General features: G+C 43.1%; 96 protein-coding genes, 14 tRNA genes and 1 riboswitch (1 of these 111 running past the window's edge). Of the genes, 54 read left to right on the top strand and 56 right to left on the bottom strand.

Annotated elements, in window-relative coordinates:
- The 5 genes from K0625_RS14565 to K0625_RS14545 form a co-directional block, all read left to right on the top strand.
- Window positions 1-2,871 carry the 3' portion of a nitrate reductase subunit alpha gene (locus K0625_RS14565; RefSeq protein ID WP_220110355.1) on the top strand. Its footprint begins 894 nt before the window's first position, so only the last 2,871 of its 3,765 coding nucleotides appear in the window; its start codon lies beyond the left edge, outside the window; it ends in the stop codon at window positions 2,869-2,871.
- Window positions 2,872-2,882: 11 nt separating this feature from the next.
- Window positions 2,883-4,421, top strand: a complete 1,539-nt coding sequence (gene narH, locus K0625_RS14560) for a nitrate reductase subunit beta (RefSeq protein ID WP_220110354.1) — start codon at window positions 2,883-2,885, stop codon at window positions 4,419-4,421.
- A gap of 2 nt (window positions 4,422-4,423) precedes the next feature.
- Entirely contained in the window at window positions 4,424-5,155 is a 732-nt protein-coding gene (narJ, locus tag K0625_RS14555; protein WP_220110353.1) for a nitrate reductase molybdenum cofactor assembly chaperone, read from the top strand.
- A gap of 9 nt (window positions 5,156-5,164) precedes the next feature.
- Window positions 5,165-5,842, top strand: a complete 678-nt coding sequence (narI, locus tag K0625_RS14550) for a respiratory nitrate reductase subunit gamma (RefSeq protein ID WP_220110352.1) — start codon at window positions 5,165-5,167, stop codon at window positions 5,840-5,842.
- A gap of 207 nt (window positions 5,843-6,049) precedes the next feature.
- Window positions 6,050-6,862 carry a peptidylprolyl isomerase gene (locus K0625_RS14545; RefSeq protein ID WP_220110351.1) on the top strand — a complete coding sequence of 271 codons (813 nt, stop codon included), beginning with the start codon at window positions 6,050-6,052 and terminating at the stop codon, window positions 6,860-6,862.
- A gap of 332 nt (window positions 6,863-7,194) precedes the next feature.
- Here the strand turns inward: K0625_RS14545 and K0625_RS14540 are convergent, their stop codons facing one another.
- From K0625_RS14540 to rmuC, 10 genes are all read right to left on the bottom strand, one after another.
- Window positions 7,195-7,674 carry an HPP family protein gene (locus tag K0625_RS14540; RefSeq protein WP_232847110.1) on the bottom strand — a complete coding sequence of 160 codons (480 nt, stop codon included), beginning with the start codon at window positions 7,672-7,674 and terminating at the stop codon, window positions 7,195-7,197.
- A gap of 127 nt (window positions 7,675-7,801) precedes the next feature.
- Entirely contained in the window at window positions 7,802-8,167 is a 366-nt protein-coding gene (locus K0625_RS14535) for a ribonucleotide reductase subunit alpha (protein ID WP_232847109.1), read from the bottom strand.
- A gap of 224 nt (window positions 8,168-8,391) precedes the next feature.
- On the bottom strand, window positions 8,392-10,122 hold the full coding sequence (locus tag K0625_RS14530; RefSeq protein ID WP_220110348.1) for a bifunctional protein-serine/threonine kinase/phosphatase: 1,731 nt from the start codon (window positions 10,120-10,122) through the stop codon (window positions 8,392-8,394).
- A gap of 75 nt (window positions 10,123-10,197) precedes the next feature.
- A complete protein-coding gene (locus K0625_RS14525; protein ID WP_220110347.1) occupies window positions 10,198-11,673 on the bottom strand; it encodes a NarK family nitrate/nitrite MFS transporter in 1,476 nt (491 codons plus the stop codon).
- A gap of 315 nt (window positions 11,674-11,988) precedes the next feature.
- Window positions 11,989-13,992 carry a transglutaminase TgpA family protein gene (locus tag K0625_RS14520; RefSeq protein ID WP_220110346.1) on the bottom strand — a complete coding sequence of 668 codons (2,004 nt, stop codon included), beginning with the start codon at window positions 13,990-13,992 and terminating at the stop codon, window positions 11,989-11,991.
- Window positions 13,989-14,978, bottom strand: a complete 990-nt coding sequence (locus tag K0625_RS14515; protein WP_220110345.1) for a DUF58 domain-containing protein — start codon at window positions 14,976-14,978, stop codon at window positions 13,989-13,991. The genes K0625_RS14520 and K0625_RS14515 overlap by 4 nt, the downstream gene beginning before the upstream one ends.
- Window positions 14,979-14,995: 17 nt before the next feature.
- On the bottom strand, window positions 14,996-15,907 hold the full coding sequence (locus tag K0625_RS14510; protein ID WP_220110344.1) for an AAA family ATPase: 912 nt from the start codon (window positions 15,905-15,907) through the stop codon (window positions 14,996-14,998).
- Window positions 15,908-16,004: 97 nt separating this feature from the next.
- Window positions 16,005-16,733 carry an EAL domain-containing protein gene (locus tag K0625_RS14505; RefSeq protein ID WP_220110343.1) on the bottom strand — a complete coding sequence of 243 codons (729 nt, stop codon included), beginning with the start codon at window positions 16,731-16,733 and terminating at the stop codon, window positions 16,005-16,007.
- 177 nt (window positions 16,734-16,910) lie between these two features.
- The gene (locus K0625_RS14500) at window positions 16,911-18,863 is read right to left on the bottom strand and encodes a transglycosylase SLT domain-containing protein (protein ID WP_220110342.1); all 1,953 of its coding nucleotides are present in this window, start codon (window positions 18,861-18,863) and stop codon (window positions 16,911-16,913) included.
- A gap of 49 nt (window positions 18,864-18,912) precedes the next feature.
- Window positions 18,913-20,409, bottom strand: coding sequence for a DNA recombination protein RmuC (gene rmuC, locus K0625_RS14495; protein WP_220110341.1), 1,497 nt, complete (start codon window positions 20,407-20,409; stop codon window positions 18,913-18,915).
- Between the two features lie 532 nt (window positions 20,410-20,941).
- On the opposite strand from rmuC, the gene msrP reads away from it, so the two are divergent.
- From msrP to K0625_RS14480, 3 genes are all read left to right on the top strand, one after another.
- Complete coding sequence (msrP, locus tag K0625_RS14490) at window positions 20,942-21,958, top strand: protein-methionine-sulfoxide reductase catalytic subunit MsrP (protein ID WP_220110340.1); 1,017 nt, start codon at window positions 20,942-20,944, stop codon at window positions 21,956-21,958.
- Window positions 21,959-22,011: 53 nt separating this feature from the next.
- A complete protein-coding gene (msrQ, locus tag K0625_RS14485) occupies window positions 22,012-22,656 on the top strand; it encodes a protein-methionine-sulfoxide reductase heme-binding subunit MsrQ (RefSeq protein ID WP_220110413.1) in 645 nt (214 codons plus the stop codon).
- A 211-nt stretch (window positions 22,657-22,867) separates the two neighbouring features.
- Window positions 22,868-24,514, top strand: coding sequence for a methyl-accepting chemotaxis protein (locus tag K0625_RS14480; protein WP_220110339.1), 1,647 nt, complete (start codon window positions 22,868-22,870; stop codon window positions 24,512-24,514).
- A gap of 45 nt (window positions 24,515-24,559) precedes the next feature.
- On the opposite strand, the gene K0625_RS14475 is transcribed toward K0625_RS14480, so the two are convergent.
- A complete protein-coding gene (locus K0625_RS14475) occupies window positions 24,560-24,883 on the bottom strand; it encodes a hypothetical protein (protein WP_220110338.1) in 324 nt (107 codons plus the stop codon).
- Between the two features lie 213 nt (window positions 24,884-25,096).
- Here K0625_RS14475 and K0625_RS14470 point away from each other — a divergent pair, with 213 nt between their 5' ends.
- From K0625_RS14470 to K0625_RS14460, 3 genes are read left to right on the top strand one after another with little or no spacing between them, the layout of a single operon-like run.
- Window positions 25,097-25,591, top strand: coding sequence for a putative 4-hydroxy-4-methyl-2-oxoglutarate aldolase (locus K0625_RS14470; protein ID WP_220110337.1), 495 nt, complete (start codon window positions 25,097-25,099; stop codon window positions 25,589-25,591).
- Window positions 25,592-25,620: 29 nt separating this feature from the next.
- Window positions 25,621-27,441, top strand: coding sequence for an AsmA family protein (locus K0625_RS14465; protein ID WP_220110336.1), 1,821 nt, complete (start codon window positions 25,621-25,623; stop codon window positions 27,439-27,441).
- Window positions 27,441-28,031 carry a BsuPI-related putative proteinase inhibitor gene (locus K0625_RS14460; protein WP_220110335.1) on the top strand — a complete coding sequence of 197 codons (591 nt, stop codon included), beginning with the start codon at window positions 27,441-27,443 and terminating at the stop codon, window positions 28,029-28,031. Before K0625_RS14465 ends, K0625_RS14460 begins: the two co-directional genes overlap by 1 nt.
- A gap of 68 nt (window positions 28,032-28,099) precedes the next feature.
- On the opposite strand, the gene K0625_RS14455 is transcribed toward K0625_RS14460, so the two are convergent.
- Together K0625_RS14455 and gloB are read right to left on the bottom strand one after the other, a co-directional pair.
- On the bottom strand, window positions 28,100-29,653 hold the full coding sequence (locus tag K0625_RS14455; RefSeq protein WP_220110334.1) for a LysM peptidoglycan-binding domain-containing protein: 1,554 nt from the start codon (window positions 29,651-29,653) through the stop codon (window positions 28,100-28,102).
- Between the two features lie 89 nt (window positions 29,654-29,742).
- The gene (gene gloB / locus K0625_RS14450) at window positions 29,743-30,534 is read right to left on the bottom strand and encodes a hydroxyacylglutathione hydrolase (protein WP_220110333.1); all 792 of its coding nucleotides are present in this window, start codon (window positions 30,532-30,534) and stop codon (window positions 29,743-29,745) included.
- A gap of 495 nt (window positions 30,535-31,029) precedes the next feature.
- Between gloB and K0625_RS14445 the strand changes: the two genes are divergently transcribed.
- Both K0625_RS14445 and K0625_RS14440 read left to right on the top strand, forming a co-directional pair.
- On the top strand, window positions 31,030-31,776 hold the full coding sequence (locus K0625_RS14445) for a class I SAM-dependent methyltransferase (RefSeq protein WP_220110332.1): 747 nt from the start codon (window positions 31,030-31,032) through the stop codon (window positions 31,774-31,776).
- A gap of 49 nt (window positions 31,777-31,825) precedes the next feature.
- Window positions 31,826-32,725: a LysR substrate-binding domain-containing protein gene (locus tag K0625_RS14440; RefSeq protein WP_220110331.1), complete on the top strand. Its 900-nt coding sequence runs from the start codon at window positions 31,826-31,828 to the stop codon at window positions 32,723-32,725.
- Here K0625_RS14440 and rnhA read toward each other — a convergent pair.
- The gene (rnhA, locus tag K0625_RS14435) at window positions 32,722-33,207 is read right to left on the bottom strand and encodes a ribonuclease HI (RefSeq protein WP_220110330.1); all 486 of its coding nucleotides are present in this window, start codon (window positions 33,205-33,207) and stop codon (window positions 32,722-32,724) included. The genes K0625_RS14440 and rnhA overlap by 4 nt on opposite strands.
- A 67-nt stretch (window positions 33,208-33,274) precedes the next feature.
- Between rnhA and dnaQ the strand changes: the two genes are divergently transcribed.
- The 5 genes from dnaQ (at window position 33,275) to K0625_RS14410 (ending at window position 35,822) form a co-directional block, all read left to right on the top strand.
- Complete coding sequence (gene dnaQ / locus K0625_RS14430) at window positions 33,275-34,003, top strand: DNA polymerase III subunit epsilon (RefSeq protein ID WP_220110329.1); 729 nt, start codon at window positions 33,275-33,277, stop codon at window positions 34,001-34,003.
- 10 nt (window positions 34,004-34,013) lie between these two features.
- Entirely contained in the window at window positions 34,014-35,330 is a 1,317-nt protein-coding gene (locus K0625_RS14425; protein WP_220110328.1) for a TIGR03503 family protein, read from the top strand.
- A 164-nt stretch (window positions 35,331-35,494) separates the two neighbouring features.
- Window positions 35,495-35,571 (top strand) — tRNA-Asp (locus tag K0625_RS14420).
- A gap of 77 nt (window positions 35,572-35,648) precedes the next feature.
- A tRNA-Asp gene (locus tag K0625_RS14415) sits at window positions 35,649-35,721 on the top strand.
- A 24-nt stretch (window positions 35,722-35,745) separates the two neighbouring features.
- Window positions 35,746-35,822: transfer RNA gene (locus K0625_RS14410), tRNA-Asp, on the top strand.
- A gap of 227 nt (window positions 35,823-36,049) precedes the next feature.
- On the opposite strand, the gene xapA is transcribed toward K0625_RS14410, so the two are convergent.
- Window positions 36,050-36,898, bottom strand: a complete 849-nt coding sequence (xapA, locus tag K0625_RS14405) for a xanthosine phosphorylase (protein ID WP_220110327.1) — start codon at window positions 36,896-36,898, stop codon at window positions 36,050-36,052.
- A gap of 130 nt (window positions 36,899-37,028) precedes the next feature.
- On the opposite strand from xapA, the gene K0625_RS14400 reads away from it, so the two are divergent.
- Together K0625_RS14400 and K0625_RS14395 are read left to right on the top strand one after the other, a co-directional pair.
- Window positions 37,029-37,961, top strand: a complete 933-nt coding sequence (locus K0625_RS14400; protein WP_220110326.1) for a LysR family transcriptional regulator — start codon at window positions 37,029-37,031, stop codon at window positions 37,959-37,961.
- A gap of 277 nt (window positions 37,962-38,238) precedes the next feature.
- Window positions 38,239-40,158 carry a cation:proton antiporter gene (locus tag K0625_RS14395; protein ID WP_220110325.1) on the top strand — a complete coding sequence of 640 codons (1,920 nt, stop codon included), beginning with the start codon at window positions 38,239-38,241 and terminating at the stop codon, window positions 40,156-40,158.
- Between the two features lie 52 nt (window positions 40,159-40,210).
- Here K0625_RS14395 and fadE read toward each other — a convergent pair whose 3' ends face one another.
- Window positions 40,211-42,658 (bottom strand): acyl-CoA dehydrogenase FadE, encoded by a 2,448-nt coding sequence (gene fadE, locus K0625_RS14390; RefSeq protein ID WP_220110324.1) that lies wholly within the window; start codon window positions 42,656-42,658, stop codon window positions 40,211-40,213.
- Window positions 42,659-42,899: 241 nt separating this feature from the next.
- On the opposite strand from fadE, the gene K0625_RS14385 reads away from it, so the two are divergent.
- The 3 genes from K0625_RS14385 (at window position 42,900) to K0625_RS14375 (ending at window position 44,409) form a co-directional block, all read left to right on the top strand.
- On the top strand, window positions 42,900-43,679 hold the full coding sequence (locus K0625_RS14385) for a class II glutamine amidotransferase (protein ID WP_220110323.1): 780 nt from the start codon (window positions 42,900-42,902) through the stop codon (window positions 43,677-43,679).
- 189 nt (window positions 43,680-43,868) lie between these two features.
- The gene (locus K0625_RS14380; RefSeq protein ID WP_220110322.1) at window positions 43,869-44,135 is read left to right on the top strand and encodes a glutathione S-transferase N-terminal domain-containing protein; all 267 of its coding nucleotides are present in this window, start codon (window positions 43,869-43,871) and stop codon (window positions 44,133-44,135) included.
- A gap of 4 nt (window positions 44,136-44,139) precedes the next feature.
- Complete coding sequence (locus K0625_RS14375; RefSeq protein ID WP_220110321.1) at window positions 44,140-44,409, top strand: putative quinol monooxygenase; 270 nt, start codon at window positions 44,140-44,142, stop codon at window positions 44,407-44,409.
- A 75-nt stretch (window positions 44,410-44,484) separates the two neighbouring features.
- Here the strand turns inward: K0625_RS14375 and K0625_RS14370 are convergent, their stop codons facing one another.
- Window positions 44,485-45,252 (bottom strand): DUF3108 domain-containing protein, encoded by a 768-nt coding sequence (locus K0625_RS14370; protein WP_232847107.1) that lies wholly within the window; start codon window positions 45,250-45,252, stop codon window positions 44,485-44,487.
- Window positions 45,253-45,411: 159 nt separating this feature from the next.
- Window positions 45,412-45,765, bottom strand: coding sequence for an MGMT family protein (locus tag K0625_RS14365; protein WP_012325217.1), 354 nt, complete (start codon window positions 45,763-45,765; stop codon window positions 45,412-45,414).
- Between the two features lie 256 nt (window positions 45,766-46,021).
- Here K0625_RS14365 and K0625_RS14360 point away from each other — a divergent pair, with 256 nt between their 5' ends.
- Window positions 46,022-46,711, top strand: a complete 690-nt coding sequence (locus tag K0625_RS14360) for a hypothetical protein (RefSeq protein WP_220110320.1) — start codon at window positions 46,022-46,024, stop codon at window positions 46,709-46,711.
- Window positions 46,712-46,779: 68 nt separating this feature from the next.
- Here the strand turns inward: K0625_RS14360 and K0625_RS14355 are convergent, their stop codons facing one another.
- Entirely contained in the window at window positions 46,780-48,507 is a 1,728-nt protein-coding gene (locus K0625_RS14355; protein WP_220110319.1) for an MFS transporter, read from the bottom strand.
- Window positions 48,508-48,717: 210 nt separating this feature from the next.
- On the opposite strand from K0625_RS14355, the gene def reads away from it, so the two are divergent.
- The gene (def, locus tag K0625_RS14350; RefSeq protein ID WP_220110318.1) at window positions 48,718-49,209 is read left to right on the top strand and encodes a peptide deformylase; all 492 of its coding nucleotides are present in this window, start codon (window positions 48,718-48,720) and stop codon (window positions 49,207-49,209) included.
- 344 nt (window positions 49,210-49,553) lie between these two features.
- Here def and K0625_RS14345 read toward each other — a convergent pair whose 3' ends face one another.
- The gene (locus tag K0625_RS14345) at window positions 49,554-50,927 is read right to left on the bottom strand and encodes a HAMP domain-containing sensor histidine kinase (protein WP_220110317.1); all 1,374 of its coding nucleotides are present in this window, start codon (window positions 50,925-50,927) and stop codon (window positions 49,554-49,556) included.
- A gap of 119 nt (window positions 50,928-51,046) precedes the next feature.
- Between K0625_RS14345 and K0625_RS14340 the strand changes: the two genes are divergently transcribed.
- On the top strand, window positions 51,047-51,553 hold the full coding sequence (locus K0625_RS14340) for a DTW domain-containing protein (protein ID WP_220110316.1): 507 nt from the start codon (window positions 51,047-51,049) through the stop codon (window positions 51,551-51,553).
- Window positions 51,554-51,564: 11 nt separating this feature from the next.
- On the opposite strand, the gene trhA is transcribed toward K0625_RS14340, so the two are convergent.
- Window positions 51,565-52,245, bottom strand: a complete 681-nt coding sequence (gene trhA, locus K0625_RS14335; protein ID WP_220110315.1) for a PAQR family membrane homeostasis protein TrhA — start codon at window positions 52,243-52,245, stop codon at window positions 51,565-51,567.
- A 401-nt stretch (window positions 52,246-52,646) separates the two neighbouring features.
- On the opposite strand from trhA, the gene K0625_RS14330 reads away from it, so the two are divergent.
- The 9 genes from K0625_RS14330 to K0625_RS14290 all read left to right on the top strand — a co-directional run bounded on the left by K0625_RS14330 (window position 52,647) and on the right by K0625_RS14290 (window position 62,236).
- Entirely contained in the window at window positions 52,647-53,618 is a 972-nt protein-coding gene (locus tag K0625_RS14330) for a hypothetical protein (RefSeq protein ID WP_220110314.1), read from the top strand.
- A 173-nt stretch (window positions 53,619-53,791) separates the two neighbouring features.
- Window positions 53,792-53,890, top strand: a riboswitch (TPP riboswitch).
- 142 nt (window positions 53,891-54,032) lie between these two features.
- Entirely contained in the window at window positions 54,033-55,991 is a 1,959-nt protein-coding gene (thiC, locus tag K0625_RS14325) for a phosphomethylpyrimidine synthase ThiC (protein WP_220110313.1), read from the top strand.
- A gap of 3 nt (window positions 55,992-55,994) precedes the next feature.
- Entirely contained in the window at window positions 55,995-57,602 is a 1,608-nt protein-coding gene (gene thiE / locus K0625_RS14320; protein WP_220110312.1) for a thiamine phosphate synthase, read from the top strand.
- On the top strand, window positions 57,586-58,344 hold the full coding sequence (locus tag K0625_RS14315) for a HesA/MoeB/ThiF family protein (protein WP_232847106.1): 759 nt from the start codon (window positions 57,586-57,588) through the stop codon (window positions 58,342-58,344). The genes thiE and K0625_RS14315 overlap by 17 nt, the downstream gene beginning before the upstream one ends.
- A 37-nt stretch (window positions 58,345-58,381) precedes the next feature.
- Entirely contained in the window at window positions 58,382-58,591 is a 210-nt protein-coding gene (gene thiS, locus K0625_RS14310) for a sulfur carrier protein ThiS (protein WP_220110311.1), read from the top strand.
- A 1-nt stretch (window position 58,592) separates the two neighbouring features.
- Window positions 58,593-59,357 (top strand): thiazole synthase, encoded by a 765-nt coding sequence (locus K0625_RS14305; RefSeq protein WP_220110310.1) that lies wholly within the window; start codon window positions 58,593-58,595, stop codon window positions 59,355-59,357.
- Window positions 59,358-59,396: 39 nt separating this feature from the next.
- A complete protein-coding gene (gene thiH / locus K0625_RS14300; protein ID WP_220110309.1) occupies window positions 59,397-60,506 on the top strand; it encodes a 2-iminoacetate synthase ThiH in 1,110 nt (369 codons plus the stop codon).
- A gap of 153 nt (window positions 60,507-60,659) precedes the next feature.
- Window positions 60,660-60,932 carry a flagellar basal body rod C-terminal domain-containing protein gene (locus K0625_RS14295; protein WP_220110308.1) on the top strand — a complete coding sequence of 91 codons (273 nt, stop codon included), beginning with the start codon at window positions 60,660-60,662 and terminating at the stop codon, window positions 60,930-60,932.
- Window positions 60,933-60,937: 5 nt separating this feature from the next.
- On the top strand, window positions 60,938-62,236 hold the full coding sequence (locus K0625_RS14290) for a putative metalloprotease CJM1_0395 family protein (RefSeq protein ID WP_220110307.1): 1,299 nt from the start codon (window positions 60,938-60,940) through the stop codon (window positions 62,234-62,236).
- On the opposite strand, the gene K0625_RS14285 is transcribed toward K0625_RS14290, so the two are convergent.
- The 8 genes from K0625_RS14285 to cmoA form a co-directional block, all read right to left on the bottom strand.
- Window positions 62,233-63,132 carry a LysR family transcriptional regulator gene (locus K0625_RS14285; protein ID WP_220110306.1) on the bottom strand — a complete coding sequence of 300 codons (900 nt, stop codon included), beginning with the start codon at window positions 63,130-63,132 and terminating at the stop codon, window positions 62,233-62,235. The two genes, K0625_RS14290 and K0625_RS14285, sit on opposite strands and share 4 nt — an antisense overlap.
- Window positions 63,133-63,198: 66 nt before the next feature.
- Window positions 63,199-64,299 (bottom strand): DUF3541 domain-containing protein, encoded by a 1,101-nt coding sequence (locus K0625_RS14280; RefSeq protein ID WP_220110305.1) that lies wholly within the window; start codon window positions 64,297-64,299, stop codon window positions 63,199-63,201.
- Window positions 64,253-65,986, bottom strand: coding sequence for a hypothetical protein (locus tag K0625_RS14275; protein ID WP_220110304.1), 1,734 nt, complete (start codon window positions 65,984-65,986; stop codon window positions 64,253-64,255). Before K0625_RS14275 ends, K0625_RS14280 begins: the two co-directional genes overlap by 47 nt.
- Entirely contained in the window at window positions 65,949-66,911 is a 963-nt protein-coding gene (locus K0625_RS14270; protein ID WP_220110303.1) for an alpha-L-glutamate ligase-like protein, read from the bottom strand. Before K0625_RS14270 ends, K0625_RS14275 begins: the two co-directional genes overlap by 38 nt.
- Window positions 66,911-68,425, bottom strand: a complete 1,515-nt coding sequence (locus K0625_RS14265; protein ID WP_220110302.1) for a UUP1 family membrane protein — start codon at window positions 68,423-68,425, stop codon at window positions 66,911-66,913. The genes K0625_RS14270 and K0625_RS14265 overlap by 1 nt, the downstream gene beginning before the upstream one ends.
- A 10-nt stretch (window positions 68,426-68,435) precedes the next feature.
- Window positions 68,436-69,182: an ATP-dependent zinc protease family protein gene (locus K0625_RS14260; protein WP_220110301.1), complete on the bottom strand. Its 747-nt coding sequence runs from the start codon at window positions 69,180-69,182 to the stop codon at window positions 68,436-68,438.
- Window positions 69,183-69,277: 95 nt separating this feature from the next.
- Window positions 69,278-70,270 carry a tRNA 5-methoxyuridine(34)/uridine 5-oxyacetic acid(34) synthase CmoB gene (gene cmoB, locus K0625_RS14255; RefSeq protein WP_220110300.1) on the bottom strand — a complete coding sequence of 331 codons (993 nt, stop codon included), beginning with the start codon at window positions 70,268-70,270 and terminating at the stop codon, window positions 69,278-69,280.
- A 91-nt stretch (window positions 70,271-70,361) separates the two neighbouring features.
- On the bottom strand, window positions 70,362-71,093 hold the full coding sequence (cmoA, locus tag K0625_RS14250) for a carboxy-S-adenosyl-L-methionine synthase CmoA (RefSeq protein WP_220110299.1): 732 nt from the start codon (window positions 71,091-71,093) through the stop codon (window positions 70,362-70,364).
- Window positions 71,094-71,242: 149 nt separating this feature from the next.
- Here cmoA and K0625_RS14245 point away from each other — a divergent pair, with 149 nt between their 5' ends.
- From K0625_RS14245 to ruvB, 6 genes are all read left to right on the top strand, one after another.
- Entirely contained in the window at window positions 71,243-74,038 is a 2,796-nt protein-coding gene (locus K0625_RS14245) for a transporter substrate-binding domain-containing protein (RefSeq protein ID WP_220110298.1), read from the top strand.
- Between the two features lie 171 nt (window positions 74,039-74,209).
- The gene (aspS, locus tag K0625_RS14240) at window positions 74,210-75,997 is read left to right on the top strand and encodes an aspartate--tRNA ligase (RefSeq protein WP_220110297.1); all 1,788 of its coding nucleotides are present in this window, start codon (window positions 74,210-74,212) and stop codon (window positions 75,995-75,997) included.
- A gap of 84 nt (window positions 75,998-76,081) precedes the next feature.
- The gene (locus K0625_RS14235; RefSeq protein WP_220110296.1) at window positions 76,082-76,828 is read left to right on the top strand and encodes a YebC/PmpR family DNA-binding transcriptional regulator; all 747 of its coding nucleotides are present in this window, start codon (window positions 76,082-76,084) and stop codon (window positions 76,826-76,828) included.
- Between the two features lie 3 nt (window positions 76,829-76,831).
- Complete coding sequence (gene ruvC, locus K0625_RS14230; protein WP_064792169.1) at window positions 76,832-77,353, top strand: crossover junction endodeoxyribonuclease RuvC; 522 nt, start codon at window positions 76,832-76,834, stop codon at window positions 77,351-77,353.
- A complete protein-coding gene (ruvA, locus tag K0625_RS14225; RefSeq protein ID WP_220110295.1) occupies window positions 77,350-77,967 on the top strand; it encodes a Holliday junction branch migration protein RuvA in 618 nt (205 codons plus the stop codon). Before ruvC ends, ruvA begins: the two co-directional genes overlap by 4 nt.
- Before the next feature lie 18 nt (window positions 77,968-77,985).
- Window positions 77,986-79,002, top strand: coding sequence for a Holliday junction branch migration DNA helicase RuvB (gene ruvB / locus K0625_RS14220; protein ID WP_220110294.1), 1,017 nt, complete (start codon window positions 77,986-77,988; stop codon window positions 79,000-79,002).
- 40 nt (window positions 79,003-79,042) lie between these two features.
- Here the strand turns inward: ruvB and K0625_RS14215 are convergent, their stop codons facing one another.
- Window positions 79,043-79,480 carry a hypothetical protein gene (locus tag K0625_RS14215; RefSeq protein ID WP_220110293.1) on the bottom strand — a complete coding sequence of 146 codons (438 nt, stop codon included), beginning with the start codon at window positions 79,478-79,480 and terminating at the stop codon, window positions 79,043-79,045.
- A gap of 648 nt (window positions 79,481-80,128) precedes the next feature.
- Between K0625_RS14215 and K0625_RS14210 the strand changes: the two genes are divergently transcribed.
- The 5 genes from K0625_RS14210 to K0625_RS14190 all read left to right on the top strand — a co-directional run bounded on the left by K0625_RS14210 (window position 80,129) and on the right by K0625_RS14190 (window position 88,337).
- The gene (locus K0625_RS14210) at window positions 80,129-80,599 is read left to right on the top strand and encodes a hypothetical protein (RefSeq protein ID WP_220110292.1); all 471 of its coding nucleotides are present in this window, start codon (window positions 80,129-80,131) and stop codon (window positions 80,597-80,599) included.
- A 130-nt stretch (window positions 80,600-80,729) separates the two neighbouring features.
- Entirely contained in the window at window positions 80,730-81,521 is a 792-nt protein-coding gene (locus K0625_RS14205; RefSeq protein WP_220110291.1) for a fimbrial biogenesis chaperone, read from the top strand.
- A 38-nt stretch (window positions 81,522-81,559) separates the two neighbouring features.
- Window positions 81,560-84,649, top strand: coding sequence for a carboxypeptidase regulatory-like domain-containing protein (locus K0625_RS14200; protein WP_333473855.1), 3,090 nt, complete (start codon window positions 81,560-81,562; stop codon window positions 84,647-84,649).
- 60 nt (window positions 84,650-84,709) lie between these two features.
- On the top strand, window positions 84,710-85,129 hold the full coding sequence (locus tag K0625_RS14195) for a DUF4402 domain-containing protein (RefSeq protein ID WP_220110290.1): 420 nt from the start codon (window positions 84,710-84,712) through the stop codon (window positions 85,127-85,129).
- A gap of 676 nt (window positions 85,130-85,805) precedes the next feature.
- Complete coding sequence (locus K0625_RS14190) at window positions 85,806-88,337, top strand: TonB-dependent receptor (protein ID WP_220110289.1); 2,532 nt, start codon at window positions 85,806-85,808, stop codon at window positions 88,335-88,337.
- 62 nt (window positions 88,338-88,399) lie between these two features.
- On the opposite strand, the gene gloA is transcribed toward K0625_RS14190, so the two are convergent.
- The 16 genes from gloA to K0625_RS14110 form a co-directional block, all read right to left on the bottom strand.
- Window positions 88,400-88,810, bottom strand: coding sequence for a lactoylglutathione lyase (gene gloA, locus K0625_RS14185; protein ID WP_220110288.1), 411 nt, complete (start codon window positions 88,808-88,810; stop codon window positions 88,400-88,402).
- A 298-nt stretch (window positions 88,811-89,108) separates the two neighbouring features.
- Window positions 89,109-89,747 (bottom strand): endonuclease III, encoded by a 639-nt coding sequence (gene nth / locus K0625_RS14180; RefSeq protein WP_220110287.1) that lies wholly within the window; start codon window positions 89,745-89,747, stop codon window positions 89,109-89,111.
- 67 nt (window positions 89,748-89,814) lie between these two features.
- Window positions 89,815-90,513: an electron transport complex subunit E gene (locus tag K0625_RS14175; protein WP_220110286.1), complete on the bottom strand. Its 699-nt coding sequence runs from the start codon at window positions 90,511-90,513 to the stop codon at window positions 89,815-89,817.
- Window positions 90,510-91,136 (bottom strand): electron transport complex subunit RsxG, encoded by a 627-nt coding sequence (rsxG, locus tag K0625_RS14170; protein ID WP_220110409.1) that lies wholly within the window; start codon window positions 91,134-91,136, stop codon window positions 90,510-90,512. The genes K0625_RS14175 and rsxG overlap by 4 nt, the downstream gene beginning before the upstream one ends.
- A gap of 29 nt (window positions 91,137-91,165) precedes the next feature.
- Window positions 91,166-92,218, bottom strand: a complete 1,053-nt coding sequence (gene rsxD / locus K0625_RS14165; protein WP_220110285.1) for an electron transport complex subunit RsxD — start codon at window positions 92,216-92,218, stop codon at window positions 91,166-91,168.
- Window positions 92,219-92,221: 3 nt separating this feature from the next.
- The gene (gene rsxC, locus K0625_RS14160; protein ID WP_220110284.1) at window positions 92,222-94,435 is read right to left on the bottom strand and encodes an electron transport complex subunit RsxC; all 2,214 of its coding nucleotides are present in this window, start codon (window positions 94,433-94,435) and stop codon (window positions 92,222-92,224) included.
- Entirely contained in the window at window positions 94,429-94,998 is a 570-nt protein-coding gene (rsxB, locus tag K0625_RS14155; RefSeq protein WP_012325175.1) for an electron transport complex subunit RsxB, read from the bottom strand. The genes rsxC and rsxB overlap by 7 nt, the downstream gene beginning before the upstream one ends.
- Window positions 94,999-95,000: 2 nt before the next feature.
- Window positions 95,001-95,579, bottom strand: a complete 579-nt coding sequence (gene rsxA, locus K0625_RS14150; protein WP_220110283.1) for an electron transport complex subunit RsxA — start codon at window positions 95,577-95,579, stop codon at window positions 95,001-95,003.
- Window positions 95,580-95,689: 110 nt separating this feature from the next.
- Window positions 95,690-97,594, bottom strand: a complete 1,905-nt coding sequence (locus K0625_RS14145) for an EAL domain-containing protein (RefSeq protein ID WP_220110282.1) — start codon at window positions 97,592-97,594, stop codon at window positions 95,690-95,692.
- 174 nt (window positions 97,595-97,768) lie between these two features.
- Window positions 97,769-97,844 (bottom strand) — tRNA-Asn (locus K0625_RS14140).
- Between the two features lie 27 nt (window positions 97,845-97,871).
- Window positions 97,872-97,947, bottom strand: a tRNA-Asn gene (locus K0625_RS14135).
- Window positions 97,948-97,975: 28 nt separating this feature from the next.
- Window positions 97,976-98,051, bottom strand: a tRNA-Asn gene (locus K0625_RS14130).
- A gap of 27 nt (window positions 98,052-98,078) precedes the next feature.
- A tRNA-Asn gene (locus K0625_RS14125) sits at window positions 98,079-98,154 on the bottom strand.
- Between the two features lie 28 nt (window positions 98,155-98,182).
- Window positions 98,183-98,258 (bottom strand) — tRNA-Asn (locus tag K0625_RS14120).
- A 32-nt stretch (window positions 98,259-98,290) separates the two neighbouring features.
- Window positions 98,291-98,366 (bottom strand) — tRNA-Asn (locus K0625_RS14115).
- Between the two features lie 53 nt (window positions 98,367-98,419).
- Window positions 98,420-98,495, bottom strand: a tRNA-Asn gene (locus tag K0625_RS14110).
- A 915-nt stretch (window positions 98,496-99,410) separates the two neighbouring features.
- Between K0625_RS14110 and uvrB the strand changes: the two genes are divergently transcribed.
- Window positions 99,411-101,426 carry an excinuclease ABC subunit UvrB gene (uvrB, locus tag K0625_RS14105; RefSeq protein ID WP_220110281.1) on the top strand — a complete coding sequence of 672 codons (2,016 nt, stop codon included), beginning with the start codon at window positions 99,411-99,413 and terminating at the stop codon, window positions 101,424-101,426.
- Window positions 101,427-101,445: 19 nt separating this feature from the next.
- Here uvrB and rrtA read toward each other — a convergent pair whose 3' ends face one another.
- A complete protein-coding gene (rrtA, locus tag K0625_RS14100; protein WP_220110280.1) occupies window positions 101,446-102,054 on the bottom strand; it encodes a rhombosortase in 609 nt (202 codons plus the stop codon).
- Window positions 102,048-102,743, bottom strand: a complete 696-nt coding sequence (gene queC, locus K0625_RS14095; protein ID WP_220110279.1) for a 7-cyano-7-deazaguanine synthase QueC — start codon at window positions 102,741-102,743, stop codon at window positions 102,048-102,050. Before queC ends, rrtA begins: the two co-directional genes overlap by 7 nt.
- Window positions 102,744-102,954: 211 nt before the next feature.
- Here queC and queE point away from each other — a divergent pair, with 211 nt between their 5' ends.
- Window positions 102,955-103,623 carry a 7-carboxy-7-deazaguanine synthase QueE gene (queE, locus tag K0625_RS14090; protein ID WP_220110278.1) on the top strand — a complete coding sequence of 223 codons (669 nt, stop codon included), beginning with the start codon at window positions 102,955-102,957 and terminating at the stop codon, window positions 103,621-103,623.
- 10 nt (window positions 103,624-103,633) lie between these two features.
- On the opposite strand, the gene K0625_RS14085 is transcribed toward queE, so the two are convergent.
- The 5 genes from K0625_RS14085 to K0625_RS14065 form a co-directional block, all read right to left on the bottom strand.
- A complete protein-coding gene (locus K0625_RS14085; RefSeq protein ID WP_220110277.1) occupies window positions 103,634-104,695 on the bottom strand; it encodes a PLP-dependent cysteine synthase family protein in 1,062 nt (353 codons plus the stop codon).
- A gap of 189 nt (window positions 104,696-104,884) precedes the next feature.
- A tRNA-Tyr gene (locus K0625_RS14080) sits at window positions 104,885-104,969 on the bottom strand.
- A 62-nt stretch (window positions 104,970-105,031) separates the two neighbouring features.
- Window positions 105,032-105,116, bottom strand: a tRNA-Tyr gene (locus K0625_RS14075).
- A 63-nt stretch (window positions 105,117-105,179) separates the two neighbouring features.
- Window positions 105,180-105,264 (bottom strand) — tRNA-Tyr (locus K0625_RS14070).
- 38 nt (window positions 105,265-105,302) lie between these two features.
- Window positions 105,303-105,387 (bottom strand) — tRNA-Tyr (locus K0625_RS14065).
- Between the two features lie 125 nt (window positions 105,388-105,512).
- Here K0625_RS14065 and K0625_RS14060 point away from each other — a divergent pair.
- The 3 genes from K0625_RS14060 to K0625_RS14050 all read left to right on the top strand — a co-directional run bounded on the left by K0625_RS14060 (window position 105,513) and on the right by K0625_RS14050 (window position 108,724).
- Window positions 105,513-106,004 (top strand): VC2046/SO_2500 family protein, encoded by a 492-nt coding sequence (locus K0625_RS14060; RefSeq protein ID WP_220110276.1) that lies wholly within the window; start codon window positions 105,513-105,515, stop codon window positions 106,002-106,004.
- 108 nt (window positions 106,005-106,112) lie between these two features.
- The gene (locus K0625_RS14055) at window positions 106,113-106,400 is read left to right on the top strand and encodes a DUF406 family protein (RefSeq protein WP_220110275.1); all 288 of its coding nucleotides are present in this window, start codon (window positions 106,113-106,115) and stop codon (window positions 106,398-106,400) included.
- Between the two features lie 155 nt (window positions 106,401-106,555).
- Complete coding sequence (locus K0625_RS14050) at window positions 106,556-108,724, top strand: sensor domain-containing phosphodiesterase (protein WP_220110274.1); 2,169 nt, start codon at window positions 106,556-106,558, stop codon at window positions 108,722-108,724.
- A gap of 24 nt (window positions 108,725-108,748) precedes the next feature.
- Here the strand turns inward: K0625_RS14050 and K0625_RS14045 are convergent, their stop codons facing one another.
- The 3 genes from K0625_RS14045 to K0625_RS14035 form a co-directional block, all read right to left on the bottom strand.
- Window positions 108,749-109,231, bottom strand: a complete 483-nt coding sequence (locus tag K0625_RS14045) for a YchJ family protein (protein WP_220110273.1) — start codon at window positions 109,229-109,231, stop codon at window positions 108,749-108,751.
- Complete coding sequence (locus K0625_RS14040; RefSeq protein WP_220110272.1) at window positions 109,221-109,790, bottom strand: YybH family protein; 570 nt, start codon at window positions 109,788-109,790, stop codon at window positions 109,221-109,223. Before K0625_RS14040 ends, K0625_RS14045 begins: the two co-directional genes overlap by 11 nt.
- 302 nt (window positions 109,791-110,092) lie before the next feature.
- Complete coding sequence (locus tag K0625_RS14035; RefSeq protein ID WP_220110271.1) at window positions 110,093-111,931, bottom strand: M2 family metallopeptidase; 1,839 nt, start codon at window positions 111,929-111,931, stop codon at window positions 110,093-110,095.
- A gap of 195 nt (window positions 111,932-112,126) precedes the next feature.
- Between K0625_RS14035 and psrA the strand changes: the two genes are divergently transcribed.
- The 3 genes from psrA to K0625_RS14020 all read left to right on the top strand — a co-directional run.
- A complete protein-coding gene (psrA, locus tag K0625_RS14030) occupies window positions 112,127-112,762 on the top strand; it encodes a TetR family transcriptional repressor PsrA (RefSeq protein WP_012325161.1) in 636 nt (211 codons plus the stop codon).
- Window positions 112,763-112,785: 23 nt separating this feature from the next.
- Window positions 112,786-115,062: an acyl-CoA dehydrogenase gene (locus K0625_RS14025; protein WP_220110270.1), complete on the top strand. Its 2,277-nt coding sequence runs from the start codon at window positions 112,786-112,788 to the stop codon at window positions 115,060-115,062.
- 170 nt (window positions 115,063-115,232) lie between these two features.
- Window positions 115,233-115,343, top strand: a 111-nt coding sequence (locus K0625_RS14020; RefSeq protein ID WP_220109548.1) for a transposase, incomplete at its 3' end; no start/stop codon positions are given.

Below are 115,343 nucleotides of genomic sequence, written 5' to 3'. Positions count from 1 at the left end.
CAGGGTACGGATGCTGCATTAGGTATGGCATTTGGTCACGTTATCTTGCGTGAATTCCACCTTGACAAGCCGAGCGAATACTTCACCAACTATGTACGACAGTATACCGACTTCCCTATGCTGGTGGTGCTTGAGAAGCATGATGATAACTCGCTTAAATCAACGCGATTCTTACGTGCATCAGATCTCGCAGACAACCTAGGTCAGGATAACAACCCTGAATGGAAGACAATTGCAATTGATGAAAATTCAGACGAGTTTGTTTCACCAACGGGGTCTATTGGATATCGCTGGGGTGAGAAAGGTAAGTGGAATATTCAACAAAGGGAGGGCAAGGCAGGTAAAGAAACTAAGCTACAACTCTCTTTGATTGGTGGTGACATATCGCCTGTTTCATTCCCGCACTTTGCCGGTGATGATGCCAATAAGCACTGGGTTTCTTGTGATCAGGACCAAGTACAGGTTCGTAATGTGCCAATTAAGAAGATCACTACCATTGATGGTGAAGAGTTAGTTGTTGCAACGGTATATGATTTGATGATGGCTAACTACGGTCTGGACCGTGGGTTAGGCGGTGAAAATGTTGCTTCTAGCTATGATCAAGATATTCCTGGTACGCCAGCATGGCAGGAGAAGATCACCGGTGTATCTCGTGACAAGGTGATTAAGGTTGCTCGTGAATTTGCTGATACGGCGGATAAGACGCACGGTAAGGCGATGGTTATCGTTGGCGCCGCGATGAATCACTGGTACCACATGGATATGAACTACCGTGGTCTTATCAACATGGTGATGATGTGTGGCTGTGTGGGTCAATCTGGTGGTGGCTGGTCTCACTATGTTGGCCAAGAAAAACTCCGTCCGCAAACGGGTTGGCAGCCTCTGGCATTTGGTTTGGATTGGTCTCGTCCACCACGTCAGATGAACGGCACCTCCTTCTTCTACAACCACTCTTCGCAGTGGCGCCATGAGAAAGTCAGTGTTCATGAGGTGTTATCACCACTGGCCGATAAGTCTGAGTTTTCAGAGCATATGCTCGATTACAACATTAAAGCTGAGCGCATGGGTTGGTTGCCATCAGCACCACAACTTAATATGAACCCGTTACATCTAGCCAAGCAGGCGAAGGATGCAGGTATGGATCCTAAGGAGTATGCGGTTCAGCAGCTTAAGTCAGGTGAATTGAAGTTTGCTTGTGAGGCGCCAGATGCGCCTGAGAACTTCCCTCGTAACATGTTTATCTGGCGTTCTAACTTATTAGGCTCTTCAGGAAAAGGTCATGAGTACATGCTCAAGTACCTACTTGGTACTAAGAATGGCGTGATGAACGAGGATCTTGGTAAGCGAGGTGGATTTAAGCCAGAAGAGGTTGAGTGGGTCGATCAAGGTGCCACTGGTAAGTTAGATCTTGTGACGACGCTCGATTTCCGTATGTCATCGACCTGTATGTATTCCGACATTCTTCTTCCAACAGCTTGTTGGTATGAAAAAGATGATTTGAATACATCGGATATGCACCCATTCATTCACCCACTATCAACAGCGGTCGACCCAGCTTGGGAAGCAAGATCTGACTTTGAGATCTATAAAGGTATCGCAAAAGCTTTCTCTGAGGTTTGTGTTGGACACTTAGGTGAAGAGACTGATTTCGTTACTGTTCCAATGCTCCACGACACCCCTGGTGAGTTAGCTCAACCCTTTGATGTTAAAGAGTGGAAGAAGGGGGAGTGCGATCTGATACCTGGCGTGACTGCACCGAACATGGTGGTGGTCGAGCGTGATTACCCTAATACCTATAAGAAGTTTACCTCCTTTGGACCAGCGCTGGATAAATTAGGTAACGGTGGTAAGGGGATCAACTGGAATACCGATGATGAGATTTTGCTACTTGGCGATCTTAACCATCGCAATACCGATGAAGGGATCAGTGAAGGTCGTCCTATTATTGAGACGGCAATCGATGCTGCAGAAACAATCCTGACTCTTGCGCCTGAGACGAATGGTGCGGTTGCGGTTAAAGCTTGGGCTGCGCTCAGTGAGTTTACCGGTATCGACCATACTCACCTTGCTAAGCCAAAGCAGGAGGAGAAGATACGTTTTCGTGATGTGCAGGCACAACCACGTAAGATTATCTCTTCCCCCACTTGGTCAGGCCTTGAAGATGAACATGTGAGCTACACCGCAGGGTACACCAACGTGCATGAATTAGTGCCTTGGAGAACCATTACGGGCCGTCAGCAGTTCTATCAAGATCATAAGTGGATGCAAGCCTTTGGTGAGCAGTTTGTCTCTTACCGTCCACCTATTAACACTAGAACCATTGATCTTGTTAAAGGCACTAAGCAGAACGGTAATAAAGAGATTGTCCTTAACTGGATCACGCCACACCAGAAGTGGGGTATTCACAGTACTTACTCAGATAACCTGCTTATGCTGACTCTATCTCGTGGTGGTCCGATTATCTGGATGAGTGAGGTGGACGCAAAAGATGCGGGTATTGAGGATAACGACTGGGTTGAAGTCTTTAACGCAAACGGTGCTATCGCTTGTCGCGCTGTAGTATCTCAGCGTGTTAACCAAGGTATGACAATGATGTATCACGCTCAAGAGCGTATCGTCAACGTACCTGGAAGTGAGATGACAGGTACCCGAGGTGGCCACCATAACTCAGTGACTCGTGTAGTGATGAAACCAACCCATATGATTGGTGGCTACGCCCAACAGTCTTGGGGCTTCAACTATTACGGTACAGTTGGTTGTAACCGTGATGAGATGGTTGTGATTAGAAAGATGGACAAGGTTGACTGGTTAGAGGGATCGAACACTGATGACCTGCCACGTCCTTTACCAACCAATCCAGATGAAGCTTAAGGAGTAGGACCATGAAAGTACGTTCTCAAATAGGTATGGTACTTAACCTTGATAAGTGTATCGGTTGCCATACTTGTTCAATTACTTGTAAAAACGTCTGGACCTCGCGTGAAGGTGTTGAATATGCCTGGTTCAACAATGTAGAAACCAAACCTGGGATAGGTTATCCCAAAGAGTGGGAAAACCAAGATAAGTGGAATGGGGGCTGGGAGAGAAAATCTAACGGTGATATCCAACCTCGTATTGGTGGTAAATATCGCGTATTAGCTAGCATTTTTGCTAATCCAGATATGCCAGAGATCGATGATTATTACGAGCCATTTGATTATGACTATCAGCATCTTCACACAGCTCCAGTTGTTGAGCATCAACCTACGGCGCGCCCACGCTCTGTCATCACTGGCAAGCGTATGGAGAAGATTGAGTGGGGGCCAAACTGGGAAGAGATCTTAGGTACTGAGTTCGAAAAGCGTAGTAAAGATAAGAACTTCGATAACATGCAGAAAAATATGTATGGCGAGTTCGAAAACACATTCATGATGTATCTTCCTCGCCTTTGTGAACACTGTTTGAACCCTGCATGTGTTGCATCTTGTCCATCTGGCGCAATCTACAAGCGTGAAGAGGATGGTATCGTTCTTATCGACCAAGAGAAGTGCCGTGGTTGGAGAATGTGTATCTCTGGATGTCCCTATAAGAAGATCTATTACAACTGGAAGTCTGGTAAGTCAGAAAAATGTATCTTCTGTTACCCACGTATTGAAGCGGGTATGCCGACTGTCTGTTCAGAGACTTGTGTGGGCCGTATTCGTTATCTTGGCGTGCTTCTATATGATGCAGATAAGATTAAAGAGGTGGCCTCAACGGCATCTGAAACAGATCTCTATGAGAAGCAGCTTGAGGTGTTTCTTGACCCATTCGATCCAGCTGTCATTGAGCAAGCTCGTAAAGATGGTGTTGCTGACTCTGTCATCCAGGCTGCTCAAAAGTCGCCAGTTTACAAGATGGCGATGGATTGGAAACTCGCACTGCCACTACACCCTGAATACCGCACGTTACCTATGGTTTGGTATATCCCTGCACTTAGCCCAATTCAAAGTGCAGTTGAAGCTGGAACATTAGGTAAAGCGGGTGTGATCCCTGATGTGAAGTCACTGCGTATCCCTGTTAAGTATCTTGCTAACTTGCTGACAGCAGGGGATGAAGCACCCGTTGTCACAGCATTAGAGCGTATGCTTGCAATGCGTGCATATAAACGTGCGGAGAACGTAGAGGGAGTAGAGGACCTCGAGGTGCTTGAGCAGGCAGGACTGACTAAGAAACAAGCCGATGAGATGTACCGTTATCTTGCTATCGCAAACTATGAAGACAGGTATGTGATCCCAAGCGGACATCGTGAGATGAACGTGCCAGAAGCATACGGCGAGAAGAGCGGTTGTGGCTTTACCTTCGGCAATGGATGTAGCGATGGGCAAAATGGCGTCAATATGTTTGGCGGTAAGAAGATCTCCCAGCGCAACGTAATTAAGACTGTTCAGGTTGAGGATTAATTATGTTGCTACTTAAAGTTATTTCACATCTATTGGACTATCCAACTCAGGCACTTTTTGATGCTAAAGATGAATTGCTCTGTGTTGTTGAGCAATCAGATATTAGCGTTGAAACTCAAACTGGGCTTACCGGTTTTATCTGTGAGCTTACTCAGCGAGATCTCTATGATGTGCAGGAGAGCTATGATCTTCTGTTCGATAGAGGCCGGGCGCTGTCTCTGCTTTTGTTTGAACATGTACATGGTGAATCCAGAGATCGTGGCCAAGCCATGGTGGATTTGATGAATGTCTACAAAGCTAATGGCTTTGAAGTGGATTCATCGCAGCTTCCTGATTACATTCCGCTCTATCTTGAGTTTCTCAGCCTGCAAACACCTGAATTCATTCAGGAGTGGCTAGGGGATATCAGTCATATATTGACCATGCTCTCAGAGCGACTTAAAGAGCGTGATTGTTATTACAAGGTGCTGTTGGACTCACTTATTGAGGTGTCTGGTGTTGAGGTTGAACGTGCTGAAATTGCGCAAGCGGTGAGCAAAGAGGAGCGTGATGATACTGTTGAAGCCATAGATAAAGAGTGGGAAGACAGGGAGATCCGTTTTGATGATCCCGCTGTTGGTCAATGTCCTAGTGCGGGAATACAACAATCGCAAAACGCTTTGGATCCAAATACGGTTCATCAGGTACCCATTAAGTGGCACGAGGCTGACGCCGCACAAGTGTCTGGATTGTAGGAGATTATTATGTCAAATTTCAATTTTTTTCTGTTTGGGATCTATCCCTTTATCGCCCTGTCGGTGTTCTTTATTGGCTGTTGGATAAGGTATGACCGTGAGCCGTATAGCTGGAAAGCTGACTCGAGTCAGCTACTGGATCAAAAAGGCTTCTGGGTTGCAAGTAACATGTTTCATATCGGGATTATCTTTATTCTCGGTGGTCACTTTGTGGGATTGTTAACGCCTGAGTCAATCTATCACCACTTTATCTCAAGTCCTGATAAACAGCTTCTGGCCATGGTCAGTGGTGGTTTCTTTGGCGTTATCTGTTTAATCGGATTAGTGATGTTGATAAAACGTCGTCTGAATAACCCAAGAGTTAGAGCTACATCCAGACGTTCTGATATTGTGGTGTTGTTTATGTTACTGATCCAATTGGTATTGGGTCTATTAACTATCGTGGCTTCTATGGGGCATCTCGATGGCTCTGTGATGATCTTGTTAGCGACTTGGACGCAGAGTATTGCGACTTTCCAAGGTGTTCAAGCTGCAGAGGCGATTGAATCGGTGAACTTTATCTATAAGCTGCATATTTTGGTTGGCTTAACTTTGATAATGATCTTTCCGTTTACTCGTTTAGTTCATGTTATCAGCGTGCCGGTTAAATATTTTGCGAGAAGCTATCAACTGGTTCGTCAACGTTAATTAAAAAGTGAGATGTAAATGATATCAATTGAATAGAGGTAGATGAGTTGTTTATCTCTATTTAATTATTTCTTAACTATTTAAATGTTACTAACTCTTATTTTAAATTAAATGTTACTGCTGTTGTTAAGTGCTTTGATATAAGCGTAAGTTGATATTTATAAATGCAGTTATATTTAATCAACAATTACCAGAAGAGTCCTAATTATGAGTTCATGTGGTTCAAATCAGTCTACAATCCCGTCAAAAGAGAGGTTGCCCGTTATCTCTGTCAATGGAAATCCGATAGAGGAGACACTACTTGCAAATGAACTTCAGTATCATCCCCACAGTGAGTTTGATGTTGTTGTTCAAAGAGCTGGCCAAGCGTTAGTCGTTCAAGAGTTATTGCTACAACAAGCGGTTAAATCAGGGATAGATGTTACAGGAGATAATGAGGAGGCTGGAGTTCAGCAGTTACTAAAAACGCAGGTTAAGTATGATGATCCTAAAGAGGATGACTGTTTGCGCTATTTTAATAACAATCGCCACAAGTTCACGACAGCACCGCTGATGGAGGTTGATCATATTTTGTTGGCTGCGGCCAATGACGATCTTGATGCAAGAGATGATGCTAAGAGTGATGCAATGGACATTATCTCTACCTTAAAAAACGATCTTAAACTGTTTGGAGAATTAGCTAAGCACCACTCGGTATGCCCTTCAAAAGAGACTGGTGGTTCCCTTGGTCAGATAAGTAACGGTCAAACTGTGCCAGAGTTTGAGCGCCAGTTGATGATGTTACCTGAAGGCTTGGCAGAGAAACCACTTGAGTCACGTTACGGTCTTCATGTGGTGAATGTTGCACGAAAAGTGGAGGGAAAAGCACTAGATTACCCTATGGTTCAAGATAAAGTTCGGGGCTATCTAGTTCACCGCGCTTCTCACTTGGCAATCCAGGCTTATATTCACGGCTTAGTGGAAGAGGCTGATATTCAGGGGATAGAGGTCAGCTTCTCTGATAAGAATATGCATGTGTGATAGTGGATATTGCGTTGTCTAGGAGAGCAAATCGCTCTCCTTTTTTATGAGTAATAATACCAATCAGTATAAAGATTTGATCGCTCAGCGAGAGTTTAGCGGTTCTGAGGCAAGGCAACGAGTGAAGAGCATAGTTATTCTACGGTTAAGCTCGTTAACGCAGTATCAGAACCGCTAAAACTCGCCTGTAAGGAGTGTTTTTGGCTGCCTACTTCTGCGTTGAATGAACTTACAAGGGAACAACCATTACATCATCCATTCGCCTTGAATTAGTTTGCCAAAAGACACTCTGAGTAGATCAACTTCTTATACTGATTGGTATAACTGTCTGATTAATCAATGACAAATGGATTTTTCTCCCTGAAGGTTGCGACTGCCATGGCGATAGAGAGTAAAATGATGGCATTAAAAAAAACTGGGACAATAATAAAGTAGTAACCCAGTTCATGGACGTTAGCGCCGCCAATCACAGCCGTGACTGCGGTTGCTCCTCCTGGTGGGTGCATACAGCCAGTGTTATGCATCAGTAGCATGGCAACACCTATGGCAACGGATGAGGCCAGTATTGGATTTGGAATAAGATAATAGGCACTGATCCCGATAAAGGCAGAAATAAGGTGGCCGCCGACTAAAGGCCAAGGTTGGGAGACTGGACTGTGAGGTATACCGAAAATTAGCATAGCTGATGCACCTGTGGAGGCTAAGATCATCGGCATATTATCGGCTTCGAGAATACTATTACTGAAAAATGAGGCGCACAAGGTCGCAAAAAAAGCACCTATGATGGAGGCGAAAACTTCCCTGTTCGACATAGATTTCATTGGCATAAGAGATAAGTTATTATCTGTTTAAAATATCAGCATAGCAGTCTTGATTAGAAACACAATAGCGCTAAATAAAACATAGGGTTACAGGTTAGCGACTGATAAGTATGGCCTTTTAGCCATGGGATTCTAGTTGGATTGGATTTTCATCTCTATCGAAAATCACATATCGGCCGACTCCATTTCCTGTTTCAATATCGTTCGCCATCTTGTTTAAGAAAGGCTCCGCTTCCTCTGTTGTAGGAGCGATACCATTATCACCACTTAAACTGGCCACAAAGACAAAATTCCACTGCTTTGCGATTGAATCCGCCTCTTTGACTAATGCATCAAAAGAGCTCAATTCTGAGGGGAGTTTATCGACACACATAACAGGAGAGATGGTACCCCTTTGGTGTTTCTTACTTTTTTTAGGGTTTGTTGCTTCTGCATCAGCAAATAAAAAAAGTAGACGTTGAGGAGCCGATTGTTCGGATGTCATCTGTAATAACTCTTTAAACATTTTAATCATGAATACTCACCGTTATTTTTGTTTATTATGGAAGACCTAAAATATAATTAGTGACTACCACCTATTGTATATATGAATATATCATCCTTGATGTCTCTGTTATTATAGTTAACAGATAGGCTTATTTATTGATCGAAACAGGGTTAAAGCTAGATAAATTAACTTTTCCACCTTTATATTTTAATTCGTTATTATTAGCCCTGCTTAAACATGGCAACCACCAAGATCAGCATTAATATCCAAAATCCTGAGAGAAGTTGCCAAAATAATACCTGGCTCTTATTCTTTTTAGCCTTAGGATCGTCCCTTAAAAAAATGGGGTTTGGGTTCCTTAAGTCCGTTAAGAAATCATCGATAACTTCATAACGCTCCTCTAAGTCGAAGGCGACTCCTCGTTGGAGTGTTCTATCAAACCAGATAGGAATAATGGGGTTCACGTCACTGGCAGGGATATAACGAAGGCGGTCATACTCGAAGGCCGTTTGGCACTCCTCTATCTTGTCACCATAGGGGAGCTTTCCACAAAAGAGTTCGTAGCAGATAGTCGCTAGGGCGTAGAGATCCCCCTGTATTCCCGTGTTTTTTCCTAACAGGTATTTAGGATCTGAGTAAGTGGCTGTGCCGAGGACACCTTCATGATCCAGTGGCACAAAAATCTCTGCGACACCAGCAACAAAAACAGATCCAAAATCGACAATTTTTATCTCATTGTCCTGATTAATGAGTATATTCGCTGGTTTTAAGTCTTGATGTATGGTTTCCATTTTATGGAACTCACTCAAGCCTTTTGCCACCTTTTCGATAATGGATATGGCTATTTTAGGTTTAGGGAAGTGGTTTTGTTTCATCCACTTATCTAAAGAAACTCCATGGACATACTCCATTAAATAGTAGAGACAAGTTCTGGGGCGTTTCTGCTCAATGATCTTAACGACGTACTCACTGTGTATCCGCTTTCCTATCCACTCCTCTTGAATAAACCTATCGATATACCCTGTATCCTCCTCAAAAGTGACTGAGGGGGTTTTCATGACGACTCTCTCGCCAGTTTCGCTGTCCTCAACAAGGTAGAGTTGGCTGCGGCTACTGGCAAACAACTCCTCCATGATCTGATATCCATCGAGGATCACGCCAGGCTCGAGAGGAGGAGGAAAAGGGAGCCGAGTGAGTTTTGTGTTGTAATCATTGAGGCTTTCATTAGGTAAGCCTGTGATATGGGCAATGACGCCACTGATGTTATCATCACTGCCATTATCTAAGGCAAGTGCAGCAAGTTTGTCTATCTTCTCCTGCTCTGTAAGCTGGGAGGAGAGCACCTCTATCAATACAGCTTCATCGACAAAGTCGTGTATGCCATCAGATGTGGCTAATAATATGTCACCAGTTTCAAGATCGACTGAGCCGTAGTCAATCTGCAGACAGTTATCCATTCCTACGGCACGAGCAAGGAAGGTTCTACCAGTCCCAATACTGGCAACATGATCTCGGGTCAGTTGGGTTAGCTTCCCATCGCGTAGCAGGTAAGCACGACTGTCACCCACATGGAAGAAGTGGCAGGTTCTGGATTTAATCACCATGCCAGTAAAAGTGGTCAGGTAACCTTTCTCCTCATTGGCAAACTCATGACTGCGTTTGAAGAGGGTAATATTGATACTAGAGAGTAGTTTTTGACCTGCGTGTTTAACCGACCAAGTCTCAGGTGTGGGATAGTAGTCATTGATAAAGCGTGTCACCGCGGTGGCGCTAGCAGCTTTGCCAGCCTCGGCGCTGCTGACACCATCGGCAACGACTAACAAGATCCCCTTATTGTCGAGTAGTCTTGTCTCATTGGGCACAAAAAAACCAACAGCATCCTCATTTATCTCTTTCAGGCCTTGTTGAGTATGGCTAGCAAGATCAATATTTAAACTGTTGGTTATTTGCATATTTTGCTCATTTTTAGTTTAGGCAAAGAGTAAACACATTATCAGCTCAGCTAAAAAGCTGGCAAGCTGTGTAAATTAGTTCACATCAATAAGTTCCACCGTTCCATCTTCGTTCACCTCTGCCATATGTCCCTTAGGCTCATTAAGGAACATGGTTGCGATAAAGATAAACAGAGCCGAGCCTGATATGACCAAGAAGAAGGTGCTGTAATCTACAAAAGATAAAACCGTTAGATAGGTTACTGCACCTACATTGCCGTAGGCACCTGCCATACCAGCAATCTGGCCTGTCATGCGGCGTTTGACCAGTGGCACTATGGCAAATACAGCGCCTTCACCTGCTTGAACGAAAAAGGAGCAGAGCATAGTTGCCATCACGGCTAGGGGGATAAACCAGCCGCCATCGACTTGACTGAGTATGGCATAACCAACAGCTAAGCCGCCGACTAAGATCATCAAGCTCTTGCGTCGTCCAAACTTGTCACTAAACCAGCCTCCAGTTGGGCGGGCAACCAAGTTCATAAAGGCAAAGCCTGAGGCCAGTAACCCCGCTTTTACTGGATCTAGCCCATCAAATGTTTCTAAGAAAAACAGAGGCAGCATGGAAACTACCGCAAGCTCAGAGCCGAAGGTAACAAAGTAAGCAACATCGAGAATGGCAACTTGTTTAAACTCATACTTCTCAATGTTAGGCACACCATGGGTCAGGTTCTCCTTATTGACTCGCCAGATGGAGTTAACCTGAATAAAAAATAGCACCAAGAGTGACGCCCACATGATGTACATGGTTTCAGTGGTGAATAGGTTTACCCCTGTTGGTGATAATTTCCAAGCCAGCACGGCGAGGGCGATATACATGGGGATATTCATAAATAGATAAAAGTAGAAGTCTTTCCAACTTGTGACCTCCAAACCACCAGATTTTTTAGGTTTAAAGTAGGTGGAGCCTTTTGGTGTGTTACGGGCTGCAATGTAGAAGAATATGCCGTATAGACCTGCTAAGATCCCGGTGCACGCTAAGGCGTAGCGCCAACCATCATCACCACCAAATGCGTAGGCTAACGTTGGCAGAGACATTGCCGCAGCGGCAGAGCCGAAGTTCCCCCAGCCACCATAGATCCCCTCGGCAATGCCGACCTGTTTAGCTGGGAACCACTCACCCACGAGTCGAATGCCAATCACAAAGCCGGCGCCCACAAAGCCTAAGAGAAACCTGAACAGGGCTAACTGTTCAAAACTTTGGGCCATAGCAAAACCGAGACAGATAAATGAGGAGATGATGAGTAAGCTACTGTAAATAATTCTTGGACCGTATTTATCAACTAAGATCCCGACCACAATGCGAGCAGGTATGGTAAGCGCAACGTTTAAGATGAGTAGGGCTTTTACCTGAGCACTGGTTAGGTCGAACGCTTCCTTAATAAATACCATTAAGGGGGCGTGACTAAACCAGACGACAAAAGACAAGAAAAAAGCGAACCATGTTACATGAAGCATTTTTATTTTTGGATCTGCAAAATTGAGCAGATTCATTTTTCCTTCGTTTGACATTTTATTAGCTCCAACATCTGATGTTGCGAAAATATAGGTGATTTGTGAATCCGTTTAGTGTGCTCTTATGACAGGAACTCTTTATTGACTTGTATCAAAAATGGTCAGTTTTTTTGACCTGAGTAGGGTTTTTACCGTTAACTTACGGCTGAATATGGGGCTGCTTTGATCTAGATCATCTTAATTTTTGGACGGAACCGAAAAGAAAAATGGAATTTTTGCAGAGGAAATGACAAGAGGTTTAATTTTTACCTATTTAGGTATACCTCATGGTGGGTAGTTTGAACTGCCTTGAAACCTGCTTCGTGTCAGGGTTTACAGTTTCTTCTTGATCTGTTTGAAGAGACGTAAAAACAGTTTTGAAATCTTTTTTTGACCCTCTTTGGTAAGAGGTTGGTATTTTAGTGCAATGTAATATTGGGTGAAGAGTGCAAATTCATTAGCAAGGGAGGGCATGGCTAACTCAACTCTTTTACCATAATCAAGGGGTCCCTCATCTAGCCTTCTTTCTAAACCTTTACCACTTAGTTTGTTGCATATCTGTGTGTACTTTGTTGCGTGCTGTTCGCCGCGTTGACGAAAAGTGAGTAGACCAGCACTATACGCAATAGTGAGACCGATGAGTGATATTGCTATCAACATAAACAGGGACATCTTCTGTTTAGTCACCCCTCCGAGCAACTTTTGAAGCACGCGTTGCTGTTTATTGCTGTCGAAACCGAGCACCCAAACACTCCAGTAATAATCCATACTGGCTAAGGAGAGCCTTAGTTTATTCAGCAGAGGAAACTCTCTTAATCTTAATGGACTAAAGGGGCTATCTAACAGATAACTTGATTCAGGCTGAAAGATGGCATCAAACCCCTCTAAAACACGCTGTGGTGCGATCATCGCGGTTGGATCAAACCTAACCCAGCCTTTACCCTCTAACCAAACCTCTGCCCAAGCGTGTGCCATATATTGATAAACACTCAGATATCCTGCTTGCTGGTTCCACTCCCCCCCCTGATAGCCTGTGACGAGTCTGGTTGGAATGCCGGTTTTTCTGGCGATAAAGGTGAAAGCACTGGCGTAATGAACACAAAAGCCTGCTTTGTTTTCAAAAAGAAAATCATCAATCTGTTGCGGTCCGACTCGAGGAGGTGAGAGTGTGTAAAAGTAATCCCCCTGATTGAAGTAGTTCATTAGCGCATTTAGCCTCTGAAGCGGGTCTGGGTACTCCTGCATCAATTGATTGGCAAAGGCTTGGGTTTTTAGGTTGCTTGCTTCTGGTAGTGAGAGGTTTATCTGTTTCACTTTATCATCGAGAACTGGACTCATGGGGGACTTGAGGTAGGATTGAACTCGGTAGCGGTATTGCTGATCGACAGAGCGTTTTGCATAGAGGCGGTAATCGGGCAGATTACTGATGTTACTGTCATCACTAAAGGCAACATCGAGTCCATATAGCCAGTTTTGATAGCTAGGCTCTGCGATAACACTATAATTGACTGGATTTCCTAAAGGGCGGGCTCTACCAGAAACAGTAAATTGAACATCTTTCTCTATCTGTTTAATACTCTTATGTTGAGTCCAAACTTTGCCATTATAATCCTCCATTACTAGTGCACGCCAGTACAGGAGATGATTGGTGGGAGGAGACCTATCAAATTCGGCGCGAAATGCCAGAGATGCTGAGCGGGTGAGTTTCTCAATATCCCCAAAACTGACTTGATCTGATAGCCCCGTTGTTGCGGAGCTGTTTTGTGGCACCATCCACAGGGGAGGGAGTTTAGGGAGTACAATAAAAAGTAGGGCTGCCAGAGGTAGGCTCTGTATGATGAGTTTACTCCCCATTAAAGCCGTCTCTTTTAGCTTATTGCCCTCATGGTACAGACTAACCAGCACGCAAGTATTGATGGTGGTAACAAGGCCCAAGATTAATGTGTAGATGATAGATTGCTGGTTGATAAAGGTAAGGGCAATAAGGAAGTAGCCCACCAAGACAACCGTTCTTACATCTCGCCTTTTTCTCATCTCTATGTATTTCAGCGCATAGCCTAAAACAAGTAGATTGATCAGCCCGTTCAATAAACCTATGCTATTGATAATTAAGGCGAGGGTGATGGCTGAGCCTAAGGCTAAGAGGGTGACTAAATAGCGTGGTGGTTTGGCGACTTTACCGATAAATATGCCCAGTCGCCATAGTAGACAGATCCCGCATATGGCCATTGTCCATGGGGTGAGCTTCTCATACAGAGGGAGCAAGATTGCTACATTTGCAAGCAGCAACCATAACAGGCTATGCCGGGAGATGATCTCGCTGTGCTCACTGCTCATGTTCGTGTCTCAGGCTTAGCAGGTACCAGAGCAAGTGCCTGAAGGCAACTTATCCTGTGAGCTTCCCCATCAGCAGGTTGGATGGTTCTCTCCCCAAGTTGTAGACCGAAGATCTGCCCCTTTTCACTTAATCTATCTACTGAGTGTGTCAGTTGACTCAATCTGCTCTCAAGAGAAGTTGGAGAAAAGTCGGTTAACGACAGCCATTGTGGCTCTCCCTGTGGCTGTTGAAACTCCTTGGTTAACATCCCTCTTCCTTGAGCGAGTTGTTTCCAAGCTACCTGTTTAAGAGACTCACCTGGGATATGTTGCCTTAAGCCTTTGAATTCATCCACGCCAGGGATATGGCCCCCTTGGTCATCGGCAACATAATCTTGCTCACTGTCAAGGTGGGAGAGTCGCTCATTCGCTTCTAACGGCGCTGCATAGACAATGTGTTCATTGTCTAGATCTACATGTGACCACGCTCTGCATAATCCAAGTGGGTAGCGGGATTCAATTTTAAGTCTTCCCGGTGATACTCTTCCCCTGCGCTCATTGATAAAAGGGATAAGTGAAGTACTGGCTTCATTGGTGACTTTTTTAATGACCTTTATTTGATTATTTGGGTAATTGAGTAGCACTTCATATTGCGGTTGGCTGGCATATAAACGAACTGGAAACACTAAAGTGTCTCCGGCATAGGCTTGGGGAGACAAGGTTGAGGAGATAGTCATGCCTGCTAAGTTTCGGTAGCTGTAGATGATGCAGGTATTAAAGACGCTTAGTAGCAGTAGGCTTAACCCTATGACTAAGTTGTTTTGGTAGTTTGTACCAAAAAGAAAAAGCAACAAGACTAATGTTAGCCATAAGAGTCCAAACCCTGACGGTAGTATAAAGACACTTCTATGGGCCAAGGTCACTTTCGTCGCAGCAGGAAGTCGACTGTTTAGCCATTGGTTAAACCATTGCTTTAATTTTCCTGGTTTTCTGCGATTACTTACCATAATTTTAATGTGAAAAATTAAAGAATTGGATTGATATTGCTAAGGATTTTTTGCGATATCGCTTCACCTTGCTGCTGACTACTACTGCGGATCCTGTGTTCGGCAACCGATGAAAATACCGCTTGGACATCTTCGGGAACCAGATAAGTTCGACCTTGAATAAAAGCCCAAGCTTTAGCTGCTTGCAGTAGTGCTTTACTGGCTCTTGGTGAAAGGCCAAAGCCCTCTTTTTGGACTCGTGATGCATCAATTAGCGCCAGTATATAGCCAAGTAGGGCATCGGAAGCACTAACTTTGTCTACCATCTGTTGCTGTTCAATCAGTTCAAGTTGGGTGATACATTGAGGTAGAGTTGTGATCTGTGGCGATTGGACATAGCTTTTCAGCATCTCAAGTTCTGCATCTGCAGAGGGGTAACCAATGGAGAGCCGCATCATAAAGCGATCGAGTTGTGATTCAGGTAGGGGAAATGTCCCTGATTGCTCACTAGGATTTTGGGTTGCAATAACAAAGAAGGGGTTAGGCAGCGGGTGAGTTACCCCATCAACGGTGATCTGGTGTTCAGCCATGGCTTCAAGAAGTGCACTTTGGGTTTTTGGGCTTGCACGGTTTATCTCATCGGCTAAGATCATCTGTTTAAAAATGGGCCCTGGGTGGAAAATAAACTGTGATTGTTCGCTGTCGAATATGGAGACACCTAAAATGTCAGCAGGTAGCATATCACTGGTGAACTGAACTCTTTGATAACTCAGGCCTAGGGTTTGTGCTATGCCGTGAGAGAGACTGGTTTTACCCATTCCAGGGAGATCTTCGATAAGCAGATGCCCTTTTGCCAGAATGCAGGTGAGGGCCAGCTTTATCTGATCCGGCTTGCCCAAGAGTACCATTTCGAGTTGTTTGATGATCTGGGATAGATTTTGCTGTGTCATCTGATTCCTTACAGCGGTTATCATTTATTAACTGTCTGATAAATCAACTATGAGCCAAAGTTTGACTAGGATCCAGTTTAGTTTCATTTATCTTCTTTTATCCCCTTATCTCCTCTTTTTCTGCTGATATTTGCGGGATTAATTTGACAGAAGTCGGTGTTTTGACGAATTGATCTTTGAATAGAAAGCCCTGAACGAGATCTATCTGCAGTTGACGGGCAAGCTCAAGTTGCTCTTCTGTTTCTATCCCTTCCAAAACCGTTAACTTATTGCTGTTTTTTGCAAACTGAATAAGGGCTTTTATCAGATTAAGTTCATCTTGTGATGTTTTATTAAACCAGTCGATATCAAACTTAAGCGTATTGACCTGACTCAAAAGGTCAAGGGAGATCATTGAGTGTGGTGCGCCTATATCATCGAGTGCAACTTTAATCTGTTTAGCTTTAAGTTGTGATAGCAGTTTACTCGATAGCCTAGCATCGTTAATGCAAGTGTTTTCTATCAGCTCAACTGTGATCTCCTCACGAGATGCAAGCAGTAGAAGTAGTTCATCGAAGTTGTACTCAGCCGCATGGGGATCTAGGTTGATAAAGAGGGGATAGGTTAAATTTGAGTGACGGATCTGAAATACTTTTGCCTTGTACTCAATGACAGAAAGTAGCTGCTCCTCTTTATGGAGTTGCTCAAAGACAATATTAGGTGGTGTGCTATTGCCGTGGTCATCATTAAACCGAGATAGCGCTTCATATCCAAAAACATTTAAGCTTTTGCTGTCTATCAGAGGCTGGTATTCAGCACTTAAGTAGAGTCTATCGAGTGGGATCATAAATGTGAGGTACTCTTAAACGAAATAATTATTATTCACATTCTAGTTTAAGAGTCTAAAACTTTTACCTTAATAGGGTCTGATCGCTAGATTTTTCAACAATTATTTGAAGTTAGGCTAATGAAAGCGATAAATTTTCCATTCATTAGCCTATCAGTGAGATTGTAATAGTTAATATTAGTATTTGTAATTGAGCTCTTCAGCTGAAAACAGTTCAGGGGGTTTGTTTTGCTTAATCTGATAGATAACCCGATAACTTAATACTGCTTGCACATATTCGCGAGTTTCTGTGAAGGGAAGTGACTCGATAAACGCGATCACATCTAATTGACCATTGGACTCTTTAAGCCAACGTTTTACCCTGTGTGGGCCAGCGTTATAGGCGGCCGTTGCAAGTACTCGATTATTGTTAAACTGCTTGAGTAGTGAAGAGTAGTAGGCACTGCCAAGGGGGATATTTGTATCTGGGTGATACAAGCTTCGTGTTCCCTTGTACTTGAGTTTATACCTTTTTGCAGTCTCTTTTGCTGTTGCTGGCATAAGCTGCATCAGGCCTCGAGCACCAACACCTGAGGTTGCGTATGGATAAAAAGCACTCTCTCGTCTGGCGATAGCCCTTATCTCATCGATATCGACCTTATATCGCTTGCTGGCTTTAACGAACTCATTATCTGCTGCATAGGGAAAACGGATTGTCATGTCGTTCCACAACTTTCCTTGAATGCTGGCTTGTACGCCCAAAGAGTGCCACTGATTTTTTAATGCTAACACTGCGTACTCTTTCTGCATGGCTTTGTCATGTCTACTGAGCATAAGTACCCATTCAGCTCTGGCATCAATATTTTTATCCAGTGCAAGGAGCTCAATAACTCTCGCTAGCCCTTTATCCAGATTGAGTGCTTGATGATGTGTGGGATCACTGACTGATAAGGTATCTTGCAACTGGTATTCTGAGTCCAGTTTATCGGCTGCTGAAAAACCGTAAAAGTTGCGCTGCTGGCTTAGATTTTCTAGGTTTGTCGGATCGAGATTGCCTTTTCTGTCCGCATCTCTGGCTAGCCAATATTGCCACCTTGATTTAGCCTTTTTTTGCTCACTAAGCTGAGGTAAGTAGCTGCTTATAGCTTGCTGATCATTTTCGCGAATGGCCCATCTGAGTCTAAGTTCAACCAGATCGTCACTATCTAGCAGAGGCAGCATGGTATCGACAAAGGTTTTTAATCCATCATCTTGACGGATCACAGCTCGTCTAACTAAGTAACGGCTCAGTTTTCTACCTTGATAGTCACTGAACCTATCCGCTTTTTGGTAGCTGGCGTACAACTTTACAGCTTGCTTTAGATCTTTTCTGGATAACTTTCGCAGACCAGCATCGACAATATCTGCGTAGATCTTTGCCGATGATGAAAAGGTGCGAGTATGGCGTAGACTTCTTGGATCTTTATAGACACTCAGCAACTTTTTGGCCGCTTTTTGCTGCGTCGTTATCTTACGTGACAGATAGGTTAATAAGCCATATTGATTCGCATTAAAGCTTAATAACATGCGTGACCAGATCAACTCTTGGGTGATCTCGCCAGTCTTCCCCCAGGCTTTAAATAGTGGGTCACACTCTTTAGGTCGTGATTTTCCATATAACCAAAGTGACTTTGCGCCTTTGTACGCCGCTGTTTTATCGCCTTGTGAGAGCTGAGCTCGGTAGAAATAGCATTGTAGGGTGACGCTTTTCGGTGAGTTTGGACTGACTGCTAAAAAGTCACTCCAGCGTTTTTGGGCGCCGGCGCGATTGAGGTAACGGTATCTGGCGGTATTATAAAGAGGGGTATGTTTAAACTGCTTGATGGCTTGTTCGGCCTGTTTGCCTTTAAGGGTTAAGATGTTATTGATATCGGCATGAAAATCGAGATAGATATTTAGGGGGTAATCATCCAGTTTTGCTCTTAAGCGGGTGTAGGTTTCGGTTTGACGTTTATCCAATGCCTTACGTGCATCAAGGTAGGTTTGCTGCTCTTGGGTAAGTGGTGCACTGTGAGCTAGATTGATAACAGCTAAACATAAAAAAGCACATTGCAGCGCGATTAAGCGCGGCACATGAGATAAAACCTGCTTGAAAGTGTTAATCAACCGCATCTACATCTTCCTTAAAATATCCATATTCTTTGACGGTCAAGCGAGTGTATTAGTTCAACGGCTTGTCATCTAATTGGTAGTCAGATAGGGCTTGATCTAGCATACGTTGATCAATTTTTTTACTGGTATCAACACCTAGCTGCTGCATCTGATGCGCCTGCTTGATTAAGTTTCCTTTACCGCTGGAAAGCTTATTCATGGCATTTGAGTAGCTTTTTTCCGCTCCATCAATGGCTCTACCTAACTTTTCCATGTCTTCGATATAACCACAAAGTTTATCGTATATCTTGCCTGCTTGCTTGGCGATCTGTTGTGCGTTTTGGTTTTGGTATTCATAACGCCAGATATTGTTGATTGTTCTCAGTGCAACGAGCAAGTTTGTCGGGCTGACGATCATGATATTTTGTTCTAATGCATAGTTCACTATACTTGGGTCGTGCTCAAGCGCCAGAAGGAATGCAGGCTCTAGAGGAATAAACATAAGCACATAGTCAAGGCTTGTTAGTCCATGGAGCTTTTGGTAGTCCTTGTTACTTAGACCTTTTATATGGCTACGAACCGAAATTACATGTTCTTTAAGAGCCTGTTTTCGTACCTCTTCCTCATCACTGTTAAAGTAACGCTCGTAGGCGATTAGGGACATTTTGGCATCAATAACCACATCTTTATTTTCTGGAAGATGAACAACTACATCGGGCTTAAAGCGTTTGCCGTCATCGTTTTTAAGGTCGGTTTGAGTGTCGTATTCATGCCCCTCTCGCAGACCACTCTCCTGTAAAACACGCTCTAAAATGACCTCTCCCCAGTTCCCTTGTTGTTTATTATCGCCTTTTAATGCATTGGTTAGATTAACGGCATCACGGCTCATCTGCAGATTGAGTGCTTTTAATGACTCAAGTTGGTGGTTAAATGCACTTCGTTGTGATTGTTCATTGGTATAGGATTCGCTAACCTGTTTTCTAAAACCCTCGAGTTGTTGCTTAAAGGGGGCAAGTACTGAGTCGAGTTGATTTGTGTTTTGATGTTGGAACTTTTCCGAACGCTCCTCAAATATTTTGTTCGCGAGGTTTTCAAATTGAGTATTTAACCTCACTTCAGCACTTTCCAGCAGTGCGAGTTTATCTTCTAGCGCTTGCTGCTCCGCTTCAAATTTGACCCTAAGGGTTTGTTGCATGGCGTTAGATTTAGATAATGCAAGCTGGGCTTCCATCAGTTTACGTTGGATCTCTTTGAGCTGAAGTTCTAAACCACTGCAGCGCTCAGCATCAGCTTGTGCCTTTCCTAAGGCGGATAATTGCTGTTCAAGCTTGAATTGTAGCTGTTCCTGTTGCTGCTCTTTTTCACATAAAATGGATTCTTTATGTTGTAGATCCTGCTGATACTGCTCTATCTCCTGTTGATGGATATCATTCAGGTGCTCTTTAGATAGCTCCCAGCGGCGCCGGGTTAGTTTTTGGTTTAATAGCGCACCAATTAAAAGTGAAAGGAAAGCGACCGCGATAAGTGCGGCAATTTGGGGAGCTGTAAGAGTAATATCTATGGGCATGGGAAGATGGCCTTGGTCAGAAAGAGGGTTAAGATTCGCATTTCGACACGGCTTCTTCAAGTCGGATGAGCGTAAATGAATAACTCTTAATCGTATGTTGTTATTGTGTTACGTAACTGGGCCGTTATTACTAATAAATGGAGGGTGTTGGGAGCTATAATAGAGAAGGATAGTTTTTACAGTACTTGAGTTATTAGTTTAAGTGTCAACTAACTTGAAATTGATCTGATGTTTAAGCGGTCTGTATATACCCAAGCGACCTCAAGATGCTCGTTTCAGAGCTCCCGTAGGATTGCTGAACAAGGCAGTGATTGAGGATAATGGTTATTCCCTTGTTGATATCACTAACGCAGTGCAGGGATTCTACGGGAACTCCCGAAGGGCATGGCGAGAAGCAACATTTTTCTGTGTTATGAAATATTGAATTAGAATAACTAGTCCTACTATTTCATGCCTTGAACTCTGTCACTTTTCGACATGCTGAATCCTGCATCTTGAAGTTGTTTGGGTATAAAATTAAAAGGGGTATTCAATGCATTTTATAAAAAGACCATCTTGGGACACAGTTAAGAGTTCAGATATCACCCCTGAATCTGTGTTTAATGACCGACGAAATATAATCAAAGCCTTAGGCTTAGGGGCTATAGGAGCGAGTATTCCAGGGCAAGTTCAGGCTGGTATTTTTGACCTGTTCGGTAAGAGTCAACCCAGTACGCCTTTTATTACTAGTCCTTTGGCATTTACCGTCAATAAAGGCTTTGAGTTGAGTGAGGCTAAAACCCCATTTTCAAAGGTATCGACTCATAATAATTTTTACGAATTTGGTACAAGTAAGTCTGATCCCGTGGAAAATTCACAGGGATTAAAGGTGGATCCTTGGTCTCTGGTGATCGATGGGGAGGTTGATAACCCCATAACATTAGGCTTTGAAGATCTTACTAAGATGATGGCGCTGGAAGAACGAACTTACCGTTTACGTTGTGTCGAGGCCTGGTCTATGGTCGTTCCTTGGGTGGGATTTCCTTTGGCTGCATTATTGAAAAAAGTGGGAGTTAACAGCAGAGCAAAATATGTGGCTTTTGAGACCCTGTTTGATCCGGATCAGATGCCTGGACAGAAAAGTCGCTTAATGGGAGGGGGGATCCATTATCCCTATGTTGAAGGTTTAACCTTAGCTGAAGCGATGAATGATCTATCTTTCTTAGCTGTGGGTTTATATGGAAAAAGCTTGCCACCTCAAAATGGGGCGCCCATTAGGTTAGTGGTTCCTTGGAAATACGGCTTTAAAAGCATTAAATCTTTAGTTCGGATCCGAGTCATGGATAAGCGTCCACCAACAAGCTGGAATCAACTTGCTCCACAAGAGTATGGTTTTTATGCCAATGTTAATCCCGATGTTGATCATCCGCGTTGGTCTCAAGCAAGTGAAAGACGAATTGGTGAAGGAGGTTTATTTTCTGCAACACGAATTAAAACTCGTCCATTTAATGGTTATCAAGAACAGGTCGCAGATCTTTATCGAGATTTAGATTTAAGAAGAAACTATTAATATCCATTTAGCTTGCTTTGTGGTCCAAAGCAAGCTTCTCTCGTTTTGGAGTGATAATGCGCTTAACAATGAAGCACTTATTTTGGTTAAAGCTGGCTATCCACTTGTTAGCCATTTTACCTGTCGTTTATTTAATTCTATTAATTATTTTGGATAAAGCGGGAGGCGATCCTGTTCAATATATCATCCATTACACAGGTATAGGTGCGTTAAATACTTTAGTCATACTTTTATGTATCTCACCAATAGCACGTAAGTTTAAACAAGGTGTCTTGATACAGACTCGCCGAGTCATTGGGCTTTATGTATTTGCTTATGCAAATTTGCACATTTTTGCATTTATTAGTTTAGACCTATTATTTGCATGGTCATTACTATTTGAGGAAGTAGTAAAAAGACCTTATATATTAGTAGGAGCAGTTTCATATATTATTTTGTTTTTATTATCTATTACTTCATTTAAAGCTTTGAGACGAAAGATGGGAAAACGTTGGCAGCAGTTACATAACCTTGTATATCTTTTGGCACTGCTCGTTCCAATTCATTTTTACTGGTCTGTAAAATCGGAAGTGATAGAGCCAGGGATCTATATTGCTCTAACAAGCTTACTACTCTTGATAAGGTCACCACTCCCTAAACTATTTTTAGAGTTTTATTTGCGATTAAAAAATAAACTAGGTAGCTTAACCTCAAGCTAATTGATATTTGAAACACCTAATTTTACTCATTAGCTTTTTTGCTGGCTCGAGTATATTTCAAGAAATAGTCCTTACCGGAAGTGAAGTTTATCAGTTCAGTAAAAATGGCTTTTGTAGGCTAATTTAAGCAGTAAGTTGTTTTGACAAATAGCAAATTTTGCCCATCATTAATGTAAGGTTATTAACAAGCAATAGAGCTGAAGGTTGAACTATGGACTCAATTAACCAACTGTTTAGAAAGATAAAAATATCTAAGCGTCTTTTATTGATGCTAGCCTTGTCTATCGTAGCGACCTTGCTAATGTTCCTATTTGCGTTGAATAATATCGATAACCTCCTGTTTAAAGAGAAAGAGGGTAAATTAAGCTCATTGGCTGATGTGGGCGTAAAGGTCGTTGAGAGATATTATCAAAGTGCCCAAAACGGTCTTATGACTGAAAGTGAAGCGAAGGAGGCGGCTATCGTCGCTTTAGATGCATTGCGCTATGCCGGAAAAGAGTATTACTGGACAATTGATACTCAAGGGATCATGGTTCAGCATGCATTTGCTAAAAAGCTTGTTGGAACAAATGTGCTGGGAATGAAAGATCCTAATGGAGTTCAACTCTTTCAGTTAATGGTCACGGGGACGGAACATAGCGAGTCGACTCGAGTTGAGTATATGTGGAATCGTCCCGATGCCACCGAGCCAAGCCCTAAAATGAGTGTTGTGAAAAGATTCAAACCTTGGGGTTGGATTGTAGGAACGGGAATATATGTTGATGATATAAAAGCACAGCAAGCCGTTTTTGCCTGGCAATATCTGTTAATTGGAGCCTTGGTTTGGTTACCAGTTATCTTAATTCTACTGATTATCTCCCAAAGTATCTCCAAACCTTTAAGGCAGACGATTCTAGCGCTGGAAAATATCTCCAAGGGAGAGGGCGATTTGACCTTAAGATTAGAGGAGTCTGGTAATGATGAGCTTAAAGAGGTAGCAACAAACTTCAATGTCTTCGTGATTAAGATACAAGCTGTTGTTGAGTCTGTTTTGAGCTCCGTGACTCATAGTCAGCAGTTAGCTTCTGGGCTTTCTACCATATCCAGCGAAGCCAATACTGTGACGGCAAATATGCAGACAGAAACTGAAAGTGTTGCGACAGCAATCAATGAGATGTCAATGGTTGCAACAGAGGTAGCATTGAACGCAAAAAATGCGGCTGAAAGTGCATCGGGCGCCGATGCGGAAGCAAATAAGACGACTATGGTGGTCGACAGTGCAGTAAATAAAATAAATGAGTTATCTAAAGAGTTAGAGGTAACCTCCAGTGGCGCTGAAGGGCTGAGAGTAAGCTCAGGAAAAATAGGTCAGATCCTTGATGTCATCGTTGGGATTGCGGAGCAGACTAACTTACTTGCCTTAAATGCGGCGATCGAGGCCGCAAGAGCTGGTGAGGCCGGACGTGGTTTTGCTGTTGTTGCTGATGAAGTAAGAAGCTTAGCCAGTAAGACACAGGAATCAACTCAAGAGATTAATGGCATTATCGATGCGATACGTGAGGCCATTATCTGTGTGAATGATTCTGTGGATAGGGCTAAGAACTGCTCGAGTCAAACGGTTGATGAGACGAAGCAGGTTGTAGACGCTCTGGAGATGATTAAAGCCTCTATTGGACAAATATCAGATATGAATGTGCAGATTGCTACCGCAACTGAAGAGCAAAGCTCAGTCATTGCAGAGCTCAACATGAATGTCACACGTATCAATGATATTTCATTAGACAATCAACACAAGAGTGTTCAAATAGGGCAAACTAGCGAGCAGATATTGCAAGGCTCATCCGAATTGAATGGGTTAGTTTCAAACTTTAAAGTCTAAATTGAGATTTTAAATGATGTGAACACTAAGTGAATAGTCAAAAATTTAGAGTACTTGGTTCGTTTGCTCTTGCATTATTTGTAAGACTTCATCATAAGAGATATTAAATTGTCTAGATAAGTTAATAACTTTAGTTTTGTAAGTTTGAATATTCTCTTGCTGTGCAATTAAGTGCTTCTTCTTAGCAACAAGCTCATTAACGGTTTCTTGTAATATTAATAAACGTCGAAGGTTATAATCTAGCGACTCAATATATTTACTCATCTGTTGTTTATTACGAGCTTGAGTTAGATCACTGGACTGTTTTTTGTCATATCCATACTCATCTAATGCTGCTATTGCACTTTGTAAATCAAAATTGTTATTCATTATTAATCACTTTTTAATGAGATGTTACGGTTTGTTCAAAGGTCTGAATTGACCAAGATTATGATTATAGACTTTTAAACAAGTTACTTAAAGAGGTTCATATTGTTATTAGTAAATAAATTTGTATTAAAGCATGTCAGCCAAGAAGATCTTTCTTTTTGTTGTATGATGGAGTGAAGAGTAAGCCTAGTTAAATGGATTTAGGAGATTAATATGCACGACCTTTTGCCCGATCTTTATGATAATTATCCAAATGAACTTTCATTATTATCTATTGGCTTTAAACAGTATGGGGGGAGAAAAATATTCTACGGAGAGGTTGTAACAGTCAAATGTTTTGAGGATAACTCTAAGGTAAAGCAGATCCTAACTGATGATGGTAAGGGGAAAGTGCTATTTGTTGATGGGGGAGCTTCACTAAATAGGGCTTTACTTGGTGACATGATTGCTATGAGTGCTGTTGAAAATGGCTGGGAGGGGATTATCATTAACGGGTGTGTGAGAGATGTGGGTGTTTTGAGTCAATTAGATATTGGTATCAAAGCCTTGGGGGCTAATCCTATTAAGACCGAGAAACTGGACGTCGGAGAGATAAACCCCGAACTTAATATCTCAAACATTATAATTGTGCCAGGTATGATGGTATATTCAGATGATAATGGTGTGGCTATTTCGGATAAGAAGCTCGATCTATCAGTCATACTTTAATCTAGTTATTAATTCAGACGGAACCTGTTATGAAAATTTTGAAATGGTTTTTTATCGTATTTTTGCTCCTTTTTACCTCTCTTATCGCGTATCTAACGCTTATTTTCGATCCAAACGATTTTAAACCTGAATTGGTCGACGCTGTAAAAGAGAAGACAGGGCGTGATCTCGTTATTGAAAATGATCTTAGCTGGACCTTTTTCCCCTCTATAGGGATTGAGTTATCTCAGATATCGCTTTCAAACCCAGCAGGCTTTGATGCAGCTTCGATGCTGAAAGTGAATAATGTGGTGGCTGAAGTCGCATTAATGCCACTGTTTAGCAAAGAGGTTGAGATTGCCCAACTAAATCTTGATGGCCTAACGGTCAATCTAGAGACTCGCAAAGATGGCCAAACGAGTTTTGATGGCCTAGATGGTGGTGCCACTCAAACTAAAGCGACAGAAACAGACACAAAAGCTGGTGGTGCTCAACTCGCTAGCTTAGATATTGGCGGTATCGCGATTACCAATACGACAATCACAATGACTGATGCGATTGCGGGCACTGAGCAAGTTTTCACCATGGATAAACTGACATTAGGTGAATTTAGTTTAGGTAAATTTGCGCCACTAGCCTATGAGTTAACAGCTGAACTACCTGATATGACTTTGACAAGCCAGGGGGAGGGGATGATTAAAATTGCTCCGTCGATGCAGGCTGTTGAATTAAAAGATCTCAAAATTGAGAGCTCTGTTATAGGCGAGGGGATCCCTAATCAAAAACTGGATACTCAGTTACTTGCACAGATCCAAGTACTCTTGGATAAGAAACAACTTGAAGTGACACTTGATGAACTTGCTGTGGCAGACATTAAAGGTTCTGGCGAAGTGAAAGTTGCTTATGGCAGTAAGGTGCCTAATATTCATGGTAAATTGGATCTTGGTGATATCAATTTAGACACTTTTATGCCGGCTGAAAAAGCGACCGAGGAGAAATCGAGCTCACCGCAAGTGAGCTCAAATAAAGAGCCTGATCTATCCGCGCTTAAGTTAGTTAACTTTGATCTCGCTATGACGGTAAAGTCGATAAAAGCGGCCAATATGTTGACTAGTAACTGGGTGATGAAGACTAAGTTAAATAATGGCGTTTTGAACATGAGCCAGTTAACTGCCGACCTTTATCAAGGTAAGTTATCAGCAAATGCACAGCTCGATGGACGTCAAAAGATCGCAAGCTATAGCTTCGATAAATCTGTAAAGGGTGTACAAATTCTTGATTTAATGAAAGATGCTGCTGAAATTGATCTTATTGCTGGTACCGCTAACTTTAATGTTAAAGGTAAAGGGAGAAGTTTAATTGTTGATAATATAAAGAAAAACTTAGCTGCAAACGGTAAATTTGAGGTTGCTGATGGTGCACTTTATGGGGTAAATATTCCTCAGATGATCCGCGATGCCAAGGCGAAACTCAGTGGCGATCTTTCCAGTTCAGGGACTGCCGAGCAAAAAACCGATTTTACTAGCTTAACTGGCTCATTCACTGTAGTTAAGGGAGTTGTCTCTAATCCTGATCTATTAATGGCTTCTCCCTTAATACGACTTGCTGGCGCTGGAACTGCGAATATTGTTAGTGAGGCATTAGATTACTCGCTAACCACCTCTGTTGTTGGCTCGCTTGAAGGGCAAGGAGGAGGTGATCGCGATGCACTTCATGGTATAGAGATCCCATTTGCTATCACTGGTACATTCTCTGAGCCTAAATTTGCGTTAGACACTGAAGCTTTATTTGATGCTAAGTTGAAGCAGGAGACCGACAAGGTCAAAGATAAAGTGAAAGACAGTATCCTGAAGAAGCTAGGGGGCTTTTAATGAATAATCCTATGTTGTTAGTAACCCTTGCTATTGCCAGCTTGACCGCTTGTTCTCAAAGTAATCTTGAGAATAAGCTGGCTTCGGTAGCTGAAACTCAGCCTGTGGAGGCCGATATGCCTAAAGAGCAAAAGGTGAAGGTTGTTGTTTTAGCAAAAGATGACGTGGACATTACAAAGCTACAAAAACAACACTCGGAGGGGAAGATGAGTAAAGGCCTCTTAACTGGTGAGCTTAACGCTACTCTCGATAATGGCTTATTGGTTTCGCTTAAGATATTTAATAATCAATCTTATAGCGTACCAATTCAATATCGCTCAGGCATGACAGCCGATCTCCACCTTCTTGATCCTATGGGAGATAAAGTTTGGGCATGGTCCAATGAGATGATGTTTACTCAAGCCATTAGAGATACCGTTATCCCATCTGGCAAAGAGGTGACGGTTAAATTTAAGATCCCCCAAACCGTGATGAGTCAGCTAAAGGGGAAAGGCTATAGCATTAAGGCCATCTATGCGGGTCAGGCGATGGAGTCAAAAGAGTTGGCGATGGGCGATATTAGCTTATCACTTAACGAAATTTTGAATTAAGTTCTCGGCATAAAAAAGCCAGTGTTTGTCATTGACATCCACTGGCTTTTTTCGTTCTAAAATAGGTATTAGGCGCGAACTTTACTCATATCGACAAAGAGCTTAAGTTTTTGACCTGGCTGGATATATTTGCTTTTTTCTAGTGCATTCCAACGAACAAGATCATTCACACTAACCTTAAACTTAGTCGCAATACGAGCTAAGGAGTCACCGTTTCTTACTGTGTAGTTAACAGTGCGGGTGATTGAGGAGGTTTTCTGTTTTCCACCTGTCCAGATAGTCAGCTTTTTACCAATTCGTAACCCATCTTTTGGAGCCATATTGTTCCAGCTTGTCAGCTGAGAGACTGACACTTTATGTGCCTTGGCAATTTTCCAAAAGGAATCACCTGCTTGAACGGTATAGCTAACTTTATTTCCAGATTTTCCTTTTTGCTTAGCCAGTAACCTTTGGTTTGCCGAATAAGCGTACTGTTCAGGCGATTTAGCAGCGACAGGGATCAACAGATGCTTACCTATAACAATCGTATTGCCCTTTATATCATTAACGGCCCGTAGTGCTGGGACTGTGGTGTGATATCTTTTCGCTATCACTCCTAAACTGTCACCGGATTTTATCTTATATCTCTCCCAGTTTAATCGCTCATCTGGATTTGTTTCAGCCAGCGCAAGGTTAAATACATTTGCTTTATCGACTGGAAGCACAAGTTTATGTGGTCCATCAGGGGCTGTTGCCCATTGATTATAGCCAGGGTTAAGCTTATGCAGCTCAGAGGTGGTCATATTTGCCATCCCTGCGGCTAATGCGAGATCTATCTGACCACCAATATCCACAACTTGGATCTGAGGTTGGTTTTTAATTGGCATAAGCTTAATGCCATATTTATCTGCATTTTTTATGACTTCCGCCAAAGCGAGCATTTGAGGAACATAACGCTCCGTCTCTCTTGGCAGGTCCAAAGACCAGAAGTCAGTGGCTTTACCCTGTCTCTTATTGCGCTTGACGGCATTGAGAACGCGGCCCTCTCCTGTGTTATAGGCAGCGGTTGCGTAGAGCCAATTACCGTGTGTTTTTATATAGAGGTATTCGAGCATATCCAAAGCTGCAACCGTGGCTGCGGGCACATCACGGCGTCCGTCATACCACCAGTTCATCTCTAGCCCGAAATGTTTGGCCATAGGGGCGGTAAATTGCCATAAACCTGAGGCTGCCCCATGGGAGTATGCAAAGGGGTCAAAGGCACTCTCGACAATCGGAAGTAAGGCTAACTCAATGGGAAGGTTTCGTTTTTCTATCTCTTCAACAATAAGATAAAGAAAAGGCTCGGCTCTTTGTGATACCCGCTCTAGGTGCTGTGGGTGTTTGATGTACCAATCGCGATATTGATTTACCAGCTTTTGATCGGGAACAGGAAGGCTTAGTCCTAAACGTATCCGTTGCCAAACATCGGTGATCTCGATGGCCTCCTCAATTGGCGATTTTTCGATAGCTGGGGGTAATAATGCAGCTTGTTGAACCAGTGGCTGAGCTTGTTCTGTGGTGTCTTTTGTCGTTTGATTGAAAGACTGACAACCAGATAGCAGGGCAATTCCCCCTGCTATTACAAATACTTGTATGCGCATTTAACAATAAATTCCTCAATGTAGTCCCTCTACTTTTTGATGTATAGCTGAGAAAGGGGACTTATTAGCGCATTATTGTAATTTATTTCTTAAGCCTTGTCTTTCCATTGCCTAAGAAGTCCAAAAGTTGTAACAGTATCAACAGTTTTTTGATTGAAGTGTTGATTAACTGCAGTAACAACTTCGCAGATGTGACAACGTAAAAAAGGGTTTATCTCTTTTTCGGTTTTAATCGTGGAGGGTAAGGTTATCTTTTTGTTAGCTCGTAAAGTTTGGCAATCTTGATAGTAGTGCGCTAATTGGCTGTTATTGGGCTCGACCTGAATGGCAAACTTAAGGTTTGATAAGGTGTACTCATGGGCACAATACACGCGAGTGTGTTGAGCTAACGATGCAAGCAACTCTAGGGAGTGGTGTAGCTGACTTGCCGTTCCCTCAAATAAACGACCACATCCTCCACTAAATAGCGTATCACCACAAAACAGCTCATCTTGAATGTGGTAGGCGATATGCCCAAGGGTGTGACCAGGCAATTGATAAACCCTTGCCGTTAACTCTAATGCCTGCAGCTTGATATGAGTTTGAGCCGAAATGGGGTAATTAATATCTGCAATGTTCTCACTCGATGGGCCGTATATCTCAAGGTCAGTTGCACTGTACTCAATCAGTGCCTTAATGCCGCCAGTATGATCTCTATGGTGATGTGTTATCAATATTCCTGCTAATGTAAGTTGATTCGTTTCAAGGTAATGTATAACAACATTAGCATCGCCAGGATCGACCACATAAACCAAAGGTGAGCTAGATTTAGAGATAACCCATATGTAGTTATCATCAAATGCTTGAATGGGGGTGATGGTTAAATCTGTTTCACTGGGCATATCTATTTCCAATTAAATTTCCATCCGAAGAGGAGAGTGTTGTGATAACGTACCTATACCCAAACAACTTCAAGATGCAGGATTCAGCATGTCGAGAAGTGACAGAGTTCAAGGCATGAAATAGTAGGACTAGTTATTCTAATTCAATATTTCATAACACAGAAACATGTTGCTTCTCGCCATGCCCTTCGGGAGTTCCCGTAGAATCGCTGCACTGCGTTAGTGATATCAACAAGGGAATAACCATTATCCTCAATCACTGCCTTGTTCAGCTATCCTACGGGGACTCTGAAACGAGCATCTTGAAGTGGCTTGGGTATATTATTAGGTGATAGATTATCATATTACTTTTTAACGTTATGACTTGTTTAGTGCTGCTTCAAATTAATGTCTCCAAATGGCTGTTAAAATACAGTGCAAGTAAGGTGTGAGACACAGCAAGCTAGAGTGATATGAATCTTGTTATCGTATATAAATTAACGTAGGGAGTAAGCTGTGCCGGACAATGCTCAACCTTTATCGCCGCAACTTTGGTCACAACTTCCCTGTGGTGATCAGATTAAAAGCCTAATAGAGCACACATTGACGCCTTGGTGGCCTAAGGTGTTTGGTTATCATATGCTCAATCTTGGGGCTCTGAGTGCTGAACTTGAGATGCCTGACCTGCCCATTGGCCGCCGCTTTTCGCTGTTCGATGGTAAGGGAGCCGCGATTCGTGCAGAGTTTACAGCGTTACCGATCCAAAATAGTGTGATCGATGCGGTCGTTATGAATATGCTTTTGGAGTTTGAACCCGATCCCTATAAGCTACTTCGTGAGACTGACAGGGTCCTGATATCTGGTGGCTATCTTTTTATCATAGGTTTTAACCCTTTAAGTCCTGCATTTATTGGTAAACTATTGCCTAAATACCAGCAACAGCAACCTTGGAGTGGCCGTTTTTTTATGCCTTCTAGGGTAAAGGATTGGTTGGGTTTATTAGGCTATCAGGTGATATCTGATGAACGTTTTCTCTATCATCATCTGCTTAGTGATATAAAGAGCGAGAGTATATGGCAAGATGCACTGCAAGCTTGGCTTCCCAGTAGTGGTAGCTTGTATTTGATTGTGGCAAGAAAACTTGAGTCGCCCTTGACCCCCATTCATGAAAAAAGAAAAGTGAGACAGACTCAATGGACGACAGCGCCCACAGCGGGTCGAAGTGAGCACTTTAATCAAAAATATAAAACTGATAACTCCTAACTCAAGTGTTTGGAGTTTCGATTAATTTTCACATCATAGATCTAACATCATGCGAATTACATTGAAACAGCTGACTATTTTCGAGGCAGTAGCCCGAAGTGGTCAGGTAGCTAGAGCGGCTGAAATGGTTAATCTATCGGCACCTGCAACCTCCATGGCACTGGCTGAATTGGAAAAACAGCTTGATGCCCGTTTATTTGAAAGAGTGGGTAATCGATTAAGCTTAAACTCCCAGGGGAGTTTGCTGCTGCCTTTAGCAACGGAAGCTTTGCAGAAATTCGATCAGATAGAACACCTTTTTTCCTCCCCTGAAGCGGAGTACAGCGGCACGCTCAATGTCAGCGCAAGTTCGACCATTGGTAACTTTATGTTAGCGAAAAGTGCCGTGGCCTTTTGCCAGCAATATACTCAGGCGCAAGTGGACCTTGATATCGATAATACTCAAGCTGTGATTAAATCTGTCTTAGAGTTCAGAAGTGAAATAGGTTTTATTGAGGGTCAATGTTTAGATAGTCGTATTAAAGTTGAGGCTTGGCATAAAGACCGTTTACTCATTTTTTGCCACCCAGCCCATCCTTTAGCTGGTCAACATGTCACCCCGCAGGCACTAAGAGGACAACCATGGGTGATGCGAGAAGAGGGCTCTGGTACCCGTGATTACTTTATTAATGCTGCCAATGCATTAGACATGCAACCGGTAGAGAAGTTTGTTTTTAGAACGCCAGATGCAATCAAGCAAGCGGTAAAGCAAGGAGCTGGCTTAGCGGTATTATCTGAGCTGACCTTAGAGAAGGAGGTCAGCCGTAAAGAGTTAGCGATAATAGAGGTTGAGGGACTCTTTCTGGAGCGGCAGTTTTATCGTATTCACCATAAAAGCCGTAAGTCGACACCACTTTGTGATCGATTTGTCGGCTTCTGCACAACGCTGTTTAGTGTGGAAACTGCTTAGTTATTGGGAGTGGTGGGTTGGTAGCCCAGATCTTCCTGTGTCGGCTTAGCTTCTGCGGCAACTCTAGCTAAGGTATCGCAGCGCTCATTTTCAACATGACCTGCGTGACCTTTAACCCAGCGCCAGTCAATCTCATGGGATTGGGTTGCTGCATCTAAGCGTTTCCATAGGTCGACATTTTTTACTGGCTGTTTGGTAGAGGTTACCCAGTTCTTCTTTTTCCAACCGTGGATCCATTGAGTGATCCCTTGGCGCATATACTGGCTATCGCTGGTGAGTATAATTTTACAGGGTACTTTTAGGGCTTCTAATGCAATAATAGGGGCGAGTAGCTCCATACGATTGTTGGTCGTTAATGCAAAACCATCGGAAAGCTCTTTGGTGTGTGCCTTGTATTTCATTACGACGCCATAACCGCCAGGTCCTGGGTTTCCTAAACAGGAACCATCGGTAAAGATAGAGAGTTGTTTCAGTACAGACATCAAGTTGTTACCATAGTCAAATCATTGGGCGAGTATACCCAAAAACATATGAAGTGCTATTAATCTTATGAATATCGTATCAAGTTCAAAACGCCAGATCATTCTCGATACCGAAACCACAGGTATGAACCAAGGAGCCGGTGCCATCTTTTTGGGACACCGCATCATTGAGATTGGTTGTGTCGAGGTGATTAATAGACGTCTTACGGGGCGTCATTATCATGAATATATTAATCCTCAGCAGATCATTGATGAAGAAGCGATAGAGGTCCATGGTATTACCAACGAATTTGTCGCCCATAAGCCAAAGTTCGCCGAGGTAGCCCAAAGTTTTATCGAATTTATTGATGGTGCAGAGATTGTGGCTCACAACGCTAACTTCGATGTTAGCTTTATGGATCATGAGTTTTCTCTACTTCAACCCGTAGGGCCTAAGACTGCCGACATCTGTCCCATTCTCGATACCCTAGAGATAGCGAAGTTTCTGCATCCGGGTCAGAAAAACAACCTAGATGCCCTGTGTAAGCGTTACGGCATTGATAATTCACGTCGTGATCTCCACGGCGCTTTACTCGATGCAGAGATATTAGCCGACGTTTACCTGATGATGACAGGTGGGCAAACTAAGTTTAATCTTTCAAGTGAGAAAGAGGGGAGTGAAGATGGTGGGATCAGGCGTTTAAGCCAAAGTCGTAATAAACTTAAAGTGATCACGGCTACGGCCGATGAACTAGCTATGCATGAAGAAAGATTAAATTTGGTTGCAAAATCAGGGCAATGTATTTGGCGAGGATAGACGTCACTTTATGACATTTCTAAGATTCCGGGAGTTTATACTCGGGTTAATTGCTGTCGTTTGCTTACAATCTAGCGCTATTGTATCGGCTGATATAGTGCCTTCTGAGCGCGCGAGTGAATTAAAAAATCGTTTTCGTATCGATCATATGGTCGATAGCATGACACTAATTGTACAGCGGCAGTTTGGTAGCGGCCCTGTGGTCATCGTTTTACCCGATGGCAGCAAGTGGTATGCCGAACGTCACCCTGAAAATGTGCAGTGGGCAGAGGGGCTAAGTGGTGACATTATCACCATTAAAGATCCTCTTCCAGGCCCTTGGCAGTTGATTGGACGTGTGGTCAAAGGCTCAAGCATTAAGAAAGTCTCCGAGTTAAATATCTGGGTAGAGGAGTTTCCACAACCTCTTTTTCAAGGAGAGCGTCTAAAGGTGACTTCACACCTTCTTGCTGACAGCAAAATGCTTAGGATGCCTGGTTTAGACTATTTGGTTAACTGGACTGTTAGATTTAGCAGTGCTCAACAGGCTGGCGAAGAGAATTTTGCTGCGGGTACCCGAGTTGTTGGCTCATATAAAGATAACGGTGAAGATCTGGATGAACGCCCAGATGATGGTATTTTTACTGGGGACATCACCCTTAACCAACCTTGGGGAAGTTACTATCTAGAGGTGATAGCCAAAAATAATGTGTTTAGCCGAGAGGCGACCTATGAGTTTGAGCTATCTCCATCTCCTGTCGATATTGCAGTTATTGAGCCTGCTGAGCCCTTAAAAGAGCGCTGGAAGTTGTTAATCGAAGCAGATTCAGAGCAACTTCGACTCAGTGAAACTCATCTCGATCTTGAATTAGTTGGGCCAGCAGGCTTGCAGTTACCACTTATCATAAATGGCCTTACAGAAAGTGAAACAGAGCTTACCCTACCGGAAGTGACAGATTATGGTAGTTACCGAGTTAAAGGCAGCGCTGCGAGTACCACGGTATCTGGTAGGGAGGTCGTACTTGCTTTACCAGAACGTTTTTTTAATCTGATTGAGCCGCCTAAGCCGCCTCCTACAGCTGAAGAGTTGGCTGCAGTGGCTGCGAAAAAAGCAGCTATTGAGGAGGAGAAGGCGAAAGATCAAGCGATATTCTGGATTATTACCGTCAATGTCTGTTTGTTAATCTTTGGCAGTTTGGCCCTGTTAATCTGGCGCAAACGTAGAAATTTAAAAGAGGCACTTGCTGCGACTCAACTTCGTTTAGATCAAGAGAAAGAGAAGGAGCAAGATGTCAGTACGGCGTTAGATGAGATAGATCTGACAATGCCGGAAGATCCGCCTAATTAACTGAGTATTAATCTCTAATGGCTTAGTCGGTACAGGTCGATTTTTCATGAATAAAAGCAGTAATTTCGTTCCAGTTGCTGCTTTTTTAACTGAACAGTAATAAGGCGATAAATTTCTGTTGACGGGAGCTGTTCTCATCCGTATGATTCTTCGCAACTTGATGTGGAGCGGTAGTTCAGTTGGTTAGAATACCGGCCTGTCACGCCGGGGGTCGCGGGTTCGAGTCCCGTCCGCTCCGCCAATCAAGTTACTAAATTTAGTTTAATTGTTAGTGACATAACCATTAAACAGCTGTAAAGCGATAAGTTTAGGAGCGGTAGTTCAGTTGGTTAGGGCTATTTGCAAAGATGGGCGGCCTGTCACGCCCTTGGTCGCGGGTTCGAGTCCCGTATCAGATATAAAGACAGAAGATTTTGGAGCGGTAGTTCAGTTGGTTAGAATACCGGCCTGTCACGCCGGGGGTCGCGGGTTCGAGTCCCGTCCGCTCCGCCAAACAATGAAGCCCTTGTCGAAAGATGAGGGCTTTTTTGTATGTAAAAATATTGAGTATTATGTTTAGCGATAAGAGCGGTAGTTCAGTTGGACTCACAATGTTCCAGACAATGTTGAGCATACACTCCATCCATGGAGATATTAGACTCTTTTGAATAGAAAGCGGCCTGTCATATCGCAGGTTAGGCTTTTGATAAGAGTTAGTCCGCTCCGCCAACCAATATCTATTATGCTTTTGCCTCTATAGGTAGACTGAAATGACTCTCTACGAAGGCTGTGAGTAATCTAATAAAGTCATTTTGTGCCAGTTTTGCAGATTCTAGTGTGTGAGCATGGGACAGTGCCTCATCACCTAATCCCTCAGCCATATTTGTAATGGCGCAGATGGCCAATACCGGGAGACCACAGTGTGCTGCAGAGATAACCTCAGGTACGACTGACATTCCCACCACGTCTCCGCCTATTAGCTGCATCATACGGATCTCGGCAGCAGTTTCAAAATTAGGCCCGCTGTATGAGACAAACACCCCTTCATTGAGATGAATATTCTCTCTCTTTGCGACCTCTAAGGTTTCCATTCGCAATGAACTATCGTATGCATTGGCCAAGCTAAAAAATCGTGGGCCATAGTTTTCATCATTTTGGCCAGTCATAGGAGTGCCTGGCATAGTATTGATGTGGTCATTGAAAATGACAAGAGAGCCAACATCTATGCTATTGGGGCGTAAAGAGCCAGCTGCATTAGTAATGACAACAAATTCACACCCTAGCCGTTTACATGTACGTATAGGGTTAGTCATGACCTTCATGCTTTGGTGTTCATAATAGTGTCCGCGGCCTTTCATACAAACGACTTCGATGCCATTCATCAGTCCTAAAACTAGCTCTCCACAGTGACCTTCGACTGTGCTGACAGGGAAACCATCAAGCTTGTCATAGGCAATGGAAACTTTTTCTTTGAGGTTGTCGGCAAGACTCCCTAGACCAGATCCTAAGATGAATGCTGCTTTAGGGCTGAAGTTTGGTTTATAGGTTGAAATAGTGGTTAGTGCATTGTCTACAGGGTCAAAGATCATGGGCTTTCCTCATCATTTATTGTCTTTAACTTTAATTTACTTCATCCTTTGTTCTAAATTAATCATTAAATTTGGCACTATTATTCTGATTATCGGCACAATAATCGAGGTGAAAAGTTAGGAGAAAATCATGGATATTAATGAAAACGTGTTGAGTGGGCGAATCACCTTAAAGATGCTTCGTTATTTTTATGCCGTGTCTCAATGCATGCACTTCGGACAGGCTGCAGAGCAGCTTAATGTTTCAAAATCCCCTCTCAGTGCCCAAATAAAAGAGTTAGAATCTGTGCTAGATGTGACTCTATTTGAGCGAACCACTCGCTATGTTCAACTTACTGAAGTGGGTCAGTTATTGAAGCAAGAGTGTGCACTATTATTTGATATGTTTCGTGATTCGATAAATAAGGTGTCTCAAGCGGGTAGGGAGTTAGATAGTACTATCAACATAGGTTTAATGAGCTCGATGTTTTGGGTAGGTTTTGGTTCAGCCCTAAAAGAGTTTAAAAGACGTTATCCAGAATATTCTTTTAACTTTATAGAGTTATCACCGGAGAAACAGAAGAAAGCATTAAGCGAGCATAGTATTGATATAGGCTTGGTTCGATCAGCCGATACCCGAAATAATCATCCATTTACTGATAAGGTTTTGTATGCAGAACCTATGTGCGTATTAGTGTCTGATGAGCATCCGTTAAAGAGTAATAAAAAACTCAGTTTAGATAAACTTATCGATGAAGAGTTTGTGTTTATGAACCGTGCTAATTCCGCCTCTACAGATATGATTATTGAGGCACTTTTAAATAGAGGCTTTTACCCTAATCTAGCCCAAGAGGTGATAGAGCCAGCAACCTTAATGGCGGTTGTGGCGACCAGTAACCTAGTATCGATAGTTCCTCAGAGTTACCGTCAACATCAATGGAAAAGTGTGATTTTTATTCCATTAACACAGAGTATTCCTGCTGATATCTGTGCGATTTTTGATAGTCGGCTTCAAAGAGCGTCTATAAGCCGATTTTTAGCAGAGTTTCCCGCTTTATTGAGTCAGCAAAATGTCGGCGAATAGTGGCCAGGCTCTTTATATATTTCTGGCTGATATGGTCGATACCATTGAGCGAATGTTTGTCATATAGGTCAAATGAGTACAGGTCTGAGTGACTAATCGGTGTAAATTGGCAATTCAGTAGTGAATGTTGTGTTAATTGCTCTTTTTGTTAGATTAATATGCTGAATATGTCATTATTTGTCACTAAATACTTGAGGTGATGTGAGCTACGGAATACTTCATAGTGACATATACTCAAAACTGCAGTTAGAAATTGAGAAATATTAAGGACAATTTTATGGTTGAGCAGATCACTGCGATGCTGGGTTTATTGGGCGTTTTATCTTTGTTGTGTCAATGGATAGGTTGGAAATTAAGACTCCCTGCAATTCTTCCTCTACTGCTATGTGGTCTTATTATTGGACCCGGTTTGGGCTTTCTTAAACCCGATGAGATATTCGGGGATCTTCTGTTTCCTATTATCTCATTAGGTGTGGCGGTGATTCTATTTGAGGGAGCATTAACGCTTAATTTTAAAGAGATAAAAGATCATGGCCGTATGGTGACTAATCTAGTCTCCATCGGAACCTTGATCACCTGGGCATGTATTGGTGTCGCCACCCATCTTCTGCTTGGATTTAGCTGGGAGATGGCGATGCTGTTCGGTGCTTTGGTGGTGGTGACAGGCCCAACTGTTATCGTTCCTATGTTGCGTAGTATTAAGCCAAAATCTGAGTTGGCAAGCATTCTTAGGTGGGAGGGGATCGTTATCGATCCTATTGGTGCGCTGTTAGCCGTTCTTGTGTTTGAATATATCGCAGTGGTAGCCGATCCTACGACACATGTACTGCACGCGCTTGGTTATATGTTGGGTGTTGGATTGGGTGTCGGCGCCGTGAGTGGCTTTTTTGTAGGTTATATTCTCAGAAATAACCTACTGCCTCATTATCTTAAAAATACCGCTGTGCTAACCATTATGTTAGGGGTTTTTGTTGCCTCAAATTTAGCGCAGGAGGAATCAGGTCTGCTTACAGTGACTGTGATGGGGATATTTTTGGCTAATATGCGAGGTGTGGATATCTCGGACATCATCGAGTTTAAGGAAACTCTCACGGTGTTGCTGATCTCAGCCCTTTTTATCCTGTTAGCGGCACGACTAGACTCAGATGCATTGTTGAGTCTTGGCTGGGAAGGTGTTGCAGTGTTAGGGGTTGTGATGTTTATCGCTCGGCCACTGAGTGTCTGGTGTTGCGGAATGAGAACCTCACTAAGTCGTGCTGATAAATGGTTTTTAAGTTGGATGGCACCACGAGGAATTGTGGCGGCAGCCGTTTCATCTCTATTTGCTATTAAGCTTGAAAGTTTAGGTGTTGAGGGCGCTGGATTAATTGTCCCTTTAGTCTTCCTGATAATTATAGGCACTGTGGTAATTCAGAGCTTAACCGCTGGTCCTTGGGCGCGTTTTCTAGAGGTTAATGCTGGTAAGGCTCAAGGTTTATTGATCTTTGGCGCAGCGAGCTTTTCACGTGAGCTGGCGAAAGTGCTTAAGTCGAAAAATGTCACTGTGACCTTAGCGGATAACAACTGGGATAATATTCGATTGGCAAGAATGGATAATTTGCCAGTCTATTTCGGTAATCCAACCTCAGAACATGCGGCTAACTTTCTCGATATGAAGGGAATAGGGCGATTACTGGTGATCTCCCCCTATCGTCAGCTTAACCCATTGGTGAGTTTTCATTATCAAGATCTTTTTGGTAGTAATAAGGTCTATGGTTTGACACACAATGAAGAGGCCAGTGCTCGCCATCAGCTATCGGAGTCTTATCAGAAGAGTCTTTGCTTGTTTGGTGAGTCGGTTACTTACGCAAAACTTGCAAGTTTAATGGCGAAGGGGGCTTTGATAAAGAGCACTAATATCACTGAGAACTTTAGCTTTAAAGATTTTAGAGAGAGGTATGGTGAGTGCGCGATGCCTTTGATCTATCTTGAAGAGGGCAAGGTTAAGATATTTACTGCCTCTGATACTGAGCTAAGTAGTGGGATAGAGCTGATAAGTTTACTTCCTATAGAGTCCCAAGCATTGGCGAAGGGGCAAGATGAGAAGATAGAGAAAGAGCGAGAACTTGTCGCTGAGCAGGAGGCTTTAGTCAATGAAGATTCAGAGCAGAGTGATCCTGAAAATAAGAGGGTAATAAGTAAAGAGACATTGGAGTAACAAGTATAAAAAAGGAGGCTAACGCCTCCTTTTTTAATAGCAATTTAGCAGGTTATGCTGCTTGTTCATGTTTTGCCTTTGCGACAACCATAGCTTTAAGTTCATCAGGGTCAAAATCATCAACGTTAATTGATTTCATGCGCCCAATCTCTGTACGTTCAAGTAAGCTTATCTCATCTTCACTTAAAATCCCAAGCGCCTTACCTTCTGCAGCTACTTTATCTAACCAGATAAAGGGAAGGCGTTTGCCCGCTGCTTTACACACTTTATCGTGTAGAGGCTCACAAGCAATAATGTCTTTAAAGGTTTGCTCTTGAATACCGACAGGGTTGTTTTCACATGCGGTTAAGAACTGACCTTTAGCTAGTCGGTCTCGGCTAGCACAAGGAGTTTGCATTATCTTAGCCACTTTATGATCTAGTATGTCACTTGGACGCTTAAGAGGGCGACCAAACGGGAACATAATAACGCGAAGCACGCGGCCTAAGCCCATAGGAAAGTTATCGAGCAAGTCATCTAACGAGTCTTGTAACTTGTACAGTGAATCTTCAACAGCCCATTGTACTAGAGCAAGATCCTCTGTTTGACGGCCTTCATCTTGATAACGTTTTAGCGTGGCAGATGAGAGGTATAGCTGACTTAGTAGATCGCCTAATCGAGCCGAGATACGCTCTTTTCGTTTGAGATCTCCACCCAGAGTCGCCATTGCTAAGTCTGATAGCAGTGCTAGATTGGCACTAAAGCGATTCATATGTTGATAATAACGCTTAGTTTTATCTGAGTATGGGGCGTTAGAGAAACGGCTAGAGGTAAGCCCTAACCAGAAGCTGCGCACAAGGTTACTGGCGGTGAATCCAATATGACCGAATATCGCAGCATCAAAATCGTTTAATCCTTTCTCTGCATCTGTATCGAATGCTGATTCCATCTCTGCAAGTACATATGGATGACAGCGGATAGCACCTTGGCCATAGATGATCATCGAGCGGGTCAGAATATTCGCGCCTTCAACTGTAATAGCAATAGGTGCAGCTTGATAGCCTCTACCTAAGTAGTTATTCGGTCCAAGACAAACGCCTTTACCGCCGTGGATATCCATGGCATCGATAACACATTTTTGCATTCTATCGGTAAGGTGGAATTTAACGATAGCCGAGATAACAGAAGGCTTTTCACCCAGATCGATACCTGTGGTTGTTAGACTGGTGACCGCTTCCATTAGGTAAGCATTACCACCAATTCTTGCCATAGGCTCTTCAATGCCTTCAAGCTTGCCGATAGGTAGCTTAAACTGACGACGAATACGTGCGTAAGCGCCAGTAGCTACTGCAGCAGTTTTAATGCCACCTGCGGAGTTTGACGGTAAGGTGATGCCACGTCCAACAGATAAACACTCAACCAGCATACGCCAGCCTTGGCCAGCCATTTCAGGCCCACCTATGATAAAGCTCAGCGGTACAAATACCTCATTGCCTCGGGTGGGGCCATTTTGGAACATGCAGTTAAGAGGGAAGTGACGGCGACCAGTTTCAACCCCATCAATATCTGTTGGTATAAGGGCGCAGGTGATCCCTAGCTCCTCTTTATCTCCCAACAGTTTATCGGGATCTTGTAGTTTAAATGCAAGGCCAAGGACCGTGGCAACAGGTGCAAGCGTGATATAACGCTTGTTCCAGGTCAGTTTCATCCCTAGCACCTCTTCCCCTTCCCATTGACCTTTACACACGATGCCAAAGTCAGGGATAGCGCCTGCATCTGAGCCCGCTTCTGGGCTAGTGAGTGCGAAACAGGGAACCTCTAAACCTTTTGCCAGTCTTGGGAGGTAGTGGTCTTGTTGAGCTGGAGTACCGTAATGTTGCAGTAGCTCTCCTGGGCCTAAAGAGTTAGGAACACCGACGGTTGATGCAAGTTCGCTGCTAACGCCTGCGAGTTTCTGTAAGACGCGAGATTGGGCATAGGCCGAGTACTCAAGTCCGCCATATTTCTTTTTAATGATCATGGCAAAGAAACCGTGATCTTTTAGGTACTGCCAGATCTCCTGAGGTAGATCTCCTAGCTCATGGGATACTTGATGCTGATTAAGCATCTTACAGACCTCTTCGACTGGGCCGTCAATAAATGCTTGCTCTTCCGCTGTTAAGCGCGCTGTCGGATAGTTATGTAGCTTCTGCCAGTCAGGTTTACCGGCAAAAATATCCGCATCCCACCAGGTTGTTCCCGCTTCGATAGCTTCCTTTTCGGTCGATGACATCTCAGGCATGATGCCACGATACATCTTAAGCATCGGCTTAGTGAGGAAGTTTTTACGAAATGAGCTGATGTTAAGTGGCAATGCGATAACTAAAAAGATAATCCAAGTTAAGGGACTAACAGCTTCAGCTGCTGTGCCGATCGTTAGGACGATTGCGGCGATGAAACTAGATGTAAGCAGAGACACTCTGAGGTAGGTTAAAGCACCTAACACAAAAAGCATCGCAAGAGTCCAAAGTAGGGTAGTCACTGTTATTCTCCTTAATAAGGCGGCCTATCGATTGGCTGTTAGCCAATTATTTATATTGATCGATATCACAATTATAGGTTGTGGTCAGACCTGTGTCGCATAAAATTTAAACCTATGTGTTATTTAATACAAGCATTATTTAAAACAAACGTTTAAATATTTTGTTTTTGTACAAGATTCCACTTTCTGCTTCAAATAGTTAGAATAGAAAAAAGAAGTAAAAATAAAATAGGTTAATTTGATGTGCGAACTACTGGCGATGAGCGCGAATGTGCCGACAGATATTGTATTCAGTTTTACCGGTCTAGCGCAAAGAGGCGGTGTCACAGGGCCCCATGTCGATGGTTGGGGGATCACTTTCTATGAAGGTAAGGGCAGTCGCACGTTTAAGGACGCCTGCCCTAGTAGCGAATCTCATATTGCAAAGTTGATCCAATCATACCCGATTAAAAGTGAAGTGGTTGTGAGTCATATTAGGCAAGCCAATAGAGGTTGTGTGTCTTTGGAGAATACCCATCCTTTTACTCGTGAACTCTGGGGGCGTTATTGGACCTATGCTCATAATGGGCAACTGTCTGACTATGAAGATAAATTTATCGTGTCTCGTTTTCAACCTGTGGGAGATACCGACAGTGAGCAGGCATTTTGTTGGATTTTAGAGGAGGTAGTAAAGAAATTTGGTGAACAGCAGCCTAAAGAGCTTAAACCCGTATTTACTTTTATTGCAGGTTTAGCTGACGAGATCCGAGCCCTTGGTGTATTCAATATGATCTTAAGTGACGGCGACCACCTGATGAGTTATTGCAGCAATAATCTCTGTTATATCACCAGAAAGGCACCGTTTGGTCAGGCAAAACTTATCGATACTGATGTGGTTATCGATTTTAAAAAAGAGACCACGCCAAATGATATCGTCACTGTGATTGCAACACGACCGTTAACCAATAATGAAGAGTGGAATATATTGGGTGCTGGCGATTGGGAGCTGTTTTGTAAAGGGGAGAGGATTGAGTATCGATAGCTCTTTTAGCAATATAGAGTCATTAGCTGCTGTAAAATTGTCCTGTGTAATTTTATCTCTGTTTATAAGGTCTATCTGTATGGAGCAGGTAAGCGCTGTTTCATGTAGACGCTTTTATCTATGAGTGAATAGACTATTTTTGCATTTACCTGAGCCGTTTACTCATTCTATTTCACCTTCGGAGGCAAAATGTCAGCAACGTATTTGGATAACATTCAGCTCTATTACTTCAATACTTGTCCCTACTGCATAAAAGTGCTGTTAGCGATTAAGATGATGGGAGTCGACTTAGTTCAAAAAAATATTCACTCCAGCGCTAACCATAAAGCAGAACTGATAGAGGGGGGCGGTAAAAAACAGGTTCCGTGTCTTCGTATAGAGGAGGGAGCTGGTGTGCGCTGGCTCTATGAGTCTAATGACATTATTGAATACCTCAAGAGCGTGAAGGGAAGTTAGTTTTGTGCACGTTATTCTAGAAGGGTATATCGTCGTAAGCGCCGACGAGCTAGAAGTGGTGCAAAAGGCATTAGTTGAACACACTAGGTTGACTAGGCTGGAGGATGGCTGTTTACAATTTGAAGTTGTTCAAGATGTTGTTAATCAATATCAATTTAATGTCTATGAAGAGTTTATTAATCAAACTGCCTTTGAGTTGCACCAGACACGAGCCCGCCAATCTAGATGGGGGTTGTTGACTAAAAATGTCGAGAGGCATTATCAAATACGATAAAAACTTACCTTTTTACAAGCTATCTCCCAAATGATCTGTATCATTTGGGAGATTTACTGAATCTTGATAGGTGAATTATGGTTGGGGGGAATCGTCTGATCCGCTAGGTAAGCTCTTCGCTGTTTGTTGTGGTTCAGAGAATCGATAGTTTAATAGTTTAATATCCAGCTGTTTACTGCCCTTTTCAAAGTGGGTAAGGCGTACGGGAAGGTAGGCTAGATCGGGTGCCATCCAGAAAAATGTTTGGCGTTTTTTACTGTCTCTTACCACTTCAACCTTAATGGTTTCGTAACTGCCACTGTCAATATTCATGCGCTCTTTGCCGACAACGCGGAAATCATATTCATCTATCTCCCCCTCTTTGACCATGGCGTAGTGGAGCTCTTTTTTCCCTTTAACCATATCGAGTCGAAATTGAAGTTGTGCCATGAGGGGATCATATAACACTTCTGTGTAAGGGAGTTTAGCTCGCTCATCTTTATAGCGACTGTGAACTACTGATTGTCCCTTGGCGAAGGCAGTTTGCTCCTGAAAACTAGGACCTGTACCTTTACGATTATGGGTATAACGCATAGGCGTTAGTTGATCGCCATCTAAGGTAAATTCACTGCGCACATTCCTTCTGTCGGAAAGAACAAGCAGGCTTACATCGCTGTCAAAACGATATTGGTAGACATTGCCTTCGGCGATGGGAAGCTGATAGCGGGCTTTACCAAGTTCGATGTTGCCGTAATTAACTTGGTACTCAGCTGTTTGCGGTGTTAAAGGCGTAGGGGCTGCCGCAAGGGTGAAACTGGCGCTTAGAAGATGTGCTGCGACGATTAGATGTTTACTTACAGACAAAAGCGATCTCCTCGACTCGGTTATTTAATGTGTTCTTTACTACTTTTCGCTCGTTACAGCTGTAAGAGGTCCATGGGTGACAGATTAATTTGAGTGACAACAGGTTTTATTAATCTTGCTCCTCTAACCCTCTTATAGCAAGTCTGTTGAGGAGGGCGGTTAAAAAGGGATCTCGAACATAAGCGTAGCAAGATCTGGCTTCCACTCATATTGAGACAATAAAATTTTGCCTCGGTTCACTTCAACACCATCAAGTCTTAATCTCTCCATCTGATTTTGGTAGGCTTGAGTATTGCTTTCAAAAGAGATCTTTCCCTGACTATTAACCACTCTATGCCAAGGTAATGTCATCTCTTTTGGGGCTCGCTTTAGTGCTGTAGAGACATATCGGGCTCTACCTGGAAGGCCTGCCAAATCAGCGACTTTTCCATAGGAACAGACATAACCTTTAGGGATGAGGTTAACGATAAACCAAATTTTTTCGATTGGACTCACGGTTACTTGCTTTGACATAGGCACTTCATCAACAGATATTTCATAAACAGGCAGCCTTTAAAATAGATACCGTATTAATTCACTCATGTTATTTATCATAACCAGATATTAGGATGGTGACTAGGAATATGCTACAGAAACGCCTGAGGTTGATACATTTTTGCAGGTAATTGGTGAGCTGTGTTAAGTCGGTTACTTCGTTGTAATATATGGTGAAAACCGTTGATGCTGTATATTTTAAACGTGATAATAGGATTTTTTCACGGTGTGACCAATGCCAAACCTTATTCGAGTGACTCTGCCATTAATGGCTGCTCTTCTCTCCACTGTTTCTCTCTCTGCTCAGGCTCAGCTAAACCGTCATATAGCGGATCCTCTCAACCTAAAAACATCCCTAGGTATTGGCTTTGATGCCGATGTGTTTAAGGTGGGTGGACGGTTAGGAGGTGAGTCACAAAAGATCGAGTTACATACCAATATGGGAGGAGATAAATGGACACTATCTTATCTGTATGCGCCTGCATCTTCAGGCAACAACTTAAATATTAGTGCCAAGGTTAATCATGGCAAAACGGACACTGAGATAGGTCGGCTAAGCCATTATCAGTATCAATTTGGTGTTATAAGTGAGTATGTCGGTTGGTATGAGACATTAGTCTTTACTGAGCTTGCTGCAAATTATCTTAGTATCGATGAGCACTCTAGCAGTAACAGTTTTGCGGCAAATGCCAGTTTCTCTGTGCTAAAGCCTTGGAGCGACCGATGGTATAACCAACTGACTACCCAAGCGAGTGTCGCCATTGATGGTCGTGAGCGTTTTGAGGGCGAAGCTTGGCTGTCACTGGGTTATCGTTTAAGCGAGCAGTGGTCATGGGAGGTGAGGTATCGCTATGAAGCTCATCGTATTGATGAGATTGAGTATGAAGATACTCAATGGGTATTTGCACTGCAGTCTCAGTTTTAATTGAGTATTTAGCATCTAACAAGGCTTAGGCGCATGGGATTAAACGACATGCGCCTTTTAGAATCACTTTATATCCTTGCTTCCTCAACAGGTGATTGAGTTATCTGCTGCTCTACGAGCTTGCTGGCACTGAACTTATTGAAAAGTACTAGTCCAATGGCGGTCAGAAGTCCAAACCCTCCTATGATAAACCACATCAAATCTGGTCGACCTGCCTGCTTTGCAACTTCAGAGTAAAGGTAGCCAGAGAGCGGACCGGCAAGTAGAAAGCCGATGGCCGATGACACGAAGTAGTAACCCATAAACATGGCTTTCTTATCTTGTGGTGCAAAACTGGCGACATACTCCTGACTTTTTGGTGATGCGACCATCTCACCAATAGAGAAGACGAGAATGGAGGTCAAAACCATGACGCCGCCCATGATCATGCCGTGAGCTATTCCGCCTAGCGCCGTTCCAAGAGCCAAGATCACGGTTCCACCGACAAGTACTGGCAACGCTTGAAAACGTTCAATGAAACGACTAACTATGATCTGCAGCAGCACGATAGAGAGGAAGTTAAGCCCTATTAAGTATTCTGGGTTGACCTGCCTATGTTGATTAGCCCAGTTTTGAGCCAATTCGCTGGCTTTAGCCGGATCGATTGAAATACTGATAAGGCCTTGGCCTAATTCATTCATCGGTACCATTACCTTTAAGTGAACGAGCTCGAAATAGGCGTGCTTTATATCAATCTCCCTGCTAGAAACAGCTTGGGCTAGTCTTAACAGCTCTGTTTTCAGTGCATCTAACTCGACGTGGGCAAAAAACTCTAGCAGCTGGGGATATTGAGCTAACATGGCGACCAGATCTGATGTATCGACAAAATCGCGAATATAGATAGGTAAAGTGATAAATATTTGCTGATAAACCATCCAGAAACCGGACAAGATCAAAAGATAGATGACGAAAGGTTTGTTTCCTACCGTGATCTTCTGTCTGTACCAAGGCCTATCTTTTTGCGTGTTGGCACTTAGATCCCAGAGATAGTGGCCCAAAAACCAGCCAAGATAGATGACCAGTGTTTCATTGCCTGTTAACCACTTAGCCCCATAAGCCATTAAGATCACTAAAGTACCAAAGAAGAGGATTGCAAATCGTAGGTTTCCGAGTACCTCTTGAATATCCGATAACACAGCTTTCAGTGGTTTTCCTTTCTGCTTCGCTTGATCTGTGGGTTCTTGATAAAAAAGTAGAGCAGGGATGAAGTTCACTGCGATCCAGAACGAGGACATGATAAAGACCCAATCCCAACTGATCGCGCGCACATACCCAGCGATAAATGGACCAAGAAAGCCACCGACATTGACCATCATATAAAAAATACCGAAGCCTAGACCTCGGTTGGTTTCATCTGTTGTTCTAGCCACAGTGCCAGTTACCACAGGTTTAAAACAGGCTGCACCTAATGCAACTCCCATAAAGGCAATAAAGAAACCTGCAAAAGAGTTAACCTGGCCAAGTAAGAAGTAACAGGGACTCATAATGGCGTATGCCAGTAGGAACATTTTCCGGTATCCATATCTATCGGCTAGTGCGCCAGTAAGTACTGGGAACAGATAGAGGAAGAAGGGGATCATCCCCTGTAATAGGCCTCGCTCCTGCTCACTAAATCCTAGTCCTCCCTGTAGTATTGGTGAGGTCATATAGAGTGATGACAGGGTAAAGAAACCATACCAAGCCAAACGCTCAAAAATCTCCATGGTATTTGCCACAAAAAAAGTCTTTGGCAACGGAGTTCGTGCAACTCTAGTCATTATTGTCACTTCCGTATATTTTATACATTTTGTTATGCTAGCGATAACAAAAGAGTAATACAAGCGAGAAAGTCTGTTATTTATCGATAAAGATGCACGTGGCAAGCCTATGAAATTGAAAATTTCGATTAGAACAATCTATTGTTAAAGTTGCCTTTAGAAAAAAATAAGTCATAATGACGCCAAATTTTTCTCTGAAATGTGATCTAAATGGCTGTACTCGATATTCTCACCATCCCTGATGAACGACTAAAAAGAAAAGCTAAGCCGGTAACAGATATCAGCGCGGTGCAGGGTTTTATTGATGATCTATTAGAAACCATGTACCACACCGATGATGGAATTGGTTTAGCTGCAACACAAGTTGGCAGTGAACATGCGATATTGGTTATCGATCTGTCACCGGAAAGAGATCAACCTCAAGTCTTGATCAATCCTGAGATAGTCTCTGCAGAGGGGGAGTTTGTCGGTGAAGAGGGATGTTTATCTATTCCTGGTTACCGAGCTAAAGTCGCCAGAAATGAGAAGGTGAAAGTGACAGCGCTCGATAGAGAGGGGACACCTTTTGAAATTGAAACTGATACCTTTTTAGCGATAGTGCTTCAACATGAGATGGATCATCTCAATGGCGTCGTGTTTACCGATCACCTTTCTAAGTTAAAGCAGCAAATAGCACTCAGAAAAGTGAGCAAATACGCTTAAAGTAAGCGGTGTATTTCAATTAAAGCCCATTATACCCAAGCTACCTCAAGATACTCGTTTCAGAGCCCCCGTAGGATAGCTGATCAAGGAAGTGATTGAGGATAATGGTTATTCCCTTGTTGATATCACTAACACAGTGCAGCGATTCTACGGGAGCTCCCGAAGGGCATGGCGAGAAGCAACATTTTTCTGTGTTATGAAATATTGAATTAGAATAACTAGTCCTACTATTTCATGCCTTGAACTCTGTCACTTCTCGACATGCTGAATCCTGCATCTTGAAGTTGTTTGGGTATATCTTTAGGTAATGGGCTTTTTAACGATATGAGTTAGTGTTAAATGGGCTAGCTTGGAAGATGTAAACTAATTTTAAAGCCGCCTTTATCTAAATTCTCGGCAACAGCTTCGCCTCCTAACAGTTTCATGCTCTGTTTTACTATCGCTAAACCTAAGCCATAACCCCCTTGACTTGAATGCCTTGCATCATCCATGCGAGTGAAAGGGTTAAACACGGTTTCTAACTCTGAGTGCTCAATCCCTGGGCCATCATCCATAATGACGAGAGCAACGCCGTTAGAGGTCTTAATGTAGCTCACTTCTATAGTACAGCACTCTCCCGCATACTTAAGTGCATTTCTGAGTACATTATCTATGGCCCGAGTTAACAGGCCTAGATCAGTGTTGAGAGTGACAGTGTCCGGCTGTGAGTGCCAGATAATGGTTTGTCCCACTTTAGCTTCGAATTCAATATCGTTTAGCGATCTGCTGCGGATCTCATTGATTGGAACTGCTTGTATGTTGAGATCAATATAAGCGTTGTTGAGTCGACTGAAATTAAGCATGGTATTGATCAACGCTGACATCTCTGCATTTTCATGTTCAAGTCTATGTAACAGAGTAAGATGTGAGTCATCAAGTTGTTTGCTTAAGAGGTGAAGTGCCAGCTCTTGTCTAGCTAACGGGGTACGCAGCTCATGCGAAACATCCCTTAATAATCTTTGTTGGTTCAGCATCGACTGCTGGACTTGCTCCGCCATATGGTCAAACTCGGTGGCTAACTTATAAAACTCAGGTTCTTTGGTGGAGAAGTGCTGGGCAATACGGGTATTAAGATCTCCACTTGCTAATGCTTGTGTGCCAGCTTGCAGGTGTGTCAGCGGAGTGATCAAGTATTTGCTTAGGATGGAGCTAAACATCACGAGCACAGCAAAGCCGACGAGTGTACGGATTATCCATAAGCTACTACTTAACTGTTGTGCCGGATGAAGCGCGGCATTGAGCTGCACCACTAACGTTAAGTCTTGCCGTTTATTATTGATAAGATACTCACCTAAAGGAACTGCGATTAAGGGCTTTTGCACGCGATCCCCCATCGGCTGTTTAAGCTGCTTTAAATACTTAAGCTTAAAAACAAAATGAGGATGCATCTCTCGCTTAGTGATTGTTTGAAGATCGTTATTGAGAATAAAAAGAGTGAATACCTGCTGTTTTTCCCATTGAGAAAGCCCCTCTATATCACTGTTTTTGATAAAGACTTTTGCTTCATTGGCAAGTTCTGTGAGTTGCTCTTGTGTGGTTGAAGGTAAAGTGAGCAATTTATTCAATACCAAGCTTTCAATGGCGGTTGCTATCAGTAAAATAGCTAAAAGTGAGATGGCAAAGTAGCTGAATAACTTAAACTGCAGATGTGAAAAAAGGCCTGATATTGGTAGAAGCATAGTAGATGGCTTACTTAAAGCGCCATGTAATGATAATTGTTCGCAATTATAACCGGGTCATAGCGTATCTGCTAGTAGAGAGTGCGAAGAGGAATATATTTAATGTTGGGCGTAGATAGATGAAGGTTATTTTATTAACCCATGAAAGAGAGGTTTCGCGTTTAACCAATACAGGGCTAGTAGCGCTAGAGCGATTTCCCGACTGGTGCGCACGTGTGATCTGGTCAAGAGTTGAACCAGATGATGAGATAGTAGATCTACTATCCAGTAAGAGGGCGGCAGTGCTTTTTCCAAAACCAGTTTTGTCCAAAGAGACTGGTGATTCAATGGTTCAAGCCCCAATGGAGGAGTTAAACCTGTATTTGAATGAGATACCTGAAATTATCATTATTTTAGATGCAATCTGGCAAGAGGCGAGAAAGATGATAAGGCAGAGTCCCTATCTTGCCACTGCGAACAAATATGCATTAACACAGGGAGGAGACTCTCAGTTTAACTTGAGGCGCAATCAGATCCCTGGAGGCTTATGCACTTTAGAATGTATTATCCAACTGTGTCATTCAGCCAAGATGAGTGAAGAAGCATTGGAGCTGGAAGCTGCCTATATTGCATTAAATCAAAGATAATACAGCTTTAGTTAAAGTAAGGTGAGGTAGACACAGAGGAAGTGACTGATGGCGCCCGCGAGTACAAATAGATGCCAAATAGCATGATTATAGGGGATCCGTTTACCCACATAAAACACCACCCCTAGGCTGTAAAAAAGACCGCCAGCTAATAGAAGTTGAAACCCTAATGGTGACATCGCCGCAATCATATCACTCATTACGGTGACGCATAGCCAACCCATGGCAAGATAAAGCATCACGCTGAATTTCTTAAAGCGATGAATAAACAGGGTTTTAAATAACACACCCGCTACAGCCAAAGACCAGATCGCAACTAAAATAATAGTGGCTTGTTCGCCTTTAAGTGCGATTAACATCAATGGTGTATAGGTTCCAGCAATAAGAAAGTAGATAGCGCAATGATCAGCTATTTTCAGTCTATGTTTCCACTTTGGGTTTGAGACGCTGTGGTAAGCCGTCGAGCAGGAAAAGAGTAAAATAATACTGCTACAGTAGATCACAACACCTAGCATCTGAACAGAAGTTAGCGTGTCTTGCCCTTTGATGATAGAGAAAATAAGTCCCACGATACCTGCGATAACCCCTAGGGCATGACTGATGCTGTTTGCTAGCTCTTCATGAAGTGTATAGCCACTAGAATTAAGCGTTTGTTCAATTGGGGCTTGATGGCATATTTCCTGTGATGGCATAGAGTAAATCAACTTCTGGTTAGACCTTTTTAACGAGTCTAACAGCATTAACTAACTAACACTAGAGTTGAGCGTACACGTGTACGCTTATTTTTTATTTATATGATTGAAGATTTGACCTTTGTCCTTTTTATGTGAGTTGGCTAAGCAAAAGAAAATTATTCAATTAAAGGCTGAAGGAACTTTATATCCATATCTTTATCTTAATAGCAATTGGTATAGAGATATGTTCACTGCTTATCGGGTCGAGATAGGTGTCAATAAGCTCGATATAAATCGCCTTGATATAAATAGGCTCGATATAAATGGAATTGATATAACAAGAGATGGAAAGTAATAAACACTTGGTAAACGCCCAAACTCCCCAAGATGACTTAGTTAAGAGTTTAACGAAGGACTTAATGAAGAGCGGTTTGGACTCTGTAGATGAGCCTCATCTGCAGCCCTTTGTGGCTAAGCGTCAAGACTTAACTGAGGATGATTTGCTTCACGATGGCAGACTAGTGGGAGCAAGCTCTGAAGAGGAGCTACCGTCAGGTACTAGCTTTAGCGCTAGTGATACAAGTGCTAGGGATACAGAGGTAGGTCAGCTGCAGGCCTCTCAATTAACGCCGCGCCATAGACAACCAACTCTTGTATTACTCTTCGTGTTTATTGGTCATTTTGTGTTAATTGGTATGTTGCACCATGTTTGGCAACCACAGAGGTTAGCTCTTCCCGAGCACAAAGCGCCTAAATTGAGCTCCTATATCTACTATGAGCCTAAGGTAGAACCTAAAGTGATAAAAGAGATGGTAGAGCCAATTAAAAATATCGTGAAAGAGGAGGTGAGTGTTAGCCCTGAGCCAGAAGATAAGCCCCTAGTTCAAGTGAGCGACTTTCCTCAAACTAGAGAGGATAAGGAGGAGGTTAGCGTTAAAGCACAAGAGAGCTTGAAGTTAGATGTTATAGCAAGCAAAGAGGCTGATAGCAGTCACGACAAGGTAAGAGTGAAATCTGAGGGGAGTTTAAGTCAATCAACACGTAACTACTTTCAGCGCCAGAGGGAGCAAGCACTTGATGAGCTTGTGATATCACAGTCAGATAGATACACCAGAAAACGTTCGTTAAGTGAGATGGATGGCGATATGATTATCTTGTCGCTTCCAGAGCATAATGTTTGGGAAGAGACAAAAACCTTAGACAGTAACTTAGATCCCAATAGAATCGTCAAGCAAGGTTCAACTTGTTACCGAATAGTCAAAACCCCAAATCCACTTAACCCCCATGCGGAGAATTTAGGCTACCCATTTCGATGTGATGGAAAGTCGTTGGTGTCAGATCTGCAAAAAGCGATAGCTAAGCGGGCTGAAAAGATGGGAATAAAACGCTAATCTATTTGTGAAATATTTTCACTTTAAATGTCGTGAGTTAAACTTAATTTTTGGTGTTTACTTTTTAGTCACTATTTATCAACTGTTTAGTAGAGGTTAAAAAATTCATTGGTGTTCCATTTAGTTTGGTTTTATTGGCTTGTTTAGCCAGCAGTTTTACGTTTATACTCTTTGGCATCTTGTCGGAGTGCCTAAAGGCTGAGACCGTTAATTCGGGATCCGTTGAACCTGATCGGGTTAATACCCGCGAAGGAAACAAGCATGATAAAAACAATTAATTCGAATGTTAAATGAGTCATTAAATCACCATTCGATCTATTTTTTTATCTGATGCGTCTTCATTTTTTGTTGATGTACCTGCTATTCAACATCTCCTGGCAAGCAACTTCATTTCTTTTTTAAGTGAGATTGCTTATGTCAAATCGTCGTGCAACCCGAGCTCAAGCTCAACAATTTATTGATACCTTAACACCGCTTCAACACCCTAATTCAGAAAAGGTTTATCTGACGGGAAGTCGTGAAGATTTGCGTGTTGGTATGCGCCAAATTTTACAATCCGATACCTTAGTGGGCGGCACCGAAGCTGATCCCATTCTCGAGTCCAACCCACCCCTAAAAGTTTATGATTGTGCTGGGCCATATTCAGATCCTGATGCTGAGATAAATGTACGCGCAGGCTTGAATAAATTTAGACAAAGCTGGATTGAGGAGCGAGGTGATACTGAGCAACTTGCAGGTGTCAGCTCAGGCTTTACGCAACAACGTTTAGCTGATGACGGCTTAGATCACCTGAGGTTTGATTCACTGCTTCCTCCGCGTAGAGCACAATCAGGCAAGCGTGTGACTCAACTTCACTATGCAAGACAAGGCATTATCACTCCTGAGATGGAGTATATTGCTATCCGTGAAAATATGGAGCAGGCGGGGATCACCGATCCGGTTTTGAGACAAAAAGCTAAAGGGGAAAGCTTTGGTGCATCCATCGAACATGTGATCACCCCTGAGTTTGTGCGTCAAGAGGTTGCTCGCGGTCGTGCAATTATTCCTTTGAACATTAATCACCCTGAAGCTGAGCCTATGATCATTGGCCGTAACTTCTTGGTTAAGGTGAATGCCAATATCGGAAACTCTGCCGTGACCTCATCTATTGAGGAGGAGGTTGAGAAACTGGTTTGGTCAACCCGCTGGGGCGCAGATACCGTGATGGATCTCTCCACTGGCCGCTACATTCATGAAACCCGTGAGTGGATAATACGTAACTCTCCGGTGCCGATAGGAACCGTACCCATCTATCAAGCATTGGAGAAGGTCAATGGCGTTGCTGAAGATCTTAACTGGGAGGTGTTTAGAGATACCTTAGTTGAGCAGGCTGAGCAAGGTGTTGATTACTTTACGATTCATGCGGGTGTTCTACTTCGTTATGTACCCATGACGGCAAAACGGGTGACAGGTATTGTATCTCGTGGTGGCTCGATCATGGCCAAGTGGTGTTTGTCTCATCATAGCGAAAACTTCCTCTATGAACACTTCAGAGAGATCTGTGAATTGTGCGCCGCCTACGATGTATCGCTTTCATTGGGTGATGGCATGCGTCCAGGCTCTATCGCCGATGCCAACGATGAGGCGCAGTTTAGTGAATTAGAGACCTTAGGCGAGCTGGTTAAAATAGCTTGGGAGTACGATGTTCAAACCATCATAGAAGGCCCTGGACATATTCCTATGAATCTGATCAAGGAGAATATGGATAAGCAGTTAGCACTCTGTGACGAAGCACCGTTTTACACTTTAGGGCCGCAAACTACCGATATTGCTCCTGGTTATGATCATTTTACATCTGGGATAGGTGCGGCAATGATCGCATGGTATGGCTGCGCCATGCTCTGTTACGTTACCCCTAAAGAGCACCTTGGTCTGCCCAATAAAGAAGATGTTAAGCAAGGGCTTATCGCATACAAAATTGCCGCTCATGCAGGTGATGTGGCTAAAGGGCACCCAACGGCGCAGATCCGTGACAATGCACTCTCTAAGGCAAGGTTTGAGTTCCGCTGGGAAGATCAATACAACTTAGGGCTAGATCCTGAGACTGCTCGCGCTTATCACGATGAGTCTCTGCCTCAAGAGTCGGCAAAAGTGGCTCACTTCTGCTCCATGTGTGGGCCTAAATTCTGCTCTATGAAGATTAGCCAAGAGGTACGTGATTACGCCGCGTCTCAAGAGGTGGAGCTGCAATCTCATGCCAGTTATCAGGCTAAAAGTGCCTCAGAGATAGAAACGGGAATGGCGCAGATGTCAGCAGAGTTCAAGGCTAAAGGTGCTGAGCTTTACCATGAAGCAGGAGCTGTTGATGAAGAGCTTGCGGACGCAGAGGCTTAATCGATGGCAAACTCAACACTGAGTTCTTCAGTTAACAAGCCTATAGTCTGGACGATTGCCGGTTCTGATAGCGGTGGCGGGGCAGGCATACAAGCTGACTTATTAACCATACACGATCTTGGCTGTCACCCCTGCAGTGCCATTACCTGTTTAACGGCGCAATCTTCTGTGGCCGTTAATTTGGTTGAGGCTGTTTCCCCTCAGATGTTTCAGTCACAGCTTGATACCTTACTGCATGATCTGCCACCAGTTGCGATAAAAATTGGGCTGTTAGCGAATCAAAGTCAGGTTGTGATGTTAGCGAGCTGGTTAAAGAAGAGGTTAGCTGAGTATTGTAAGCAAGCAGGTATCGAGGTGAGTGTGATCCTCGATCCTGTGATGTTTGCTACCTGTGGCGATAATCTAAATTCAACTTTAGACTTTTCGCCATTTAAAAGTTTACTCACCTTAATTACGCCCAATATTACCGAGCTAGCCGCGCTGGTGGACATAAAAGCCAAGCCTGCTCTTGCAATGAGTGGAGCTGAATCAACTTTAGTCGATCAAGCTGATTGTGTATTAGCGGCTGAACTGTTATCAGAGCAACTTAACTGCCATGTGTTAGCCAAAGGAGGCGATCTTGGGCCAACTTGGCTTAGGGATTGCGCTCAAGATATTTTTGTTTGTAGAGAGGAAAAAGGGATCTCTACTTTGCACCAAGGAAGAACCTTTCTGCTGTCAGGCCCACGTATAAACAGTGATAATACTCATGGCAGTGGTTGCACCTTGAGCTCTGCTATTGCCAGTGTGATGGGACAAGGTTATGTGCTCCATGATGCCATCGTGATAGCAAAAGCCTATGTGACTGCTGGGATCGCGGCGAGTTTTCAGCCAGGGAGTGGGGCAGGAACGCTCGCTCGTACTTCTTGGCCATCAGATCTGACTCTCTATCCAAGTATCTCTGTATTGGACTCCGGCCCATCGCTGCCAGGTAGTATCAAGTTTAAACCAATTGTTGAGCGACTAGGCCTTTACCCTGTTGTTGCTGATTTGACGTTATTACACTCCTTGCTTGAAGCGGGAGCTAAAACCATTCAGCTCAGAATAAAAGATGGGTTAACTGATGATATTGAGCAGCAGATCTGCTCGGCGATTCAATTAGGTCGAGATTATAAAGCTAAGCTGTTTATTAACGATCATTGGCAACTTGCACTTAAGCATGGGGCTTATGGAATACACCTTGGACAGGAAGACCTTTACACGGCTGATTTGACCAAAATAGCGAGTGCGGATATCGCGTTAGGTGTGTCGAGTCATAGTTATTTTGAACTGCTGATTGCCCATCAGATAGCTCCATCATATATCGCTCTAGGGCATATATTTCCAACCACCACAAAGGTGATGCCATCTAAGCCTCAGGGGCTTAATAAACTAAGGCAATATGTTGAGCTGCTAGGCTCTCATTACCCTTTGGTTGCCATAGGGGGCATTGATGAGTCGAAACTTGAAGCGGTAAAGCACACTAGAGTTCATGACATTGCTGTAGTGAGGGCGCTCACTCAAGCTGAAGATCCAGCTGGTGCATTTAGGATGCTTACTCAAAAGTGGGAGACGTATGATGCCACTGAGTGACAGTGATTTTATGCGCTATTCGAGGCAGCTCTTGTTACCTGAAGTGGGGGAGCAGGGTCAGCTTGCCCTAAAAAATGCCAAGGTGTTACTCATTGGTGTTGGTGGCTTAGGCCAGCTTGCAGCCCAGTATTTGGCAGCCTCCGGTGTGGGAAAGATTATCTTAGCTGACGACGATAGGGTTGAAGTCTCTAATTTGCCCAGACAACTTCTCTTTGATGGTGGTGATATCGGTGAATATAAATCGGTACGCGGGAGCCAGAAGTTGATGCAAAGGTACCCGATGTGTGAGTTTCAAAGTATCACGCAGCGGTTATCTGCTAAGAATATCAACAGATACATAGAAGGGGTCAACCTTGTACTCGATTGCAGTGATAACTTGCCTACGCGTCACACTGTGAACCAAGCCTGCATTAAAGCTAATACACCATTGGTTACCGCATCTGTTGCCCATTTCACTGGTTTTCTCTTTGCGGTTGATATGCAAAGAGCGCCGAAGGCGGGCTGTTACCACTGCCTGTTTCCCCAAGACACACAAGTGACTCAGAACTGCAGCACAGCGGGCGTATTGGGTCCTATGGTAGGGACGCTAGCTTCTATGCAGAGCCTTATGGCGATGAATATTCTGATGGGAGTGGGTAAGCCATTTGGGAAGCTACTTAGATTTGATGGGCTCAAGTTTTCTTGGCATGAAGCATTGCTGAGCCAAGATCCTGCTTGTCCTGTTTGTCGAATCTATACTTAGACGCGGCAGTATAACGCTAGTGCTTAGAGGAAAGCTGATGGAAAATGTGAAAATCTGGATAAATGATGAGCCCTTAACAATCTCTAGCGAGCTAAATTTAGCGGCGCTCATTGAGGGTCAAGGGGTTAAGGAAAAATCTGTGGCTCTGGTGTGTAACTCAGTGCTGGTTCCCAGAACAGCTTGGCAGGAACGGCGTTGTAAAGAGGGCGATAAAATAGAGATCTTCTCTGTGGTTGCAGGAGGCTAAAATGTTGAAAATAGCGGAGCATGAGTTTCATTCAAGACTGTTTACTGGCACGGGAAAGTTTTCATCTTCTAACATTATGTTAGCAGCGATTAGAGGTTCTGAGTCTGAACTGGTCACCATGGCGATGAAAAGGCTAGATCTTAAAACTGGCAGTGATGACATCTTATCGCCTCTTTTACAAAGTGGTATTAAGCTTTTGCCCAATACTGCCGGAGCAAGAAACGCAAAAGAGGCGATTTTTGTCGCTGAGCTTGCTCGAGAAGTGCTTAATACCAATTGGATTAAATTAGAGATACATCCTGATCCGAAATATTTAATGCCAGATCCTATAGAAACATTAGAGGCGGCGAGGGAGTTATGCGAAAAGGGATATGTGGTCCTGCCCTATATTCATGCCGATCCCGTGTTGTGTCGACGTCTAGAGGAGGTTGGGTGTGCGGCTGTGATGCCTTTGGGGAGTCCTATTGGCTCTAATCAGGGGCTGGCTACCGAGCCATTTCTCAAGATCATCATCGAGCAGGCGAATGTTCCAGTGATTGTTGATGCGGGGATCGGTGCACCGTCTCAAGCGCTCAGAGCGATGGAGTTAGGTGCCGATGCGGTGTTGGTCAATACGGCGATAGCAAGTAGCGCCGATCCTATAGCCATGGGGCAATGCTTCGCCCAGGCTGTGCAAATCGGTAGGGCTGCCTACCTTGCAGGGCTGGGTCAGGTGAGCCAGCAGGCTATAAATACCAGTCCACTGACGGGGTTTTTAAATGAGTAGTAAGCCTCAAGTATTCCTTAAATTAACGATGGGATTTAAATGAGCTTTCTTAGTTATTTACAAGGGCTATCACGTGAAAAGTTGTCCCTAAAACTATACTCATGCACAGGGAGAGATGTTGAGCAGGCGTTGCAACATCCTGAAGGCTCATTAGAGAGTCTATTGGCGCTCCTATCTCCAGCCGCAGAGTCTTATTTGGAACAGATGGCACAAACCTCAGCACGTCTCACTCGCCAACGTTTTGGGGCTAATATTGGCATGTATCTGCCGTTATATCTTTCTAACCTGTGTGCTAATGAGTGTGACTATTGTGGCTTTAGCATGAGCAATCGCATTAAGCGTAAGACCTTGAGTCTAGATGAGTTAAATGCAGAGATGCGAGTGGTAAAAGCAATGGACTATGACTCAATATTACTGGTTTCAGGTGAACATGAAACTAAAGTGGGCATTGATTACTTTAGTTCAGTTCTGCCAAGTGTTAAAAGTCAGTTTAGTTATGTGGCGATGGAGGTTCAACCACTTAAAGAAGCTGAATATTCACAGTTGGCGAGACTTGGACTCGATGCCGTGATGATCTATCAAGAAACCTATAACCCGCAAACCTATGCCCAGCATCATACTCGAGGGAATAAACAACATTTTGAGTATCGTCTTCAAACTCCTGAAAGGGTGGCTAGGGTAGGCATAGATAAAATAGGTTTAGGCGTACTGCTTGGTCTAGATGACTGGCGTTTAGACGCACTGTTAATGGGTCATCACTTAGCTTATCTGGAGTCTAATTTTTGGCGAAGCCGCTACAGTGTATCGTTACCTAGATTGCGTCCCTGCACTGGTGGTATATCGCCTAAAGTTGAATTAACAGATAGAGGATTAGTACAGCTTATTTGCGCATTTAGACTCTTTAATCATCAACTTGAGATCAGTCTATCGACTCGCGAGTCTGCGGTCCTTAGGGATAACCTGTTTGGATTGGGAGTGACTCAGTTAAGCGCAGGCAGTTCGACACAACCTGGTGGCTACTTAGCGCCAGATACTCAGCTTGATCAATTTGAGATAAGTGATGAGCGTACACCGACTGAAGTTTGCGCAGCAATGAAAGTGAGAGGTTTTAATCCTGTTTGGAAAGATTGGGAGTCAGCTTGGGTATAGCAGGTGTTACAGATATGATAGGCATAAAAGCAGCGTTAACACTGTACTTTTAAGCCGGTGTGGTTAATAATTAACCTTGAGGTTGTAATGCCTCAGAGCTTAATGCTAGAGCTGATTTTAATATTTATTTGAAGCTGACTCGGAGCCAAACTTATGCAAATACCACCCAGTTTTTCATCTGGTCAAGCCGGGTTGCAGAGTGCGCAGACAGGTTTAACACAAGCCACAGTTGATGTCGCCTCTCCAACACCACCTGCTCAACCAACCCAGAGTGCTGAGACGCAAGAGGCTAGACCCGTTGAAAATGTAGATAAAACAGAAGCGTTAGTGTCAGCTATTGAGGCACAAAATCAAGGTGAAGCCGCTGCTGAAGTACTGGAAACCTCATCAGAAACTTTGGGTACAATTATTAATATTGAGGTCTAGTTTTCATGCTAGGCGTTAATGTTTCATCTGCTTTGTCGGCGGGAAGTGATAGCCTTTCGCCCACAAAACGCTTGTCTGGAATATCTTACTCTACCTCTGTTTCTTCAGTACCTGTATCGCCAAATACGACATCCCCAAATTCGTTACCGACTAAGCCAAGTCTAAAAGGCACTTTATCTTCAAACCATGCGCCACCGACTATTGAAATTAATAATGCTTCGCTTAATGCCAATACAGCAGCAGATTTAAGTGTTCAAATAGGAGTTGAGTCGACTCTAACCGCTGAGTTGTCACCCACGACATCCGCCTCACCCCCTAGCAGTTTTAGTCTAACTCAAGGTGCCTTGTCGATTAATGGTTTGGTGAGCACAAGTACAAGTACAATTAGTTCAGCATTACAACAGGGCAGTAAACTACCTGCTAACCAGATAACCTCTGGTGCTAACGATTCCCAACTCGTACCTGATACAGGCTTTACCCCTGTAACTGATGCAGATGCCGAACCAGTATTTTCAGGGCAAGAATCATCATCTACCCCTCCATTCGAACCTAGTCAGGAAAGGCCTGAAAATACTGATGAAGGGAGTAAACCCGTTTTTAATCCTTTTGAATCAACACAAGAGGAAGGTAAAGCTTCAGAAGAGAGCAGTGCCAAAGCCTTAGTATTAGAGCAACAGATTTTAGATGAGTTAGCGAAGAGAGATGCTGAGGTTCGCTCTCATGAACAAGCGCATGCAACTGTAGGCGGCGTTCATGCTCAGAGCCCACAGTTAAGTTATGAGCAAGGCAGTGATGGTAGACGTTATGCTGTCGATGGTGAGGTCTCAATTGATATCTCTACTGTGCCAGGTAACCCTTTAGCGACAGTCAACAAGATGAGGCAAGTGTACGCTGCTGCGATGGCACCAACCGATCCCTCTATGGCTGATATTCGAGTGGCTGCCGAGGCGATGAGAAAATTAAATCAAGCTAGGGCTGAGTTGGCGGAGCAAAGAGTTAGCGACGCGCCCTCTATTGAGGAGATGGCTCCACTGCTTGGTGCACAATCGAGCATCGATGAGATCCCTATTTTTGACCCTCCTAAGTTTACAACGGCAGGTGATGTTGATGAAACTGGCGCCATTACTAAGCCACAAGTTGATGAGGTTAACCCTGTGTCTGACTCAGTTGATAAGATTAACAGTCAACTAACTGCCCAATCAGTGACGTTGGAGTCAGGCTCCCATCATTATTTAACTGAGACTGTTTCAGAGCGGTATGAGCCCAGAGCCAGTGTCGCTAGCTCATTAAGTTTTTCAGTTTAATCAATATTTTTCTTATGTTCTCTTAAAATTAGCCCTTCCAAATGTTCACTTGCAGGCCCCTGTTGATCGCGATTTGGGATCACTAAGTGCAGTAGCGCTTTTTTGTGGGTGTTTCCTTTTAAACGTAACTTCTTAAGCCTACCCTCTTGGATTAAGTTGCAAACCAGATATTCAGGTATCCAACAAAAACCAATATTTTGCTCAAGTATCTCTATTGCCTCATGAAAATTTGATACAGTCCATCTTTGCTCCGCTTTTAACCAGCCAGCTTCCGTGCTAATGGATTGCCCTGTGTCCTTAATAACTATCTGTAGATGTTGAGCCAAGGTAAGGTCATCTTCAATGACTGTTTCAGAGCACAGTGGGTGATTGGGGTGACACACAAGTAAGAAGTTTATGTGACACAGGGGCTCTGCGATAAACCCCTTTGGTGGCACTCCGCCGCATATTGCTATGTCTACCTCACCATCACGAATTAACTCTTGAGTCCCATTGATCACTGAGTCTAAAATCGTGACTCTTGTGCCTCGGCTATCTGGTTGGAAGTGTTTTAGGGCGTTAACGAGCATAGGCATGGGATAGATAATCTCTCTGGCTATTGTCAGATTTGGCTCCCAACCTTTCTCTAAATTATTTGCCAGTTGTTCAAGCTCGTTCACAGAGTTAGTGATGTGCCTAGATCGTCTTAACAGAACCTCTCCCTGAACCGTTAAATAGGCTTTACGTCCTTTGACTTCAAGTAGTTGTACGCCAAGCTGATCTTGCAGTTTAGCAACCGCATGATTCAGGGAGGATTGGCTTTTATTTAGCTGCTTGGCAGCTTGAGAGTAGCCGCCATGATCGACAACAGCTTGAAGGATCCGCCACTGCTCAAGGGTTGATTTTGCTCTGTCCATGCTCGCTCCCATTGTGGTCGATCTCATTGGCCATGGCTTGAGCGGTGCTCAAGCCTACGGGGGAAATTACTGTTTTATCTCGACGAGCTTAGGGAGGTATTTCTTCGTCGCTTTAATTTTATGGAAATAGGGACCTTGGTGAAGCTCTTTTGGCCAGTCAAGCAACATCATGGCTAACACATTTCTATGCTCACCCATCGCCATATCTGGATTTCCCATAGGGGATAAAATAAACTGCTCTTTAGGATCATAGGCATTGATAATGTGGTTTTGTGTAAGCGATACCACCTTGTTATCTGATAGCCCTGCTAGATGAAAACTTATCCCTACCTCGGCAATAATATCGTCGGTTGCATCTTTAAGGATCCGTTCAATGTTGTTTTCAAAATATTTCAATATCCAATCAAACTCTTTGGCATCTACCTGGTGTTGGTAATACTCACTGGCAGCAAAAATAAAGTGTGTCATGCCATAGAGCTTATTTCTAAACTGCTTTTTACTTAGTTTATGATCGTTTTCATTGGGGTAAACTTCAATAAATGCTTGTTTATAAGATGAAAGGTAATCCCCAACTCCAAGCTGCTTTGCCCAATATACATAGTTAATTAGTTGGGCTGCCCATGATTTGATCATCGCCTTATCGGTTAGCCCCTGTTCTAGATTAGCTTTTTTCAGTGTCGAGATAAGTTTGTCATTACAGGGGCCAGTTAATCCAAACTCATCGATACGACTAGAGAAGCGCAATAATACATCGGTATAAAAAAGAAACTCTGGAAATGGTTTAAGGGCTTTTTTACGTGCTTTGGCCCTCGGCCCTTTCCCGAGCACTGAAATGGCTTTCTTAGCTTCTGCATCAATGAAGCCAGGCTTATCTAATTGGCATGCATAGAAGGCTTGAGACTCAGTTACTGCATAAAGATCAACAAGGGCAGCGTTTGCATAAATATCATTGCCAGTCATTCGGTATTGCCTAATCCCATAATGACCCTGAACTCTGGGAGGCAGCTGATAAAGGTGATCTTCAAGATTACTCTTTATGCCATCATAAACCTGTTGATGAGTGGAGGCATTTAGTTCTAGATCACCCTTAGCGGCAACGGCTGACGTGATTGCAGTGATACTAAAGAGTGCAAGAGAGAGCAGGCTTGTCTTTAGAGTAGGAGACATCTTCTATCCTTTTAATGAGTGAAATGGGATCAACAGGCTGTCCTAGCAAGGCGGTTAAGCCTTGAGTAATGCTGAGTGAATCTTCATTGATCAACAACAGCGCCAATACTTTTTGTTGGTTTATACAGCCTTTAGTGCTTTGAAATATTAAATTGGCTAAAGCTGCTTGCCAAATATCCTGATAATAGAGTGGACCGAGATCAGCAAGCGCAAAGAAACTAAAGGGGTAGTTGTCTGTTTCTGTCCAAGTGTGACCGAAGGCCTGATTAAATTCAGCAGCAAGATCTTGGTAAGTTTTGTTGTCTTTGTGCTGATAAAAGCTTAAAGCCACTTTGGCACGAAATACTTTTAGTTGTGTGGAATATTTACTGGCTATCTCCTCTCTGCTTCCTGGTTGTTTAACTTCCAATAAGCCTTCAGAGAGAAACTCAGTTAACCAGAGTTGGCCTAAAAGATAGCTGTCAGAGGTTTCACCTAAGGTGTTGACCAGATAGTAATGACTACTTCTAGAGAGCTGGGCTATCGCTGTGGCCATTGCCGACACAAGTTGTTGTTTATCACGTAAACTTGATAGTTCTGACTTAATATTGATCTGTACTTGGCCAAACTGAACCCCCTGAATAGGAGCTCTTAACCTGTAAACGCCTGAGCGTTTGCCTGTATTGAGATAGAGCTCTCCTAAGAGTCTATTTTGATGCCATATGCGATGAATATGCTCGGTCACTACCTCAAATTTAAACCCAAGCTTTGTGGCTTTACTATAGATCCGTTGAATAAAGAGAGTGGAGCTGACTTGTTTGACAGGCGTCTTATCTGCAGCTGCTAACCTCTGTCCTATCTCCCACGGCGGAGTATCGAATAAGGCTGTTTCTGTATCCAGAAAAGATCCCACCAGTTCTGCTGAGGAGAGAAACTGGCTTGATAATGCATGGGAGCTATGGTCTTTAAATCCGGCTTTAACTGCTTCATGCTGCTTGAGATTGGCGATACGGGTTAACGCCGGAGTGCTTTTCTCTTTTGCTCGTCCTTGGTATGCCTGCCATACAAGTTTTTGGCAAGATTTGTCGTTCTGCTCAAGTAAGTAAGAGGCTATGGATTGATGAAAGTTATCCATAGTGCTACTTCCATCAATGCGATTAACGGGGAGCTGACATGATGCACCGGAAAACCTTAAGGTGAGATCTTTACTTCTCAGTCCCTGCCTGATGCTGGCCAATGCAGTATAGAGTTGAGATTTAAAGGTTTGCGCTTTATTTTCGTTAATTAATCTTTTGACTCGTATGCCCAGTTGGCTCAACTCAGGATCACCACTTTTCAGTAAGGAGGAGGTGAGTTGATTAATTTGAGGCAGATTAAGGGTGTCATCAACCATATCCGATAGACGAAGCTGGCACTGGATCAGCCCCTCTTTATATAGCGGCTTGAGTGGAAAAGTTTTGTAATACGCTAGGCGATCTTTAATGTTAAATAAGCTCAGTAAAGTTAACTCTAACTGATGACTCTGGATACGCGTAGTTTGTTGACTATGTAACTCAGTGTTAGGTTGAGAGAGCTGTTTTGCAGGTGAGGGGAGTTGTAGACACTGATCTATGATTATGGGCAGTGGTGAAACGGCGGCCTGAGCCGCCGTTGTAACTGTAAGTAAAAAACTAACTTTCAGCGTTATGGCTAAAATGCTTTTTAGCATATTCAACACGTTCACTTACTGTCATATTATGGTTACCTAACGAATCGACATGATTTAGATAGGGAAGGATCCCCCTTCCATTCGCGATCTGGATGGCAAGTCCCGGTCTGGCGTTAAGCTCAAGCAGCAGTGGCCCTTTCACTTTATCAAGTACCATATCTGTGCCCAGATATCCCATCTCGCACATTTCATAGGCTTTTGAGGCGGTATTAAGTAAAAAGTCCCACTGAGGTACCTGAATGTCGGTTAATTTTTTATTGGTATCAGGGTGCAGATCAACTGGGGTGTCAAATTGAACGGCATGTAGCCCTTTGCCTGAACCAATATCGACACCAACACCGACAGCGCCTTGGTGTAAGTTAGCTTTGCCGTCAGATGCTGCGGTCGAAAGTCTCAACATCCCCATAACAGGGAAGCCTTTGTAGACGATTAATCTGATATCCGGTACACCTTCATAGGAGTATCCATCGAATACGGGGTCGAATTGGATCAAGCCCTCTACAATACCTACATCTGGGGCACCACCAAGTGAGAATAGGCCACTTAAGATGTTGGATACATGGCGATAGATCTCACTGTGTGTGACCTCCTGACCATTAGGCTTGAAGTAGCGGTTACCTTCGACTTTAGTGATGACCAAGATCCCTTTACCGCCAGAGCCCTTCGAAGGTTTGATTACAAACCCTGACTCGCCCTCGACCATGGCCGGGATCTCTTCAATTTCATGTTGCTCACGTACAACACCAATAAGTGCTGGGACGGCGATATCATTGGCTATCGCGAGCTGTTTTGTGGTGAGCTTATCATCGACACGTTTATAAAACTTACGCGGATTATAACGACCAATATAGTCAATATTTCGCTTGTTCATACCCAAGACGCCACTCTTGTGCAGTGAAGAAGGCATGGCAAATTCGAATCTCATTACTTATCCCCAGCTAATGGTTTAAAGCGTCTAAGTTCGAGTAAACGGTAACCTGTGTACTGTCCCATCAGCAAGACGATGGCCAATATTACAAGGTGAATACCAAGGAAGTTAAACACCCAGTGCTGAACCCAAGTTGCGCTCATGGCCAGGTAAGCTAGTGTCGCGACAAATAAGCTTCCTCCGCCTTGTAAGAGTACCTCTTTAGGACCTTCCTCCTCCCACAAGATAGACATTCGCTCAATGGTCCAAGCTAAGATTATCATTGGGAAGAAGGTGATGGTTAAGCCTTCGCTTAAACCAAACTTGTAGGACAGTAGAGTAAATATGCCTATGATGCCTATAACAACAATGATCACCGCCGATATTCGTGAAATCAGCAGTAAGTTGAGCTGTGACAGGTAGGAGCGGATCATCAAGCCGCAGGCTACGATAAGAATAAAACCAATTAAACCTGTGAGCAGTGTTGTTTGGATAAATGCTAGCGCGATTAGAACTGGCATGAAAGTACCAGAGGTTTTAAGCCCAACGATAACACGCAGAAAAACCACCATAAGCACGCCAATAGGGATCAATAATATCCCCTTAAATAGACTTTGCTCCTCAAGTGGAAGTTGATACAGAGAGAAATCTAATGCTCCCTGATTTTTCATGACATCCAAAGAGGTGGCAAGGGCTGAGCGTGTGTCTTGTAGCATGGAGAAGTTAACTTGCGAGTTAACACCGCCGGTAACATCTAAGGTTGATTTACCTGAGCGATCCCAAAGTAGTAAGTTGTCCTTTCGTCCTTGAGTACCGTTTGATGGATCAAACAACACCCACTCACCATCATTGTAAACTTCAACAAAGCTACTTAATTGTTGTCTACGGCGCTGATCTTCAAGGTATAAGCCACTGACTTCCTGTGCTGGAACGCCTTTACTGTGAAGCATATGCAAGAAGAGCTTTGTTGGGGTATTGCTGCTTAATAGCAGCTCTACGTTTTGAGTTCTTTCCGCGGCATTTAATGCCTTGTTGAGTTGCTGAGCAAAGCTTAAGTTCGTCGCACTTTTAGCCCAAACTTTACTAATTACCTGCTCGGCTGCATCTTTCTCTGTAGCAGGCCAAATGAAGTCCTTAGGTGCTACTGGCTCCTGCTTGGCAATTACTTGAGTCGTCCCTGTTGGGATAAGTGTGACTTTGTAGTAAAGGTTTTGCATTCCAGTGGCTGAGCGTACAGACCAAAGTGCCCGGCGTTCTTGGTCTTGGTTATCTTGGCTTATTGTCAGGCCATACCCAGGTGAAGATGCATTCTCAACAAGCACTTCAAATGCAGGATCGTTAGGAAGCGAGAAGGAGACCTCTGCAGGCTCACCTATACCTTGAAAGCTGACTTTAGCATCGACAGCCCAGCTTTGGACCTGTTTGCCAGGTAGGAAAGGGACATTGTGCTCGATACCGCGAAATACACTTGCGGCTATGCCTGATATAAATAGCAGGGCAACCAGTATGTAAAAAGGTTTTTTAGAGTGCATTTACAAATTCCTATTTAGCTGATTCTGCAGCTGGCTTCTTTTTGCCATGAATATAGGTCTGTCCTACATCAACGACAGCGATATCTTGCATAAATTTACGACCAAGTAGAAGCGGGAAATCTAAGTGACTGCGATCGACTAAGTTAAGATCCGTTTCAGCCGAGTATTGGCCAATCTTCAGATGCGCGTGAATAACAGGTCGACGATCGGCTTTTTCATCTGAATCTTGCTTAATTCTGACAAAGCGTTCTACTTTTGACTCAAAGGTTTGTGCTGGTGCACCTTCGCCTAATGTAAATACATCGAATCGAACCCATTGCTTTCCATCACGTTCAAATAGAATGATGTTACGGGCATCAAGGGATGATGATTCTGCACCAGTATCAATACGAGTATTGAAACTGGCTTTTACCTCTTCAACAAAAACATTTTCAATAGCACCAAGAAGAAACTTACCGGCTAGAGGTGAGGGAGGACAATCGAGCGCGACTGGGACAACTTTTTCTTCAGGTGCTAGTTTAAGTGTTGAAAGCTTCTGTTCTAAAGAGACTATCTGTTTTGATAATCCTGAAATTGCAGCTGATTGAGCGGTGTTAATGTCATCCATGATCTGAATCAAATCTGCCTGTTGGCGCGCTAAACTTGCATCTAATACAGTAACATCTACTGGTTTAGGTAAGTTCGCGTTTTCCTGAGATGTTGCTGCACAACCGGTTAGTCCCGCTGCTACCGCAATACAGATTATCTGTTTAAACATAGTGCTTCCCATTTACTTATGTATTGTGCTGTAAAAATGATTTATGTAGCTACGCCTATCACTTTGACTCTAGCCAAAGAGGATAAGCTAACTTGTTAGATCAGATCTTTATTGGGTTGATTTTTAGTTGCGATAAACGTTGCACGTTTAGGCGCAGGGTACCCCTCTACTGTCAGATCAATATTGCTTGGATCGAGGTAGTCGACCAGTGACTCATTTGGCATCCAATCAGTGCTTCTTTGCTCTGCAAGTGATGTCACATCGATATCAACACATCTAATATCTACAAAGTCAGCTTTCTTTAGCCAAAGTGCTAATGCTGCAGCAGAGGGAAGAAACCATACATTATTCATTTTGCCATATCTATCTTCTGGCACCAGAACCGTATTTTCGTCACCGTCAATAACTAATGTTTCTAAAACCAGTTCACCACCTGTTCGCAATTGATCCCTAAGTTGTAACAAATGATCAATTGGAGAACGTCTGTGATACAAGACCCCCATAGAGAAGACTGTGTCAAAAGCGTCTAACGGTGGTAGCTCCTCTATACCTAATGGTAAAAGGTGTATGGGCTGCTCTTCACCCGCTAAACGTTTAATTGCCTCAAATTGGCAAAGAAATAGGGTTGATGGGTCAATGCCAACAACATGATTAGCCCCTTCTCCTAACATGCGCCACATGTGATAACCACTGCCACATCCTACATCCAGTACAGTTCGGTTGTTAAGTGGAGACAGATGAGGAAGAATACGTTCCCATTTCCAGTCTGAACGCCACTCCGTATCTATGTTAATGCCATGAACCGAGAAAGGGCCTTTGCGCCAAGGTTGAAAAATTCTCAGCAAGTTTTCAAGCTTCTGCTGCTCCCCTGAGGTGAGTTGCTGACCGCTGCCTATTGTCACTGAGTCTTTTAGTTCTAATGTGTCAGGACTAGGGTAATGGAGTTTGTTTAGTACCTTCTCCCATTTAGGCAAGGTGCCGTGCTTATGTTCACGCTGCCACTGGCCTAAGATAGCAGGCAGTGTTTCAAGCCAATGCTGAAGGCTCGAATCCGCAATTTTTTTATAAAATGAGCTAAAACTGATCACTTAAATGCCACCTTTAAAGGAGTATGAGAATAAAGCTTAGATGTTAAGGAGAGCTTAGTTGGCTCTCCTTGCATTAATGAGGAAACAGGTATCACTTGATTGCAACCATAGAGGCAAAGTTAAAGCATTGAAACCACAGGTTGAAATGGGTAAAGCCTTGAGTTTTTAATCGCATCTCGTGTTGCAATAAGGTATCTGGTTTCATGACATGCTCCAGTGAGCTACGCTTTTGGCTAATTTCTAATTCACTGTAACCATTGGCTCTTTTAAAGTCGAGGTGAAGGTCATCAAGTAGACCTTGGATTGAACTGTCCTCAAAATTTAACTTCTCTGATAGTACTAGAATACCGCCAGGTTTTAAGCCTTTGTAGATCTTATTGACTAATGCATCTCTGTCGTTAGGTGCTAGAAACTGCATGGTAAAGTTAAGCACGACCATGGAAGCATTCTCAATCTTGATATCTCGTATGTCGCCACAGACAAGGTCAACTGGGGTGTCGCTGACATAGGCCCCCAAATTTTCCTGACAACGCTCAATCATTGACTGGCTATTGTCCACGGCAATAATGGTACAGTTACGTGAACCTATGTTGCGACGAATACTTAATGTTGCAGCGCCGAGTGAACAACCTAAGTCGTAGACATGGCTTTTTGGCGTAACATACTTGTGGGCGAGTTCCCCAAGTGTTTGAATGATCTGACCGTAACCAGGTACAGAGCGGCGGATCATGTCATTAAATACACCAGCGACTTTTTCGTCGAACTGAAAGTCACTAATGTTTTCACATGCTTGTGCGTAGATAGTATCTTGAGAAGAGTTCATTCGATTTAAATGTGTAAATTCAACGTGTCATTCTAACGAAACATAGCTGTTAGCAGCAAGTCTGCTACTGGAAATTTCCCATAAAATTTTGTCTAATAGCGTAAAAGCAACATCGTATTTACAGTTTTGTGACCTTTCGGGAATTGGATTTGAAATTATTTATTAGATGTTTGAGCGTTTTCTTTTTTCTTTTATTCACATCTGTACTCGCAGCTAATGATAAAAAGCCACTAGTTATTGTGATGGGCGCTGATAGCTACCCTTACCAATTTATTGGAGAGACGGGGGAGCCTGAAGGCTTACTGGTTGATCTATGGAGAGCGTGGTCACAGCAAGTCGGTGAGGAAGTTGTCTTCGTTGCTCGCTACTGGAAAGAGGGTCTTGAGCAGCTTGATTCTGGTCAAGCCAATGTACATATTGGCATGGCGGCAACTGATAAACGTCAGCAACACTTCGATTTTGCTAAGCCAATTTCAACAGTCAATACTTATCTGTATCTGCATAAAACGTTAAATAAGAAGCACAACATAGAAGCGCTTCAACCTTATCATGTGGGTATAGTATCAGGCTCTTCCCATGAGGCTTCACTATTAGCACTCTCGCCTAAGCTGACATTTAAATACTATAAAAACCGCAATGCGTTACTACAGGCTGCACTTGTGGGTGAAGTGTTGGTATTTGCAGGGATGGAAGGGCAGATTAAAAGCAGTAAGACGAGTCGCCAAGTTGCAGAGTTATTCCCTAATAGCAGTCGTTTATTGATAAAACAGGTGGGCTTAAGTCCCGCGGTTAAGCATGGAAAGACCCAACTCTTAGATAAGATCAATTCAGGTTTTGCTCTGTTAGATAACGCGCGTATTAGAGAGATTGAGGCGCACTGGTTAGGTATTTCCCAGGAGCAAGAGGGAGTAAGAATTGCTGCAACGTTAGATATTGAACCCTATGTCAATTTAGGGGTTGATGGCAGACCGCATGGTTTATATGTTGATATCTGGGATTTATGGTCTGAGAAAACTGGGATCCCAGTCAGCTACGCCACTGGTGATATGAATAGTTCACTGGATTTTGTGCGCAAAGGTAAAGCTGATGTTCATATTGGTTATCCCGAGAGTGATGCCCTAAAGAGTGGTTTACAAAGAGTGCAGCTTCTGTATCGAGTGAAAAGCCGTTTATTTAGTGTCGGTGCACCTATTGATACCTTGTCAGCGATAAATCAAACCCGTATAGGTGCGGTACCTACAGCGCCTTATTTAGATAAACTAAAGCTAGCATTTCCAGAGGCTGAATTAAAACTGTATGACTCTGTTGATGCGATGATAGAAGCTGCTCAAGCAGGGAGCATCTCAAGCTTTGTTGCTTCTTCAGCATGGACTCAGCACTATTTAGTTCAAAAGGGTGTAGGGTCTGATTTCCACCAGTTTATGGACCTAGAGTTTAATACCGATATCTTTGTTCTCTCCCAAGGAGGCAACAGCGGATTATCAAAGCGGATTAAGCAGGGCTTTGCATTAATCAGTCAAGAAGAGTTGGCGGAAATAGAGCAAAAATGGGTGTTAGACAGTAACAATCGCATCTATACCGATAAGGTACATCTGCTTGAGATATCTGAGCATGATAAAGCGTATCTTACAAATATGCCCCCTTTGAAGGTCGGTTATCTGGCTAACTGGAAGCCGATGGAGTTTACCAATAAAGCTGGTGCTTTTTCTGGTGTCAACAGCGAGCTTGTTCAGCTCTTACAAGATAAGTTAGCAATCGAAGTTGAAGCTGTTGAGTATCCAAATTGGCAAAGCTTGATCTCTGCGCTACTCAAGGGGGAGGTCGAACTTGCTGGGAGTGTGGCTAAAACTCAAGACCGTTCAAGGCAACTATTGTTCAGTGAGCCTTATTGGCCATCTCCGTGGGCCTTGGCGACAGGAATTGATAAAGAATCTGTCTTTAATATTCAACAGCTATCGGGTCAAAGAGTGGCAATTGTTGAGGGGTACCAGCTGATCAATGAGCTGCTAGGATCTGAATATGGCATAGAGTTGGTACTAGTTGCTGATACCGAAGCGGGCTTGAAAGCTGTCTCTGAAGGCCTAGCCGATGCCTTTATCGAAAAAGTTATCAATATGGCAGCTCAATTGAAGCTTCAGCAGGTTAATCAGCTGAAAATGTCAGTTTTAGCTGATTTTTCTGAACAGCATAGCCATTTTGGGGTTCACCCAGACAGGGCAAGGTTAGTGCCATTGATTAATCAGGTATTGAATGGTGTTAATCAAACTATGCGTCAAGACATCTACCGTAATTGGGTGTCAAAAACCGCTGCTGAGCCCTCAAGAGTAGGTTATTGGGCGTGTATGATTATCTGTGTTTTCCTGATTATTTTTATTACGCTCTTTATCTTTGTGAAATTTTTACTCTCTAAAGAGGTAAAAAAGCGAAAAGAGCTGGAAGAGAAGCTTTTGCACCTGACGAATTATGATACCTTAACCCTGCTGCCCAATCGTTCACTGTTGGATGATAGGCTAGAGCAGGCGATTTTACTCCACGCTCGCGAGCTTGGCATGTTTGCTGTGCTATTTATTGATTTTAGCGGAATAAAATCCGTTAATACCGAATTAGGTCATCAGGTCGGCGATCAGCTGATGAAAAAGTTGGCTCAAGGGTTAAGGCAATCGGTGCGTCGTTCAGATACCGTGGCACGCTTTTCCAGTGAGGAGTTTGTGGTGATCTTAAATCGCACTAAAGACTTGGACATTGTGTGCCAGGTTGCTGAAACCATCATCAGTAATCTTTCAAAATCCTTCGAAATTGAGCAGGTTGATGTGAATGTTATTACCAATATTGGTATTGCCATGTATCCAGCAGATGGTGATGTGGCCGTTGAGTTATTGAAAACCGCGGATGAATTAAAGTCTAGGGCGAAAAAAAGTGGTGGAAATTGTTATAAATCATCATGATAATAGTGTAACAAATGCACCTTGTGAGTGTGTTTAGCCAAACAATTGAGTGATACTTAGCCGACTAACGGTGAAGTTGTTTTTTAATCGGCAATATTTAACTATAATGCCGCTTTTGTGTTGTTTAGAATATTCCTCAGCCATAGGTTTGCGGATAAAGGAAAGAGTTAGATGCGCAGTCAATATTGTGGAGACGTTAATAAGTCTCACGTTGGACAAGAAGTAACCTTAGTAGGTTGGGTAAACCGTAGTCGTGATTTAGGCGGGGTTGTTTTTCTTGATCTACGTGATAGAGAAGGCATAGTTCAGGTTGTTTATGATCCTGACTTACCTGAGGTGTTCGATGTCGCAAGTACACTGCGCAGTGAATTTTGTGTTCAGGTAACTGGTTTAGTTCGTGCGCGTCCAGACAGTCAAGTTAATCAGGATATGCGAACCGGTGAGATTGAGATCTTAGGTAAAGGCTTAACGATTCTAAACAGCTCAGCTCCATTACCGATTAACATGGATAAGAATCAGCACAACACTGAAGAGCAAAGATTAAAATACCGTTATTTAGATCTACGCCGCCCTGAGATGGCTGATCGTATTGTATTTCGCTCTAAAGTGACCAGTGCTGTTCGTCGTTTCCTTGATGATAGTGGCTTCTTAGATATCGAAACCCCTATTTTGACTAAGGCAACACCTGAAGGCGCCCGTGACTATCTTGTGCCTAGCCGTACATATAAAGGTCAATTTTTTGCATTGCCACAGTCACCACAACTTTTTAAGCAGTTGCTGATGATGTCAGGCTTTGATCGTTACTATCAGATCGTTAAGTGTTTCCGTGATGAAGACTTACGCGCCGATCGTCAACCTGAATTTACTCAGATAGATATCGAAACTTCATTTATGTCATCTGAGCAGGTGATGGCTAAAACTGAAGAGATGGTTCGCGGTCTCTTTAACGACCTATTAAATGTCGATCTGGGCGAATTCCCTAAGATGACTTTTGCAGAAGCGATGCGCCGTTTTGGCTCAGACAAGCCTGACTTACGTAACCCGCTTGAGCTAATTGATATTGCCGATATCGTTAAAGAGGTTGAGTTTGCAGTTTTCAATGGTCCAGCAAATGATCCAGAAGGCCGCGTTGCAGTACTAAGCATTCCTGGTGGCGCCAAGCTGTCACGTAAGCAGCTAGATGAATACGCTAAGTATGTGACTATTTACGGTGCGAAAGGTCTGGCTTGGATGAAGGTTAATGATCTTGACCAAGGTATGGAAGGCATTCAGTCTCCAGTACTTAAGTTCCTAAGTGAAGATGTGGTTAAAGCGTTACTTGAGCGTACTGGCGCACAAACAGGCGATCTCATCCTATTTGGCGCAGACAAAGCGAACATCGTAGCAGAATCCATGGGTGCACTTCGTCTTAAAGCCGGCGAAGACTTTGACCTGCTTGAAGGTGAATGGAAACCGTTATGGGTTGTTGATTTCCCTATGTTTGAAAGAACATCTGATGGCGGCTTACATGCAATGCACCACCCGTTTACTGCGCCAAGTAACATGACGCCTGAAGAGCTAGAAGCGGATCCAACTGCAGCTATCTCTGATGCTTATGACATGGTACTAAATGGTTGTGAGCTAGGCGGTGGTTCTGTGCGTATTCACAACAGTGAGATGCAATCGGCAGTATTTCGTATCTTAGGTATCGAAGAGGAGGAAGCAAATGAGAAGTTTGGTTTCCTACTTGAAGCGCTACGTTACGGTACACCTCCTCATGCTGGACTTGCTTTCGGGCTAGATCGCATCATTATGTTGATGACTGGTGCAAGCTCTATTCGCGATGTGATGGCATTCCCTAAGACCACCACAGCGGCGTGTCCACTTACCAATGCGCCGGGGTTTGCAAATCCTGCACAACTTATTGAACTTGGTATTGAGGTTATCGAAAACCAAGAGAGTAAAGAAGAGCAAGCATAAAGCAAAAAAAGCCGAGTTTATCTCGGCTTTTTTAAGCGTATATTAGATAGAATTAGAGACTGTTTTCGATAAGGGGAATGAAGTATGGCAGGTCATAGTAAATGGGCCAACATCAAACACCGTAAAGCCGCCCAAGATGCAAAACGTGGCAAACTGTTTACCAAATTTATTCGTGAGTTAACTGTAGCCGCTCGTGAAGGCGGGTCAGATGCAGACGCTAATCCACGTCTGCGTGCAGCGATCGATAAAGCCTTATCCAACAATATGACCCGAGACACGGTTGAGCGCGCAATTAAGCGTGGCGCTGGTGAACTTGATGGTCAAGTACTTGAAACCATCATGTATGAAGGTTATGGACCTGGCGGCACAGCTGTGATGGTTGAGACCATGACAGATAATAAAAACCGTACGGTTTCAGGTGTTCGTAATGCCTTTAGTAAGTCAGGTGGCAATTTGGGAACAGATGGCTCAGTCTCATACCTTTTTGATAAGCGTGGAGTGATCTCATACGGTGAAGGGGTTGATGAAGATACCATTATGGACGCCGCGCTTGAAGCGGGAGCGGATGATGTCGTGACCCATGATGATGGTTCAATTGATGTCTTTACCACACCTGAAGACTTCGGTGGTGTTAAAGATGCACTCGATGGCGCGGGGTTTGAATCGGTCAATGCTGAAGTGACCATGATCCCGTCGACTAAAGCCGATCTTGATGCCAGTACAGCGCCTAAGTTTATGCGCTTGATTGATAATCTTGAAGATCATGATGATGTTCAAGAGGTTTACCATAATGCTGAGATCTCAGATGAGATCATGGAATCATTAGAATAAAATATGGCAATAATTCTTGGTATCGATCCCGGTTCAAGGATCACAGGCTATGGTGTGATCCAGTGTAATGGTCGAAGCCAAATCTATTTAGGAAGTGGTTGTATTCGTACCGCTTCCGATGATTTTCCTTATCGACTAAAGCAGATTTTTGATGGCGTTTCTGAGATTATCCGTCAATATCAACCCGATTTTTTCGCCATAGAGCGAGTCTTTTTAGCCAAAAATGCCGACTCAGCACTTAAATTAGGTCAAGCACGCGGCGCTGCAATTGTTGCTGCGACTAATGCCGATCTCCCTGTTGCAGAGTATTCTGCAACCCAGATAAAAAGTGCCGTTGTTGGAACAGGAAAGGCTGAAAAAACGCAAGTGCAACACATGGTTCAACAGATCCTTAAACTCCCCGCGGCTCCCCAAGCCGATGCTGCCGATGCATTAGGCGTCGCCATCTGCCATTTTCACACGAGTCAGAGTCTTGTCTCTTTGGGGGGCAGAGCTAATACCCGAACATATGGACGTTATAGATGATAGGTCGTTTGCGTGGTGTACTTGTTGAGAAACAAGCACCAGAGATATTGCTTGAAGTGGCAGGTTTAGGTTATGAAGTTCAGATGCCACTGACCAGTTTTTATGAGCTACCAGATCTCAATCAGGAAGCTCAGATATATACCCATTTTGTGGTGCGTGAAGATGCACAACTGTTATACGGTTTTATCACTAAGCAGGAGAGAGCACTCTTTCGTCTGTTGATAAAAACCAATGGTGTAGGCCCCAAGTTAGGCTTGACTATTTTATCAGGAATGACGGCGGGTGAGTTTGTCGCTTGTGTTGAGCGAGATGATATTGCGACCTTAGTAAAATTGCCTGGTGTTGGTAAGAAAACCGCAGAAAGGTTATTGGTTGAGATGCGTGATAAGCTTAAGAGCTTAATGGAAACCTCGGCGGGCAGTGAACGTGAGTTTATGCTTAAAAGCAACTACACGCCTGCACCTGTGGTTAATAGCGCCGAAGAGGATGCGATTGCAGCACTGTTATCATTAGGCTATAAACCAGCACAAGCGAGTAAGGCTGTATCTGGCGCCTACCAAGAGGGCATGAGCTCTGAAGACTTGATTAAGTCGTCACTTAAGTCAATGTTATAATTATCAATAGAGATAGAGATGATAGAAGCGGATCGTTTAATTCACGCCGAGCCACAAGGCATAGAGGAGCGTGATGAGCAGATTGATAGGGCGATGCGCCCTAAGATGCTTGATGAATATACAGGTCAAGATGACAGCCGTGCTCAATTAAAAATATTTATTCAAGCGGCTCAAAACCGTGATGAAGCGCTTGATCATATGCTGATTTATGGTCCGCCAGGTTTAGGTAAAACCACCTTGGCTATGATTGTTGCCAATGAGATGGGGGTGAATATAAAATCAACCTCCGGTCCTGTATTGGAAAAAGCAGGGGATTTGGCAGCCTTGCTGACCAATCTCGAACCTGGCGATGTGCTGTTTATCGATGAGATCCACCGTCTGAGTTCTGTGGTTGAAGAGATCCTCTATCCTGCAATGGAAGATTACCAGCTTGATATTATGATAGGTGAAGGCCCTGCTGCACGCTCAATAAAGTTAGACCTGCCGCCATTTACGCTAATTGGTGCAACAACGCGAGCTGGGGCGTTAACCTCTCCATTAAGAGCAAGATTTGGGATCCCACTGCGATTAGAGTTTTATAATGTCAAAGACTTGAGTTCCATTGTGACCCGTTCAGCCAATGTGCTTGAGCTTCCAATTGATGAAGCTGGCGCAATTGAATTAGCACGGCGTTCACGTGGTACTCCAAGGATCGCTAACCGTTTATTAAGACGTGTTAGGGACTTTGCAGAGGTAAAGCATGATGGAGAGATAACCAAGCAGGTTGCCGAACTTGCTTTGGATATGCTTGATATTGATTCAGAAGGCTTTGATTATATGGATCGTAAGCTCCTTCTTGCCATCATAGACAAATTTATGGGTGGTCCGGTAGGCTTAGATAACTTAGCTGCTGCAATTGGTGAAGAGCGTGAAACGATTGAAGATGTATTAGAACCCTTTTTGATCCAGCAGGGTTTTATTCAACGAACACCAAGAGGAAGGATTGCTACAGATCGTGCTTATCAGCATTTTGATATCATTCAGCCAGAAAAATAGTGATTAGTGGTATTTGAAGAGTAGGTTACTTGCCTAAGTCTCACTGCTCTTCAATTCGTAAGGTGTATTGTGGTGACTTCATACCTGGAACCGCATTTTTTCCCGCCACTACCTTAGCACCAATATCAATATACTCACCATCTAAGCCAGGGTTCGCTAATCCGCTTGCAGGAAATGACTTTAAGGTCTGATTTTTGTATCTGACCCTTAAGCTCTTCAAGTTGACCTTGTTTTCATTACCCAATTGGAAAAAGTCGATGGAGATTGGGGCTGTACTATCTGAGGTAATAAGGTATCGGCCTTGATGGTAGTCATTATCAAGTAAGGTTGTGTTCGTCGCTTTTCCCAATGCTCCTTTCCAGTTAACCACAACAATTGTACTCTTACTGCTATTTTTTATAGCACTGGGATACTTAAGAGGTTGTATCTCCGTGATAGAGATAGCGGCAGAGGCATGAAACTGGAAACTAACTATCAATAGGATAACAAGTTTGCTAACTGGTGTTTTATACACTGTTCTGGTTAATTTGCGAACAATTCGAGTAAGGCGAAATTTTGATAAACAGTTTTTAGTTACAAACCTCTGAGATTCTTTTTGCGAGGGGGTGCTATATAGACATATAAATAGAGGTTTATACATGTTATTCCATTATTTTGTTGTGGTTTTATATGAGGCTAAACTAAATGATTGTAGTGATAAATGGCTGCGTTTTATTTAATATACAATTTGTACTTATGAAGGTTTATCAAAACAAACAGCCTATAAAATACGATTTAAATATATCCATAATATATTTATGGATAAAATAATATTACCCATACATATGTCATGGATAAGGGTGATTTCTTTATCTCATTGTAAATAATGTGGTTTTATCTTATATGTTAAATATGGTTACGATTAGAGCTCATTATTCGTTCATGTCTTCGACTATATTATATTATTTTTCCAAGATTGTAATGAAGATGTTGCAAAATGTTTCGCGTTTGATATCTTATAATCTTAAGACGTTAGGTTTGCTAGCGTTTTTACATTGACTTGTGCTTTTAATTTGAGCTATTTACTTCAGTGAAGATTATTTTAGTATAGGTACAAAATAATATAAAAATATTTGGGATTTAAATAATGAAGAATAATATTCTACTTTCTACTCTGATTGCGTCTACTTTTTTTATCTCAGCTCAAGCTGACGCTGCTCAAGCGACAGGTACAGCAAATTTCAATCTGGTTTACCCTATTTCTGTAACTGAAACAGCTGTGATGGAGTTTGGTGATGTGAGCATTCTTGCTGACGGTAACTGTTCTTTAGGCTATGCAGATGACACTTCAGGTACAGCTTGTGTTGCTGGTGGTAATGCCGCTTCATCTGGTGAGTTTACCATCGCTGCTGATAACACAACGGTCAATATTTCACTTTCTGCGGCTGACTCAGCAAGTGTTCCAGGTGTGACCTTTACACCAAGTGTGTCAAGTAACACATTAACAGTCACTGGTAATAGTGCAGTGTTAAAAGTGGGTGGAAGTTTAGATATCGTTGCGGCAAGTGCGACAGCAGGTGCTAAAAACCTGACTTACACTGTCGATGTAACGTACTAAAAATTACCTGTATAAACCGCTAAGTATCTCTTTAATATTTAGCGGTTAAAAAGAGACAATGCTCGTAGTACAAGCTAACCAATAATAAACATTGAGATTCAGTCTCATATAAATTAGCTGGGCGATAATAATGAAAAAATTTTTTTTGAGCTATTTTATAGCCTCACTTTTTAGTTCTGCAGTTTATGCCAACCTTCTTGTGACGCCAACTCGTGTAGAGTTAGATAATAAAGCGCAGCGTAGTGCTGTATTCTCGTTAGTTAACAAAGGTAAGCAAGACGCCAGATATAATATCTACTTTGAAGATAAAAAGTTACTTCCAACAGGGGACTATGTCTCTTTGGAAAATTCATCTACCTCTTTAGCTAAATTTGTTCGTTACTCTCCTAGGCGTGTGAGTTTGGCCCCAGAGGAGGGGACGAGAGTCAGGATGGCTCTAAGGTTACCTAAAGGAACGCCAGAAGGTGAGTACCGAAGTTATATCGTTTTTCATCAGATCCCGTTGGCGCCTACAGCAATCGATAATGAACAAAAAAATACCAGCAATACCTTGAGTTTATCGGTAACCGCATATATGCGGATCTCTATTCCAGTGATCTTAAGGCTAGGTACTCTCTCATCTGAAGTCTATATCGATGCTGATTTAGATAGGAAAACTCAATCCAGTGTTGAGGTTACTTTAGAACGTGAAGGACTAAGAAGTAGTTATGGTGATATTGAACTATTTTTGGTATCAAATGGGCAGGAGTTAGAAAGCGTTGGCAGTTATAAAAATGCCGCTGTGTATACAGAGTTAACAGCGCGTACCTTTGCTATTGAGTTATCTAAGCCTGTAGAGAAAGGTCGTGAACTCATAGTACGTTATCGGGAGAGTGAGAGCTTATCCGATGCAAAAGTAGTTGAGACTCGAATAGTTCTTTAAAAATTCTATTTGTGTTTAAAGAAGAATCACATCACATAGTGTCAAAGCATAAGTCGTCATGGCCTATGCTTTTTCTACTTTCTATCATTTTACTTTTACTCTTTTCCATCTATCTCTATCTAGAAGACGTGTCTCCTTATTCTAGTACCGGCATTGAACGGGAGGTACTAGAAGTATATCAAGATATTAAACGTGATACTAAGCAAGGTACTGAACAAAATATAATACAAAACAATGCAGCTGAGAGTCAGAGTTTAAGTGGGTTTGAAAGAACTGTTGATGTTATCGACTCAACTCAATCTTCAGAAGCCACACAATTTGAGAAAGAGTTTAAACATAGCGGCAAGCTGATAGATGTTGCTTCTGGCAAGGCCGAGGTATTTATCTCTGAGCGTCGTCGTTTAGAGCAAAAAACGACGGGAAACAGGTCAATGATGCCAGTAAAACTTAACCCCGATGGTGAGTTATCTCATTCCACCTCTTCTCAACAGCAGGTGAGGATGATTCAAGGGGAGAAGATCCCATTACAAGCCACTATAAAAGAACCTCTATTGGTAAAAGAGCAAAGGTTACAGCCCAAAAAAGCATTAGCAAGTGACACTGACATTTTTACAACCAGAGTAAAAAGCTCTGATTGTGGTCAGACTGCGTTTTACGCTTATGAAAGCTCGCCAACTTCAGATGAGCTTTTTATCATCAGTCAGTTAAAGTATGGCGATCAGGTGTTAAGTGATGAGATGTTCGCCTATCAGCAAGGTGGCGTCCAATATTTGCCTATCCAACTACTTGCAGAGCTGCTTTTACTGCCGGTGCAACTAGACTCCGAGTCCCTGTCCTTATCAGGCTGGTTTTTATCTCCTGAACGAAAAATAGAGTTGAGCAATGGTCTATTAAGTTATTGGTATAATAAAGGAGCATGCGGATTTCCTGATGGAGAGGTTTTCTTTGATGACTGGGATCTTTATTTAGATAGAGGGCTGATAGAGCATATGTTTGGTTTGAATATTCGCTTCGATGCTTCTAGGCAAAGATTTACGATTCAAACTTCTAACGATATCCCTCTTTCACAGCTTCTAGCAAGAGAGCAAAAGTTTAAAGCGTTTGAAGCGGAGCAGAAAAAGCGCGCATCACAGCAGATTATGCTAGTAGAGAGCCTTGATGCAAATATTGGCGATCTCGCTGGGCATATTGATCTTGGAGTCGTTTCTCAGCGGTTAGGTGAAGTGAACAAAACGAGTGATGAAGGCTTTATACAGGGGCGGAGTGATCTTGGTGGACATAATGCTTATCTGGGTTACTCCTGGTCTGACTCTGGAAAATATATCAACGGCTATATTGAGAAGTTTTTAAGCGACCAATGGGTAAAACATTACCGGGTTGGGAGTGTTGACTCCCACTCTTTGCCATTAGTATCAGAGTCCAGTTCAGGCTTAGGTGTCATTATTACGGCTGGTGATGGTTTTACGGATGATTTTAGGCATATTGTGATTGAAGGAGAAATTGAACCTGATTGGGATGTGGAACTGTACAGAAACAATAGTTTAATCGCGATTCAGCGGGTAGGTGCTGATGCAAGGTACCGTTTTACAGAGGTGCCTTACTATATAGGAACAAACCAATATCAGTTAAGGTTCTTCGGACCCAGTGGTGAGAGTCGCAGTGAATCATTCAGTAAAGTCTTAGATCAGTCAGTGCTTGAACAGGGAAGTGTAGGAGTCAGCGCTGGTGCCATGGTTAGAGATCAAGATCATCTGAAACAGTATTATTTGCATACTAACTGGGCTGTGACAGAAAATATCACCACAGGCTTGTCTCTCATCAATCAGGAGCTCGCTGACGGAGATTGGCAGTTTCTTCCTAAATTGAGTATGAATTTGCTAGGTGGAGAGAACCTTTTACAGTTCAATTTAGCTCATAGTGGAGACGGTTATGCTTTAGGAGCTGCGCTGCAGGGGAGCAGTGATAATTTTGATTGGAATGCTGATTGGCAGTTTTTTGAAAACTTTAACTCTTGGGAGAGTGCTCAAACTGAGTTAATACAGGAGGCTAACCTTAGTCTTAACACCAATATTGAAGACTCTTCACTTAGCTTAGCGTTATCAGCTAACTGGAAAGAGTATATGCAGCTTGATGATTTTCTTCAGATAAATGCCCAACTAGCTGGTCAGTTTAACCGGCTCTCATACAGTAATAACATACGTTGGCAATCCAATGGATCGCAAGAGATCGTGAGCGATCGCATTGCAATTTCTGGAAAGCTATTTAATTGGTATCTTCGAAGTTATCTCGATATTGATATTTTACCTGAGTTTGGGCTTAATCAATGGGTCGTTAATGCAAATACCGCGTTAAGTGATGATTTTAACTACCAGCTTGAGCTGAGCTATCAAGCGCAAGAGCAGAATGCTCACAGTATAAGAAACTCCATCTCATATCTGTTTGATCAAAGTTCGCTTCGATTAGTTTTAGAAAATTTTTCTGATGGAGACTGGTTTGCGCAACTTAAATGGAGTAGCTCCTTTTTGTGGCAACCTAGTTCAGGGCTATTGCTGCGAGACAGTGCGAGTTATTTAAATACTGGTGCCATCATTATAAAAGCATTCCAAGATGATAATGCAAACGGTGAGCTAGATGAGGGGGAGCTCCCTGTTAAGGGGCTGTCATTTTCAGGCCATAGTAGAGGAGGGGAGAAGACGGATAACAATGGTGAACTGCTTATTACTCACCTACAAACTGCCCAAGCTCAAAAGCTAAAACTGAATGAGGCCAGCCTACCTGATCCCTTTCTTATTCCATTAGCAAGTGCGATTAGTGTTAAGCCGCACCCAGGGCACATTGAGAAAATACCGTTTCCAATTCTCTATACCGCTGAAATGGAGGGGCAGTTGCTTACAACATCTGGCGCTGTGGCAAAGGGTGTGCCGATTAAACTGCAAAGCCACACTGCTGAAAATGAATATGCAGTTAGGGTTGAGTTTGATGGTGTTTTTATTTTTGAACGTATCCTGCCTGGAAGCTATAAACTCATTGTTGGAGATAAGTTTCACGACAATGTGGATCTAAAGCCTGGTGAATATCTTGATTTAGGCACAATAGCGCTCACAGGAGAGGGAAATGTGATCCATTAGCCTGTTTAATTATCATTTCTGACTATAATTGATTGAAACTCAATGTGATTGGTCAAGCGTATGCTGAGTACCGTGCTATTTGTCAGTTTAGTTGGTCAAGTTGGTTTTAACTTAATAGATCCTTTAGAGATCACCGAAACCAAGTCGGTGCACTTTGGTGATATTTTAAATCAAGCCAATGCGTCCTGTCGAATGACAGTAGGCTCACGAACTGGAGATGCCTGTATCCAGTCACCATCAACACTTGGTATGTTTCGAATCAATAGCGGAGGGAGTGCTGATGTTCAGATCCGAGTCTACTCAGTGGGCTCTCAAGATATCGATTTTACTCCCCTTCTTGAAAATGAGACATCAGAGCAGAATTATCAACTAGCCAAGGATGAGTTTGAGTTTAATGTTGGTGGTGAGTTGATGATAAAAAGAGTCATGGAGGCGGGACAACATCAAATTACATATATGGTTGAAGTTAATTATTTTTGAGCAACACTTTGATGAACTAAATATGTAGTTCATATTTTATGCTTTTATTACTGATAACAAATAAAAGAATAATTCACCTTTGTATATAATTTAATCTGACTTAATCCTCTTTGTTAATATATCGGTGGTGAGTGCATGTTAATTATTTATTGCAAAGTTAAGCTTGCATAACTTAACTAGACGAACTGTATCTATGTGTAACTTCGGCTGAGTGTTAAATATTCTTTAATTCCTATCTAACTGGCAAGTGTATAGCTGAATATTTGCTGTACAGCGTTAAAAAACCACAGATGTTCTGTTGAACTCTTTAAATTTTACCCATGAAGTTGAGCCAAAATGAGCATGGTTACAGTAGTTTCTGTGATCCGTGTCACAAAAACTGTATTTCTGCTGGTTGCGCTAGTGTTAACGACCTCTCGAAGTTTATCTCTAGTTTTTTAGTGAATGTTAGCGTCAAATACTATCCATTTTGTTATTTTATAGCGCGCGCACCATTATTTATTTGTCTTGTTTACCTGTTGACTCACTTTATTTAACTTTATTGCATCAGTCGTTAATAAAATGGCTGATTGACTGTATTAAGGTGAAACTTCAGTATCGAATGCAACGCCATAATTATTCATTTCGAAACAAGAAAAGGCGCAATAATAATAAACAAGTGAGGGAGTAAATCTTAATGATAAGAACATCACAGCATTCACGTAATAAATTAGCGACTGCAATTAAGCTAGGTTTAATTGCATCAGTTTCAAGTACCACATTTACAGTATCAAATACTGCTTTTGCAGAAGAAGCGGGTGCAGATGTTGAACGCATTGCAGTTACTGGCTCCCGTATCCAACGCCAAGACATGGAAACTGCATCACCAGTAACCGTAATTGGCGCTGATGAAATTCGCGCAGAAGGTTTTACTACCGTTGACGAATTACTACAAGCTCAAACATCTATGGGCGGTAAAGCCGTAGGTTCTAGCACTAACAATGGTGCGGACGGTGTTGCTCAAGTTGACCTTCGTGGTATGGGCTCACAGCGTACACTTGTATTGCTAAACGGCCGCCGTATGGTGAACTCTGGTTCTGGTGCAAACAGCTCTGTTGACCTTAACTCTATACCAGTGGCAATGATTGCACGTGTTGAAATCTTAAAAGATGGCGCATCAGCGGTTTATGGTTCAGATGCTATTGCTGGTGTAGTGAATATCATCACTAAGAAAGATTTTGAAGGTTTCCAAGTTGACGTTCAAGGCGGCATGACCGACAAGAGTGATGGCGAAAATGGTGAAATCAGCGCACTTTATGGCTTTAACACAGATACGGGTAACTACACATTTGGTGCCGCATACTCAGAGCGTAAAGGTGTAATTCAGTCTGACCGCGATTGGACAGATCCAGGTAACAGTTCATTTATTCCAAACGGCTCTTTGGGCGGTAAAGTGAAAGATGAAAATGGTAACTGGGTAGACCGCTCTGAGGGTTATGACTTTACTCAAGACAGCTTCTACCAGACACCAAGCAAGCGTTACAGCCTATTTGCTAATATGACTCAAGAGCTAGGTGATGACATCGTAATGACCGGTGACATTCTATACACCAAGCGTAAGTCAAACCAGCAGTTAGCACCACAGCCTGCCAACATCATGCTAGATGTTTGTGCGCCTGGTGATGACCCAATGACATGCCTAGAGCTTGATCAAGATATGATTGATGCTGGTATTACTCCAGATAAGAACGGCCAAGTTAACTACAGAAAACGTATGAATGACGTGGGTCCACGTATCTATAATCAGGACACTGATACATGGCGTATTTCTGCTGGTCTTGAAGGTTCGTTAGATATCAATACAGGTATGAACTGGGATGCTTCGTACACTTATGGTAATAACAAAGCAAAAACTGGCGTAGAGAACTCTATTAACGCTAACTTGATGGCTGATGCAATCTATGCTGACCAAGATCCTTGGTTAACTGGCAAGCCAATGACTGATCAAGATGTACTCAATAGTGTTTCTTATGATGAAGAAGCTGACGGTGGTAACGAGCAGCATGTATTCTCTGCCGGCTTAAACGGTGAGTTGTTTGACCTTGATGCAGGTGCTGTTGCATTTGCAATCGGTGCAGAGTATCGCTACGAGAGCGGTTACTACAACCCAGATCCAATTGTTGTAGCAGGTGAAAGTACTGCAGCGCAGCAAGATCCAACTGATGGTAGCTACAATGTTATCTCGGTATTCCAAGAAGTTAGTGTTCCATTTACTGATAAGCTAACGGGTGAATTTGCACTACGTTTTGATGACTATTCAACATTTGGTAATGCATCCACTTGGAAGATTGGTCTTACTTATGAAGCAACTGATGACTTAATGCTACGTACTGTAGCGGCTACGGGCTTCCGTGCTCCAAGCGTTAGTGAGCTATACGGTGGTAACTCAGGTTCATACGACTACCTAGTTGATCCATGGGGTAACGAGAAAGACCCACAGATCTTAGTAAACCGTACTTCAGATGAAGATCTTAAGCCTGAAGAGTCAGAGTCATACACTGCAGGTTTAGTTTACTCGCCAAGCTATGTTGACGGTCTATCGTTAACTGTTGACTACTGGCGCTTTAAAGTTGAAAACGCCATTACGCGCCTCGACACACAAGCCGGTATCGATGCTTGTTATGGAGGAGATGCATCAGCATGTGAAACCTTCAATATTGGCGCAGATGGTGATTTGTCCAACTTGACTAACTCACTAACTAACGTTGGTTTCCAAGATACAAGCGGTGTTGACTTTAACTTAGCCTACAACTTCGAAGCATTAAGCCTTGATTGGGTTGTAAGCAACGATACCACTTACTTGTTGAACTTTGAGCAAGACGGTAAAGAGTACACAGGTACAATCGATGGTAACTTCGGTGCATACGCAGAAGTTCGTAACAATTTCAGCATTAAAGCTGGCCAAGGCGATTGGAGCGTAATGTACTTCAACCGTTATATCGGTGAAATGGATGATTTAGCGACAGGTGATACTGTAGATTCTGTTCTATACCATAACCTATCAGCTACCTACTTCATCAACGATGATTGGATGTTAAGCGCTGGTGTTAAGAACTTTACTGATGAAGATCCATCAAAAGTATCTAACGGTAGTGACGGTGGTACTGTGCCAGAAGTTTACGACGTAATTGGTCGCACATACTTTGCTGGTGTAACAATGAAGTTCTAAATAGCTAAGGCTATAGAGTTAAATAAAAAGCGCCGAAAGGCGCTTTTTTGTTTTAACTGGTATTAACCTAATCCTTTCTGAGCAGAGCTTATCTGGATAAACTCAATTTTGTAGCCATCAGGATCTTCAACAAATGCAATTTCAGTGCTTCCACCTGCGACAGGCCCCGGTGCTCTGACTATCTTGCCTCCGGCAGCTTTTATGGCCTTACAGCGAGCGTAGATATCCTCTTCGCCAATTGCGAGGTGACCAAAAGCATTACCGTGATCATAGCTGTCGGTATCCCAGTTATAGGTGAGTTCGATAACGGCACTGCCACTTGCTTCATCACTGAAGCCGACAAATGCTAAGGTGTATCTGTATTCACTGTTTTCAGATTTCCGTAGCAATTTCATGCCTAACACCTGAGTATAAAATTCAATGCTGGCTTCAAGATTGGTGACGCGGATCATGGTATGGAGCAGTTGTGACATGCTTGCCTCTTAAATGTAAAAGTTAGGGGAGAGAGTAGGCTGGAATATAGCATTAAGCTTGCTTAACTTCACAGTTCTAATAGACAAGAGTTTGAAGTCGCTTCATAAATTCCGATAATAGCTTAAATGTAATTTTGGAGTTTAACATGAACATAGAATTAAAAATGGCTTTGGCTACAACTGCAATTATCGGTGCATTCCTCTCTATCTTCTTTGTCTGTTTATATTAATAGAGCCATATAAAAAAAGCCGCATTGCGGCTTTTTTTATAGAAATGTAAGTTATACCAATTGGTATATCACTCTGGATAAACCTTCTCTTTAAACTCACACAGCTCCTCGATTAGGCAGCTGCCACAACGAGGTTTACGGGCAACGCAGGTATAGCGGCCATGGAGAATAAACCAGTGGTGCACATCAACCTTAAACTCCGCAGGAACGACTTTTAACATCTTCTCTTCAACCTGATCGACATTCTTACCCATGGCAAATTTGGTGCGGTTGGCGACACGAAAAATATGGGTGTCAATGGCGATAGTTGGCCAGCCAAAAGCTGTGTTTAGTACAACATTTGCGGTTTTACGCCCAACACCGGGTAGGGACTCTAAGGCCTCACGGTCTTCAGGTACTTCACCATTATATTTCTCGATTAAAATCTCACATGTCTTGATGACATTAATTGCTTTATTATTGTATAAGCCAATGGTTTTTATATACTCTTTGAGTCCATCAACACCTAACGCATAGATAGATTGAGCAGTATTTGCGATAGGAAAGAGCTTATCTGTCGCTTTGTTAACGCTAACATCGGTAGCCTGAGCTGACAGGGTCACAGCGACAAGTAGCTCAAAGGGACTCGAAAAATTTAGCTCAGTTTCAGGGTGAGGGTTATTTTCTCTGAGGATCGATAAGATCGCTTGTCGTTTCTCTTTATTCATCTCTTTTGAATACTCTCTTTTAGTCGCTCATTTTCTAATTGTTCTTTTTGGGTTTTATAACCACTGATTAACTGACTTTAGTGACACGGGCGCGGGTAACAACTTCTACGGTATCGGGTGTCGGTGCTCTGTCGGCCAACTTTTTATCGATAATATTTTTAAAAGCAATTAAAAAGCCCATGCCAATAAAAGCGCCTGGTGGCAACATGGCCAATAGGAAGCTGGTATCTAACTGCCAAAAATGGATAGTGAGGTTAGCTGCCCAATCACCAAGCAGGAGGTCGGCTCCCGCAAATAGCGTGCCTTGGCTTAATATCTCACGGCTTGCGCCCAATACTGATAATACGAGTAAAAAACCTAAGCCCATCATAAAGCCGTCAAACGCAGATTTCACCACTGAATTACGTGAAGCGAAGGCTTCAGCTCTACCTATGATCACGCAGTTTGTCACAATCAAAGGCAAGAATATCCCCAAAGAGAGATATAAGCCATAAGCGTAAGCATTAACCAGCAGCTGTACGCATGTCACTAGTGCTGCGATGATCATGACAAAGATCGGGATGCGGATCTCTTTTGGAACAAGACTCTTCACTAATGACACGAGAATATTTGAACCAATCAATACCAGCATAGTGGCTAAGCCTAAACCCAAGGCATTGGTTAAGGTTGCAGTAACTGCGAGCAGCGGGCAGAGCCCAAGTAGTTGCACAAGCCCTGGATTATTCTTCCAAAGGCCCTGTAGTGCTATCTGTTTATATTCATTCATTGATAGTTAACCTCGCAATTAGCCGGTCTGGCTAATAATCTATCTTTATTAGCATTAAAATAGACGAGTGCACGTTTAATGGCCTTAACATAAGCTCTAGGAGTAATGGTTGCACCGGTAAATTGATCTATCTCTCCGCCATCTTTCTTAACGTTCCATCGGGCATCATCTTCAGACAAAAGGAACATGCCGTTAAAACCGAGCACCCAATCGGACTTTCTCAGTTCTATCTTGTCGCCTAGCCCAGGGGTTTCAGCATGGGAGAGGGTTCTAACTCCGAGAACTTCACCTTCAGCACTAATGCCTATGATTAGCCGTATATTACCGCTGTAACCATCTGGTGCGACGGTTTCCATGGCGATCGCGACAGGTACCTCTTTCATACTGGCGATATAGGAGGGCAGTGGGCTATCAATACCCAATACCTCTTCATCGTGTATTAAGATGCAGTGCTCAATGAGTTCATTATCATGGAGCGTATCTGGAATAATTTGATGCAATACGCGTTTAAGCTCTAGTTGCTGCTGCTCTTTGATCTTATCGAAGGTTTGTTGATCGACCAAAGCGACAAGTGCAGTGCAGAAGAATGCAAATATCGCTAATATCAAACCGTTTCTTAACATTGACTTTTTCACGCTATACTCCGGTTTGCTTAACTTCTTGACCTGTGGCCATAGGTTCTAGGCTTAATATAGTGATCGATAAATGGTGCACAAAGATTGGCTAATAAGATAGCGAATGCAAATGCATCAGGGTAGCCACCATAGGTTCGGATCACGTAAACGAGAACTCCTATTAATGCGCCAAATAGCAAACGTCCCCTAACACTGGTTGCTGCTGTGACAGGATCGGTGGCAATAAAGAAAGCTGCCAACATAGTTGCACCACTGAAGAGGTGAAGCAAGGGGCCAACATGCGTATCAGGGTTGAGTAGGTATCCTACACTGGCACAGATGAACAAACTTGCCAGTACACCCACGGGAATATGCCAACGTATAAGGTTAAGTTTTAACATCGCCAAACCACCTGCCAAGTAAGCCATGTTGACCCAGAACCAACCCACGCCAAAGCCGTCATTGAAGATGGATTTGGTTAGACTCTCTATGCTAGTTAGCCCCATGGAAAGATCTGTCTTAATGGTATCAAGTGGAGTCGCCATCGCGATGCCGTCAAAGCCCAACTTATAGGCTTCTACCTCACTTGCTGAAGGGTTAAGAAATATCAGTTGCAGCGAACCTAATAGATCAGCCGGTTGACTGGCCAACATCATAGGCGCAACCCAGCTGGTCATCTGAACAGGGAATGAGATAAGTAGCATCACATATCCTGCCATTGCTGGGTTGAAAATGTTATGTCCAAGCCCGCCATAGAGATGTTTTACGATCACGATAGCGAAAAGTACACCCATGACAGTCAACCACCAAGGAGCAAGTGGCGGGATCGCTATGCCTAAAAGCAATGCGGTAAGCAGGGCGCTATTATCTTTTAATGTGTCCGCCACTGGGCGCTTTCTCAGTTGAAGTACAATGGCTTCACTGATTAGGGCTACAGTGATAGCTAATGCCACCTGTATCAATACGCCCCAGCCAAAGAAATAACACTGGGTGGCCACACCTGGAAGCGTACAGAGTATCACGCGTTGCATTAATGTGCTGGTTTGAAAGTTTCGGCTCAAGTGAGGCGAAGAGGCAATTTTAAATGCCATCAGTTAGTCCTTCCCATTATCTAATTTAGCTTGCTTGGCTAATTTATTAGCCTTTGCTTTTGCCACTGCAGCGGCTATCTTGGCCTTTTTGTCATCTACCTCTGCTATTGGGGCATCGGTTGCAGGCTCTGAAGTTGCTGCATGGTTTTGCACCTCAGTAGCGTCAGCTGCTTTAAGTGCCGCTTTCTTGGCCTTGGCTTTAGCCACAGCTGCTGCAATTTTGGCTTTCTTATCGTCGACCTCTGCTACTGGAGTATCGGGCACTGGCTTTGATGTTTCGGTATCACTTTGGGGCTCAATAGCACTTGTATCTACCGCTTTGTGTGCCGCTTTTTTGGCTTTAGCACGGGCAACAGCAGCTGCAATTTTGGCTTTCTTATCATCAATTTGAGCTACTGGAGCATCCGGTATTGACTCTGTTGCTTCTGAATCATTTTCGGGCAAAGTAGCATCTGCTGTCTTAAGGGCTGCTTTTTTGGCTTTCGCACGGACAACGGCTGCCGCCACTTTGGCTTTTTTATCGTCGACAGGGTCTTGAGTTGTTGACGCTTCAAGTTTCTCAGGGGATGTTTGAGCTGCTTTTTTAGCTTTTGCTCGTGCAACCGCAGCAGCGACTGCGTCGCGTTTATCTGTCGGTGCTGAGCTTGCAACTTCACTGTTTGCTTCAGCCTCTTTTTTTGCTTTGATTCTAGCCATAGCCTGAGCGACTGCATCTTTATCCGTGCCAGACATATTGGCTTTACGTCTATCTGCTGCCTCTTTTTGCTTGGCTTCGCGAGCGAGCTTCTCATCTTCAAGACGCTGAGTGCGTAGTTCAAACCTCTGTTTAGCTAGCTCTGCCTGCTTCTTCTCCTCAATCTCATTTTTGACCGCAGACTTGGCGATGCGGTAATACTCGACTAAAGGAATATTACTTGGGCAAATATAGCTGCAGCAGCCGCATTCAATGCAATCATTGAGGTTATAACTCACTGCTTTATCATACTCTTGTGCTTTTGAATGCCAGAAGAGTTGCTGAGGTAAAAGCTGGGCTGGACAGACTACGGCGCACTCACCACAGCGAATACAGGGGAGCTCCTTCTGTTCTGGGGCCATCTCATTAGCATCAGGCAGTAGAATACAGTTAGTGCCTTTAAGTGTAGGGGCGCTATCATTGTAAAGTGCATAACCCATCATAGGGCCACCTATGATCACCTTGTCCGTATCCAATCCTTTAAAATTAGTTTGAGACAAAAGGTGAGAGATAGGCGTGCCAATTGGAAGCCAATAGTTGCCAGGTTTTGCGACATTATTGCCTGTAATGGTCACCACTCGCTCAATGAGTGGGTAGTTTCGCAAAACGGCATCTTGAATTGCGTAACAGGTGGCGACATTTTGAACCAAAATACCGAGCTGAGCAGGAATGGCACCTGAAGGCACCTCCTGTCCAGTTAAGATCTGGATCAGCTGTTTCTCACCACCAGAGGGATAGAGGGTTGGTAGAGTGGTGATCCTAACTCCATCCTCTGGCAGTACGCTGCGGCTTAAGGCTTGCTGCATTATCGAGATGGCTTGAGGTTTATTATCCTCTATAGCGATGATAAGTCGCTTAGGCTTTAACAGCCTATGGACAATAGCGATACCTTGCATAATGGCATCGCTTTGCTCTCTCATTATCATGTCATCAGAGGTGATATAAGGCTCACACTCAATCGCATTAATGATCAATAACTCGATATCACTGGCTGGGTTGAGCTTAATATGACTTGGGAAAGCCGCTCCACCTAAGCCTGCGATACCCGCTTGTTGTATCTTACTTAATATCTCTTGATTCGATAAGTGCTCAATATCAGTAAGTGCAAGCTTAGGGTGAACTTTATCACTTAAGGTGTCTAGTCCATCTGGTTTTATCACACAGCTCAGTACTGGCAGGCCGGATGCGTGATTACTTGGGCGTTGCTCAATATGGATAATATGGCCAGATGTGGGTGCGTGAACTGGCAGGTAGCCAAAATGACTGCCACTGGTTAACACTTCGCCTTTAGTCACATAATCACCGACAGAGACCGCCAATGTCGCGTTATCACCAACCTGGGGTAAGGGGATCACATATTCATCAGCCATAGGCAAAGATGCGATGTTTGTGGTGTTTGAGAGCACTTTTTGCTCAGGTGGATGAATACCACCAATTGCGCGCCAAAGTGTTCCTTTATCAATCTGTTCCAATAAAGTTAGCACTTGGTGTCCTCTTCAAGCATCTGTACTGGGATGGCGTTTAATTTCCAATCCCAGTTTTTAACTGTTGGTGTAATAGGTAGCATATCGATACAATCGACTGGGCAGGGGGCAACACATAAATCGCAACCTGTGCAATAATCTGTGATCACTGTGTGCATCTGTTTGCCTGTGCCTAAAATGGCATCAACAGGGCAAGCTTGGATGCACTTAGTGCAACCTATACATTCATCTTCGCGAATGTAGGCCACTTTTTTGACCTGAACCTCTTCACTAACCGTTAGGGGCTCAGGCTCTACACCTGCCATATCGGCGAGTTTCTCCATGGTTGCAGTGCCACCTGGGGGACATTTATTGACCTTTTCACCGCCTGCGATCGCTTCTGCGTAGGGTCTGCAACCTGGATAGCCGCATTGGCCGCATTGTGTTTGCGGCAATAAGGCTTCAAGTTGGTCGACGAGTGGATCGCCTTCAACTTTAAATTTTTCTGCCGCAAATCCCAGTAAAACACCGAAGAATAGGGCTAAGATCGTTAATAAAACGATCGCAATTAAGATACCTGACATAGTTAATTAACCAACCCAGTAAAGCCCATAAATGCCAGAGACATGAGTCCTGCTGTGATCATTGCGATTGCTCCGCCTTTAAATGGCTGGGGAACATCGGCTGCTGCCAGTCGTTCGCGCATGGCTGAAAATAGAATAAGAACAAGTGAGAAACCGACTGCAGCGCCAAAACCATAAATGGCAGACTCAACAAAGCCATGCTTTTCATTGATATTAAGCAGTGCCACACCTAATACTGCGCAGTTAGTGGTGATTAAAGGTAAGTAGATACCTAATGCACGGTAAAGTGATGCACTGGTTTTCTGTACGACCATCTCTGTAAATTGAACGACGACGGCGATCACCAAAATGAAGCTCATGGTCCTTAGGTAACCGAGTTCAAAGGGTAAAAGCAGGTATTGGTTTACCAAGTAGCTCAATATAGAGGCTAAAGTGAGAACAAAAGTCGTGGCCATAGACATGCCAATGGCTGACTCAAGTTTGCTGGATACCCCCATAAAAGGGCAAAGACCAAGGAATTTTACTAATACAAAATTATTGACAAGCACAGTGCTTACCAATAATAGGAGATATTCACTCATCTCAATTCATTATTTATAACAGTTATACCTGTTATTATCGGCTTTTATGAGCCCATTAACAACACATAGAATACAAGGTTTTGCACAAAGCGCTCAACTTCTAGTCTCTTTTAAGATATTGCTTTGTTTTGAAGAGCTTGAGGTTCGGCTATATAGTAACCTTGAAGCCCGTCAACCAGTAATTTTTCCAGTACAAATTTCTCCTCCTGACGTTCGACACTGGTGGAGATCACTTGGATGTTTAATCTACGTGCGATATTAATAATCATCTTAACAAAAAATTGATTATTGGTGTCTGTATCTATGTTGTTTGAATAAGTGCCGTCGAGTTTAATAAAGTCGGGTCTGACCTGTTTAAAGAATTTGAATGAGGTAAAGCCCATACCGAAATGTTCGACAGACACTTTTGCGCCAACGCTATGAATGGTTTGCACAAACTTGTAGCTGGTTACCAGATTAGTCTGCATACCTGATTCATTGACCTCAAAAACCAGTCTGGCTGCAATATGCCTTTGCTTGACTAACAGCGCTTTAAGCCAAGCAATAAAGGTCTCTTGCATTATCGATGAGGAGCTAATATTGATGCCGTATGAGCCTGTTAAGGCTGGGTTTTCAATTAACATCTTTAGTGTTGTGATAACAATAAGTTTATCGAGATCGACGACCATATCATGGCGTTCTGCCATGGCTATCACGGTTGCAGTGGGTAAAAATTTCCCTTCACTGTTATAAAACCTTGAGAATAACTCATTGTAGATCTTGGCATCTTTTCGACAGGGTAATATCGCTTGCTGGTAAAATTTTATCGCCCGTCTATGAATCAGATCCCCGATAGATTCTTTCCATTTTGTGTCACCATAGAGATCATCATTTTTGCCTTTTTCATGGAGATAAAAGCAATTAGGCCCAAGGGTTTGAGCGATACTGACCGCGGTATCCCCTTGTGACAGAAGCTTGCCTGGTTCACTATCATGTTCATAGGGAACCAATCCAGTATGGGCTATCGATTCGTTGTTGATCGTTTGCTGGTATTCGTCAAACTGTGCTTTCAAATTTTCGACAAAGGGAAGTCCATCTTTAATGACTATGCCTGGAATGAAGACTGCAAAGTCTGCTGTCGAAATTCTATAGCAATCTGAATTTGGGTACTTAGTCATGGAGTGGCGAATGCAGTTGGCAATTTTGGCTAAATATTCATCTCCAGCAGCTCTGCCTAAACTGTCATTGATTATTCCTAACTCAGAAGCCTTAATTAACGCCATTAAACCTATCTGGCTTTTTCCTTCCGCCGATAAAGACTCTAACTTCTGTGTAAAGCGTGTACGGGTTGCAAACCCTGTTATCTGATCTTCAAAAGCTGCTTTATTAAGACGCTCATGTTCTTTTGCAATCTCTTCATCTCTTTTTTTCAATCCACTACGGCAATGCTCTAATGCATTGGCTAATGGTTTAAATTCAGCCTTCAACTTAGAGCTTTCTAGCGCATTGTATTTATGGTTGGATAGGTCATTGACGTAACTGCTTGCATAAATGATGGTACGTCTATTCTTCATCATCAATAGGATAAAGACGACAGTAATAGTGAGATAGATAGCCCAGATGAATGCACAGATCTGTTGGAATTGGGTGAGGGCATTGAGGGTTAAATCATCTGTTGCAAGTTTTAGCTGAAGCCTACCATCCTCTAAAGTCCGGGTATCAGGTAACTCTTGTCGAAATAATGAAGATAAGGGGTGATCTGATACGAAGTTGAGTTGACCTTTAGTTAAGTTGGCACTGCTGTCTGTTGAATGGATAAATTGAAAAAATTGCAGTTTGGCTTGGGATTCTATCTGTGAATAGAGCTGCTGACCGTCACTTGGCCAGCTACGGGGTAAATTCATATAAGATTGAAAATCGGATAGCCGTTGATCAGCTTTTTCTGTTAGCTGCTGGGTTAGCTCAACGTAAACAAGGAAAGTAAGCCCTGTAAAAAGTAAAAAAAGAAAACTATGAAAAAGTTTTGAAACGCTCATAAATAACCCATTCGTATAACTATAGTAGTCGACGATGTTATAATTTTAGTTAATTCTGAGAGTTATTCTATCGGAAAAGTAACCAAAGCGGAATTTTAAAGCGTTATGTTTATTGGCTTTTGCTAAATTAACGAGAAGCTTGTTTGAAGATGTGGTCTTAATAGGAAGGGATAGTGGCTCCCCAGACTGGACTCGAACCAGTGACATACGGATTAACAGTCCGCCGTTCTACCAACTGAACTACAGGGGAATCGATTTAACTTTTTACTACTTAAATTGGCTCCCCAGACTGGACTTGAACCAGTGACATACGGATTAACAGTCCGCCGTTCTACCAACTGAACTACAGGGGAATCGATTTAACTTTTTACTATTTTAAATTGGCTCCCCAGACTGGACTTGAACCAGTGACATACGGATTAACAGTCCGCCGTTCTACCAACTGAACTACAGGGGAATCGATTTAACTTTTACTATTTTAAATTGGCTCCCCAGACTGGACTTGAACCAGTGACATACGGATTAACAGTCCGCCGTTCTACCAACTGAACTACAGGGGAATCGATTTAATTTTTTACTATTTTAAATTGGCTCCCCAGACTGGACTTGAACCAGTGACATACGGATTAACAGTCCGCCGTTCTACCAACTGAACTACAGGGGAATCGATTTAACTTTTACATTGTCTATAAAGCATGGCTCCCCAGACTGGACTTGAACCAGTGACATACGGATTAACAGTCCGCCGTTCTACCAACTGAACTACAGGGGATTAGACTTTATATACTAGGTTAACACCTATCTGTCTTTAATCTTAAATAACTTTGGCTCCCCAGACTGGACTTGAACCAGTGACATACGGATTAACAGTCCGCCGTTCTACCAACTGAACTACAGGGGAATTGTATAAAGCTATTCATCGTTGAAGACGGAGCGCATATTAAATCGCTCTTCATGATGAGTCAACTCGACGGACAAAAAAAAGTGTATTTAAGTAGTTAAGTGCTCATCAAACGCCCATCATGGCGTAGATTCCATCGTTATGAAGTGACGCTGAGCACTTTTAAGTTATATAACTGTAATAAATCACGCGCTTAGTTAGTATAGAATGAGCAAGCTTTATTATTTGGGCTTGATTGTGTCTGAATATCAACTTGTTTTCGTGGCTGAAGCCTCTTGCCACTTGCTATGAGTTTTACTGCTCCTATATGGTTAATCAATGAGTCATACGCAACGTTCAGAGAGGGAGAGTTTACACAAAATATTCTTCTCAACATCCAAATGTAGCAAAATTACATCGTTTCTATTTTTAAGTGCTGGATTAGAGAGTAGGGGTTAAAGTCCCGTGTTATAAGGGGTAGCTTGAGTTATCCACTAAATCTGTGGATAAGCCTGTGGGTTAAGCCCAAAAAAGTGTTTCAAAGCCTTGAAAATAGCGGCTTGAGGTTAAAATGCACATTTTAATTGGTAATATTTTATTGTTTTAATAAACAACTAGTTGTTAAAATCAAGAGCTAAATTTTTAATGTTTGCCTCTGTTGTTAAAATGTAACGGTTTAAATGTGCAAACTTGTGCATTAGTTTGCCATATTATTCAGGTTTTAGGCGTTTTTCTGGGCAAAACATAACTATTTTTCCTCTGTTCTAAAATTTCATCTCTCTTTGTTCTATGGGACCTGTTAAAGCTGCTCTGGCCAATTCACTGTGTACTTATTCTTTGGTATCGTAAAATTTATCGACACTAGGTTGAGATTCCACTGGTATTTAGTCATCACAGGATTAGAATATAAGCACAATCACCAAGGAAGAGTCGTTAGTGGCAGAATCATCTTTTCAACTTGAATCACAATATGTACCCGCTGGCGATCAGCCTAAAGCGATTAAGAAACTAGTAGATGGCATTGAATCGGGTTTAGCCTGTCAAACTTTGCTGGGCGTGACTGGGTCTGGTAAAACATTCACTATTGCTAATGTGATAAAGGAGATGTCCAGACCCACGATTATTATGGCGCCAAATAAAACCTTGGCGGCACAGCTTTATGGTGAGATGAAGGAGTTTTTTCCTCATAACGCAGTCGAGTACTTTGTCTCCTACTATGACTATTATCAGCCTGAAGCGTACGTTCCTTCCACGAATACTTTTATTGAGAAAGATGCATCGGTCAATGCCCATATTGAGCAGATGCGTCTGTCAGCCACTAAAGCGCTGTTAGAGAGAAAAGATGTTGTGCTGATAGCCTCAGTGTCAGCTATCTACGGTCTAGGTGATCCAGACTCCTACATGAAGATGTTATTGCACCTAAGACAGGGCGATGCCATGGGGCAGAGGGATATATTACATCGGCTTAGTGAATTGCAATATACCCGTAATGATATAGAGCTCAAACGAGGTACTTATCGTGTAAGAGGGGAAGTGATTGATATTTTCGCTGCTGACTCAGATAGCAATGCGATCCGTGTTGAACTGTTTGATGATGAGATTGAAAGGTTGAGCTTATTTGATCCTTTAACAGGTCATATTCTGCAGCGGATCGCACGCACAACGGTTTACCCTAAGAGCCACTACGTGACCCCAAGAGAGAAGATATTGGCGGCCAGTGAAGAGATTAAAGAGGAGCTTAGGGAGCGGAAGAAACAACTACTCGACAACAACAAGTTGATTGAGGAGCAGCGGATCACCGAACGTGTACAATATGATATCGAGATGATGGTAGAGCTTGGTTACTGCTCTGGCATTGAAAACTATTCAAGATATCTCTCTGGTCGGGAAGAGGGGGCTGGGCCGCCAACCCTGCTTGATTATCTACCTGACGATGGTTTGCTTATCATTGATGAGTCGCATGTCACAGTGCCTCAAATTGGGGCTATGTATAAAGGTGATCGCTCCAGAAAGATGAACTTGGTTGAGTATGGATTTCGCTTGCCCTCTGCGTTGGACAACCGACCTCTTAAATTTGAAGAGTTTGAAAGCCTAATGCCTCAAACTATCTTTGTCTCTGCTACGCCAGCAAATTATGAGATAGAGAAGAGTGATGGTGAGATTGCAGAACAGGTGATTAGGCCGACAGGTTTGCTAGATCCTGAACTTGAAGTCCGTCCTGTGGCGATTCAGGTTGACGATCTATTATCTGAGGTCAGAAAGAGAGTTAAGGTTCAAGAGCGCGTGCTGGTGACGACTTTAACTAAGCGCATGTCAGAAGATCTTACTGAATACTTAGATGAACATGGGGTTAAGGTTAGGTATCTACATTCAGATATCGATACCGTCGAGCGAGTGGAGATTATCCGTGATCTCAGATTAGGTGTTTTTGATGTACTTGTTGGTATTAACTTGCTTAGAGAGGGACTTGATCTGCCTGAGGTTTCGTTAGTCTGCATTCTTGATGCGGATAAAGAGGGGTTTTTACGTTCAGAGCGCTCATTAATACAGACCATAGGCCGTGCGGCTCGTAATATGAATGGTAAAGTTATCCTTTACGCCGATAAGATCACAGATTCGATGGCAAAAGCGATGGGAGAAACTGAACGTAGACGTAAGTTGCAGCATCAGTTCAATCTCGATAACGGTTTAGTGCCAAAAGGCGTTTCTAAGAAGATCACCGATGTGATGGATGTGGGTGAGAAAGAGTATGTGCAAAATGATCTTGCTTCGATAAGAGGCATAGCCGAATCCAAAGGCGACTATAAAGTGAATGATGTGGCGAGTATTAGTCATCAGATCGATGCGTTAGAGAAACAGATGCATGAACATGCTAAAAACCTAGAGTTTGAACAAGCAGCTGCCGTTCGAGATCAGGTCAGACATCTTCATGATGAGTTGATTAAAGCGTAAAAAGATTTGAAGCGGAGTTTTACTCCGCTTTTTTAATCTCTTTATTGGCACAAAGGGCTCGATAACTCATGACACAAGCAAACAGTAATATGCCAGTGACAACACCGACCAAATGAGCTTCTGTCGCGACTCGTGCACCGATCATCTCAGTTACTTGCTCACTTGCCCCAAACCACTGTTCATAAGCGACCTTGACGATAACACCAACCAATAAAAGGTAACCTGAGCGCATGCCTACACTGATATCTTTTAGTGCGCCATAGACGAATAAGCCATGCAACATACCGCTTAAACCTACGTAACCAACTAAACCTGGATAGAAGAGGTATAAACCTATTCCCTGTAACCAACACAGTAGGATGAAGATCAGGGCAAAGCCTAATGAGCGGTAGTATTGTTGGTGTAATAAGATAATCACCCAAAGGCCAGCTAAGTTCATCGCAAGGTGCCAGCCATTAGTGTGGAGCAGATTGCCGCTAAAGAGACGCCAATACTCTCCCGCAGTTATTTCGCTGCGTCGATACGCCAACTCATTATCTAAACCCGCGTAATAAAAGCCAATAGCACAGAGTGTCAACAGCACTAGTACCGGAAAGCTTTTACCGAAAAGCGATGTTAACTTTAACACTTAGTGTCCAGCTCTTGTTGTACTTGCTCTTTATTGTTGCAGTAGTCATCTAAGCCTTTCTGTCTAAGTAGACAAGCAGGGCAGGTGCCACAACCGGTACCGACAATGCCGTTATAACAGGTCAGCGTTTCATCTCTGACTAAATCAAGACTGTGGTATTTATCAGCAAGTGCCCAGGTTTCCGCTTTATTTAGCCACATTAATGGAGTCGATAGGGTAAGTTTTCTGTCCATACCTTGCTCAAGTGCTGACTGCATCGCTTTAACAAAATCGTTGCGACAATCGGGGTAGCCAGAAAAGTCAGTTTCACAGACTCCGGTTATCACAGTATCGGCGCCCAGTTGATAAGCAAAAATGCCCGCAAGGGTTAAAAAGAGAATATTACGGCCAGGGACGAAAGTGTTGGGTAAGCCGTTATCCATTAACTCATTAGAGACCTGAATCGAATCTCTTGTCAGTGCAGAGATGGCGAGCTCATTGAGCATGGACACATCGAGGGTTTTGTGGCTTTTTAGTCCAAGTTGTTGGCCTAATGTCTCGGCAACTTCTATCTCTTGGCGATGACGTTGACCGTAATCGAATGTGATCCCGTGAACTTCATCATACTGAGTGAGAGCTTGAATTAGACAAGTGGTTGAGTCTTGGCCGCCGCTGAATACGACAACTGCCTTGGATACCGCTTTTGACATAATGATCACTGATTGACATAAACAGCGTTTATTTTAACGGACAGAAGTAAGCTTGCAAATGATAAACGCAAAAAAGTGAATCAAATGAGTGGGCTCTAATCACTCAAAAGCTAGTATATGAGGTCTTTAGTGAATAGGGCTTGTACAGATTGGGCTTGCCTGTAAAGGGAAAATCAACTATAAATGCCGCCCAATCTTTTAGAGGTTAAACATGAAGTATCCGGTTAATGAAGTATTTGAGACGATTCAAGGCGAAGGTTTTTACACTGGAGTGCCCGCTATTTTTGTACGTCTTCAGGGGTGCCCAGTAGGGTGCAGCTGGTGTGATACTAAACATACTTGGGAATTACTTGATGTAAACAAGGTTCAACCTGAGATGGTGATCCAGGTCGATGGCACTATTGGTCGCTGGTCAGAGTTAACGACTTCAGAATTAATTAGCTTTTTAAAACAAAAAGAGTTTACGGCATCCCATGTTGTAATTACAGGTGGAGAGCCTTGTTTACATGACTTAACAGTCATGACTGAAGAGCTCAATGCTGCCGGTTATTCGACTCAGATCGAAACCAGTGGTACATATGAGGTTAACTGCTCAGATAAGACTTGGGTAACTGTTTCACCTAAGTTAAAGATGAAAGCGGGACTTGCGGTACTGCCACAAGCATTAAACCGTGCTGATGAGATTAAACACCCGGTAGCCACAGCGTCTCACATTGACGATCTTGATGAGTTGCTAAAGGGGATTGATCTGAAAGGTAAAACAATCTGCTTGCAACCCATCAGCCAGAAACCCAGAGCGACGGAGCTAGCGATGCGTGTCTGTATCGAGCGAAACTGGCGCCTCTCAATACAGACCCATAAATATTTAGATATCGATTAGGCCAGTTTTATCAGTTTAAGCTAGCCGTGAGGTTAAATTGAGCCAATTTAGCCTCATACTCTGTAAGCTCTCCAATGTTATCTTTGACCCAATCAGGATTGTAATAACTGTCTAGATATCGCTCCCCTGAGTCACACAAAAGGGTCACGATAGAGCCCTGTTGACCTTTTGCTAGCATGTTAGATGCGATATTAAGAGCCCCATACAAGTTGGTGCCAGTTGAAGGGCCTGCTTTCCTACCTATTAATTTCTCAAGCCAGTAGATGGTCGCGACTGAAGCAGCATCAGGTACTTTCTCCATATGATCAATGACACCTGGAATGAATGAGGGTTCTGCTCTTGGCCTTCCTATCCCCTCTATTTTACTTCCATGACACGAAGTTAAGCTTTTATCACCGGTGGTGAAGTAGTCATAAAATACTGAGTGTTCAGGGTCAACCACACAAAGTTGTGTGTCGAGTTGTTGATAACGAATATAGCGGCCGATCGTTGCCGATGTTCCTCCCGTTCCTGGACTCATGACAATCCATTTTGGGATAGGGTGGGGCTCAAGTGTCATCTGTTCGAAAATTGAATTTGCAATATTATTATTTCCACGCCAATCAGTCGCTCGCTCTGCATAGGTAAATTGATCCATATAATGGCCATTAAGTTGCGTGGCTAACTGCTCTGATGCAGCATAGATCTCACTGGAGTGATTGACGAAGTGGCAAGTGCCACCATAAAACTCTATCTGTTGAATTTTTTTCTTAGCGGTGCTCTTAGGCATGACTGCAATAAAGGGTAAGCCAAGCATGCGGGCAAAATAAGCTTCAGACACGGCGGTACTTCCGGAAGAAGACTCGATGATTGTCGTGCCTTCCTTGATCCACCCGTTACAGAGTCCATAGAGAAATAGCGAGCGAGCAAGCCTGTGCTTCAAACTGCCTGTTGGGTGGGTACTTTCATCTTTTAGGTAGATATCGATCCCTGCTAGTTGCGGAATATCGAGTTTGATTAGATGAGTGTCGGCACTACGCTGGTAGTCTGATTCGATCTTTTCGACTGCGGTGTTGACCCATGAGTTTGTCATATTTGCCCTATACCTAGATGGAGTTACCTTGATAATAATCAATAAGGGTTTAGGTAGGAAGTCCAAGTGGAAACTTTACTCTGATGAATTAAATGTAACGAGGTGGGAATAGGTTTGGCCTGATAATGGAAAAGGCTAATTAATTTGAACGTATACTGGGAAAACCGAGAAGAGGAGTTTAGCTAGAAGTGGTGGAGGGAGAAGGATTCGAACCTTCGAAGGCTGAGCCGTCAGATTTACAGTCTGATCCCTTTGGCCACTCGGGAACCCCTCCACATGTTTCTATCAATATTGGTGGCATTTAAATCGTTACAGCTTTGTATCGTAAATAAGAGATGGTGGAGGGAGAAGGATTCGAACCTTCGAAGGCTGAGCCGTCAGATTTACAGTCTGATCCCTTTGGCCACTCGGGAACCCCTCCATTTTCAACTTATTTTACAGTACTGCTTTAACACTTAATCACCATGACGCAAAAGAGTAAAGATGGTGGAGGGAGAAGGATTCGAACCTTCGAAGGCTGAGCCGTCAGATTTACAGTCTGATCCCTTTGGCCACTCGGGAACCCCTCCACGAATAATCTTTATTGTCATTTTACCAATTATGCAAATGGTGGAGGGAGAAGGATTCGAACCTTCGAAGGCTGAGCCGTCAGATTTACAGTCTGATCCCTTTGGCCACTCGGGAACCCCTCCTCACTTGCGGCGGCAATAGTAGACACAAACCGTGTATGTGTAAAGGCCATAATTTAAAAAATATCTAAAGTAATGTATTAAGCGGTCGATTAACTATCAACGAGCTGTTTTAGTGATGTTTTTTTATGCGACCAAGTGCTGTTTTAATCAATGAATCCCAACTTGGGACACGCCTTAATCATGCTATTGATCATGATAGACGTGGAGAGTTTGCGCTTTTATTGGCATTTCTCTCATCAGATGCTCGGGATATGGCTCAATTTCAGCTCGATGATGGCACCCTTGAGCCTGAGCTTGTTCTGCGTAAAAAGTTTGAGTTGCCAGAAGCACAAGCCTTAATTAATGACTTGACGATACAGGACTCTCCCATTGATAACAGTTCAGCTTTCGCTAATGGCGGCGTAAGAGCATTTCAACTCATGCAAGCGTTGAAGCCTGAGGCGCTTGTTATAAGAGGGGATAAATCGGCGCAGATGCAGAGAGTGCTGACTAATTGCGATCTCCTGACTCGGCAAAAGTTTAATCACAGTGCTAAATCTGAACTTTATCAAGCCTTAGATCCCCATTTTGTTGATCAATTAGCCCAGCAGAGACAGATGAGTCGAACACTGGCCTGATTTTATCTCACTATCTTGTCAATTTGTGATTTACCTTTTGCTTATTAATGCCAAGGTAATAAGGGATTAGCGTATAATAGGGGGACGTGAATTGATGAGTGATAAACAATGAAAAATATTCAAGAATCCCAATCAGCTTTAGTGAACGATACCTGCAATGATTGCGGCAGCTATGCCGATATCGGAGCAGTGATTGATGAGCATGATACACAACTTAGCATCTCGTTTACTGGCGCTGATGCAAAAGTAGAAGCTGAAGCCGTTGCGCTTAAAGCAAAAAGTCGATTTGATGGCGTTGAAAGCGAAATAAAGACCGATAATGATCTGACAAATTTGGTTATTCATTTTGCTTACAGTGCTGAGAAAATGATATTTCAGCTAGAAAATGGTATTTAAAATTCACTAGTATGTTGCAAATCTGCTACTTGGTCATGTAGTCTGGCTAGCTCATTATTATTTTAATACTATCTAGTTTCAAAAATTGGCATATTCGATCAGTTAAATGGAACATTGAGTAAGCAGATAAAAGCTTACTCTTTTTAGGGAGCTAAGTGACGAAGCGTAAGTATCAGCACTTATTAGAGTTGATTGTTAACTCTGAAGCTAAACAGATGGGGGATTTTCACAGCACTGCTAAACTGGCTGCTGAATTACTCTGTCAGCAGCTATTGGTGACCCATGTGGGTGTCGCTATCATCTCTTGTGAGAACAATACCATCTCGCCTGTGGCTAATTATGGCCATATTTCACCTGCTGAATTTCTACGTCCAGCTCCAGACTTATGCCCTAAATATATTGCAGAGTTAAGGACTAAGCGCCTTATCGATGCTTTTGATACTCGCAATGATTCCAGACTCTGTGAACTCTCATCTAATTATTTTACACCTAATGGCGTAAGGTCGACGTTAGATATTGCGATTCGGATCAATGGTCACCTGGAAGGAGTGCTGTTTCTCGAAAGAATGGCGTTTTCCCATTGGTCTGATAGCGAGATACAGATAGCTTCTCAAGTCGCAGATCAATTAGCTCTTACACTCGCCACCCGTGATGCTTACGATAAAGAGGAGAAGCTTACGCTGCTGTTGAATGCGGCTGAGCACTCAGATCAAGTCACCATGCTGATCAACCTGAAAACAGAGATAGTTGAATACGTTAATCAGGCACACGAGATCATCACTGGAAAATCTAAATCCAGTGTGATCGGGAGCTCGCTACAGGAGCTGAGTTTTGTCAGTCAGCATCCAGATGAAACCAGAGTTGCACTTACTCAAGTCAAACTGGGTATTGCGGTTAAAGGTGAAAATAAGATAGTTAAGCAAGATGGCTCTCAAAGTTGGATCCGGTACTCTGTTAAACAGTTTATTACCGATAGGGGAAACTGCTTTGCACTGCTTAATGCTGAAGATTGCAGTGAAGAGCACAAGCATAAAGTTGAGCTTGAAAAGCTGGCTTGGCGCTGTCGTTTAACAGATTTATATAATCGAACCTATTTTACTAAAGAGCTTGAGAAAGTTAGAAAAGGTTATCTGCTACTCATCGATCTGCGTGGTTTTAAGCGTTTTAATGACACATATGGTCATGAGAGTGGCGATCTCTTGCTTATTGAGATTGCAAGAAGGCTACGACATTTCGGTAAGGTTAACCACACTGAGTTACTTGCTAGAGTCGGAAGTGATGAGTTTGCTATTATTTTGCCTGAGATGAATTTGGAAGATCTTGAATACACCACCTCAAGGCTATATCGACAGATCACTCTACCTGTCGCCATTGGCCGTGAGCAGATTGAACCCAAACCTGCTCTTGCCATTGTCGATATTGAGGGCATTGAAGCCAAGTTTCTACCGTTAGCCTGCGCAGATATTGCGCTTCAATATGCGAAAAAGAAGCAGGGTGATGCGATACAGGTATTTAATAACTCGCTACTAAACACCTTTAAAGCGAATGCCGAGATTGAGCGTGATCTACAAACTGCTCTAAGGGGAAGAGAGTTTGAGCTTTATTACCAACCGCTAAAAGATCTGCAGAAAAGAGCTTACATTGGGGCTGAAGCACTTATTCGCTGGCATCATCCAAAAAAAGGAGTCCTGTATCCTGGTGCTTTTATTGATATAGCCGAGCAAACTGGGCATATCAATGCCATCGGTGCTTGGGTGCTGGAGGCCGCTTGTAAGCAGTTGAACCTCTGGCAGCATCATAATATTAACCTTTCGATGCATGTCAATGTTGCCGCTAGGCAGTTTTTCAGTGGCAACTTATATGATCAAGTGTGGGCTTTGATCACACGTTATCGTTTAAAGCCTGGTAGCTTAATTTTGGAGATCACCGAAACTGAGCTGATGGAAGATATCAAATATGCGACCAATCTATGTAAAGAGCTCACTGAGCTTGGTGTAGGTTTAGCCATTGATGATTTTGGTACGGGTTACAGCTCTATGCGTTACCTTAAACAGTTTCCAATCAGTAAGCTGAAGATTGACCGCTCCTTTATCTCGGACCTATCAGTTAGTCATGAAAGTCAGGAAATTGTTAGTGCTATTATTGCCATGGCATCTGCGCTAAATATTTCATTAACAGCTGAGGGGGTTGAGACTAAGGAGCAGGAACTTTTCTTAGCGGATCATCACTGCCATCAAGCCCAAGGCTTTCTCTATAGTCCAGCGCTTAGAGAGTCTGAATTTAGTCAATTCTTAGAGCAAGACAGCTTTCTTAGTAGCTGTTAAAACCCAAAGAGAACCACTTTGGGTTCATTTTAGGCAACATTGCTTGTATTTTTTGCCACTATTGCATAGGCAAGTGTCGTTTCTCTTTGGATAAACTGCCGGCTTCTGAGTCCCCTGAGTATAGAACCATCTGTTTGCTTCCTGTACAAACTGGGAACATTCATGAATCGCATCAATGTCGCTGCCATCACGATACCAAGCTTGAAAGCAAACCTCACCCACATCTCCCTTAGTTTGGGTTGAGAGCACCTGCAGAGAGAGCCATTGGGGGGCATGTTCGGCTAACACCTCTACAGTAAGATCACCTAAGTAATCGCGGTGATGAGTTTGAATTAAATAGTCGTATTTACCGAGCACAAAGGCGGCATAGCGACTTCTCATTAATTTTTCAGGCGTGTCAGCCGTTTTGACATTTTGATGGTAGGGGGCGCAACAATCTGTGTAGAGGTGAAGGGGTTCGCGGTCATTTTGACCGCATGGGCATAAAACTTCTGCTTCAGTCGTCATTCTTTGCTGTAGTTAATGGGGTGAACTGGTGCCCATAATACAGGTTTGGAGTGGGTTTTGCATCGTAGTAAAAAGAGGGCTCCGAACGATTATTAGTATCAACAGTGAGATACCACTTCCCATCTTTTTTCTTTTTAGAGACTGTGACAAATTTACCCGCAAATTCACTGACGGGCTCTTCTGCATCTAATGGGGGGTGAAAACGGATGAGGTAATAACCAATATCTGTCGCATTATTAGCTTCTACCTGTCTATCCAATACTCTGAAGTCCACTTCTATCCGTGCTTCTTTATGTTTGATCTTGCCAAAAAATTTATTGTAGAGCTCGATAATGTTATCTCGTCCCATGGTGATCGCTTTACTTTGATTCTCTGGGATGTAACAGGCGTCTTCTGCATAGATGCTTTTGACTTTTTGAGCATCTAATGTTTCAAAAGCTTGAGTAAACTGAGTGTAAAATTGATTTAAGGCAGCATTATCATCTGAATTTGCCGAGGCTGAAGACAGTTGCATGAGAAGGAAAATAGTACAAGTTGCTGTGTATTTGATAAAAGTCATTAATGCGTTCAAATCAAGGGTTACTGATGTCACTATAATAGATGGACTATACGAACTAAAGTTTTAGTTATTAACAAAGTGTGTCTATGTTGAAAAACTCAGTGATTTAAGCGGACTTTTTGCTTTTATCGATGTCGACTTTGAAGTTTATTTTGTGACTGGGCTGCTTTATCTATCGAGCAAACTTTACTTTTAAAAGATAAAAAATGCTAAGCAACCATCTGCTTAGCATTTTAGCTTTTGTTTACGGTTAGATTTATCAGTAAAGATCTATCCGCATAAACACAAATTGATACTTTTATTTACCAACCACATTGTCTATTGGCTTGGTTATTCTGTTCGTTTAACCAAGTTTGTAATGGTGCAAAGTAATCAAGTACAGCATTGGCGTCCATCTCTTTACTGCCTGTGACTACGGCTAAGGCTTCTGGCCAAGGTTGACTTTGCCCCATCTCAAGCATGGTGTTAAGTTTAGCGCCAGCGTCTTTATTACCGTAGATGCTACAACGGTGCACAGGGCCCTTATCGCCGGCGATATCACACAAAGCTTTGTGGAACTGGAACTGTAAGATATGAGCTAAGAAATAGCGTGTATAGGGGACATTTCCAGGTACATGATATTTAGCCCCAGGATCAAAATCATTTTCATCACGATTGACTGGTGACTTCACCCCTTGATACTTCTCCCTTAACTCCCACCAAGCTTGGTTGTATTGCTCTGGAGTGATCTCACCACTAAACACTTTCCATCGCCATTGATCTATCATCAAACCAAATGGCATAAAAGCGACCTTATCCAGTGCTTGTTTGAGTAACAGACCAATATCCTTAGAGGCATCAGGCACCTCATCTAGCAGGCCAATCTGTTTTAGGTAATTTGGCGTGATGGAGAGAGCAACCGTGTCACCTATGGCTTCATGGAAACCATCGTTTGCGCTGTTTTTGAAAATAAATGGCTGGTTCTTATAGGCTCTTTGATAATAGTTGTGACCGAGTTCATGGTGAATGACAGTGAAGTCTTCTGCTGTTTTCTGTATACACATCTTGATACGGATATCATCTTTGTCATCCAGATCCCAAGCTGATGCATGACACACAACATCTCTGTCTTTTGGTTGAACAAATAAAGAGCGTTCCCAGAAGGTATCAGGGAGTGGCTCAAAACCTAGTGAGCTGAAAAAGCTTTCAGCTTGTTTCACCATCCTGAGTTCATCATAACCATGCTGTGCAAGCAGTTCGGTGACATCATAACCAGGATCTGCATCTTCTGGCGCAACTTGATTGTAGATATTGCCCCAACTCTGGGCCCACATATTGCCCAATAGATGAGCGGGGATAGGTCCCTGTTTTGAGACTACATCATCACCGTACTTCTCATTTAACTCGCCTCTAACATAGCAGTGAAGTGAGTCATATAGAGGTTTCACCTGTCCCCAGAGCCTGTCCAGTTCATTAGAGAACTCATCGGGTTTCATATCGTATTGACTACGCCATAGCTCTGAAAGATCGGCATAACCCAGATCGCGGGCTCCTTCATTGGCGAGCTCAACTTCTCTCTTAAACAGAGGACGCATAGGTTTGGCTATATCACGCCATCCTTTCCACACCTCTAATAGGAGTGCTGGGTCTTGAGACTCTCCCATAATGGCTGACAATTCTGGTTGTGTTAGACAGCGACCATCGTCAAAACAGTACTTTCCTTTACCATAGAGCCCATTGAGCTCTGAACTGATGCTGGCAAGTTCAGCGTTTTTCTTTGGATCTAAAGGTGCAGGCAGGACTAGTGCGCTGCGTAGAATGTTGAGCTTACGTAAATTATCGGCACTGAGAGGAAGTTGAGTGTAGTTTGCTGCAATAGTGGCAAGCTTGACTGTCGTCGCCGTGTATTTTTCTCCAACTGAAGCTGAAAGGGCTGCGGTATCTTCCGTAATAAAGTTGCTGTAGATCCACTCTGAGCGGTTAACTTCGATAGAGAGTTCGCTTAAGGCTTGTTCGGATTGTGCTATAAATTGCTTAGCTTCTGTAATGCTGGTTTGTGCTGATACTGTTTCGTCAGACTGCACTTTTTGACAGGCTGTGGCGGCTAACGTTAAGCCAACCAGTAGCGAGATTTTTGAAAGTCTTGCAGTGGAAAGTTTCATGAATTCATATCCCTTGTTATTTTTGTGTTGAGTATTCTAACTCAATACACTGTTTTTAATAACTGCTGATAGTAAAAGCCGTTTATAGCCATATTTACTAGTGTGGAGATAAATTGACAGTAATTTAGTTTGACAAAAAGAGTGTCAATGTTTAATTTAAACGAGTGTTTTAAATAGAGTTAGGAAGGCAACGGAATGGCAAATCGATCCGATACAAAAACAAGAATACTGGATGCAGCGGAAAAATTATTTGCAGAACGAGGCTTTTCTGAGACCTCATTGCGTTTGATAACCAGTAAGGCGGAGGTGAACCTTGCCTCAGTCAATTATCACTTTGGTTCTAAAAAAGAGTTAATCAGAGCCGTTTTGGCTCGTTATCTCGACGTATTTATGCCTGTGGCATCAGCAAGAATTGTGACACTACAAAGTTCAGAAGAGGGGGCATCATTAAATGATATTTTCTCATCACTTGTGGAGCCTTTACTGGACTTAAATCAATTAAGAGCGGAAGGTACTAGTACATTTCTACAGCTTCTTGGCCGCGGATATATCGAGAGCCAAGGACACCTAAGGTGGTTTATTACCACTCATTATGGTGAACACTTGACACAGTTTGTTAAAGCTGTGGCAGATAGCGCTCCTCATATTCCACCTGCAGAGATGTTTTGGCGCTTACACTTCACCTTAGGTACCGTGGTTTTCACTATGGCATCGGCCGATGCGCTAACAGAGATTGCAGCGGCAGATTTTAACGAACATAATGACATAGAAGCCGTTATTCGAAAAGTTATTCCCTATCTCTCTGCCGGGGTTTCAGTACCGGTTAATTAAGGTGTTTTTTAAAAGGTAAATCCATGACTCTACTTATACTTGCACTACTGGTTGTTATTGTGCTGTTTGGTGTCAAAAGTATTAGGATGCAATTTATTACGCGTCCAATTTTTTCGTTTTTTAAAAAGGTACTTCCTCCGCTTTCAGATACTGAAAAAGAAGCGATGGAAGCGGGTGATGTGTGGTGGGAAGGTGAGCTGTTTAGAGGTAAACCTAATTGGGATACTCTGCATAGCTACGGTAAACCTAAGCTTACTGCTGAGGAGCAGGATTTTATCGAAAACCAAGTGATGACCGCGCTCACTTTAATTGATGATTTTGATATTGTACAAAACCGCAAAGACCTGCCGCCTGAGTTATGGGATTACTTTAAAAAAGAGGGCTTCTTTGCCCTTATTATACCAAAAGAGTATGGCGGTAAGGCCTTCTCTGCATACGCTAGCTCGACGATAGTGGCCAAACTCGCTAGTCGAAGTGTTAGCGCTGCTGTGACTGTTATGGTTCCCAACTCTCTCGGTCCTGGTGAGCTACTGACTCATTATGGAACCAAGGAGCAGCGTGAGCATTGGCTACCAAAACTGGCATCTGGTGAAGCTGTACCTTGTTTCGCTCTGACCGGTCCAGAAGCGGGCAGCGATGCAGGCGCTATTCCCGATACTGGTGTCGTCTGTAGAGAGACATTTGAAGGTGAAGAGATACTGGGATTAAGGTTGAACTGGGATAAGCGTTATATCACGTTAGCTCCAGTTTCGACGGTATTGGGTTTAGCATTTCAGATGGAAGATCCTGATGGTCTGTTAGGGGATAAAAAAGAGGTCGGTATTACCTGCGCCCTTATCCCAACAGATCATGAAGGAGTGGTCATTGGACAGAGACACAATCCATTAAATATGGCCTTTATGAATGGCACAACTCAAGGTAAGGATGTGTTTATTCCTCTTGATTGGATCATTGGTGGTCCTCAGTATGCGGGACGTGGTTGGCGCATGTTAGTTGAGTGCCTCTCGGCTGGACGTGGTATCTCACTGCCTGCACTTTCAACTGCATCGGGTCATACAGCGACTAAAACAACAACGGCATACAGCTATGTCCGTCACCAATTTGGCCTATCTATTGGTCATTTTGAAGGTGTACAGGAAGCCCTTGCTCGGATCATCGCTAATACCTATCAGTTGGAGGCTGCAAGACGCCTGACAACAACGGGGATCGATCTTAAGGTTAAGCCTTCAGTTGTGACCGCTATTGCCAAATACCATATGACTGAGATGAGTCGTGATGTGCTTAATGATGCGATGGATATTCAGTCGGGTAAGGGGATCCAACTCGGCCCTAAAAACTATTTAGGTCAGCCCTATATGGCGAACCCCATCTCTATTACGGTAGAGGGAGCTAACATTCTAACTCGCAGCTTGATGATCTTTGGTCAAGGCGCGACTCGTTGTCACCCTTATGTGCTCGCTGAGATGGAAACGGCTGCGATGGAGGATACTTGTGCAGCTTTAGAACGTTTTGACTCCTTACTGCTTGGGCACCTTGGCTATGGTGCAAGAAATGCATTTAGCTCGCTCTTTAGCGCTTTAACAGGAAGTCGCTTTAACCAGTCACCTGTTAGTGGTGAAACTCAGCAGTACTACCGCGATATGACTCGACTATCATCAGCCTTGGCTTTGATGACCGATCTCTCCATGTTGATCATGGGAGGCGATCTTAAGCGAAAAGAGATGCTTTCAGCGCGTATGGGGGATGTATTGAGCGAGCTTTATCTGGCATCGGCTACCTTAAAGATGTTCGAAGACAATGGTCGTCAACATGATGATCTGCCAGCAGTACGTTATGTGATGACCACTCGTCTGCAAAATGCAGCTAATGCACTTCAAGGAGCACTGCGTAATTTCCCAAATCGTCCCGTTGCTTGGATGATGAGAGCATTGATCTTCCCGCTAGGTAACCATTTTAATGGACCAAGTGACAAGATGGCCACAGAGCTTGTGACGGGGATGATGCAACCAGGTCCTGCTCGTGATCGTTTGACCTTCCTCTGCCCTGATTTTGAACAGGACAAAGGTGGTATTGCGGAAGTTGAGGGGGCATTTTTAGCACAATATGAGTGCCGTAACATCTATAAAAAGATAAAAGTGGCTCAGCGTGATGGTACATTGCCTAAGAAGTTAGCTAACCCTGAGTTATTCGACTTAGCAGCAGAGCAGTCCATTATCACTCAAGATGAACTCAGCTCACTGCTTAAAGCCGATAAACTGCGGCTCGCGGCAATTAATGTCGATGATTTTAAAAGCTTATAGTTACTAAATTGAGAAAGCTAAATGAAAAAAGGACGCCGTAGCGTCCTTTTTTGTTTTCAGCCCTAAACCACCTACTTCAGTAGGTGGTTATCATCAATTAGGCTTTGCCTGAATATCTACTCATGTTAATTGAACTCTAACTTTTAGCGAAGTAATAGAGGATAAAAAACATGAGTAGATATGAGAAAGCATCGCATGTGTATTGGCGATGTCAATATCACATAGTTTGGACACCTAAGTATAGGTTTAGGATTTTAAAGAATAAGTTAGGAAAAGATGTT

The organism is Shewanella nanhaiensis (genome assembly GCF_019457885.1).
Lineage (GTDB): Bacteria > Pseudomonadota > Gammaproteobacteria > Enterobacterales > Shewanellaceae > Shewanella > Shewanella nanhaiensis.
This window is presented reverse-complemented; position numbering and strand designations above follow the sequence as displayed.

Coding starts and splice junctions, on each gene's coding strand:
- K0625_RS14295 (WP_220110308.1), top strand. CDS start 60,660: ATGCAAATACCACCCAGTTTTTCATCTGGTCAAGCCGGGTTGCAGAGT.
- K0625_RS14175 (WP_220110286.1), bottom strand. CDS start 90,513: ATGAATGAATATAAACAGATAGCACTACAGGGCCTTTGGAAGAATAAT.
- K0625_RS14280 (WP_220110305.1), bottom strand. CDS start 64,299: ATGTCTCCTACTCTAAAGACAAGCCTGCTCTCTCTTGCACTCTTTAGT.
- K0625_RS14060 (WP_220110276.1), top strand. CDS start 105,513: ATGCGACCAAGTGCTGTTTTAATCAATGAATCCCAACTTGGGACACGC.
- nth (WP_220110287.1), bottom strand. CDS start 89,747: ATGAATAAAGAGAAACGACAAGCGATCTTATCGATCCTCAGAGAAAAT.
- rsxA (WP_220110283.1), bottom strand. CDS start 95,579: ATGAGTGAATATCTCCTATTATTGGTAAGCACTGTGCTTGTCAATAAT.
- K0625_RS14040 (WP_220110272.1), bottom strand. CDS start 109,790: ATGACTTTTATCAAATACACAGCAACTTGTACTATTTTCCTTCTCATG.
- K0625_RS14395 (WP_220110325.1), top strand. CDS start 38,239: ATGGTTGAGCAGATCACTGCGATGCTGGGTTTATTGGGCGTTTTATCT.
- K0625_RS14535 (WP_232847109.1), bottom strand. CDS start 8,167: ATGACATCCGAACAATCGGCTCCTCAACGTCTACTTTTTTTATTTGCT.
- dnaQ (WP_220110329.1), top strand. CDS start 33,275: ATGAATATCGTATCAAGTTCAAAACGCCAGATCATTCTCGATACCGAA.
- K0625_RS14400 (WP_220110326.1), top strand. CDS start 37,029: ATGGATATTAATGAAAACGTGTTGAGTGGGCGAATCACCTTAAAGATG.
- K0625_RS14235 (WP_220110296.1), top strand. CDS start 76,082: ATGGCAGGTCATAGTAAATGGGCCAACATCAAACACCGTAAAGCCGCC.
- rnhA (WP_220110330.1), bottom strand. CDS start 33,207: ATGTCTGTACTGAAACAACTCTCTATCTTTACCGATGGTTCCTGTTTA.
- K0625_RS14465 (WP_220110336.1), top strand. CDS start 25,621: ATGAAAATTTTGAAATGGTTTTTTATCGTATTTTTGCTCCTTTTTACC.
- queE (WP_220110278.1), top strand. CDS start 102,955: ATGAAGTATCCGGTTAATGAAGTATTTGAGACGATTCAAGGCGAAGGT.
- thiC (WP_220110313.1), top strand. CDS start 54,033: ATGTCAAATCGTCGTGCAACCCGAGCTCAAGCTCAACAATTTATTGAT.
- ruvA (WP_220110295.1), top strand. CDS start 77,350: ATGATAGGTCGTTTGCGTGGTGTACTTGTTGAGAAACAAGCACCAGAG.
- K0625_RS14085 (WP_220110277.1), bottom strand. CDS start 104,695: ATGACAAACTCATGGGTCAACACCGCAGTCGAAAAGATCGAATCAGAC.
- K0625_RS14480 (WP_220110339.1), top strand. CDS start 22,868: ATGGACTCAATTAACCAACTGTTTAGAAAGATAAAAATATCTAAGCGT.
- K0625_RS14470 (WP_220110337.1), top strand. CDS start 25,097: ATGCACGACCTTTTGCCCGATCTTTATGATAATTATCCAAATGAACTT.
- rsxD (WP_220110285.1), bottom strand. CDS start 92,218: ATGGCATTTAAAATTGCCTCTTCGCCTCACTTGAGCCGAAACTTTCAA.
- K0625_RS14500 (WP_220110342.1), bottom strand. CDS start 18,863: ATGCGGTTGATTAACACTTTCAAGCAGGTTTTATCTCATGTGCCGCGC.
- K0625_RS14270 (WP_220110303.1), bottom strand. CDS start 66,911: ATGAGATTCGAATTTGCCATGCCTTCTTCACTGCACAAGAGTGGCGTC.
- xapA (WP_220110327.1), bottom strand. CDS start 36,898: ATGATCTTTGACCCTGTAGACAATGCACTAACCACTATTTCAACCTAT.
- K0625_RS14545 (WP_220110351.1), top strand. CDS start 6,050: ATGAGTTCATGTGGTTCAAATCAGTCTACAATCCCGTCAAAAGAGAGG.
- K0625_RS14195 (WP_220110290.1), top strand. CDS start 84,710: ATGCTGAGTACCGTGCTATTTGTCAGTTTAGTTGGTCAAGTTGGTTTT.
- K0625_RS14540 (WP_232847110.1), bottom strand. CDS start 7,674: ATGTCGAACAGGGAAGTTTTCGCCTCCATCATAGGTGCTTTTTTTGCG.
- queC (WP_220110279.1), bottom strand. CDS start 102,743: ATGTCAAAAGCGGTATCCAAGGCAGTTGTCGTATTCAGCGGCGGCCAA.
- K0625_RS14285 (WP_220110306.1), bottom strand. CDS start 63,132: ATGGACAGAGCAAAATCAACCCTTGAGCAGTGGCGGATCCTTCAAGCT.
- K0625_RS14510 (WP_220110344.1), bottom strand. CDS start 15,907: ATGACACAGCAAAATCTATCCCAGATCATCAAACAACTCGAAATGGTA.
- K0625_RS14525 (WP_220110347.1), bottom strand. CDS start 11,673: ATGTCAAACGAAGGAAAAATGAATCTGCTCAATTTTGCAGATCCAAAA.
- K0625_RS14315 (WP_232847106.1), top strand. CDS start 57,586: ATGATGCCACTGAGTGACAGTGATTTTATGCGCTATTCGAGGCAGCTC.
- narJ (WP_220110353.1), top strand. CDS start 4,424: ATGTTGCTACTTAAAGTTATTTCACATCTATTGGACTATCCAACTCAG.
- K0625_RS14515 (WP_220110345.1), bottom strand. CDS start 14,978: ATGGTAAGTAATCGCAGAAAACCAGGAAAATTAAAGCAATGGTTTAAC.
- K0625_RS14345 (WP_220110317.1), bottom strand. CDS start 50,927: ATGCTTCTACCAATATCAGGCCTTTTTTCACATCTGCAGTTTAAGTTA.
- rsxG (WP_220110409.1), bottom strand. CDS start 91,136: ATGTTAAGAAACGGTTTGATATTAGCGATATTTGCATTCTTCTGCACT.
- K0625_RS14275 (WP_220110304.1), bottom strand. CDS start 65,986: ATGCTAAAAAGCATTTTAGCCATAACGCTGAAAGTTAGTTTTTTACTT.
- K0625_RS14265 (WP_220110302.1), bottom strand. CDS start 68,425: ATGCACTCTAAAAAACCTTTTTACATACTGGTTGCCCTGCTATTTATA.
- K0625_RS14355 (WP_220110319.1), bottom strand. CDS start 48,507: ATGACTAGAGTTGCACGAACTCCGTTGCCAAAGACTTTTTTTGTGGCA.
- ruvC (WP_064792169.1), top strand. CDS start 76,832: ATGGCAATAATTCTTGGTATCGATCCCGGTTCAAGGATCACAGGCTAT.
- K0625_RS14055 (WP_220110275.1), top strand. CDS start 106,113: ATGAAAAATATTCAAGAATCCCAATCAGCTTTAGTGAACGATACCTGC.
- K0625_RS14455 (WP_220110334.1), bottom strand. CDS start 29,653: ATGCGCATACAAGTATTTGTAATAGCAGGGGGAATTGCCCTGCTATCT.
- K0625_RS14190 (WP_220110289.1), top strand. CDS start 85,806: ATGATAAGAACATCACAGCATTCACGTAATAAATTAGCGACTGCAATT.
- K0625_RS14365 (WP_012325217.1), bottom strand. CDS start 45,765: ATGTCAAAGCAAGTAACCGTGAGTCCAATCGAAAAAATTTGGTTTATC.
- K0625_RS14340 (WP_220110316.1), top strand. CDS start 51,047: ATGAAGGTTATTTTATTAACCCATGAAAGAGAGGTTTCGCGTTTAACC.
- K0625_RS14045 (WP_220110273.1), bottom strand. CDS start 109,231: ATGACGACTGAAGCAGAAGTTTTATGCCCATGCGGTCAAAATGACCGC.
- trhA (WP_220110315.1), bottom strand. CDS start 52,245: ATGCCATCACAGGAAATATGCCATCAAGCCCCAATTGAACAAACGCTT.
- K0625_RS14260 (WP_220110301.1), bottom strand. CDS start 69,182: ATGTTTAAACAGATAATCTGTATTGCGGTAGCAGCGGGACTAACCGGT.
- K0625_RS14385 (WP_220110323.1), top strand. CDS start 42,900: ATGTGCGAACTACTGGCGATGAGCGCGAATGTGCCGACAGATATTGTA.
- K0625_RS14145 (WP_220110282.1), bottom strand. CDS start 97,594: ATGAGCGTTTCAAAACTTTTTCATAGTTTTCTTTTTTTACTTTTTACA.
- psrA (WP_012325161.1), top strand. CDS start 112,127: ATGGCAAATCGATCCGATACAAAAACAAGAATACTGGATGCAGCGGAA.
- msrP (WP_220110340.1), top strand. CDS start 20,942: ATGCATTTTATAAAAAGACCATCTTGGGACACAGTTAAGAGTTCAGAT.
- K0625_RS14290 (WP_220110307.1), top strand. CDS start 60,938: ATGCTAGGCGTTAATGTTTCATCTGCTTTGTCGGCGGGAAGTGATAGC.
- K0625_RS14210 (WP_220110292.1), top strand. CDS start 80,129: ATGAAGAATAATATTCTACTTTCTACTCTGATTGCGTCTACTTTTTTT.
- thiE (WP_220110312.1), top strand. CDS start 55,995: ATGGCAAACTCAACACTGAGTTCTTCAGTTAACAAGCCTATAGTCTGG.
- narH (WP_220110354.1), top strand. CDS start 2,883: ATGAAAGTACGTTCTCAAATAGGTATGGTACTTAACCTTGATAAGTGT.
- K0625_RS14360 (WP_220110320.1), top strand. CDS start 46,022: ATGCCAAACCTTATTCGAGTGACTCTGCCATTAATGGCTGCTCTTCTC.
- cmoA (WP_220110299.1), bottom strand. CDS start 71,093: ATGAACTCTTCTCAAGATACTATCTACGCACAAGCATGTGAAAACATT.
- K0625_RS14505 (WP_220110343.1), bottom strand. CDS start 16,733: ATGATCCCACTCGATAGACTCTACTTAAGTGCTGAATACCAGCCTCTG.
- rsxB (WP_012325175.1), bottom strand. CDS start 94,998: ATGTCAGGTATCTTAATTGCGATCGTTTTATTAACGATCTTAGCCCTA.
- narI (WP_220110352.1), top strand. CDS start 5,165: ATGTCAAATTTCAATTTTTTTCTGTTTGGGATCTATCCCTTTATCGCC.
- K0625_RS14305 (WP_220110310.1), top strand. CDS start 58,593: ATGTTGAAAATAGCGGAGCATGAGTTTCATTCAAGACTGTTTACTGGC.
- gloA (WP_220110288.1), bottom strand. CDS start 88,810: ATGTCACAACTGCTCCATACCATGATCCGCGTCACCAATCTTGAAGCC.
- K0625_RS14520 (WP_220110346.1), bottom strand. CDS start 13,992: ATGAGCAGTGAGCACAGCGAGATCATCTCCCGGCATAGCCTGTTATGG.
- K0625_RS14425 (WP_220110328.1), top strand. CDS start 34,014: ATGACATTTCTAAGATTCCGGGAGTTTATACTCGGGTTAATTGCTGTC.
- K0625_RS14440 (WP_220110331.1), top strand. CDS start 31,826: ATGCGAATTACATTGAAACAGCTGACTATTTTCGAGGCAGTAGCCCGA.
- K0625_RS14330 (WP_220110314.1), top strand. CDS start 52,647: ATGAAGAGCGGTTTGGACTCTGTAGATGAGCCTCATCTGCAGCCCTTT.
- thiH (WP_220110309.1), top strand. CDS start 59,397: ATGAGCTTTCTTAGTTATTTACAAGGGCTATCACGTGAAAAGTTGTCC.
- gloB (WP_220110333.1), bottom strand. CDS start 30,534: ATGCCCAGTGAAACAGATTTAACCATCACCCCCATTCAAGCATTTGAT.
- aspS (WP_220110297.1), top strand. CDS start 74,210: ATGCGCAGTCAATATTGTGGAGACGTTAATAAGTCTCACGTTGGACAA.
- thiS (WP_220110311.1), top strand. CDS start 58,382: ATGGAAAATGTGAAAATCTGGATAAATGATGAGCCCTTAACAATCTCT.
- K0625_RS14025 (WP_220110270.1), top strand. CDS start 112,786: ATGACTCTACTTATACTTGCACTACTGGTTGTTATTGTGCTGTTTGGT.
- ruvB (WP_220110294.1), top strand. CDS start 77,986: ATGATAGAAGCGGATCGTTTAATTCACGCCGAGCCACAAGGCATAGAG.
- K0625_RS14475 (WP_220110338.1), bottom strand. CDS start 24,883: ATGAATAACAATTTTGATTTACAAAGTGCAATAGCAGCATTAGATGAG.
- K0625_RS14460 (WP_220110335.1), top strand. CDS start 27,441: ATGAATAATCCTATGTTGTTAGTAACCCTTGCTATTGCCAGCTTGACC.
- K0625_RS14530 (WP_220110348.1), bottom strand. CDS start 10,122: ATGCAAATAACCAACAGTTTAAATATTGATCTTGCTAGCCATACTCAA.
- def (WP_220110318.1), top strand. CDS start 48,718: ATGGCTGTACTCGATATTCTCACCATCCCTGATGAACGACTAAAAAGA.
- rmuC (WP_220110341.1), bottom strand. CDS start 20,409: ATGCCCATAGATATTACTCTTACAGCTCCCCAAATTGCCGCACTTATC.
- K0625_RS14035 (WP_220110271.1), bottom strand. CDS start 111,931: ATGAAACTTTCCACTGCAAGACTTTCAAAAATCTCGCTACTGGTTGGC.
- K0625_RS14380 (WP_220110322.1), top strand. CDS start 43,869: ATGTCAGCAACGTATTTGGATAACATTCAGCTCTATTACTTCAATACT.
- K0625_RS14205 (WP_220110291.1), top strand. CDS start 80,730: ATGAAAAAATTTTTTTTGAGCTATTTTATAGCCTCACTTTTTAGTTCT.